General features: G+C 62.4%; 110 protein-coding genes, 1 tRNA gene and 2 pseudogenes (2 of these 113 only partly in view). 82 read left to right on the top strand and 31 right to left on the bottom strand.

Translation table 11 applies throughout. The features are described 5' to 3' along the window. The 3 genes from DB032_RS20135 to yedA form a co-directional block, all read left to right on the top strand. A protein-coding gene (locus DB032_RS20135) for an L-threonylcarbamoyladenylate synthase (RefSeq protein ID WP_227105591.1) crosses the window boundary here: on the top strand, positions 1–533 show its 3' portion. Its footprint begins 28 nt before the window's first position; the window shows 533 of its 561 coding nt (coding positions 29–561); its start codon lies beyond the left edge, outside the window; the stop codon is at positions 531–533. A 35-nt stretch (positions 534–568) separates the two neighbouring features. After that, entirely contained in the window at positions 569–1228 is a 660-nt protein-coding gene (tolQ, locus tag DB032_RS20130; RefSeq protein WP_368651269.1) for a protein TolQ, read from the top strand. 85 nt (positions 1229–1313) lie between these two features. Then, complete coding sequence (gene yedA, locus DB032_RS20125) at positions 1314–2177, top strand: drug/metabolite exporter YedA (protein WP_107802041.1); 864 nt, start codon at positions 1314–1316, stop codon at positions 2175–2177. Here the strand turns inward: yedA and DB032_RS20120 are convergent. Beyond that, positions 2174–2701, bottom strand: coding sequence for a cytochrome b (locus tag DB032_RS20120; protein WP_107801021.1), 528 nt, complete (start codon positions 2699–2701; stop codon positions 2174–2176). The two genes, yedA and DB032_RS20120, sit on opposite strands and share 4 nt — an antisense overlap. Positions 2702–2896: 195 nt before the next feature. Next, complete coding sequence (locus DB032_RS20115; RefSeq protein WP_107801020.1) at positions 2897–4060, bottom strand: lytic polysaccharide monooxygenase; 1164 nt, start codon at positions 4058–4060, stop codon at positions 2897–2899. Positions 4061–4498: 438 nt separating this feature from the next. Here DB032_RS20115 and DB032_RS20110 point away from each other — a divergent pair, with 438 nt between their 5' ends. From DB032_RS20110 to gap, 6 genes are all read left to right on the top strand, one after another. Further along, complete coding sequence (locus DB032_RS20110; protein ID WP_019101073.1) at positions 4499–5233, top strand: GntR family transcriptional regulator; 735 nt, start codon at positions 4499–4501, stop codon at positions 5231–5233. Beyond that, positions 5230–6351 carry an N-acetylglucosamine-6-phosphate deacetylase gene (gene nagA, locus DB032_RS20105; RefSeq protein WP_107801019.1) on the top strand — a complete coding sequence of 374 codons (1122 nt, stop codon included), beginning with the start codon at positions 5230–5232 and terminating at the stop codon, positions 6349–6351. The genes DB032_RS20110 and nagA overlap by 4 nt, the downstream gene beginning before the upstream one ends. Continuing rightward, the gene (locus DB032_RS20100; RefSeq protein WP_107801018.1) at positions 6344–7354 is read left to right on the top strand and encodes an SIS domain-containing protein; all 1011 of its coding nucleotides are present in this window, start codon (positions 6344–6346) and stop codon (positions 7352–7354) included. Before nagA ends, DB032_RS20100 begins: the two co-directional genes overlap by 8 nt. A gap of 124 nt (positions 7355–7478) precedes the next feature. Next, positions 7479–9983, top strand: coding sequence for a phosphoenolpyruvate--protein phosphotransferase (gene ptsP / locus DB032_RS20095; protein ID WP_107801017.1), 2505 nt, complete (start codon positions 7479–7481; stop codon positions 9981–9983). 159 nt (positions 9984–10142) lie between these two features. Next, entirely contained in the window at positions 10143–11819 is a 1677-nt protein-coding gene (nagE, locus tag DB032_RS20090; RefSeq protein ID WP_107801016.1) for an N-acetylglucosamine-specific PTS transporter subunit IIBC, read from the top strand. A 231-nt stretch (positions 11820–12050) separates the two neighbouring features. After that, positions 12051–13064 (top strand): type I glyceraldehyde-3-phosphate dehydrogenase, encoded by a 1014-nt coding sequence (gene gap, locus DB032_RS20085; protein WP_107801015.1) that lies wholly within the window; start codon positions 12051–12053, stop codon positions 13062–13064. Between the two features lie 95 nt (positions 13065–13159). Here the strand turns inward: gap and DB032_RS20080 are convergent, their stop codons facing one another. Then, a complete protein-coding gene (locus DB032_RS20080) occupies positions 13160–13603 on the bottom strand; it encodes an Lrp/AsnC family transcriptional regulator (RefSeq protein ID WP_019100282.1) in 444 nt (147 codons plus the stop codon). A 431-nt stretch (positions 13604–14034) separates the two neighbouring features. Here DB032_RS20080 and phoB point away from each other — a divergent pair, with 431 nt between their 5' ends. From phoB to tal, 3 genes are all read left to right on the top strand, one after another. Then, on the top strand, positions 14035–14724 hold the full coding sequence (gene phoB, locus DB032_RS20075) for a phosphate regulon transcriptional regulator PhoB (protein WP_048412957.1): 690 nt from the start codon (positions 14035–14037) through the stop codon (positions 14722–14724). Between the two features lie 6 nt (positions 14725–14730). Continuing rightward, entirely contained in the window at positions 14731–16038 is a 1308-nt protein-coding gene (gene phoR, locus DB032_RS20070) for a phosphate regulon sensor histidine kinase PhoR (protein WP_107801014.1), read from the top strand. 320 nt (positions 16039–16358) lie between these two features. Next, on the top strand, positions 16359–17420 hold the full coding sequence (gene tal, locus DB032_RS20065; RefSeq protein ID WP_107801013.1) for a transaldolase: 1062 nt from the start codon (positions 16359–16361) through the stop codon (positions 17418–17420). Between the two features lie 92 nt (positions 17421–17512). On the opposite strand, the gene DB032_RS20060 is transcribed toward tal, so the two are convergent. Next, complete coding sequence (locus DB032_RS20060) at positions 17513–18046, bottom strand: hemerythrin domain-containing protein (RefSeq protein WP_107801012.1); 534 nt, start codon at positions 18044–18046, stop codon at positions 17513–17515. A gap of 234 nt (positions 18047–18280) precedes the next feature. On the opposite strand from DB032_RS20060, the pseudogene DB032_RS24690 reads away from it, so the two are divergent. Then, positions 18281–18706 (top strand): annotated as a pseudogene (locus tag DB032_RS24690) (GNAT family N-acetyltransferase); the annotation flags it as partial. A gap of 6 nt (positions 18707–18712) precedes the next feature. Then, entirely contained in the window at positions 18713–19300 is a 588-nt protein-coding gene (gene ampD, locus DB032_RS24685) for a 1,6-anhydro-N-acetylmuramyl-L-alanine amidase AmpD (protein ID WP_233246805.1), read from the top strand. 62 nt (positions 19301–19362) lie between these two features. Here the strand turns inward: ampD and kup are convergent, their stop codons facing one another. Further along, on the bottom strand, positions 19363–21228 hold the full coding sequence (gene kup / locus DB032_RS20050; RefSeq protein WP_107801010.1) for a low affinity potassium transporter Kup: 1866 nt from the start codon (positions 21226–21228) through the stop codon (positions 19363–19365). Between the two features lie 309 nt (positions 21229–21537). On the opposite strand from kup, the gene DB032_RS20045 reads away from it, so the two are divergent. Continuing rightward, on the top strand, positions 21538–23247 hold the full coding sequence (locus DB032_RS20045) for a proline--tRNA ligase (protein ID WP_107801009.1): 1710 nt from the start codon (positions 21538–21540) through the stop codon (positions 23245–23247). 7 nt (positions 23248–23254) lie between these two features. Then, on the top strand, positions 23255–23896 hold the full coding sequence (locus DB032_RS20040) for a lytic transglycosylase domain-containing protein (protein WP_107801008.1): 642 nt from the start codon (positions 23255–23257) through the stop codon (positions 23894–23896). A gap of 87 nt (positions 23897–23983) precedes the next feature. On the opposite strand, the gene DB032_RS20035 is transcribed toward DB032_RS20040, so the two are convergent. Together DB032_RS20035 and DB032_RS20030 are read right to left on the bottom strand one after the other, a co-directional pair. Then, positions 23984–24481, bottom strand: coding sequence for a MarR family winged helix-turn-helix transcriptional regulator (locus tag DB032_RS20035; RefSeq protein WP_107801007.1), 498 nt, complete (start codon positions 24479–24481; stop codon positions 23984–23986). A gap of 132 nt (positions 24482–24613) precedes the next feature. After that, a complete protein-coding gene (locus DB032_RS20030; RefSeq protein ID WP_107801006.1) occupies positions 24614–25042 on the bottom strand; it encodes a carboxymuconolactone decarboxylase family protein in 429 nt (142 codons plus the stop codon). Positions 25043–25156: 114 nt separating this feature from the next. Here DB032_RS20030 and DB032_RS20025 point away from each other — a divergent pair, with 114 nt between their 5' ends. Then, complete coding sequence (locus tag DB032_RS20025) at positions 25157–26050, top strand: LysR family transcriptional regulator (RefSeq protein ID WP_107801005.1); 894 nt, start codon at positions 25157–25159, stop codon at positions 26048–26050. On the opposite strand, the gene DB032_RS20020 is transcribed toward DB032_RS20025, so the two are convergent. From DB032_RS20020 to DB032_RS20005, 4 genes are read right to left on the bottom strand one after another with little or no spacing between them, the layout of a single operon-like run. Next, on the bottom strand, positions 26051–26611 hold the full coding sequence (locus DB032_RS20020) for an RDD family protein (protein ID WP_107801004.1): 561 nt from the start codon (positions 26609–26611) through the stop codon (positions 26051–26053). Continuing rightward, entirely contained in the window at positions 26598–26987 is a 390-nt protein-coding gene (locus DB032_RS20015) for a DUF3106 domain-containing protein (protein WP_107801003.1), read from the bottom strand. Before DB032_RS20015 ends, DB032_RS20020 begins: the two co-directional genes overlap by 14 nt. Then, positions 26980–27345, bottom strand: coding sequence for a DUF3619 family protein (locus DB032_RS20010; protein ID WP_107801002.1), 366 nt, complete (start codon positions 27343–27345; stop codon positions 26980–26982). The genes DB032_RS20015 and DB032_RS20010 overlap by 8 nt, the downstream gene beginning before the upstream one ends. Next, positions 27342–27908: an RNA polymerase sigma factor gene (locus DB032_RS20005; protein WP_107801001.1), complete on the bottom strand. Its 567-nt coding sequence runs from the start codon at positions 27906–27908 to the stop codon at positions 27342–27344. Before DB032_RS20005 ends, DB032_RS20010 begins: the two co-directional genes overlap by 4 nt. A gap of 195 nt (positions 27909–28103) precedes the next feature. Here DB032_RS20005 and ilvB point away from each other — a divergent pair, with 195 nt between their 5' ends. The 3 genes from ilvB to ilvC are packed head-to-tail and all read left to right on the top strand — an operon-like array spanning position 28104 to position 31449. Next, positions 28104–29870 (top strand): biosynthetic-type acetolactate synthase large subunit, encoded by a 1767-nt coding sequence (ilvB, locus tag DB032_RS20000; RefSeq protein ID WP_107801000.1) that lies wholly within the window; start codon positions 28104–28106, stop codon positions 29868–29870. Positions 29871–29881: 11 nt separating this feature from the next. Beyond that, entirely contained in the window at positions 29882–30373 is a 492-nt protein-coding gene (ilvN, locus tag DB032_RS19995) for an acetolactate synthase small subunit (RefSeq protein WP_019101853.1), read from the top strand. A gap of 59 nt (positions 30374–30432) precedes the next feature. Further along, a complete protein-coding gene (gene ilvC, locus DB032_RS19990; RefSeq protein ID WP_048407995.1) occupies positions 30433–31449 on the top strand; it encodes a ketol-acid reductoisomerase in 1017 nt (338 codons plus the stop codon). A 128-nt stretch (positions 31450–31577) separates the two neighbouring features. Here ilvC and asd read toward each other — a convergent pair whose 3' ends face one another. After that, complete coding sequence (gene asd / locus DB032_RS19985) at positions 31578–32420, bottom strand: archaetidylserine decarboxylase (RefSeq protein WP_107800999.1); 843 nt, start codon at positions 32418–32420, stop codon at positions 31578–31580. A gap of 235 nt (positions 32421–32655) precedes the next feature. On the opposite strand from asd, the gene DB032_RS19980 reads away from it, so the two are divergent. The 7 genes from DB032_RS19980 (at position 32656) to DB032_RS19950 (ending at position 39995) form a co-directional block, all read left to right on the top strand. Beyond that, positions 32656–34464 carry a 2-isopropylmalate synthase gene (locus tag DB032_RS19980; RefSeq protein WP_107802039.1) on the top strand — a complete coding sequence of 603 codons (1809 nt, stop codon included), beginning with the start codon at positions 32656–32658 and terminating at the stop codon, positions 34462–34464. 297 nt (positions 34465–34761) lie between these two features. After that, positions 34762–35400 carry a dethiobiotin synthase gene (gene bioD / locus DB032_RS19975; protein WP_107800998.1) on the top strand — a complete coding sequence of 213 codons (639 nt, stop codon included), beginning with the start codon at positions 34762–34764 and terminating at the stop codon, positions 35398–35400. Positions 35401–35580: 180 nt separating this feature from the next. After that, a complete protein-coding gene (gene coxB / locus DB032_RS19970) occupies positions 35581–36693 on the top strand; it encodes a cytochrome c oxidase subunit II (protein ID WP_107800997.1) in 1113 nt (370 codons plus the stop codon). Positions 36694–36731: 38 nt separating this feature from the next. After that, positions 36732–38369, top strand: coding sequence for a cytochrome c oxidase subunit I (ctaD, locus tag DB032_RS19965; RefSeq protein WP_107800996.1), 1638 nt, complete (start codon positions 36732–36734; stop codon positions 38367–38369). Between the two features lie 10 nt (positions 38370–38379). Then, positions 38380–38937 carry a cytochrome c oxidase assembly protein gene (locus tag DB032_RS19960; RefSeq protein ID WP_107800995.1) on the top strand — a complete coding sequence of 186 codons (558 nt, stop codon included), beginning with the start codon at positions 38380–38382 and terminating at the stop codon, positions 38935–38937. Beyond that, positions 38934–39110, top strand: coding sequence for a DUF2970 domain-containing protein (locus DB032_RS19955; protein WP_081544914.1), 177 nt, complete (start codon positions 38934–38936; stop codon positions 39108–39110). Before DB032_RS19960 ends, DB032_RS19955 begins: the two co-directional genes overlap by 4 nt. A gap of 21 nt (positions 39111–39131) precedes the next feature. After that, a complete protein-coding gene (locus DB032_RS19950) occupies positions 39132–39995 on the top strand; it encodes a cytochrome c oxidase subunit 3 (protein WP_107800994.1) in 864 nt (287 codons plus the stop codon). A 57-nt stretch (positions 39996–40052) separates the two neighbouring features. On the opposite strand, the gene DB032_RS19945 is transcribed toward DB032_RS19950, so the two are convergent. Next, positions 40053–40250, bottom strand: a complete 198-nt coding sequence (locus tag DB032_RS19945; RefSeq protein WP_019102806.1) for a DUF2909 family protein — start codon at positions 40248–40250, stop codon at positions 40053–40055. A 91-nt stretch (positions 40251–40341) separates the two neighbouring features. Here DB032_RS19945 and DB032_RS19940 point away from each other — a divergent pair, with 91 nt between their 5' ends. The 22 genes from DB032_RS19940 to DB032_RS19835 all read left to right on the top strand — a co-directional run bounded on the left by DB032_RS19940 (position 40342) and on the right by DB032_RS19835 (position 57145). Further along, positions 40342–40971: an SURF1 family protein gene (locus tag DB032_RS19940; protein ID WP_158274378.1), complete on the top strand. Its 630-nt coding sequence runs from the start codon at positions 40342–40344 to the stop codon at positions 40969–40971. Beyond that, the gene (locus DB032_RS19935; protein WP_107800992.1) at positions 40955–41482 is read left to right on the top strand and encodes a hypothetical protein; all 528 of its coding nucleotides are present in this window, start codon (positions 40955–40957) and stop codon (positions 41480–41482) included. Before DB032_RS19940 ends, DB032_RS19935 begins: the two co-directional genes overlap by 17 nt. A 74-nt stretch (positions 41483–41556) precedes the next feature. Then, entirely contained in the window at positions 41557–42573 is a 1017-nt protein-coding gene (locus DB032_RS19930) for a heme A synthase (protein WP_107802037.1), read from the top strand. Between the two features lie 25 nt (positions 42574–42598). Further along, a complete protein-coding gene (locus tag DB032_RS19925) occupies positions 42599–43498 on the top strand; it encodes a heme o synthase (RefSeq protein ID WP_019102802.1) in 900 nt (299 codons plus the stop codon). Then, on the top strand, positions 43498–44085 hold the full coding sequence (locus tag DB032_RS19920; protein WP_107800991.1) for an SCO family protein: 588 nt from the start codon (positions 43498–43500) through the stop codon (positions 44083–44085). Before DB032_RS19925 ends, DB032_RS19920 begins: the two co-directional genes overlap by 1 nt. 93 nt (positions 44086–44178) lie before the next feature. Continuing rightward, entirely contained in the window at positions 44179–44895 is a 717-nt protein-coding gene (locus tag DB032_RS19915; protein ID WP_227105543.1) for a flagellar brake protein, read from the top strand. A 55-nt stretch (positions 44896–44950) separates the two neighbouring features. Further along, positions 44951–45592, top strand: coding sequence for an ATP phosphoribosyltransferase (gene hisG / locus DB032_RS19910; RefSeq protein ID WP_107800989.1), 642 nt, complete (start codon positions 44951–44953; stop codon positions 45590–45592). A 10-nt stretch (positions 45593–45602) separates the two neighbouring features. Continuing rightward, positions 45603–46895 carry a histidinol dehydrogenase gene (gene hisD, locus DB032_RS19905; RefSeq protein ID WP_107800988.1) on the top strand — a complete coding sequence of 431 codons (1293 nt, stop codon included), beginning with the start codon at positions 45603–45605 and terminating at the stop codon, positions 46893–46895. 60 nt (positions 46896–46955) lie between these two features. Then, the gene (locus DB032_RS19900; protein ID WP_107800987.1) at positions 46956–47945 is read left to right on the top strand and encodes an ABC transporter substrate-binding protein; all 990 of its coding nucleotides are present in this window, start codon (positions 46956–46958) and stop codon (positions 47943–47945) included. Positions 47946–48044: 99 nt separating this feature from the next. Beyond that, positions 48045–49115: a histidinol-phosphate transaminase gene (gene hisC / locus DB032_RS19895; RefSeq protein WP_107800986.1), complete on the top strand. Its 1071-nt coding sequence runs from the start codon at positions 48045–48047 to the stop codon at positions 49113–49115. Between the two features lie 3 nt (positions 49116–49118). Continuing rightward, positions 49119–49712 (top strand): imidazoleglycerol-phosphate dehydratase HisB, encoded by a 594-nt coding sequence (gene hisB / locus DB032_RS19890; protein ID WP_107800985.1) that lies wholly within the window; start codon positions 49119–49121, stop codon positions 49710–49712. Positions 49713–49794: 82 nt separating this feature from the next. Next, entirely contained in the window at positions 49795–50436 is a 642-nt protein-coding gene (hisH, locus tag DB032_RS19885) for an imidazole glycerol phosphate synthase subunit HisH (protein WP_107802036.1), read from the top strand. A 20-nt stretch (positions 50437–50456) separates the two neighbouring features. Beyond that, on the top strand, positions 50457–51197 hold the full coding sequence (hisA, locus tag DB032_RS19880; RefSeq protein ID WP_107800984.1) for a 1-(5-phosphoribosyl)-5-[(5-phosphoribosylamino)methylideneamino]imidazole-4-carboxamide isomerase: 741 nt from the start codon (positions 50457–50459) through the stop codon (positions 51195–51197). 77 nt (positions 51198–51274) lie between these two features. Beyond that, positions 51275–52039 carry an imidazole glycerol phosphate synthase subunit HisF gene (gene hisF / locus DB032_RS19875; protein ID WP_019103912.1) on the top strand — a complete coding sequence of 255 codons (765 nt, stop codon included), beginning with the start codon at positions 51275–51277 and terminating at the stop codon, positions 52037–52039. A gap of 118 nt (positions 52040–52157) precedes the next feature. After that, complete coding sequence (gene hisI / locus DB032_RS19870) at positions 52158–52550, top strand: phosphoribosyl-AMP cyclohydrolase (protein WP_107800983.1); 393 nt, start codon at positions 52158–52160, stop codon at positions 52548–52550. A 124-nt stretch (positions 52551–52674) separates the two neighbouring features. Then, positions 52675–53001 carry a phosphoribosyl-ATP diphosphatase gene (locus tag DB032_RS19865; protein WP_043589545.1) on the top strand — a complete coding sequence of 109 codons (327 nt, stop codon included), beginning with the start codon at positions 52675–52677 and terminating at the stop codon, positions 52999–53001. Between the two features lie 22 nt (positions 53002–53023). Beyond that, entirely contained in the window at positions 53024–53350 is a 327-nt protein-coding gene (locus tag DB032_RS19860) for a histidine triad nucleotide-binding protein (protein ID WP_107800982.1), read from the top strand. 72 nt (positions 53351–53422) lie between these two features. After that, positions 53423–53632, top strand: coding sequence for a Sec-independent protein translocase subunit TatA (gene tatA, locus DB032_RS19855; RefSeq protein ID WP_043589548.1), 210 nt, complete (start codon positions 53423–53425; stop codon positions 53630–53632). Positions 53633–53646: 14 nt separating this feature from the next. Continuing rightward, the gene (gene tatB / locus DB032_RS19850) at positions 53647–54147 is read left to right on the top strand and encodes a Sec-independent protein translocase protein TatB (protein ID WP_107800981.1); all 501 of its coding nucleotides are present in this window, start codon (positions 53647–53649) and stop codon (positions 54145–54147) included. Between the two features lie 72 nt (positions 54148–54219). Further along, the gene (gene tatC, locus DB032_RS19845) at positions 54220–54960 is read left to right on the top strand and encodes a twin-arginine translocase subunit TatC (RefSeq protein ID WP_107802034.1); all 741 of its coding nucleotides are present in this window, start codon (positions 54220–54222) and stop codon (positions 54958–54960) included. Next, positions 54957–55310, top strand: a complete 354-nt coding sequence (locus DB032_RS19840) for a DUF2069 domain-containing protein (RefSeq protein ID WP_107800980.1) — start codon at positions 54957–54959, stop codon at positions 55308–55310. Before tatC ends, DB032_RS19840 begins: the two co-directional genes overlap by 4 nt. Positions 55311–55513: 203 nt before the next feature. Next, positions 55514–57145, top strand: coding sequence for a methyl-accepting chemotaxis protein (locus tag DB032_RS19835; protein ID WP_107800979.1), 1632 nt, complete (start codon positions 55514–55516; stop codon positions 57143–57145). Positions 57146–57161: 16 nt separating this feature from the next. Here the strand turns inward: DB032_RS19835 and DB032_RS19830 are convergent, their stop codons facing one another. The 6 genes from DB032_RS19830 to kynB form a co-directional block, all read right to left on the bottom strand. Beyond that, the gene (locus DB032_RS19830) at positions 57162–57956 is read right to left on the bottom strand and encodes a TatD family hydrolase (RefSeq protein ID WP_107800978.1); all 795 of its coding nucleotides are present in this window, start codon (positions 57954–57956) and stop codon (positions 57162–57164) included. A gap of 18 nt (positions 57957–57974) precedes the next feature. Beyond that, positions 57975–59732 carry an ABC transporter ATP-binding protein gene (locus tag DB032_RS19825; protein ID WP_107800977.1) on the bottom strand — a complete coding sequence of 586 codons (1758 nt, stop codon included), beginning with the start codon at positions 59730–59732 and terminating at the stop codon, positions 57975–57977. Continuing rightward, the gene (locus DB032_RS19820) at positions 59722–61494 is read right to left on the bottom strand and encodes an ABC transporter transmembrane domain-containing protein (RefSeq protein ID WP_107800976.1); all 1773 of its coding nucleotides are present in this window, start codon (positions 61492–61494) and stop codon (positions 59722–59724) included. Before DB032_RS19820 ends, DB032_RS19825 begins: the two co-directional genes overlap by 11 nt. Before the next feature lie 143 nt (positions 61495–61637). Then, complete coding sequence (locus DB032_RS19815; RefSeq protein ID WP_227105538.1) at positions 61638–63026, bottom strand: amino acid permease; 1389 nt, start codon at positions 63024–63026, stop codon at positions 61638–61640. Positions 63027–63163: 137 nt separating this feature from the next. Further along, on the bottom strand, positions 63164–64417 hold the full coding sequence (gene kynU / locus DB032_RS19810; protein WP_107800974.1) for a kynureninase: 1254 nt from the start codon (positions 64415–64417) through the stop codon (positions 63164–63166). 8 nt (positions 64418–64425) lie between these two features. Next, complete coding sequence (gene kynB / locus DB032_RS19805; RefSeq protein WP_107800973.1) at positions 64426–65079, bottom strand: arylformamidase; 654 nt, start codon at positions 65077–65079, stop codon at positions 64426–64428. 140 nt (positions 65080–65219) lie between these two features. On the opposite strand from kynB, the gene DB032_RS19800 reads away from it, so the two are divergent. From DB032_RS19800 to DB032_RS19790, 3 genes are all read left to right on the top strand, one after another. Further along, on the top strand, positions 65220–65690 hold the full coding sequence (locus DB032_RS19800) for an Lrp/AsnC family transcriptional regulator (protein WP_107800972.1): 471 nt from the start codon (positions 65220–65222) through the stop codon (positions 65688–65690). Between the two features lie 109 nt (positions 65691–65799). Further along, a complete protein-coding gene (locus DB032_RS19795; RefSeq protein ID WP_158274377.1) occupies positions 65800–68070 on the top strand; it encodes a TonB-dependent receptor domain-containing protein in 2271 nt (756 codons plus the stop codon). Positions 68071–68326: 256 nt separating this feature from the next. Continuing rightward, positions 68327–68887: a DUF2939 domain-containing protein gene (locus DB032_RS19790; RefSeq protein ID WP_107800970.1), complete on the top strand. Its 561-nt coding sequence runs from the start codon at positions 68327–68329 to the stop codon at positions 68885–68887. 80 nt (positions 68888–68967) lie between these two features. On the opposite strand, the gene DB032_RS19785 is transcribed toward DB032_RS19790, so the two are convergent. Further along, a tRNA-Leu gene (locus tag DB032_RS19785) sits at positions 68968–69052 on the bottom strand. A gap of 82 nt (positions 69053–69134) precedes the next feature. Continuing rightward, positions 69135–70031 carry a 16S rRNA (cytidine(1402)-2'-O)-methyltransferase gene (rsmI, locus tag DB032_RS19780; RefSeq protein WP_199225945.1) on the bottom strand — a complete coding sequence of 299 codons (897 nt, stop codon included), beginning with the start codon at positions 70029–70031 and terminating at the stop codon, positions 69135–69137. Here rsmI and DB032_RS19775 point away from each other — a divergent pair. The 5 genes from DB032_RS19775 to DB032_RS19755 all read left to right on the top strand — a co-directional run bounded on the left by DB032_RS19775 (position 70026) and on the right by DB032_RS19755 (position 73723). Next, positions 70026–71144, top strand: coding sequence for a penicillin-binding protein activator (locus tag DB032_RS19775; RefSeq protein WP_107800968.1), 1119 nt, complete (start codon positions 70026–70028; stop codon positions 71142–71144). The two genes, rsmI and DB032_RS19775, sit on opposite strands and share 6 nt — an antisense overlap. Then, a complete protein-coding gene (locus DB032_RS19770; RefSeq protein WP_107800967.1) occupies positions 71144–71479 on the top strand; it encodes a YraN family protein in 336 nt (111 codons plus the stop codon). Before DB032_RS19775 ends, DB032_RS19770 begins: the two co-directional genes overlap by 1 nt. A 39-nt stretch (positions 71480–71518) precedes the next feature. Beyond that, the gene (locus DB032_RS19765) at positions 71519–72109 is read left to right on the top strand and encodes a phosphoheptose isomerase (RefSeq protein WP_107800966.1); all 591 of its coding nucleotides are present in this window, start codon (positions 71519–71521) and stop codon (positions 72107–72109) included. Further along, the gene (locus tag DB032_RS19760; protein ID WP_107800965.1) at positions 72109–72690 is read left to right on the top strand and encodes a BON domain-containing protein; all 582 of its coding nucleotides are present in this window, start codon (positions 72109–72111) and stop codon (positions 72688–72690) included. Before DB032_RS19765 ends, DB032_RS19760 begins: the two co-directional genes overlap by 1 nt. A gap of 235 nt (positions 72691–72925) precedes the next feature. Next, positions 72926–73723 (top strand): DNA-binding protein, encoded by a 798-nt coding sequence (locus DB032_RS19755; protein WP_107800964.1) that lies wholly within the window; start codon positions 72926–72928, stop codon positions 73721–73723. 19 nt (positions 73724–73742) lie between these two features. On the opposite strand, the gene DB032_RS19750 is transcribed toward DB032_RS19755, so the two are convergent. From DB032_RS19750 to DB032_RS19735, 4 genes are all read right to left on the bottom strand, one after another. Next, the gene (locus DB032_RS19750; protein WP_107800963.1) at positions 73743–74936 is read right to left on the bottom strand and encodes an EAL domain-containing protein; all 1194 of its coding nucleotides are present in this window, start codon (positions 74934–74936) and stop codon (positions 73743–73745) included. A gap of 144 nt (positions 74937–75080) precedes the next feature. Further along, entirely contained in the window at positions 75081–76070 is a 990-nt protein-coding gene (locus DB032_RS19745) for a Tim44 domain-containing protein (RefSeq protein ID WP_107800962.1), read from the bottom strand. A gap of 56 nt (positions 76071–76126) precedes the next feature. Next, complete coding sequence (tsaA, locus tag DB032_RS19740) at positions 76127–76828, bottom strand: tRNA (N6-threonylcarbamoyladenosine(37)-N6)-methyltransferase TrmO (protein WP_107800961.1); 702 nt, start codon at positions 76826–76828, stop codon at positions 76127–76129. Positions 76829–76870: 42 nt separating this feature from the next. Further along, complete coding sequence (locus DB032_RS19735) at positions 76871–77620, bottom strand: GNAT family N-acetyltransferase (protein WP_107800960.1); 750 nt, start codon at positions 77618–77620, stop codon at positions 76871–76873. A gap of 198 nt (positions 77621–77818) precedes the next feature. On the opposite strand from DB032_RS19735, the gene mnmG reads away from it, so the two are divergent. From mnmG to glmS, 16 genes are all read left to right on the top strand, one after another. Further along, positions 77819–79714: a tRNA uridine-5-carboxymethylaminomethyl(34) synthesis enzyme MnmG gene (gene mnmG, locus DB032_RS19730; RefSeq protein WP_107800959.1), complete on the top strand. Its 1896-nt coding sequence runs from the start codon at positions 77819–77821 to the stop codon at positions 79712–79714. Beyond that, positions 79711–80352, top strand: coding sequence for a 16S rRNA (guanine(527)-N(7))-methyltransferase RsmG (gene rsmG / locus DB032_RS19725; protein ID WP_048410014.1), 642 nt, complete (start codon positions 79711–79713; stop codon positions 80350–80352). Before mnmG ends, rsmG begins: the two co-directional genes overlap by 4 nt. Then, positions 80349–81140, top strand: coding sequence for a ParA family protein (locus DB032_RS19720; RefSeq protein WP_107800958.1), 792 nt, complete (start codon positions 80349–80351; stop codon positions 81138–81140). The genes rsmG and DB032_RS19720 overlap by 4 nt, the downstream gene beginning before the upstream one ends. Positions 81141–81145: 5 nt before the next feature. Continuing rightward, complete coding sequence (locus tag DB032_RS19715; protein WP_107800957.1) at positions 81146–82003, top strand: ParB/RepB/Spo0J family partition protein; 858 nt, start codon at positions 81146–81148, stop codon at positions 82001–82003. Between the two features lie 90 nt (positions 82004–82093). Continuing rightward, on the top strand, positions 82094–82456 hold the full coding sequence (locus tag DB032_RS19710; protein ID WP_048413015.1) for an ATP synthase subunit I: 363 nt from the start codon (positions 82094–82096) through the stop codon (positions 82454–82456). Between the two features lie 11 nt (positions 82457–82467). After that, complete coding sequence (gene atpB / locus DB032_RS19705; RefSeq protein ID WP_048413016.1) at positions 82468–83280, top strand: F0F1 ATP synthase subunit A; 813 nt, start codon at positions 82468–82470, stop codon at positions 83278–83280. A 77-nt stretch (positions 83281–83357) separates the two neighbouring features. After that, positions 83358–83645 (top strand): F0F1 ATP synthase subunit C, encoded by a 288-nt coding sequence (atpE, locus tag DB032_RS19700; protein WP_019101091.1) that lies wholly within the window; start codon positions 83358–83360, stop codon positions 83643–83645. A gap of 50 nt (positions 83646–83695) precedes the next feature. Then, entirely contained in the window at positions 83696–84166 is a 471-nt protein-coding gene (locus DB032_RS19695; protein ID WP_048413017.1) for a F0F1 ATP synthase subunit B, read from the top strand. Positions 84167–84173: 7 nt separating this feature from the next. Then, positions 84174–84710, top strand: a complete 537-nt coding sequence (locus DB032_RS19690) for a F0F1 ATP synthase subunit delta (RefSeq protein WP_043589588.1) — start codon at positions 84174–84176, stop codon at positions 84708–84710. 8 nt (positions 84711–84718) lie between these two features. Continuing rightward, positions 84719–86263 (top strand): F0F1 ATP synthase subunit alpha, encoded by a 1545-nt coding sequence (atpA, locus tag DB032_RS19685; RefSeq protein ID WP_107800956.1) that lies wholly within the window; start codon positions 84719–84721, stop codon positions 86261–86263. A 43-nt stretch (positions 86264–86306) separates the two neighbouring features. Next, entirely contained in the window at positions 86307–87173 is an 867-nt protein-coding gene (atpG, locus tag DB032_RS19680; RefSeq protein ID WP_048410022.1) for a F0F1 ATP synthase subunit gamma, read from the top strand. A gap of 41 nt (positions 87174–87214) precedes the next feature. After that, positions 87215–88612, top strand: a complete 1398-nt coding sequence (gene atpD / locus DB032_RS19675; RefSeq protein ID WP_019103741.1) for a F0F1 ATP synthase subunit beta — start codon at positions 87215–87217, stop codon at positions 88610–88612. A gap of 11 nt (positions 88613–88623) precedes the next feature. Next, complete coding sequence (locus DB032_RS19670) at positions 88624–89046, top strand: F0F1 ATP synthase subunit epsilon (RefSeq protein WP_019103740.1); 423 nt, start codon at positions 88624–88626, stop codon at positions 89044–89046. 75 nt (positions 89047–89121) lie between these two features. Beyond that, positions 89122–90489 (top strand): bifunctional UDP-N-acetylglucosamine diphosphorylase/glucosamine-1-phosphate N-acetyltransferase GlmU, encoded by a 1368-nt coding sequence (glmU, locus tag DB032_RS19665; protein WP_107800955.1) that lies wholly within the window; start codon positions 89122–89124, stop codon positions 90487–90489. A 173-nt stretch (positions 90490–90662) separates the two neighbouring features. Then, positions 90663–91454: a DeoR/GlpR family DNA-binding transcription regulator gene (locus DB032_RS19660; protein ID WP_107800954.1), complete on the top strand. Its 792-nt coding sequence runs from the start codon at positions 90663–90665 to the stop codon at positions 91452–91454. Beyond that, positions 91454–93283, top strand: a complete 1830-nt coding sequence (gene glmS / locus DB032_RS19655) for a glutamine--fructose-6-phosphate transaminase (isomerizing) (protein ID WP_107800953.1) — start codon at positions 91454–91456, stop codon at positions 93281–93283. The genes DB032_RS19660 and glmS overlap by 1 nt, the downstream gene beginning before the upstream one ends. Before the next feature lie 1006 nt (positions 93284–94289). On the opposite strand, the gene DB032_RS24680 is transcribed toward glmS, so the two are convergent. From DB032_RS24680 to DB032_RS19640, 4 genes and pseudogenes are all read right to left on the bottom strand, one after another. Then, positions 94290–95135, bottom strand: a complete 846-nt coding sequence (locus DB032_RS24680) for a hypothetical protein (protein ID WP_233246749.1) — start codon at positions 95133–95135, stop codon at positions 94290–94292. A gap of 138 nt (positions 95136–95273) precedes the next feature. Then, a pseudogene (locus DB032_RS24910) lies at positions 95274–95642 on the bottom strand (MBL fold metallo-hydrolase); the annotation flags it as partial. Positions 95643–95644: 2 nt separating this feature from the next. Further along, positions 95645–97057 (bottom strand): MBL fold metallo-hydrolase, encoded by a 1413-nt coding sequence (locus DB032_RS19645; RefSeq protein ID WP_107800951.1) that lies wholly within the window; start codon positions 97055–97057, stop codon positions 95645–95647. Then, on the bottom strand, positions 97058–97768 hold the full coding sequence (locus DB032_RS19640; protein ID WP_107800950.1) for a histidine phosphatase family protein: 711 nt from the start codon (positions 97766–97768) through the stop codon (positions 97058–97060). It abuts the gene before it with no gap. A gap of 821 nt (positions 97769–98589) precedes the next feature. Between DB032_RS19640 and DB032_RS19635 the strand changes: the two genes are divergently transcribed. The 6 genes from DB032_RS19635 to DB032_RS19610 all read left to right on the top strand — a co-directional run bounded on the left by DB032_RS19635 (position 98590) and on the right by DB032_RS19610 (position 105642). Beyond that, positions 98590–100149, top strand: a complete 1560-nt coding sequence (locus DB032_RS19635) for an adenylate/guanylate cyclase domain-containing protein (RefSeq protein WP_107800949.1) — start codon at positions 98590–98592, stop codon at positions 100147–100149. 425 nt (positions 100150–100574) lie between these two features. Further along, the gene (locus DB032_RS19630; protein ID WP_233246748.1) at positions 100575–101855 is read left to right on the top strand and encodes a ThiF family adenylyltransferase; all 1281 of its coding nucleotides are present in this window, start codon (positions 100575–100577) and stop codon (positions 101853–101855) included. Beyond that, entirely contained in the window at positions 101852–102436 is a 585-nt protein-coding gene (locus DB032_RS19625) for a Mov34/MPN/PAD-1 family protein (RefSeq protein WP_158274375.1), read from the top strand. Before DB032_RS19630 ends, DB032_RS19625 begins: the two co-directional genes overlap by 4 nt. A gap of 80 nt (positions 102437–102516) precedes the next feature. Beyond that, complete coding sequence (locus tag DB032_RS19620) at positions 102517–103362, top strand: TIR domain-containing protein (RefSeq protein ID WP_199225944.1); 846 nt, start codon at positions 102517–102519, stop codon at positions 103360–103362. 94 nt (positions 103363–103456) lie between these two features. Then, on the top strand, positions 103457–104629 hold the full coding sequence (locus tag DB032_RS19615; protein ID WP_233246747.1) for a hypothetical protein: 1173 nt from the start codon (positions 103457–103459) through the stop codon (positions 104627–104629). A gap of 533 nt (positions 104630–105162) precedes the next feature. Further along, positions 105163–105642 carry a 3'-5' exoribonuclease gene (locus tag DB032_RS19610; protein ID WP_107800945.1) on the top strand — a complete coding sequence of 160 codons (480 nt, stop codon included), beginning with the start codon at positions 105163–105165 and terminating at the stop codon, positions 105640–105642. 235 nt (positions 105643–105877) lie between these two features. Here the strand turns inward: DB032_RS19610 and DB032_RS19605 are convergent, their stop codons facing one another. Both DB032_RS19605 and DB032_RS19600 read right to left on the bottom strand, forming a co-directional pair. Continuing rightward, positions 105878–107038, bottom strand: a complete 1161-nt coding sequence (locus DB032_RS19605; protein WP_107800944.1) for a TniQ family protein — start codon at positions 107036–107038, stop codon at positions 105878–105880. Positions 107039–107123: 85 nt separating this feature from the next. Further along, positions 107124–108890: a TnsD family Tn7-like transposition protein gene (locus DB032_RS19600; protein ID WP_107800943.1), complete on the bottom strand. Its 1767-nt coding sequence runs from the start codon at positions 108888–108890 to the stop codon at positions 107124–107126. A 174-nt stretch (positions 108891–109064) separates the two neighbouring features. Between DB032_RS19600 and DB032_RS19595 the strand changes: the two genes are divergently transcribed. From DB032_RS19595 to DB032_RS23935, 3 genes are all read left to right on the top strand, one after another. Continuing rightward, the gene (locus DB032_RS19595; protein WP_370445207.1) at positions 109065–109385 is read left to right on the top strand and encodes a DNA-binding protein; all 321 of its coding nucleotides are present in this window, start codon (positions 109065–109067) and stop codon (positions 109383–109385) included. Between the two features lie 306 nt (positions 109386–109691). Next, positions 109692–110678, top strand: a complete 987-nt coding sequence (locus tag DB032_RS23940; RefSeq protein ID WP_146176753.1) for a hypothetical protein — start codon at positions 109692–109694, stop codon at positions 110676–110678. Between the two features lie 2 nt (positions 110679–110680). Continuing rightward, positions 110681–111658 carry the start of a transposase gene (locus DB032_RS23935; RefSeq protein ID WP_146176752.1) on the top strand. It continues 1038 nt past the right edge of the window, so 978 of the gene's 2016 nt are visible here — the first part of the coding sequence; it begins with the start codon at positions 110681–110683; its stop codon lies beyond the right edge, outside the window.

Below are 111658 nucleotides of genomic sequence, written 5' to 3'. Positions count from 1 at the left end.
AACAGCAGGCCCGCGCCGCCTTGAAGCAAGGCGAGGTCATCGCCTATTCCACCGAGTCCTGCTACGGCCTGGGCTGCAATCCGCTGGATGTGCGCGCCATCCGCAAAATTCTGGCGATCAAGGCCAGGCCCAATCACAAGGGGCTGATCGTGATCGCGGCCGACGTCTCCCAGATCCGTCATCTGATCCGTCCGTTGAGCGCCGCCCAATACGCGGAACTGGCGCGCTACTGGCCCGGTCCATATACTTTTTTGCTGCCGGCCTCGAGCCGGGTGCCGCCGGCCTTGCGCGGCAAACACGACAAGATCGCCGTGCGCGTGACAGCGCATGGCGAGGCGGCGGCCTTGTGCCGCAGCCTGGGCACGGCGCTGGTGTCCACCTCGGCCAACCGCGCCGGCCAGCAATCGCTGAAAACCGCGCGGGCCTGCCGCGAGGCTTTCCGCCAGCGGGTGCTGACCCTGCCGGGCCGCATCGGCAAGCGGCGCAAACCGTCCACCATCATTGATTTGGAAACAGGCCGCGTGTTGCGCTGAGCCTGGCGATTACAAGAGGAGTTGCCGTGCAACAGATTTCCTTCCTGAGCCTGATCCTGGACGCCAGCCTGATGGTGCAATTGGTGATGGCCGGCCTGGCCTTGATGTCGGTGCTGTCCTGGGCCCTGATCTTCAACAAGATCGCCGTGCTGCGCGCGGCGCGGCGCAATAGCGATGAGTTCGAGCGTAATTTCTGGAGCGGCGCGGACCTGAACCGCTTGTACGAGGACGCCAGCCGCCGTAGCGACACCGTGGGCATGGAGCGCATTTTCCAGTCCGGTTTCGCCGAGTTCCTGAAGCTGCGCGGCCGCAACGGCACCGAGCTGTCCGACATCATGGCCGGCTCGCGCCGGGCGATGAAGGCGGCGGCGCAGCGCGAGCTGGACGCCCTGGACAGCCATACCTCCTTCCTCGCCACCGTCGGTTCGGTCAGTCCTTACATCGGCCTGTTCGGCACGGTGTGGGGCATCATGCATGCCTTCATCGGCCTCGGCAACGCCGGCCAGGCCACCTTGTCCACGGTGGCGCCGGGCATCGCCGAGGCGCTGGTGGCCACCGCCATCGGCCTGTTCGCCGCGATTCCGGCGGTGGTGGCCTACAACCGCTTCGCCACCGACGTCGACCGCTTGGCCACCCGCTTCGACAGTTATATGGAAGAGTTCTCCAACATCTTGCAGCGCTTGGCCACGCGTTAAGCCTGGCCCGTCCGCGGCAAAATTGGACTTGCCACGGACATTCCCATACGGCATGGTATCCGGTTCCACTTTCCCGAGCCGCACCATGCCGTTTTCGCGCATTCCCCCGCTGACCTTAGCCGCTTTCTTCGCCCTGTACGTGATCTGGGGCTCCACCTATATGGGCATACGCATAGGCATCGAGTCCTGGCCGCCGATGATGATGGCCGGCCTGCGCTTTTCCTTGGCTGGCTGGCTGATGCTGGCCTACCTATGCTTGCGCAAATACCCGATGCCGAACGCGCGGGAGCTGGGCGGCGCCGCCTTGCTCGGCGTGCTGATGCCGGCGGTGGGCAACGGCTTGGTCACGGTGGCGGAGAAAGACGTGTCCTCAGGCGTGGCCGCCTTGGTGATCGCCACCGTGCCGCTGTTCACCCTGTTGTTCGCGCGCATGTTCGGTCAAAAGGCGCGCAAGGTGGAATGGGCCGGCATCGGTCTGGGCGTTTGCGGCATGGTGCTGTTGAATATGGGAGCCAATCTGAAGGCCAGCCCCAGCGGCGCCGCGCTGCTGCTGCTGGCCTCCGCCGGTTGGGGGCTGGGCTCGGCCTGGAGCCGCCATCTGGCTCAGCCCAAGGGACCGATGGGCAGCGCCTGGATGATGATCTTCGGCGGCGCAGCCTTGTTGCTGGCCAGCCAGGCCTATGGCGAGAAGCTGCAGGCGATGCCGACGCTGTCCAGCTGGCTGGCCTTGTTTTACCTGGCGGTGTTCGGCTCCATCATCGCTTATAGCGCCTATCTGCACTTGCTGAAGACGGTGTCTCCGGCCGCCGCCACCAGCTACGCCTACGTCAACCCGGTGATCGCGGTTTTGCTGGGCGTGGTCTTCCTCGGCGAGCATATCGGCCTGCACGAGATGCTGGCGATGAGCGTGATCGTGGCGGCGGTGGTCTTGATCAGCTGGTGGCGTTAGCCCGTCAGCAGCGACATGCGCCGCAGCAGGCGCCGGCCTTGGCGCTGGTGTTGAATCACCGCGCCGATGTGGGCGGTCAATAGCAGAGCCAGCAGCACATTGCTGGCGAAGTGCAGCTTGGCCAGCGCGCGCGTGGCCGCGCCGGCTTCCAGGCTGGGCGGCAGCGTGAGCAAGCCGAACACGTCGACCGGCCGCTCCATCATCAGCCAGCCGCTGGCCAGCGATAGACAGCCCAGCAGATAGAGCAGCGCGTGGGCGCGGCGCGCCAGCCGGTGCTTGGCGGGCGGAATGCCGGCCAGCGGCGGCATGCGGAAGCTGGCGCGGTAAACAACGCGCAGCAGGAAGACCGGCATCAACAAGGTGGTCAGCGCAACGTTGAACGGCGGAATCGCCGCGGCGACGGCCGGCGGCAGCGCGCCGGAGGCGAGCGCGAAGCCGCTGATCATCGCCCACAGGATCACGACTGCGCAAATCCAGTGCAGCCAGGCGGCGATGGGCGGATAGGTCTGGGTTGGGGTTTCCATCGGAATCGGCTTTCTTGCGAATCCCGGCAGGCGACGCGCGGCCGCCGTCCTGCCTGCGTCGCGGGCATGGCGCGGTGGCCATCCAAGGAATGGGCCTGCGGCAGGAGGAGTGTGGGAGAGACCGGCCTTCCGGGACGGGGAAGGCCGGCGAGTCAACACGTCAGGCGTTCAGCCCGCGCGCTGACAAGGGGACGGTCAGGCCGGAGCCCACAAGGCGGGTTGGGTGGACGGAGTCCAGCCCGCGCCGGCCCAGGCGGTGTGCGGCTGCAGGCAACGGTACTTCTTGCCCTGATAGCTGACGATCTGGCCGGCGGTGTAGGACAGGCCTTCCTTCCAGGTGTCGCCCACCGGCGGCGGCGTGATGCCGCCGTCGCCCTTTTTCAGGTCGATCTGATAGGTGTAGCCCTTGTAGCTGTCGTTCAGGTACACGCGGTTGGCGGTGGCGCTGCGTTCCGGGGTGATGCTCACCGTGCGTTGCTTCTGATTCATCACGCCGATGCGGATCGCTTTGGAGGTCGCGTTCACTTTCACGCCCAGCTCGTACGGCCAGTTCGCCATCTGGCCGCTGACGGCGTCCAGCTTGACCGGGATGGTTTCGGCGTCGCGGCCGCTGGCGTCGAACACGCGCAGGGTGGCGGTGCTGTTGTTCGGCAGGTTTTCATAAGCGGTCACCTTGCCGATTTCCTTCCACGGATTGGTCACCGGCGGCGGTTCCGGCGGATTGGTGCCGTCGCCGAATACCACGTCGGAGCACGAGTAGAACGCTTCCTCGCTATCTGCGCGCTTCCAGACGTTGAAGATGATATGCGGGCCGCTCTTGCCGGCCGGCAGCTTGGCCACCATGTGGTAGCGCTTGTTGGCGTCCAGCGGCGGGTTGCCGGTCACGGTGTGGAAGGGCTGCGGATCCAGGTCGGACCACTTCAGCGGCTTGGTCTGATCCCAGCCGTTCTTGGTGACGTAGAACTTGAAGTATTTGGTCGAGTGCGGCGCGGTGGCGTGGTAGACGAACTCGTAGTTGCCGTTGGCGTCCGGCACCAGCTTGGTTTTCGGCCAGTCGGTGCGTCCCAGATTGAAGCCCTTGAACTTGTCCTGGCCGCCGGCGCAGAGCTTGCCGTCCGGCACCACCGCCGCGTGGTTGTCGCCTTGCGGGTTCTGGTTGATGCCGTTCCAGTCGTACATGGCCTGGGTGCCGCCCACGCGGCGGGCTTCCTGGCATGCGGCGGATTTCGGCGATTCCGCGCCCTCTTTGAAGCAGTTGTAGGTGCGGTTGATCGGCACTTCCATGGTGCCGTGGGCCCAGAGCGGCGCGCTGAGGCAGGCCAGGGCGAGGGCGGCGGGAAGGCGCAGTTGTGGTTTCATTCTGACTCCTTTGAGCTACGAGTGGTATGCAAGCGCCCAGCAATTTGCCGAGCAGTCCAATCATCATATGAATGCTATATGATTTAAAATGAGACGACTATTTTTAATGTAAGTTTGGCGAAAGGTACTATTGCCATACTTACTGTGTGGTCTTGTATCTGCTTGATTCTTGCAAAAAACGCTCATTCCCTGACCTGTCCCGCAGGTCAATACGCATTGCTCCCGCAATTTCCCCTGCCAAATCATCTGTTTGTCGTTTTGCTGCCATGCAGCAAGCGGACAATGATGTGCGCAAATAAAATGGTATTGACGTGGTATTAATGTGGTATTAACGTTCGCGGTAAGCCGGAAGGCCGGAATCGACTCGCGTCAGCGCGGAAGATGCCAGCCGGGGAGCCAGGTTATACACTGGGGTTTTCAGACCACTTGCAGACAACCATGGAAAATCGCTGGCTTGCATTGAAACCGGATGAAACCCTGACCACGCCGCTGTATCTGCAGTTGTCGCGGAAATTGGCCGACGCCATCAACGCCGGCTGGTGGCAGGCGGACGAGGCGCTGCCGTCGGAGCGCACGTTTTCCGAAGAACTGGGCATTTCGCGCGTGACGGCGCGCAAGGCGATGGATGTGCTGCTGGAGCAGGGCCTGATTCGCCGGCGCCAGGGCTCGGGCACCTTCATCACGCCGAGGCTGGAGCAGCCCTTGTCGCGGCTGACCGGCTTTACCGAACAATTGCGCCAGCGCGGCTTCGTGCCGTCGTCGGTGTGGCTGGAGCGCGGCGTGTTCGCGCCCAGCAATGAAGAAGTGATCAAGCTGGGGCTATCGCCCACTTCGCAGGTGTCGCGGCTGAAGCGCCAGCGGCTGGCCGACGGAGTGGTGATGGCGATCGAGATGACGACGCTGCCGGTGGCGTATCTGCCGGAGCCGCAGCAAGTGGGCACCTCGCTGTATGCCCATCTGGACGCCAGCGGCCATTCGGTGGTGCGCGCGCTGCAGCACATCCGCGCGGTGAACGCCTCAGGCGACATCGCCACGCTGGCCGGCATCCGCCCCGGCGAAGCGATGTTGCTGATTACCCGCATCGGCTTCAACGCCGAGAACATCGCGATTGAATTGACCGATACCTATTGCCGTAACGACTACTACGATTTTGTTGCCGAACTGAGACGATGACCCAAAACCGAGTGCTGCAAGGACGCATCCTGACCGAGGCCGGCTGGATGGACGGCGAATTGAAACTGGCTGCCGACGGCCGCATCGAGGCCATAGACGCGCGCTTGGCCTCCGGCCGAGCGGTGGAGCGTTATTTGCTGCCGGGCTTCATCGACCTGCACGTCCACGGCGGCGGCGGCGTCGACATCATGGAGGGCGGCCGCGCCGCCGAGAGCGTGGCCAGGCTGCACGCCCGCTTCGGCACCACATCCTTGCTGGCCACCACCATGACCGCGCCGCCGATCGACATCGAGCAGGTGTTGCGCGCGCTCGGTTCCTCCTGTCGCGAACGCCAGCCCGGCGGCGCCCGCATCCTGGGCGTGCATCTGGAAGGCCCCTACATCAATCCCGGCAAGCTGGGCGCCCAGCCCGACGACGCCTGCCGCGCGGTGATGGAGCAGGTGGACTGGTACCGCTCGCTGGCGCCGGTGTCGCTGATCACGCTGGCGCCGGAAATCGCCGGTCATATGGACATCATCCGCCAGTTGGCGGAGCAGGGCGTCAAGGTGCAGCTGGGCCACACCCTGGGCAGTTACGAGGACGGGGTGCGGGCGCTGGAGCAAGGCGCGTCCGGCTTCACCCATCTGTTCAACGCGATGAGCGGCTTGCACCACCGCGAGCCCGGCATGGTGGGCGCGGCGCTGGCGCACGCCGAATACGCCGAATTGATTCCGGATCTGCTCCACGTCCATCCGGGCGCGATCCGGGCCGCCCTGCGCTCGATTCCGCGCCTCTACTGCGTGACCGATTCCACCGCCGCCGCCGGCATGCCGGACGGCGAATACAAGCTGGGTTCGCACTCGGTGACCAAGTGCATGGGCGGCGTGCGTCTGGCCGACGGCACCCTGGCCGGCAGCACGCTGACCATGGACCAGGCGCTGCGCAACCTGGTGTCCATCGGCCTGCCGCTGGCGGACGCCTCGCACCGGCTGTCGCTCTATCCCGCAGACTACCTGGGCGTGGCCGATCGCGGCCGGCTCGCCGTCGGCGCCTGGGCCGACATCGTGACGATGGACGCGGATTTGAATTTGCAGCAAGTCTATGTAGAGGGAGAACAGATTGGCCTCGTTGATGCTTGAAGAAGCGCTGTACGCCGCCGAGGCGGTGGCCGCGCAACACATGTACGCCGATGAAGCGCTGGCCGCGCTGGGACGCGCGCTGGCGGTGGAACGCCCCAGCCTGGCGCTGACCGTGGCCCGCGGCAGTTCCGATCACGCCGCCAACTACTTCGCCTATCTGGCGATGCAGCGGCTGGGCGTGCCGGTGGTGTCCTTGCCGATGTCGCTGGTGACCCTGCACCGCGCGCCGCTGGCGGTGAAGGGCCAGCTGGTGGTGGCCCTGTCCCAGTCCGGTCAAAGCCCGGACCTGATCGACACCATGAAGGCGCTGGGCGCCGCCGGCGCGCGCACCGCGGCGCTGGTCAACAAGCATCAATCGCCGCTGGCCGCCGCCTGCGAATGGGTGGTGCCTCTGTGCGCCGGCGACGAAAAAAGCGTGGCCGCCACCAAGAGCTACATCACCTCGCTGTCCGCGGTGGCGCGCCTGGTCGCTCACTGGCAGGCGGACGACGCGCTGCTGGCCGCGTTGGCCAATCTGCCGCAGCGCCTGACCGAAGCCACGCGCCAGGACTGGACGGCGGCGGTGGACGTCTTGCGCGACGCCGAACGCATCATGGTGGTGGGCCGCGGTCTGGGCTTCGCCGTGGCGCTGGAAGCCGCGCTCAAATTCAAGGAAACCTGCGCGATCCAGGCCGAGGCCTTCTCCGGCGCCGAGATCAAGCACGGGCCGATGGCCTTGATCGACGACGGCTATCCGCTGCTGATCTTCGCGCCGCGCGGGCCGGAGCAACAGGGCCTGATCGATCTGGCCGAGGAGATGCGCGGCCGCGGCGCCAAGGTGCTGCTGGCGGCGCCGGAAAATATCGCCAGCCGCGACCTGACCCTGGCGCTGGCCGACGACGAGGCGCTGGATCCGCTGCTGGCGATCCAGAGCTTCTACCTGATGGCGGCGCGCTTGTCCGAGGCGCGCGGCCTGAACCCGGATCTGCCGCGCCACTTGTCCAAAGTGACCTGCACGCGCTGAGTCCGGTCCTGCTTGAAACCGCGCCCCGACCGTCTACACGAACGGGGCGCGCCGCGAACGGCGTCCAGCGGAAGCCGCGTCGGCCGCGGAGACACATCAGTCAGTAAGAATGGAGACGCCCCCCATGTCCGCTACGCTCGAACTCCTGGCCCCGTTTGACGGGCCGTCCGTGCCGCTGAGCCGCGCGCCCGATCCGGTCTTCGCCGGCTTGATGATGGGCGACGGCCTGGCGATCGAGCCGCTGTCCGGCACCCTGCTGGCGCCCTGTGACGGCGAGGTGGCGCAATTGGCGCGCACCGGCCACGCCTTGACGCTGCGAGCCGCCAACGGCGCGGAAGTGCTGATCCACATCGGCATCGACACCGTCAAGCTGGAGGGCGAGGGCTTCAAGCCGCTGGTCAAAGCCGGCGACGCGGTGCGTCAGGGCCAGCCCCTGATCGAGGTGGATCTGGACGCGGTGGCGCGGCGCGCGCCGTCGCTGCTGACCATGGTGGTGATCGCCAATGGCGAGGCTTATGCGCTGGAAAGTCGGGGCGAGGGCTGGCAGCAGGCGGGCCGCAGCGTGTTTCTGACGCTGTCCGGCGGCGCGGCGGCCGACGAGGCCCCCAGCGCCGAGGGCGCGGAAAGCCGCGGTCAGGCCACGGTGCGCCACGCCGGCGGCCTGCACGCGCGGCCGGCGGCGCTGGTGCAGAACACGGCGCGTCAATATCGCGCCAGCGTGCGGGTGGAGTTCAAAGGCCAGGCGGCCAACGCTCGCAGCGTGGTGGCCCTGATGGGCTTGGGCGTGGCCGAGGACGACGATGTGGCGGTGCTGGCGCAGGGCGAGGACGCGGCCGCCGCGGCCGCGGCGGTGATCGCCGCGCTGCAGACCCGCACCGAATCCGGCCACGGCGCGCCCGCGCCCTTGGCGAGCGCGCCGGCGCGCTCGTTGCCGGCCGGCTGGATAGGCGGCGTGTGCGCGGCGCCGGGCCTGGCCATCGGCCAGGTGGTGCGTCTCGACGCCTTCGAGCCGCAGGTGGCGGAGTTCGCGGTCAACGCCGACAGCGAGCGCGAGCAATTGCGCCGGGCGCTGGCCGAGGTGAGCGCCGGCATCGCCGCCGCCATCGACACAGCCTTGCGCCGCGGCCAGACCTCGCAAAGCGACATCTTCGCCGCCCATCTGGCGCTGGTGGACGATCCGGAATTGCGGGACGCGGCGGAACGGGACATCGCCGCCGGCCACAGCGCCGGCCACGCCTTCCGCCAGGCGGTGCGCGCGCAATGCCGCGTGCTGTCCGGCCTGGGCAGCCCCTTGCTGGCCGAACGGGTGGCGGATCTCAAAGACATTGAACGCCAAGTGCTGAAAGCCCTGTTGGGCGACGCCCAAAGCGAGCCCGAACTGTATCCGGCCTCCATTCTGGTGGCCGAAGACCTGGCGCCTTCCGAACTGACCCGGCTGCCGCGCGAGCGGGTGGCCGGCATCCTGTCCGCCGCCGGCGGCGCCACCGGCCACGTGGCCATCCTGGCGCGCGCGCTGGGCATTCCGGCCCTGGTGGCTTGCGGGCCTCAGGTGTTGCGGCTGGACGCCGGCAGCGAAGTCTTGCTGGATGCGAGCCAAGGCGGCTGTCATCCGGCGCCGGACGCGGCCCTGTTGGCCGCCGCCCGGCAGGCGATGGCGGAGCGCGAGAGCCGCCGCGCCGATATGCGCGCGGACGCCGACGGCGCCGCGGTGACGCTGGACGGCGTGCGCGTCGAGGTGGCCGCCAATATCGCCAATGAAGAGGACGCGCGCGAAGCGGTGCGCCACGGCGCCGACAGCGTCGGCCTGCTGCGCACCGAGTTTCTGTTCATCGACCGTCAGGACGCGCCGGATCGCTACGAACAGGCCAACGCCTATCAGGCGGTGCTGGACGAATTGCAGGGCCGCGTCGCCATCATCCGCACGCTGGACGTGGGCGGCGACAAGGAAGTGCCCTATCTGACCCTGCCGCCGGAGCCGAATCCGGCGCTGGGCCTGCGCGGCATCCGCACCGGCTTCGCCCATCCGGAGATGCTGGACGAGCAACTGCGCGCGCTGCTGATGCTGCGGCCCTTGTCCTTGCTGCGCATCCTGGTGCCGATGATCGCCGATGTCGGCGAACTGCGGCGCTTGCGCCAGCGCATCGACGCGCTGGCCGAGGAAGCGGGGCTGAGCGAGCGGCCGCAGCTGGGCGTGATGGTGGAAGTGCCCTCCGCCGCGCTGCTGGCGGACCAACTGGCCGCCGAGGCCGACTTCCTGTCCATCGGCACCAACGACCTGACGCAATACACGCTGGCGATGGATCGTTGCAACGCCTCGCTGGCCGCCAGCCTGGACGCGATGCACCCGGCGCTGCTGAGGCTGATCGAACGCACGGTGGCCGGCGCCAGCCAGCACGGCAAATGGGTGGGCGTATGCGGCGCCCTGGCCTCGGACCCGCTGGCCGCGCCGGTGCTGGTCGGCCTCGGCGTCGCCGAACTATCGGTCAGCCCCGGCCTGGTGCCGGAGATCAAGGCCAAGGTGAGGACGCTGGACCAGCAGGCTTGCCGCAAGCGCGCCGAGCAATTGCTGACGCTGGATTCCGCCGCCGCGGTGCGCGCGCAGGCCGCCGAATGGTGGCCGGAAGATTGAATCGGCCCGGCGCGCAGGCGCGCGCGGGGCTTTTATGAAGTGGTTTTGAGGTCATCGCATGCCGCGGGGACACGCGGCAGCGAGCGGTACAGACACACAAGAAGGTAGCAGCCTGGAGCGCCATGCCCCCATCGGCGTCCATACACTGGGAGACGAGACGTGAGTACCTCTGACAATAAATTCGCTGGCATTCAGCAGCTGGGCCGCGCCCTGATGCTGCCGATCGCCGTTCTGCCCGTGGCGGGCTTGCTGCTGCGCCTGGGCCAGCCAGACCTGCTCAACATCAAGATGATGGCCCAGGCCGGCGACGCCATCTTCGGCAACCTGGCCCTGATCTTCGCCATCGGCGTGGCGGTGGGCTTCGCCAAGGACAACAACGGCACCTCCGGCCTGGCCGGCGCCATTGGTTATCTGGTGATCACCGCGGTGCTCAAGGTGATAGACGAGAAAATCAATATGGGGGTGCTGTCCGGCATCCTGTCCGGCCTGGTGGCCGGGGCGCTGTACAACCGCTACAAGGACATCAAGCTGCCCAGCTACCTGGCCTTCTTCGGCGGCAAGCGCTTCGTGCCCATCGTCACCGGCTTCTCCATGCTCTTGTTGGGCGCGGTGCTGGGCTATGTCTGGATGCCGGTGCAGACCGGCATCGACAGCGTCGGCCGCTGGTTGATCGGCGCCGGCGAGATCGGCGTCTTCGCCTACGGCGTGCTCAACCGCGTGCTCATCGTCACCGGCCTGCACCACATCCTCAACACCATTGTCTGGTTCCAGGTGGGCGATTTCGCCTCCGCCGCCGGCAAGGTGGTGCATGGCGATCTGACCCGCTTCTTCGCCGGCGACAAGACGGCCGGCATGTTCATGTCCGGCTTCTTCCCGGTGATGATGTTCGGCCTGCCGGCCGCCTGCCTGGCGATGTACCGCACCGCCAAGCCTGAGAACAAGCAAGCCGTCGGCGGCCTGCTGTTCTCGATGGCGCTGACCGCGATGCTGACCGGCGTCACCGAACCAGTGGAATTCGCCTTCATGTTCCTGGCTCCGGCGTTGTACGCCATCCACGCGGTGCTGACCGGCCTGGCCATGGCCCTGATGCACGCGCTCAACATCAAGTTGGGCTTCGGCTTCTCCGCCGGCCTGTTCGACTACTTGCTGAACTTCGGCCTGTCCACCAAGCCGCTGTTGCTGATCCCGGTGGGCATCGGCTACTTCGCGCTCTACTACGTGCTGTTCGTGTTCTTCATCAAGAAGTTCGACCTGAAAACCCCGGGCCGCGAAGACGCGATGGTGGCCGTGGCGGCGGTGGCCGCCGGCAGCGACCGCGCGCGCGCCTTCATCGCCGCGCTGGGCGGCGCCGCCAACCTGAAGTCCGTGGACGCCTGCACCACCCGTCTGCGTCTGCAAGTGGCCAGCAACGACAAGGTGAGCGAAGCCGCGCTCAAGGCGCTGGGTTCGCGCGGCCTGATCAAGCCGGCCGCCGGCAGCGTGCAAGTGGTGCTGGGACCGGAGGCGGACCTGATCGCCGACGAAATCCGCGTCGCGCTGGGCAACCCGGACGCCGAGGCGGCCGTCCAAGCGGCCGCGCCGGCGCAGGCCCTGGGCGAGGTGGTCGGCATAGACCGCGAACGCTGGCTGGCGGCGCTGGGCGGCGCGGCCAATGTGCTCAAGGTGGAAGCCGTGGCCGGCAGCCGGCTGCGGGTGGAAGTGGCCAACGCGGAGCTGGTGGACCAGGCCGCCCTGCAACAACTGGGCGCCAGCGGCGTCACCGCCTTCTCCGGCACGCTATTGCATATAGTATTGAATAGCGACGCGGGCGATTACGCCGCCGCATTGCAAGGCTGAGCGTCGCTTCCATGCGCCGTGCGTCGCGGGGCCTCGGACAGGCCTTGAGAACCGGGCGTCGCCCGGCGGAATTTGACGCACGGCAAGCTTGGGCGCAATTTCCGCACTGCCGATGTTGGTAATTCGCCCACTACTTATGTAGCGAGTTGATTACAAGCGGAATCAGGCGGACAGTGGTGGCGCAGGGCACGGGAAGATGACCTTGCGCCATTTCAACTTGGAGGATGCATCATGACGTTGCGAGTTGCTATCAATGGTTACGGCCGCATCGGCCGCATGATTGTGCGTGCATGGCAAGAGCGCTATGCCGATCAGGACATCGAGATTGTCGCCATCAACGATCTGGCCTCGCCGGAGCTGCATGAACACCTGACCCGTTACGACAGCGTGCACGGTCCGTTCGCCGCTTCCGTGGCGCTGGACGGCGATCACCTGGTGGTCAACGGCAAGAAGATCAAACTGCTGGCCATCCGCAACCCGGCCGAGCTGCCGTGGAAAGAATTGAACGTGGACGTGGTGATGGAATGCACCGGCTTGTTCACCACCCGCGAAAAAGCCGGCGCGCATCTGCAGGCCGGCGCCAAGAAAGTGCTGATCTCCGCTCCGGGCGGCGAAGGCGTGGACGCCACCGTGGTTTACGGCGTCAACCACCAGCAGCTGAGCAGCGCGATGACCATCGTCTCCAACGCCTCCTGCACCACCAACTGTCTGGCCCCCATGGTGCAGCCGCTGATCGACACCATCGGCATCGAGCGCGGCCTGATGACCACGGTGCACGCTTACACCAACGACCAAGTGCTGCTGGACACCGATCACAAAGACCTGCGCCGCGCCCGTTCCGCCGCCGTGTCCATGATCCCGACCAAGACCGGCGCCGCCGCCGCGGTGGGCCTGGTGCTGCCGCAGCTGAAGGGCAAGCTGGACGGCTTCGCCGTGCGCGTGCCGGTCAGCAATGTCTCGCTGGTAGACCTGACCTTCACCGCCGGCCGCGATACCAGCAAGGAAGAAGTGAACCAGCTGATCAGCGACGCCGCCAAAGGCCCGCTCAAGGGCGTGCTGGGCGTCAACACCCTGCCGCTGGTGTCCTGCGACTTCCTGCACAACCCGGCGTCCAGCACCTTCGACGCCACGCTGACCCGCGTCATCGGCGGCCGCGAAGTCAAAGTGCTGGCCTGGTACGACAATGAATGGGGCTTCTCCAACCGCATGATCGATACCGCAGTGGCCTGGCAGGCCGCCAAGTAAGCGCCCAGCGGGATTCCGGCTCAAGAAACGGACAGGCTTGCCTGTCCGTTTTTCATGGCGCGGCGTCAGGAGCGGGCGCTTGGGACGGCGCCGGTTTATTCATCCTGCTGCAGATCCGGCAGCCGCGGCGGCACCGGCACCTCGATCACGATCGAGGTCTTGGTGTCGCCAAACTGCATCAGCCGCGCGATCAAGGCCTGCAGCGTGGGCATATTGTCCACCACCACTTTCATCATCAGTCCGCTGGTGCCGGTCACCGACATGCATTCGATGATCTCCGGCATGGTGCGGATTTCCTCTATCACCGCGAAGTACTCCAGATGCTTGACCGTCAGCTCTATCATGCAGCAGATGGGCATGCCCACCTTGTTGGGATCGATGGTGGCGCGGTAGCCGGTGATCACGCCTCCGCGCTCCAATTTGCTCACCCGGTCCGCCACCGCCGGCGGTGACAGATTCACCCGCCGGGCCAGTTCCGCGAAGCTGATTCGGGCGTTTTCGTGCAGGGCGGCGATGATTTTTCTATCAAATTTATCCATTCTTCGATTGTAAGGAAATATGACGAAACAAACTTATAAAAAAAGGCTTAATGGCTGAAAATCCAATCAACCATCTGATCAAAACGCCTGTTTGCTACGTAAAATGCTGGCCGTATCAGGGTTGGCCGCACTGTCCCGCGGCCCGCCTGTCCAGATCCGTTGCGGATGAGAATTGTCCCAAAACGCTCTCATTTGAAACTGTCCTGGTGATCTCTTTGTCCCTGGTCTCTAGTCAGATCAAATCTGTATTGACGACGACCATTCCGGGCCTGTTCACAGCAACAGGCCCGTTTTTTTTTGGCTTGCTGAGGCGTCTACGGCTGGCGCGTTAAAATAATCTGCGCCAAAGTGGGAAAGTTTGACGAAATGTCATATTTTTGTAATCACCCGTTTTTATCCTTGCCACACACTCAAACGGGAATGGATCAACCATGCCAGCCAATATCTTGCTTGTTGAAGACGAACCGGCAATCCAGGAGCTGATTGCCTTCAACCTGGCGCAGGCCGGCCACCATGTGCTGCGGGCCAGCACCGCCGAAGCGGCGCTGACGCTGGTGCGCAACGCGCTGCCTGACCTGGTGCTGCTGGACTGGATGCTGCCGGGCGCCAGCGGCGTGGACATCGCCAAGCGCCTGCGCGCCGACGAGCGCACCCGCCACGTGCCCATCATCATGCTGACCGCGCGCTCGGACGAGCAGGACAAGATCACCGGCCTGGAAACCGGCGCCGACGACTACATCACCAAGCCCTTCTCGCCGCGCGAGCTGCTGGCGCGCATCAAGGCGGTGTTGCGCCGCCGCGCGCCGCAGATGACCGACGACGCGGTGGATGTGCAAGGCCTGCGGCTGGACCCGGTCACCCACCGCGTCACCGGCAACGGCGGCGTCATCGATCTGGGCCCCACCGAATTCCGCCTGCTGCACTTTTTCATGACCCACCCCGAGCGCGTGCATTCGCGCTCCCAACTGCTGGACCAGGTGTGGGGCGACCATGTGTTCGTGGAAGAGCGCACCGTGGACGTGCATATCCGCCGGCTGCGCAGCGCGCTGGAGGGCACCGGGCACGACACGCTGATCCAGACCGTGCGCGGCACCGGTTATCGCTTTTCCACCCAGCAGTGAGGCCTGATGCCTGAATTTCTGAAACGCACGCTGGCCTCGCTGCTGGCGACCGCCGTCATCGGCCTCGGCTTCTGGCTGGGCTCGTCGGCGGAAGACGGACTGATCGCGGTGGCCATCTGCCTGGGCGGCTGGCTGGCCTTCAATCTCTACCATGTGGCGCTGCTGTTGCGTTGGCTGCAACGGCCGACTCCGGAGCGGGTGCCTGACGGTTTCGGCGTCTGGCACACCATCTTCATGACGCTGTACCGCACCACCCGCACCCAGAGCCAGAGCCAGAAAAAGCTCACCCACGCGCTGGAGCGTTTCATCAACGCCGGCGAGGCGATGCCGGACGGGGTGGTGGTGCTGGACGAGCACGACCGCATCGAATGGATCAACCCGATGGCGGTGGAGCATCTGGGTCTGGACCGCAAGCGCGATGTCGGCAACCAGATCCTCAACCTGATCCGCCAGCCGGCCTTTCACGCCTATATGAACGAGGCGCGCTTCAGCCAGCCGCTGGTGCTCAACTTCGTGCAGCCGCGCGAACTGGTGATCTCGCTGCAGATGGTGCCCTTCGATTCCACCCGCAAGCTGCTGCTGACCCGCGACATCACCCAGTTGGAGCGGGTGCAGACCGTGCACAAGGATTTCGTCGCCAACGTCTCGCACGAGCTGCGCACGCCGCTGACCGTGGTGGGCGGCTTTCTGGAGACGCTGGGAGACATGCCGCAGGTGGACGACGCCACCTTCCGCCAGTTTCTGCCGATGATGATGGAGCAGTCGCGGCGCATGCAAAGCCTGGTCGAGGACCTGTTGACCCTGTCCAAGCTGGAGAACAGCCCCAAGGCGACGGTGTCGGAGCGGGTGGACATGCAGGACATGCTGGACACGCTGATGGTGGAGGCCGAGGGCCTGTCCCACGGCCGCCATCAGGTCAAACTGGACCGGCACAGCGACGCCTGGCTGTGGGGCAGCCAGCAGGAGCTGCACTCGGCCTTCGGCAACCTGGTGTCCAACGCGGTGCGCTACACGCCGGAGGGCGGCTGCATCACGCTGAGCTGGAAGGAGGAGGGCGAGCAGCTGCGCTTCTCTGTCAGCGACACCGGCATCGGCATCCCGCGCGAGCATATCCCGCGCCTGACCGAGCGTTTCTACCGGGTGGACCGCGGCCGTTCGCGCGGCAGCGGCGGCACCGGCCTGGGGCTCGCCATCGTCAAGCACGTGCTGGCGCGTCATCATGCCCGGCTGGAGATCAGAAGCGAGCCAGACAAGGGCAGCGTGTTCTCCGCGGTGTTCCCGCGCGACCGCCGCAGCGGCTCGCAAGCGGCCTGAGCGCCGCGCCGCGGGGCCGCATGCGGCGTATTCTTGCAAGCTTGGGTCGGCGCTCTTGGCGCGCCGCTCCAAGCGGGTTAGGATGTCTGTTTTAGCCCGCCGATTTTAGAACCTGTTCAAAGTCTGCTGCGCTTCGGCGATACGGCGTTAGAAACCCGCTTCGAAATGCTCATGTACCGTATGTGCATTCCGCTTCCTCGGCTGTTTTCGTCTTGTCTCGCCCTTGTGCGCGAGACTCTGAACAGGCTCTATGGCGTGGTAGCCACCGACCGGCTCGGCGACGCCGGGCCTGTCCCGACTTTATTCTGGATCGTTCCACCATGAATCGACTGCAATCCATCCGCCCCTTCGGCCAGCGCATCTGGCTGGACAATCTGTCCCGCGAACTGATCGCCTCCGGCGAACTGGCGCGTCTGCTGGCCGACGACGGCATTGCCGGCGTGACCTCCAATCCGGCGATCTTCTACAAGGCGATCAGCGGCGACGCCAGCTACCAGGCCGACCTGGCCCGCCTGAAAGCGGACGCTGGCCTGTCGGCCGAGGCGCGTTACGAAGCGCTGGTGGTGCCGGACATCCAGGCCGCCTGCGATCTGCTGCGCGGCCAGTACGACGCCAGCCAGGGCAACGACGGCTATGTCAGCCTGGAAGTGTCGCCGGAGCTGTCCAACGACGAGGCCGGCACCTTGGCCGCGGCGCGCCGCCTGTGGGCGGAAATCGCCCGCCCCAACGCCATGATCAAGATTCCGGCCACCGCCGCCGGCATCCGCGCGTTTCAGGCGCTGACCCGCGAAGGCGTCAACGTCAACATCACCCTGCTGTTCTCGCTGCCGCAAGTGGAAGCGGTGTGGGACGCCTACATCGCCGGCCTGTCCGCCCGTCGCGCCGACGGCAAGGATGTGTCCGGGATCAAGGCGGTGGCCAGCTTCTTCCTGTCCCGCGTCGACAGCCTGCTGGATCCGCAAGTGGGCGCGGCCCATCAGGGCAAGGTGGCTATCGCGCTGTCCAAGGCCGCTTACGCCCGCTACCGCGAACGTTTCCACGGCGCCGAGTTCGCCGCGCTGAAAGCCGCCGGCGCGCGTCCGCAATATCTGCTGTGGGCGTCGACCGGCACCAAGAACGCCGCTTACTCCGACGTGCTCTACGTGGAAAGCCTGATCGGCGACGAAACCGTCAACACCGTGCCGGACGGCACGCTGGCGGCCTTCCGCGATCACGGCCAGGCCGCGTTGACGCTGCCGGAAGGCATGGACGACGCGCAAACCCTGTTGCACGCGGTGGGGGCGTCCGGCGTGGATCTGGCCGCCGCCGGCGAGAAGCTGCAGCAGGACGGCTTGAAGCTGTTCGAAGACGCGTTCGAGCAGTTGCTGAAGCTGACCGCCTGAGAACGTCAACAGGCGCTGAGAGAGCGGCAAGATAAAAAGGCTGACCGTCGCGGTCAGCCTTTTTTGCGCGTGCGGCCTGGAGCAGGCGTCGTTCAGGCGGCCTGCTGCGTCCGGCGCGCCGCCATGCGCTGCCCGGCGGCGCTCATTTCCTCGGCGCTGATGGCGGAGGCGGCGGTGGGGAACAGCCAGCTTTCCTCGGCTGCGGCGTGTTCGCGGTACTGGCGGGCGAACTCCTCCAACTCGTTGCGGCTGATGCGGTGGATCTTGCCGTCGCGCAGCGCCAGCAGATCGTCGCGGATCGCGTTCCAGCAGGAATGCAGATAACCGTGTTCGGCGCTCAGTTGCTCCAGCCGGGAGGCGGCGGTGGGCACCCGCGCCAGAATCAGCGGGAACAGCTCGTCCTCCTCGTCGCTGTGATGGGCGGGGCCGGCCAGGTCGAAGTAGCGGACCACGCCGTCTATCGTATTGCGGGCGGCCTCGTTGACGCCGTGTTGCTCGATGTAGGCGGGCAGCTGATCCAATTGCTCGCAGAAGCGGCGAATCTTGTCGTGACAGGCTTGCAGCATTTCCAGCGGCTGTTCGAAGCTGGGCGCGGCGGCGTTGCTCAGAGAGTCCAGCGTCAGCATGGGCGTTCTCCTGTGATGGGTGACGGCCTGCATTCTGCGGCATGGAACGGGCCGCGGCCATGATTCGGCTCAAGCAAGGCGAGCCTTCCGCCGGGCGGGAGCGGTAGAATGCAGGATGAAGGCTTGTCCGCCCCGGTTGTTCTTGATACCGCGTAGGGCCTCAGAAAACAAGTGCGATATTGGACTGTTCCAGTTACCGGATTGTTGCATCGATTACGCGCGCAGGGAGAGTGAATGCAAGCCCCGTTTGAAGTGAAAAGCCTGGATTTGAGGGACGCCGCGCTGGCCGCGCGCGCCTTGGATCTGCAATTGGCCGCCCACCGCCTGGAGGCGGAGTGGCTGTCCTATCCGCACCTGCCCGTGTTGTGGGCCGATCTGGCCGCGGCGCGGGCCTGCGCCGACGCGGTCTGGGGCGCGTTCGAGGGCGAGAGCCTGCGCGGCCTGCTGGTGGCCTCGCGCCGCGAGGACGGCGGTCTGCATATCGAAAGAGTGGTGGTGGATCCGCAACAGCTGCGCGCCGGCTGGGGCTATCGCCTGCTGAACCGGGCGCTGGTGGGCGAGGGCGAGGTCAGCGTGGACACCGCCGAGGTCAATATCGCCGCGTTGTCTTTGTACCGCAAGGCCGGTTTCGTCGCCGAGCAGCGCTGGTCCACGCCGGACGGCTTGATGTTGTGGCGTTTGAATTATCAGCCGGCCCCGCCGCCTGCTTTGCAATTATTGGAAGACGGCTGGCTGGACGGCGCGTGCCGGCTGCCCTCGCCCAATCACGATGAACGCGGCGAGGGCATGGCGCCGGAACTGCTGGTGATCCACAACATCAGCCTGCCGCCGTATCGCTACGGCGGCTTGGGCGTGGAACAGCTGTTCCAGAACCGGCTGAATCCTGACGAGCATCCGTTCTACGCCGAAATCCAGCATCTGCGGGTGTCGTCCCATTTCTTCATTCGTCGGTCCGGCGAGCTGCAGCAGTTCGTGCCGGTGACGCGGCGCGCCTGGCATGCCGGCGTGTCCAGCTGGCGGGGGCGTGAGCGCTGCAACGATTTTTCCATCGGCGTGGAGTTGGAAGGCTGCGATTTCGAGCCGTTCAGCGAGGCGCAATACCGGACGCTGCAAGCGCTGGCGCGGGCGTTGCGGAGCAAGCTGCCGCTTAGCGCCGTTATCGGCCACGAGCACATCGCGCCGGGGCGCAAGACCGATCCCGGCCCGTTCTTCGATTGGGCGCGGGCGGAGGCGGACAGCGGCCTGCAACGCTAGAGTCAGGCGCGAAAAAGCCGGACAGGCAGGGCCGGTCCGGCTTGGGAGCGGGGCGGGAAGGCTTACAGCTCGACTTGCGCGCCCAGCTCCACCACCCGGTTGGTCGGCACCTGGAAGAAGTCGGTGGCGCGCATCGCGTTCTTGCTCATCCACACGAACAGCTTCTCGCGCAGGCGCGACATGCCCGGACGCTCGGTGGACACGATGGTTTCCCGCGACAGGAAGAAGGACGTGTCCATCAGCTCGAAAGCCAGGCCCTGGGCGGTGCAGTCTTCCAGCACCTGCAGCACGTTCGGGTCTTCCTTGAAGCCGTAGCGGGCCACCACGCGCCAGAACGAAGCCGACATCTGCACGATCTCCAGTCTGTCCTCTTCCGCCACATAGGGCACGTCTTCGGTGCGCACCGTCATCAACACCACCCGCTCGTGCAGCACCTTGTTGTGCTTGAGATTGTGCAGCAGCGCGTGCGGCACGCCGTGCAAGGTGCTGGTCAGGAACACCGCGGTGCCTTGCACCCGCGTCGGCGGATAGGCTTCCAGGTTCTCGATGAAGCTGTCCAGCGGCAGCGCCTGGTCGCGCAGGCGGGTGAACAGCAGCTCGCGGCCCTGCTTCCAGGTGCTCATCAGGGTGAAGATCACCATGCCCAGCACCAGCGGCAGCCAGCCGCCGTCGGCCACTTTATGGATGTTGGCGCTGAAGAAGCCCAGGTCTATGGTGGCGAACATCAGGGTGACGCCCAGCGCCAGCGGCAGCGGCCAGCGCCAGTTGACCCGGGCCACCACGAAGAACAGGCAGGTGGTGATCAGCATGGTGCCGGTGACGGCGATGCCGTAGGCGGCGGCCAGGCTGGACGAAGTCTTGAAGGTCAGCACCACCACCATCACCGCGATCAGCAACGCCCAGTTGATGAAGGGCATATAGATCTGGCCGATCTCTTTTTCCGAGGTGTGCTGCACTTCCAGCCGCGGGCAGTAACCCAGCTGGATGGCCTGGCGGGTCAGCGAGTAGGCGCCGGAAATCACCGCCTGCGACGCGATCACCGTGGCCAGCGTCGCCATCACGATCAGCGGCAGCAGCGCCCAGTCCGGCGCCAGCAGGAAGAAGGGATTCTTGATCGCCGCCGGGTTTTGCATCAGCAGCGCGCCCTGGCCGAAATAATTCAGCGCCAGGCCGGGCAGCACCAGGCTGAACCAGGCGCGGCGGATCGGCGAGCTGCCGAAATGGCCCATGTCGGCGTACAGCGCCTCGGCGCCGGTCAGCGCCAGCACCACCGAGCCCAGGGTCAGGAAGGAGCCCCAGCCGTTGTGGCCGATGAAGTGCAGCGCGTGGTAGGGATTGAGCGCCTGCAGCACTTGCGGCGCTTGCACGATCTGGTGCAAGCCGAGCAGACCCAGCACGGAGAACCAGACCAGCATGATGGGGCCGAACAGCAGGCCGACGCTGGCGGTGCCGAAGCGTTGCAGCAGGAACAGGCCGGTCAGCACGCCGATGGCCATCGGCAGCACATAGCTTTCCATCGCCGGCGAAATCAGCTCCATGCCCTCGGCGGCGGACAAGACCGACACCGCCGGGGTGATGATGGCGTCGCCGTAGAACAGCGCCGCGCCGAACAAGCCCAGCAGCACGATCTTCCAGCGCGCGGCGTGAGTGGTGTAATGACGGGCCAGCGCCATCAGCGCCATGATGCCGCCTTCGCCGCGGTTGTCGGCGCGCAGCACGAAGGCCACGTACTTGATGGAAACCACGAAAATCAGCGACCAGAAGATCAGCGACAAGATGCCGAAGATGTTTTCCGGGGTGGTGGGGATGCCCTGGCCGGTGAAGCATTCGCGCAGGGTATACAGCGGGCTGGTGCCGATGTCGCCGTATACCACGCCCAAAGCGGCCAGGGTCAGGCCAGCCATGGCCTGTTTGTTGTGATCCTGCATAAGCATCCAATGGAATTGTTCGTCACCGTATATTGCTGCACAGCAATATCGGTGGTTCTTGAGCGCGCAGATTACTCCAGAGGTCTGGGTAAGCCAAGCAAAGGCCGCGCAAGAGCCGAGATGTGTTCTCGTAAAACGACAGAGTCCGGGCTGTCTGCTTGCGCGGCGGCCGCATCTGGGGTAGCCGGCGGGGGGCGGGACACGCATCTTTATAGCGCAAATCGGCGATGCCGGCGCAAGGCTTGGCCGCGAGGCGCGGCAAACGCTACAATCAAGCCCTCAATTACACCGTATTGCCAAGGACGCATCATGCGCGCATCGCAGTTTTTCATTTCCACCCTGAAGGAAGCCCCCGCCGACGCCGACATCGCCAGCCAGAAACTGATGATGCGCGCCGGCTTCATCCGCAAAGTGGCCGCCGGCATTTACTCCTGGATGCCGATGGGCCTGCGCAGCGTGCGCAAGGTGGAAAACATCGTGCGCGAAGAGATGAATCGCGCCGGCGCAATCGAAGTCAGCCTGCCGGTGGTGCAACCGGCCGGCCTGTGGCAGGAAACCGGCCGCTGGGACAAGATGGGCGAGGAGTTGCTGCGCTTCAAGGACCGCCATGAGCGCGATTTCGCCTTGCAGCCCACCGCCGAGGAGCTGATCACCGACATCGCCCGCAACGAGCTGCGCAGCTACCGCGCGCTGCCGAAGAACTTCTTCCAGATCCAGACCAAGTTCCGCGACGAGCGCCGTCCGCGCTTCGGCGTGATGCGCGGCCGCGAGTTCACCATGAAGGACGCCTACTCCTTCGACCGCAGCGCCGACGCCGCCGGCGTCAGCTACGACAATATGTACGCCGCCTACTGCCGCATCTTCGACCGCCTGGGCCTGAGCTACCGCGCCGTCGCCGCAGACACTGGCGCGATCGGCGGCGACCGCTCGCATGAATTCCAGGTGATCGCCGACACCGGCGAGGACGCCATCGTCTACTGCCCGGGTTCCGACTACGCCGCCAACATCGAACTGGCCGAAGCCGTGGCCCCGGCCGGCGAACGCGCGGCCGCCGGCGCGGCCATGGCCAAGGCGCACACGCCCAAGGTCAAGACCATCGCTGATCTGGTGGGCTTCCTGAACGTGGACGTCAAGCAGACCGTCAAGGCGGTGGTGGTGGACGGCGACGAAGATCAGCCGGTGCTGTTGCTGGTGCGCGGCGACCACGAGCTGAACGAAGTCAAGGCGGAGAAGATCGCCGGCATCAAGAAGCCGCTGACTTTCGCCTCGCCGGCCGCGATCAAGGCTGCCTTCGGCGCCAATCCCGGCTCGCTGGGCCCGGTGGGCTTCAAGGGCCGCGTCATCGCCGACCGCACCGTCGCCAAGATGGCCGACATGATTACCGGCGCCAACGAGGACGATCAGCACTACACCGGCGTCAACTTCGGCCGCGATTGCGCGGAGCCGGAAGTGATGGACATCCGCAATGTGGTGGCCGGCGACGCCTCGCCGGACGGCAAGGGCGAGCTGGCGATCCAGCGCGGCATTGAAGTGGGCCATGTGTTCTATCTGGGCACCAAGTACTCGGAAGCGATGAACGCCACCTTCCTGGACGAGGACGGCAAGCCCAAGCCGTTCGAGATGGGCTGCTACGGCATCGGCGTCACCCGCATTCTGGGCGCGGCGATCGAGCAGAACTTCGACGACAAGGGCATGATCTGGCCGGACGCCATCGCGCCGTTCGCCCTGGTGATCTGCCCGGTGGGCTATGACCGTTCCGCCGAGGTGAAGGCCGCCGCCGACGCCTTGTACCAAGGCCTGCTGGCCAAGGGCGTGGACGTGATCCTGGACGACCGCGGCGAGCGCCCGGGCGCGATGTTCGCCGATTGGGAACTGATCGGCGCGCCGCATCGCGTCACCATCGGCGACCGCGGCCTGAAGGAAGGCAAGGTCGAGTACCAGCACCGTCGCGACGCGGAGGCCAGCGCGCTGGCCGCCGATGCTATGCTGGAACAAGTGCTAGCCAAACTGGGGCTGTGACCGTCTTATGATCCGATCCGGCATCGTCGTATTGTTGGCCGCGCTGGCAGCGATGCCGGCGTGGGCCGGCGCGCAGAAGGAAGAGGCGCTGGCCGCCAACGTCGCTTCCACCATGCGCCGTTCGGTGTCGGACGCCAATGCGCCGCGGCTGGTGTTCGACGACCAGCGCGAGGCCGACGCCTGGCTTGGAGAGATGTCCAGCCGGCTGGCCAAGCGGATTCCGGATAAATGGACGCGCGAGCGTCTGCTCACCGCCATCCATTACGAGGCCACCCGCGCCGGCCTGGACCCGCAGCTGGTGCTGGGCCTGATTCAAGTGGAAAGCGGCTTCAACAAGTACGCGATCTCCGGCGCCGGCGCGCGCGGGCTGATGCAGGTGATGCCGTTCTGGGTGCGCAGCATAGGCAATGCGCAGCACAATCTGTTCGATCTCACCACCAATCTGCGCTACGGCTGCACCATTCTGCGTTACTACCTGGATATCGAGCGCGGCAATCTGTTCCGCGCGCTGGGCCGCTACAACGGCAGCCTGGGCCGCGCCGAGTATCCCAATCTGGTGATGGGGGCCTGGAAAGGCCGCTGGCACTGGGTGGCGCCGCTGCCGGTGAAAACGGCGGCGGCGGGCGCCGCGCCGCCGCTGCTGCGCTGAAGCGCGGATGCAAAAAAAACCGGCTCTGGAATCCAGGCCGGTTTTTTGTCCGCTCAGCGCGGCAGGCTACAGGAGGGCGCGCGCATTTCAATCTTCCTGGGTTTGCAGCATCTTTTTCAGCAAGCGCGCCAGCGTGGCGCGTTCTTCCGCGTCCAGCATCTCGATCAACTCGGCCTCGGCCGACAGATGGTTGCCGACGGCGTCCTCGATCACCTCGAAGCCCTTGGGCGTCAGCGTCACGATCACGCCGCGGCGGTCGCCCGGGTCCGGCGAGCGGGTCACCAGGCCGGCTTCTTCCAGACGATTGATGCGGTTGGTCAGCGCGCCGGAGGAAATCAGCACCATGCCTTGCAGTTGATTGGGGGACAGCTGGAACGGCTCGCCGCCGCGGCGCAGCGCGGCCAACACGTCGAATTCGCCGACATTCAGATTGTGGCGCGCCAAATCGTGCAGTACGCGGCGGGTGACGAAGTACTCCATTCGCACAATGCGGCCGACCACTTCGGTGGAGGACGGGTCCAAGTCCGGGCGAACCTCGCGCCACAGGGCCACGATACGGTCAATCTGGTCTGGTGCTTGTTGCATCACTGACGGTTCCTGATGTGTGGGTGACAACTGGATGACTACCGGGCGCAGAGATTAGCACGGCTTGAAGTTAGTTTATCTTCACGTGAAAGAATAGTCTTCAGTCATCACCCGCACCAGCGGGAAGCGCGCTTACTGACGCATGCTGACCGCCAGCCGGTTGAAGGCGTTCATCAGGGCGATGGCGAAGCTCAGGTCCGCCACTTCTTCCGGGCTGAAGTGTTCCTGCAAGGGCAGATAGTGCTGGTCCGGCGCCTGGGTGACGGCGATGTCGGTCAGCGATTCCGCCCATTCCAGCGCCGCGCGTTCGCGGGCGCTGTACAACTCGCTGACGCGCCAGCCGGCCAGAGAATCGATGCGTTCATTGCTTTCCCCCCGGGCGCGCAGGGCCGACGCGTGCATTTTCAGGCAGAAGGCGCAGCCGTTGATCTGGGATACGCGCAGGTAAACCAGCTCGATCAAGGGCAGGCCCAGGCTGCTGTGCTGTAGGCTGGCTTTGACGCTGGCCAGCCCTTGGTAGGCGGCGGGGGACAGTTGGGTGTAGGGCAGGCGCAGAGACATGGCAATTCCTTTCAAGAGAGAGAGTCGCAGCGGCGAGCTGCAAGGGCAGTCTAGGCAAAAATCATTTATGTAAATAGACTTAAAATATCGAATTCAAATTCCAAAAATGAAATCATGCTGGATGATCTGCAGTTATTCGTGAGCATTGTCGACGCCGGCAGCCTGAATGCCGCCGCTCGGCGGCTGGGCGTGCCCACCGCCACCCTGTCGCGGCGCTTGCAGGCGCTGGAGCGGGAGTTGGGCTGTCGCCTGCTGCACCGCAGCGCGCGGCGGATGGAGCTGACGGCGGAAGGCGGGCAGTACTACGAGCAATGCCGGCCCTTGCTGCAATCGCTGAGCCAGACCGCCGCATCGCTGGCCGATTCGCTGCACCAGGTCAAGGGCGTGCTGCGGGTGCTGTCGCCGCTGAGCCTGGGCAACGACGTCCTGGTGCCGGTGTGGCGGCGGATGCTCAGAGACTATCCTGACTTGCGCTTGGAGCTGCATCTGAACAACGCCATCGACGACCTGCTCAGCGGCATGGCGGACCTGGCCTTGCGGGTAGGGGAGCAGCCGGACTCCAGCTTGAACCAAAGGCGGCTGGGCTGGGTGCGCACTTTGCTGGTGGCCGCGCCGGCCTATCTGGCGGCGCAAGGCGAGCCGCGGACGCCGGAGGCGCTGGCGCGTCACGCCTTGCTGGTGGCGGAGCCGTTCGAGCGCTGGCATTTGCGGCGCCGGGACGACGGCGCGGAATGGGAGTTGCCGCCGCCGCGGCTGCGGGTCAACGATATGCTGCTGCCGCGCCGCTTGGCCGAGGCCGGCGTCGGCATTGCCGTCTGTCCGCATAGCCTGTGCCACCGTCAGTTGGCGGAAGGCGGCTTGCGGCAGGTCTTGGCCGGCTGGGAAATGCCGGCGCAGCCGGTGTACGCGGTATGGCCGCAACGGCGTTATCCGCCGGCGCGGGTGCGGGTCTTGCTGGACGTTCTGGCGGAGTTCGCCGAGACGGAGCCTTTGCTGGCGCGGGCTTAGTCAGCCCGGCGTGGGCTCGCCGCGCCGCTTCTTGCCCGGATGCGGCGGCTTGGGCAGCACGATCTGCCGGGTGCCGGCCAGTCTGTCGTGCAGGAAGAGTTTGTCGCGGTCGTAGAACTTGGCCAGGAAGGGCACCAAGCACCAGCTCAGCGCCAGCCACAGCGCCTGCGGCTGGTGGCCGTAGGCATTGGCCCAGCCGAGGTAGGACACCGCCGGCATGCCGACGAACAAGGTCAGGCCGATCAGGTAGCGCGCCGCCGCCTGCTTCCAGACAATGCCGCCGCCGCGGGCGTTGACCAGCTTGATGCGCCAGGTCTTCATCGCCACGGTCTGGCCGCTGCGCACCCAGCAATAGCCGAAGTAGCCGAACAGCGCGACGGCGAGCACGCCTTTCAGCAGGGCCTTGAACAGCGGCCCCTGGCCGATCAGCGTTTGCAACGGCGTCAGCGCCGCGGTGACGGTGAGCAAGAGCGCGGCGACCAGCAGCAATTCGTAGAACAGGCTGGCCAGGCTGCGTTTCAGTGTCGGAGGAGTCAGGGCGGGGGTGTCAGCGGGAGGCATCTTGGGTCTTGTGTTGTTGTTGCAGGCGCTGGATGGCCTGCCGGCGTTGTTCGGGCGGCATCTGCTGCAAGGCTTTCCAGTTGGCGCGGATTTCGTCGCGCTGCTGCTGGCTCAGCTCGGACCAGGCTTTCAGCTTCTGTTGCACGCGCTGGCGCTGGGCCTCCGGCAGCTGTTGGAAGGACGGCACGATGGCCAGCAGATTCTGCTTTTTATACGGCGCGTAGCGGTCCCATTCCGTGGCCAGCGGCGCCAGCACCTGTTGCTGTTCCGCGCTCAACTGCGCCCAGCTGGGGTTGGCCGGCGGGCTGGCCTTGGCCGCCGGCGTCAGCAGCCCGCTCAGGCACAGGGCAAGCAGCAGGCGGCGGCCGCTATTCATGCAGGCCTCGGCTGAAATGCGGTTCCAGCAAGGCTTCGAAGGGCAGATCCTGCGCCAGCAGCGCGGCGTCCACCGCTTCTTCCTCCAGCAGCAGGTCTTCGGCCAGCATCATGCCGGCGCCGGTCAACAGCGCGAAGCCCAAGGCCAGGCCGCCGCGGCGGAGCGACAACACATGGCGTTGAGCCCACAGGCCCAGCCGCTCGCGCGGGGGCGCGGCGCCGGGGGAATGGGCGTCGAAGCGGCTCAGCGCGCGTTCGCGCGCCTGGCGCAGCTTGCGTTCCAGCGCGGGGTCGAGATCGTCGCTGGCGTGATCCAGCACGCGGGACACATGGCCGGGCAGGGGATTGGAAGGTTTCATAGCGTCACTCCCTTTTGCGCGAGGATGGCGGCCAGCGTGTGATTGGCGCGCGAGCAATGCGTTTTCACGCTGCCTTCCGAGCAGCCCATCACGCGCGCGGTGGCGGCGACATCCAGACCCTCCCAATAACGCAGCAAAAAGGCCTCGCGTTGACGGGCGGGCAGCAACTGCAGCGAGGCCTCGATCAACACGGCGGTTTCCTTGCGCGCGCACCACAGCTCGGGGTTGCTGTGCGCCTCGTCCGCGGCCACGTCCAGCACTTCCAGCGGGTCCGGGCCGTCCTCCTCCTCGCGGGCGGGGATCAGCGAAGACAGCAGCGTGCTGACGAAACGGCGCGCCTTGCTGCGGCGGTAGAAATCGCGGATGGTGTTTTGCAGGATGCGCTGGAAGATCAGCGGCAGTTCCGCCGCCGGGGCGTGCGGATAGCGATCCGCCAGTTTCATCATCGAGTCCTGCACGATATCCAATGCGCTGTCTTCGTTCTGGACCGCATACCACGCCTGCTTGAAAGCGCGTTTCTCCGCCGACTCCAGGAAGTCGGCCATTTCCTCGCGGCTAGCCATCGGATGAGAGTTTGAGTTGATGCCAACAGAAGATGGTAGCAGAGCGCCGCCGATTCGGCCAAGCCTGATTTTTTTCCTGAATTTACCGAGGCTTAGACGCATATTGCACCTGCACAAAAGCACTTGACCGGTTTCAAAGCAATACGCTAAGGTCGTCCGATACGGGATGAAACTAACGCAAAGACAAGAGGCGATATGCAGATATCGGGCGCGGAAGCGGTTGTCCGCTGCCTGCAGGAAGAAGGTGTCGAATTTGTTTTCGGCTACCCCGGCGGCGCGGTGCTGGAAATCTACGATGCCATTTTCCGGCAGGACAAATTCAAACATGTGCTGGTCAGGCATGAGCAGGCGGCGGTGCATGCCGCCGATGCCTACTCCCGTTCCAGCGACAAGGTGGGCGTGGCCCTGGTCACCTCCGGCCCCGGCGCGACCAATGCCGTGACCGGCATTGCCACCGCCTATATGGACTCCATCCCCATGGTGGTGCTGTCCGGCCAGGTGCCGTCTCCGGCCATCGGCCTGGACGCCTTCCAGGAAGTGGACATGGTGGGCATCACCCGCCCGTGCGTGAAGCACAACTTCCTGGTCAAGGACGTCAATGAAATAGCCGCCACCATCAAAAAGGCGTTCTACATCGCCAAGACCGGTCGTCCCGGTCCGGTGGTGGTTGACATCCCCAAGGACATCACCCAGCAGCGCACGGAATTCCAATACCCGGAAAGCGTGCATATCCGCTCCTACGTGCCGGCTACCCGCGGCCACCCGGGGCAGATCAAGAAAGCGGTGAACCTGCTGTTGGAAGCCAAGCGCCCCTTTATTTACGTGGGCGGCGGCGCGGTGCAGGGCAATGCCGCCGGCGAAGTGACCGAGCTGGTCAAATCGCTGGGCTTGCCGTGTACCAACACCCTGATGGGCCTGGGCGCCTATCCGGGTTCCGATCCGCAGTTCCTCGGCATGCTGGGCATGCACGGCACTTATGAAGCCAATATGGCGATGCAGTACTGCGATGTGCTGGTGGCCATAGGCGCGCGTTTCGACGACCGCGTGATCAGCGTGCCCTCGCACTTCCTCAGCCAGCCGAAGAAGATCATCCACATCGACGTGGATCCGTCCTCCATCTCCAAGCGGGTGAAGGCGGACATCCCCATCGTCGGCGACGTCAAGCATGTGCTGAAAGACATGCTGGACCTGCTGAAGCAATCCGGCCAGAAGCCGGACGCTCAAGCCCTGGCCGGCTGGTGGAAGCAGATTGAGGAATGGCGCGGCCACAACTGTTTGCTGTACACCCCGTCCACCGAGCTGATCAAGCCTCAGTACGTGGTGGAGAAGCTGTACGAAATCACCGGCGGCAAGGCCATCGTCACATCCGACGTGGGCCAGCACCAGATGTGGGCGGCGCAGTACTACAAGTTCGACAATCCCAAGCAGTGGCTGAACTCCGGCGGACTCGGCACCATGGGCTTCGGCCTGCCGGCGGCAATGGGCGCGCAACTGGCCAATCCGGACGCCACCGTCGCCTGCATCACCGGCGAGGGCTCGATCCAGATGAACATCCAGGAACTGTCCACCTGCAAGCAGTACCACACCCCGGTGAAGGTGCTGGCCTTGAACAACCGCTACCTGGGCATGGTGCGTCAGTGGCAGCAGTTCTTCTACGGCACGCGCTATTCCGAATCCTATATGGACGCCTTGCCGGACTTCGTCAAAATCGCCGAGGCTTACGGCCATATCGGCTTCAAGGTGGAAGACCCCGCCGACGTGGAGCCGGTATTGAAGGAGGCGTTCAGCCAGAAGCTGAAGGAGCGGCTGGTGTTCCTGGATTTCCGTACCGACCAGTCCGAGAACGTGTTCCCGATGGTGCAAAACGGCAAGGGCCTGGACCAGATGGACCTGCCCGAGCACATGAGCGAGGTGCAGAACGTGCCCTTCGAGAACAACCGTGACTACGGCAATATGTGTTGAGGCCAGCCGGTATGCGACATATCCTATCCATTCTTCTGGAAAACGAAGCGGGCGCATTGTCCCGCGTGGTGGGCCTGTTTTCGGCCCGTGCCTACAACATCGATTCGCTGACAGTGTCCACGACCGAGGACCCGACGCTGTCGCGCATGACTATCGTCACTCACGGTTCCGACGAAGTCATCGAGCAGATCACCAAGCAGCTCAACAAGCTGATCGAGGTGGTCAAGGTGATAGACCTCAATGAATCCGAGCACATCGAGCGCGAGCTGATGCTGATCAAGGTCCGCGCCACTGGCAAGGACCGCGAGGAGATGAAGCGCATGGCCGACATCTTCCGCGGACGCATCATCGACGTGACGGAAAAGACTTACACCATCGAGCTGACCGGTACGAGCGAAAAGCTCGGCGCCTTCATCGAGGCGGTGGACCGCACAGTGATCCTGGAAACGGTCCGTACCGGCGCATCCGGCATTGGTCGGGGTGAGCGGGTTCTGAAAATCTGAAGCAGGCGGGCGCCGGCCAAGGGCCGGGCCGCCTAAACAAACGAAATCAAGGATTGCAAATGAAAGTTTTCTACGACAAAGACGCTGACCTCTCCATCATCAAGGGCAAGAAAGTCGCCATCATCGGCTACGGTTCCCAGGGCCACGCCCATGCGCAGAACCTGAAAGACTCCGGCGTGGACGTCGTGGTGGGCCTGCGCAAGGACGGCGCTTCCTGGAAGAAGGCGGAAGCGGCCGGCCACAAGGTCAAGGAAGTGGCCGAGGCGGTGAAGAAGGCCGACGTGGTGATGATTCTGCTGCCGGACGAATCGCAGCCGGACGTCTACGGCAAGGACATCGCGCCCAATCTGAAGAAGGGCGCGGCGCTGGCCTTCGCCCACGGCTTCAACATCCATTACAACCAGATCGTGCCGCCGGCCGACGTCGACGTGATCATGGTGGCGCCGAAAGGCCCGGGCCACACCGTGCGCTCCGAATACCTGAAGGGCGGCGGCGTGCCGACCCTGATCGCGGTCTATCAGGACAAGTCCGGCAAGGCGCGCGACGTGGCGCTGTCCTACGCGGCGGCCAACGGCGGCACCAAGGGCGGCGTGATCGAGACCAATTTCCGCGAGGAAACCGAGACCGATCTGTTCGGCGAGCAGGCCGTGCTGTGCGGCGGCGCGGTGGAGCTGGTCAAGGCCGGCTTCGAAACCCTGGTGGAAGCCGGCTACGCGCCGGAAATGGCTTACTTCGAGTGTCTGCACGAGTTGAAGCTGATCGTCGACCTGATGTACGAAGGCGGCATCGCCAATATGAACTACTCGATCTCCAACAACGCGGAGTACGGCGAGTACGTGACCGGCCCGGAAGTGGTGACCTCCGCCACCAAGGACGCGATGAAGAAGGCGCTGTACCGCATCCAGTCCGGCGAATACGCGAAGATGTTCATCCTGGAAGGCAAGACCAACTATCCGAGCATGACCGCGCGTCGTCGTCTGACCGCCGATCACCCGATCGAGAAAGTGGGCGCCGAGCTGCGCGCGATGATGCCGTGGATCGCCAAGAACAAGCTGGTGGACCAGTCCAAGAACTGAGTCCGCGGGCTGCCGCATTAAGCAAAGCCGGGAGATTTCCCGGCTTTTTTGCGTTTGGACGGCGCGGACGCAAGGCCGGCCCATGAAAAACGGCGCCCTGGGCGCCGTTGCGTTTGGAGCGAGAGCCTTCAGTCGGCCATCGCCTCGCCCATGCGCACCGCGCCGGCGGCTTGCCAGGCGGGGTTGAAGCTCAGCGGGCCTTGCGGGAACAGCAAGACCACGGTGGAGCCCAGCAAGAAGCGGCCCATCTCCTCGCCCTTGGCCAGACGGATGTCCTGGTCGCGGTAGTCCCAGTGCCGGATCTGGCCCGGCCGCGGCGGATTGACCACGCCGTGCCAGACGGTGGCCATGCTGCCGACGATGGTGGCGCCCACCAGCACCAGCGCGAAGGGCCGTCCGTCCTGTCCCTCGAACAGGCAGACCACGCGTTCATTGCGCGCGAACAAGCGGTCCACGCCGCGGGCGGTGGCCGGGTTCACCGAATACAGCTCGCCCGGAACATAGCTCATCCGCAGCAGGCGGCCGTCGCAAGGCATGTGGATGCGATGGTAGTCGCGCGGGCTCAGGTAGATGGTGGCGAAATGGCCGTCGTCGAAACGGCGCGCGGATTCGGCGTCGCCGGCCAGCAGCGCCTGGGCGGAGTAGCTGCGGCCCTTGGCCTGGAAAATCTGCCCCTGCTCGATACGGCCGAACTGGCTGATGGCGCCGTCCACCGGGCACGCCAGCCGTTCGCTCGAGAGCGGGCGCGCGTCGGCGCGCAGGGCGCGGGTGAAGAAGGCGTTGAAGCTGGCGTAGGCGGAGGAATCGCTGGCGGCGGCTTCATTCATGTCCACCTGATAGCGGGCGATGAAGCGGCGGATGATCCATTGCGTCAGGCTGCCGCCTTCCCAGTTGGCGATGCGGCCCGCCAACCGGGTCATGGCCAGCTTGGGCATCAGATGTTGCAACAGCACGAACAGGCGTTCGGACACTGGTTTGTCCTCGATCAATCTGACTAAACCCAAGAGTATAACCGATCTGCCGGCGTCTGATCGCTTGCGCTTTGCTTAAAGCTTAGGCAATTGCCAGGCAAAAATAGACACAATGTCCGATATTTTTGGCTTGGACATCAGGTGTAACGTTTTAATCACAGTTTTCAGCATGCAGATTTGACTTTATGTCTTGCTTGCCGGTAGGCTGGATCAAAATTTGCTGCGGGAGCACATGATGCAATTGGACATTGAACGCTTGATTGCGGACTTCGGCGGGCCGGGACAGCTGGCTGAGGATCTGAATCGCTTGTTCGCCGATGAGCCGGTGACTCGGGCGGCGATATACAAATGGAGAGAACGCGGCAGCCTGCCATTGGCCCAGCTCAACAAGCTGGCGGTGATGGCGGCCAGCCAGGGTAAACGCTTCGATTTCAACGATTATCTGATCGGCGTCGGGACAGGCGCGGAAATTGCAATGCAGGGACCAGGGAGAAACAGCCAGATGGGCAATCGTCTTTATATATTCGACACCACCTTGCGCGACGGCGAGCAATCGCCGGGCGCATCGATGACCAAGGAAGAAAAGATCCGGATTGCCCGCCAGCTGGAGCGTCTGGGCGTGGACATCATCGAAGCCGGTTTCGCCGCGGCGAGCCCGGGCGACGCCGACGCCATCCGCGCCATCGCCGAGGTGATCAAGGACTCCACCGTCTGTAGTCTGGCCCGCGCCAATGAGCGCGACGTCCGCGCCGCGGGCGAAGCGATCAAGCCGGCGGCGCGCGGCCGCATCCATACTTTCATCGCCACCAGCCCCATCCATATGGAGAAGAAGCTGCGCATGAGCCCGGACGAAGTGGTGGCGGCGGCGGTGGCGGCGGTGAAAATCGCCCGCGAGTACACCGACGACGTGGAGTTCTCCGCCGAAGACGCGCTGCGCTCGGACATCAACTTCCTGGCGCGCATTTTCGGCGAAGTGATCAAGGCCGGCGCCACCACGCTGAACGTGCCGGACACCGTCGGTTACGCGGTGCCCTTCATCACCGAGGCTTTCTTCCGCGAATTGATCGCCAAGACGCCGGGCGGCGACAAAGTGGTCTGGTCCGCCCACTGTCACAACGACCTGGGCATGGCGGTGGCCAACAGCCTGGCCGCGGTGCTGGGCGGCGCGCGCCAGGTGGAATGCACCATCAACGGCCTGGGCGAGCGTGCCGGCAACGCCAGCCTGGAGGAAGTGGTGATGGCGGTGCGCACCCGCAAGGACGTGTTCGCGCTGGAAACCGGCATCGACGCCACCCAGATCGTGCCGGCCTCCAAGCTGGTGTCCACGGTGACCGGCTATCCGGTGCAGCCCAACAAGGCCATCGTCGGCGCCAACGCCTTCGCCCACGAGTCCGGCATCCATCAGGACGGCGTGCTCAAGCACCGCGAAACCTACGAGATCATGTCCGCCGAATCGGTGGGCTGGAGCACCAACCGCCTGACCCTGGGCAAATTGTCCGGCCGCAACGCCTTCAAGACCAAGCTGATCGAGCTGGGCATCGTGCTGGACAGCGAAGAAGCGCTGAACGCCGCCTTCGCCCGTTTCAAGGAGCTGGCGGACCGCAAGCGCGAGATTTTCGACGAGGACCTGCACGCGCTGGTGTCGGACGAGTTCAGCACCGTCCGCGAAGAGGATTACAAACTGGTGTCCTTGAAGATCGCCACCGAAACCGGCGAAGCGCCGGTGGCCTCCATCGTCTTCCTGGCGCACGGCGAAGAGCGCCGCGCCCAATCCAGCGGCTCCGGTCCGGTGGACGCCGCCTTCAAGGCGATTGAAAGCGTGGCCGCCAGCGGCGCGGAACTGGAACTGTACTCGGTGAACGCCATCACCAAGGGCACCGAATCCCAAGGCGAAGTGACGGTGCGCCTGGCGCGAGACGGCCGCATCGTCAGCGGCCTGGGCGCGGACACCGACATCATCGTGTCCTCGGCCAAGGCCTATTTGTCGGCCTTGAACAAATTGATGAACCAGGAGCAAAAGCTGAACGCACAAGCGCTGGTATGAGGTTTTCCGGCCGAGGCGGCCAGCGCGGCGCGTCGTCGACAAGGTTTTCCATCCCGTCCTTGTCGGCGCGCAGTCAGCGTTAGACCGTCCGGCCCAGGGAGTTCACTTTATCGAGTGTGAAGTCCATCAGGCCCACAAGGCCGACCCTTTTTGCCCCGGCTCACAAGGCCGCGCGGCGGACAGCCGACCCATGAGGTCGGCGTCGTTGCGCGGCGGAGCCGGGGTTTTTGCGTTTTACGCGCGGACGGGCCGGCGCTAGACTGCCAGCTCTCTCCTTCCCCATTACGGAAAGCGCCCATGTCCGCAGCCTTCTTCATCACCGGCACCGATACCGAAATCGGCAAGACCCACGTCGCCGTGCAATTGATCCGCCAATGGCAGGCCGAAGGCAAGCGCGTGCTGGCGATGAAGCCGGTGGCTTCCGGCTGCGAACTGCTGGCCGACGGCAGCTGGTGGAACGACGACGTGGCGCGGCTGACCGCCGCCACCGGCCAGTCCGATCTGGAACTGATGAACCCCTATCGATTCCTGCCGCCGGTGTCGCCGCATATCGCCGCGAGCGAGGCCGGCGTGGACATCCGGCTGGACGTGATCGTCGACCATTACCAGCAATTGGCCGCCTGCGCCGACGTGGTGGTGGTGGAAGCGGCGGGCGGCTGGATGGCCCCGCTGTCCGACCGGCTGTTCATGGCCGATATGGCCAAGGCCTTGCAACTGCCGGTGATTCTGGTGGTGGGCATGCGGCTGGGCTGCATCAACCACGCCTTGCTGACCGCGCGCGCGGTGCTGGACGCCGGCCTGCCGCTGGCCGGCTGGGTGGCCAATCGAGTGGTGCCGCAGCAACAGGCCTACGAGCAGAACCTGGAAACCCTGCAAAGACACATGCCGGCGCCGCTATTGCTGGAAGTGCCGCACCTGGCCGGCGAATCCAACTGAGCCGCCGGGCGCGGAACGGCGCGCGCCGCGATTCCCATCCGTAATATTTTATTGCGTTGCCGCAAGACATTTTCTTGTTTTCCTTGACCTTTTTTTCTAGCATGCCATTAACCGGTCATGGGAATAGACCGGACCAGTCAGCACCATTTCATGTCAGTTGAGGATTTCTAGGGGGGCTCCATGTCCTGTATGCGCGTCCTTTGCTGTTGGCTGCCGATATCCTGCGCGTCAGCGGCCGAGTTGAATCTGCAAGCCCCCGTCACTCCCATTGCCCGCCAGCAATACGACCTGCACACCATGCTGCTGGTGATCACCTGCGTCATCTTCGCGCTGGTGTTCCTGGTGATGATGTACGCCATCGTCCGCCACCGCAAAGCCGCCGGCCATCAGGCCAAGCACTTCCATGAAAACACCACGGTGGAAATCATCTGGACGGTGATTCCGCTGCTGATCCTGATCGGCATGGCCTGGCCGGCCACCAAGGCGGTGTTGTCGCAGAAGAGCACGCGTGGCGAGGACATGACGGTCAAGGTCACCGGCTATCAATGGAAGTGGCGTTACGACTACCTGGACGATAATTTCGGCTTCATGAGCCATTTGTCCACGCCGCGCGAGGCCATCGCCAACGCCGCGGCCAAACCGGTCAATTACCTGCTGGAGGTGGACGAGCCGCTGGTGGTGCCCACCGGCAAGAAAGTACGGCTGCTGCTGACCGCCAACGACGTGATCCACTCCTGGTGGGTGCCGCAGCTGGGCGTCAAGCAGGACGCGGTTCCCGGCTTTTTGCGCGACAGCTGGTTTCGCATAGACAAGCCCGGCACCTATCGCGGCCAGTGCTCCGAGTTGTGCGGCAAGGACCACGGCTACATGCCCATCGTGGTGGAGGCCAAGACGCCGGACGACTACGCCAAGTGGCTGGAAGCCAAGAAAAAGCAAATGGCCGCGGCGGCGGACGATCCCAACAAGGTGTGGACGCTGGCCGATCTGAAAGCCCGCGGCGAAAAGGTCTACGCCCAGAACTGCGTCGCCTGTCATCAGGCCAACGGCAAGGGCCTGCCCGGCGCCTTCCCGGCGCTGGACGGTTCCAAGATAGCCACCGCCGACAAGCCGGCGCACATCCACATCGTCTTGTTCGGCAGTCAGAAAAACCCGGCGATGCAAGCCTGGGGCAAGCAGCTGTCCGATACCGATATCGCCGCGGTGATCACCTATGAGCGCAACGCCTGGGGCAACCACACCGGCGAATTGGTGCAGCCCAAAGAGATCAAGGCGGCCCGCGGCGCCACCGGCTGAGGCCGGGAGCGGCGGCGAACCCATGCAAGGAGAGCGATATGGCAATTGTCGATGACGCCGGCCATGCCGGGCACGCGCCGGGGCATCACGAGCGCCCGCGCGGCATCATGCGCTGGCTGGCGGCCACCAACCACAAGGACATCGGTTCGATGTATCTGTGGTTCTCCTTCATCATGTTCCTGTCCGGCGGGGTGATGGCGCTGTGCATCCGTGCCGAACTGTTCCAGCCCGGCCTGCAGTTCTTTCAGCCGGAGCTGTTCAACCAGTTCACCACCCTGCACGGCCTGATCATGGTGTTCGGCGCCATCATGCCGGCCTTCACCGGCCTGGCCAACTGGATGCTGCCGCTGATGATAGGCGCGCCGGACATGGCTTTCGCCCGGATGAACAACTGGAGCTTCTGGCTGCTGCCGCCGGCGGCGCTGCTGCTCCTGCTGTCCTTCATCGTGCCCGGCGGCGCGGCGGCGGCCGGCTGGACGCTGTACGCGCCCTTGTCCACCCAGATGGGCATGGGCATGGACATGACCATCTTCGCCATCCACATCATGGGCGTCAGCTCCATCATGGGGTCGATCAACATCATCGTCACCATCCTCAATCTGCGCGCGCCGGGCATGACCATGATGAAGATGCCGATGTTCGCCTGGGCCTCGCTGATCACCGCCTACCTGATCATCGCGGTGATGCCGGTCCTGGCCGGCGTGGTCACCATGGTGTTGACCGACCGTCACTTCGGCACCCATTTCTTCAACGCCGCCGGCGGCGGCGACCCCATCCTGTATCAGCACGTGTTCTGGTTCTTCGGCCATCCCGAGGTCTACATCATGGCGCTGCCGGCCTTCGGCATCGTCAGCCAGGTGATTCCCACCTTCGCCCGCAAGCCCTTGTTCGGCTACGCCTCCATGGTTTACGCCACCTCCAGCATCGGCATCCTGTCCTTCATGGTGTGGGCGCACCATATGTTCGCCACCGGCATGCCGGCCACCGCCCAGCTGTTCTTCATGTACGCGACCATGCTGATCGCGGTGCCCACCGGGGTCAAAGTGTTCAACTGGGTGGCCACCATGTGGGAGGGCAGCATGACGTTTGAAACGCCCATGCTGTTCGCCATCGGCTTCATCCTGCTGTTCACCATAGGCGGCCTGTCCGGCGTCACCCTCAGCGTGGCGGCGGTGGACATCCAGCTGCACGCCAGCTACTACGTGGTCGCCCATTTCCATTACGTGCTGGTGGCCGGGGCGCTGTTCAGCCTGTTCTCCGCCATCTATTACTGGTTTCCCAAGATGACGGGCAAGATGTACCACGAGGGCCTGGGCAAGCTGCATTTCTGGTGGTCCTTGCTGTGGTTCAACGTCACCTTCTTCCCCATGCACTTCCTCGGCCTCGCCGGCATGCCGCGGCGGATTCCCGACTACGCGCTGCAATTCACCGAATTCAACCAGCTGGCCAGCATCGGCGCCTTCATGTTCGGCCTGGGGCAGTTGATCTTCCTCTACAACATCCTGCGCTCGCTGCGCCACGGCAAGCCCGCGCCGCAGCATCCGTGGGAGGGCGCCAATACGCTGGAGTGGGCGATTCCCACCCCGGCGCCCTACCACAGCTTCGCCGAAGCGCCGCAGCTGGAGGTGATTGAAAACGGCGTGGTGGTGTCCAGCACCGGCGGCGAGCACCACTGAGGACGATGCGATGGACGCCGCCGCCAAGCAGGGCCGCAGCAACCGCCAGCTGATGAAGAAACTGGCGGTGGTGGCCTTGCTGATGTTCGTTTTCGCCTGGGGGCTGATCCCGCTGTACAAGGTGGTGTGCGAAGTCACCGGCCTCAACGACGTGGTCAAGGCGGACAGCCTGGACGACACGGCGACAAACGGCGGCGCGGCGGCGCACGAGGTGGACATGACTTTCGACGCCACGGTGCAGGCCGGCCTGCCGTGGCAGGTGCGGCCCTTGCAGACCCGGCTCAAGGTGAAGCCCGGCCAGTTTGTGCAAGTGGAGTACGAAATCACCAACGCCAGCGGTCAGCGGGTGGTGGGGCAGGCGATTCCGCGCTATCTGCCCGCCGCCGCCGGCGAGTACGTCAAGAAGCTGGAGTGCTTCTGCTTCCGCCAGCAGGCCTTCGCGCCCGGCGAAACCAGACGCTTTCCGGTGGTGTTCGTCGTCGACAAGCGCTTGCCGGCCTCAATAGACAGCATCACGCTGGCCTATACCGTGTTTGACGTGCCGGGCAATGCGGGAGCGGGCTCATGAGGGCATGGCAAGGCGTTTTGGCGGTGTTGTCCGCCTTTTTCGGCGTGCGCCGCAAGGCGGACGCGCGCGAGGACAGCAAGCTCTCGCCGCTGCAGCTGATACTGACCGCGCTGCTGCTGGCGGCGACTTTTATCGGCGTGTTGCTATTGGTGGTGCGGCTGGCCACGTCCTAATCGGTGTGCAGGGAGAACGCAATGACGACAGCGAACGAGCGGGAACAGACGCATTACTTTGTGCCGCAGCCATCGCGCTGGCCGGCGGTGGGCGCGGTGGCGCTGTTCTGCCTGGGCTTGGGCGCGGCTTTCGCCGTCAACGGCCAGCCGCTGGGCAAGCTGTCGCTGGGCGTGGGCGCGCTGATACTGATCTATATGTTGTTCGGCTGGTTCGGCGACGTGATCCGCGAAAGCCGGCACGGCGACTACCAGGGCAAGGAAGACATGTCCTTCCGCTGGGGCATGGGCTGGTTCATCTTCTCCGAGGTGATGTTCTTCGGCGCCTTCTTCGGCGCCTTGTACTGGGTGCGGGTGGTGTCGGTGCCGACCTTGGGCGAGATGGACTACAAAATCTTGTACCCGGATTTCGAGCCGTCCTGGCCGCTGCTGACCGGGCCGGGCATCACCAAGCCCTATCAGGCGATGGGGGCCTGGGGCCTGCCGACGCTGAATACCCTGATCCTGCTGAGTTCCGGCGCGATGGTGACCTGGGCGCATTGGGCGCTGCTGCAAGGCCGGCGCGCGCAATTGAAGCTGGGGCTGCTGTTGACCGTGTTGCTGGGCAGCTTGTTCCTCTGCCTGCAGATGTACGAATACGGCCACGCGATGAGCGAGTTGAATCTGAGCCTGGCCTCCGGCGCTTACGGCATGACTTTCTTCATGCTGACCGGTTTTCACGGCCTGCACGTGCTCTTGGGCACCATCATTCTGGCGGTGGTGTGGCTGAGGGTGATGCGCGGGCATTTCGACGGCCAGCATCATTTCGCCTTCGAGGCGGCGGCCTGGTACTGGCACTTCGTCGACGTGGTGTGGCTGTTGCTGTTCGTCTTCGTCTACTGGCTGTGAACCGCGCGGCCGGACCAAAGGCCAGGGGCCGCGCCGGGACGAGGGCGGTCGGCTCGGCTAAGCTTGATGAGGGCGCCACCAGCCGAACAGCGCGCCCAGCAGCAAGAGCAGGAACAGGCCGATGGACAGGCCGATGCGCAAAGTGAGGGAGCGAACCAGACGTTGAGAGCCTTGATCGGACTTCAGCAGGCCGGTCAGGCCCCAGAACAGGGCAAGCACGATGCAGGCGAGCAAGAACAGAATGACAAGTTTCATTGCGGAATCCCCCGGTCGATTGGGCCGTCGATCTACAGCTTTGAAGTCTAGCGGCAAACGGCTGGTTTGGCTGTGTTTATTGGCCATGGCGGTGCTGCCTTTCTTTTTGGCGGCCTGGCAATGGCAGCGCGCGCAGGAAAAGGCCGAATTATTGCGCTCGCTGACCAGCGCCATCGGCGTGCCGCCGGTCAGCCTGATTTATCGCGAGGCCCGCCCGCAGCCGGAATTCAGCCGGGTGGCGCTGCCCGGCGCGCAGCCGGCCGGCCCGGCCTTGCTGTTGGAAAACAGCTATCTGGGCGAGGTCAAGGGCCGGCGCATGCTGCAACCCTGGCGGCTGGAAGACGGCGCGATGGCCCTGTTGGACCTGGGCTGGCTGGCCGACGGCGTGACGCCGCCCGCCGTCGATCCGAAAACGCTGACCTTGCGCGGACACTGGATGCCGCTGCCGCGCCACTTCGTGCTGCCCGGCGCGGTGGCCGGCGTGGAGGGCCGCGTCGACGCCATCGACATGGCCGCGCTGCGCCAGCGCTACCCCGGCCATTGGCATCAGGGCGTGGTGGTGCTGGAGCACTCGCCGGACCCGCTGCGGCATTGGCCGGTGCTGCCGGAATTCATGCCGGAGCGCCATTACGCCTATGCGGCGCAGTGGCTGCTGCTGGGCCTGTTATTGCTGCTGTCCTTGCATTCGCTGAGGAGACGTTCCCATGAGCCGCGTCGATGAAGCGTCCCCCGAGCCGTCCCGGCGCCGCGGCCGGCTCAAGCTGCTGCTGATGGCTGCCATCTGCCTGGCGCCGGTGCTCGCCTCTTGGGCGGCTTACCGGCTGATGCCGCCGCAGGGCGGCAAGAGCTACGGCCAATTGTTGCCGACGCGGCCGTTCGCGCTGACCGGCGCGCAAGGATGGCCGCGCGGCAAATGGGTGTTGGCGGCCAGGATAGAACCGGGCTGCCAGACACGTTGCCAGCAGCGCTTTTTCGCGATGCGCCAGATTCAGCGCGCGCAGGGCGAGGCCGCCGGCCGTCTGACCCGGCTGGGCTGGCAGGAGAGCGCCGCGCACGAGGAGGTGGACGCCACCCACATCGTGCAAACCGCGCAGACGGACGTCGACGGCGGCGGCTACTACCTGGTGGACCCCTTGGGCAACCAGGTCTTGTTCTATCCCGACGCCGCCGATCCCAAGAAAGTGATCCAGGAAATAGGCCGCGTGCTGAAAACCAATAACGGCATCGGTTGAGCTTGTTAAGCCGCGGCGCCCGCGCGGCCCGCGACATCCGCAGTTTCTTGGCCGCTCGACAAGGGGAGAGCAGCATGAGGCGACTGATCTGGCTGGCATTCATCCTGGCATGCGTGGTCGTGCCTTTCGGCGCTTATGTGCGCCTGTCCGACGCCGGGCTGGGCTGTCCGGACTGGCCGGGCTGTTACGGCCAGATCTCCCCGCATCACGCCGCGGAACGCATTCAGCAACAGCAAGCCCAGAGCCCGGACGGCCCGGTCAGCCTGGGCAAGGCCTGGAAGGAAATGAGCCATCGCTATCTGGCCGGCGCGCTCGGCGCGCTGATCGTCGCCATCGGCTGGCAGGCGTGGCGGCGGAAACGCCACCGCCGCGTCGCCGGGACGCTGTTGGCGGTGGTGCTGCTCCAGGGCTTGCTGGGCATGTGGACGGTGACCTTGCTGCTCAAGCCGGCCATCGTCACCCTGCACCTTATCGGGGGCGTGTCGGTGCTGCTGCTGCTGGCCTGGCTGGCGCTGTCGCCGCGGCTCGCTCCGGTGGACGCGCCGGCGTCGTTGAGCTGGCTGGCGCGCGCTCTGGCGCTGGCGGTGGCTTTGCAATTGGCCCTGGGCGGCTGGGTGTCCACCAACTACGCCGCGCTGGCCTGTCAGGGCTTTCCCGCCTGCAATGGCGAATGGTGGCCGCAGATGCGCTTCGAACACGCTTTCCATCTGTTCCGCGCCTTGGGCGAGGCGCCGGACGGCAGCCCGCTGGCGGTGGGCAATCTGGTGGCGGTGCATTGGCTGCACCGGCTGGGCGCCGCCCTGGTGACCGTCTTGTGCCTGAGCGCGGCGCGCGCCGGCTGGCGGCTGCCGGCGCTGCGCGGCCACCTGTGTTGCTTGCTGGCGGCGCTGTCGCTGCAGATCGGGCTGGGCGTCGCCAATGTGTTGCTGGCGCTGCCCTTGCCGGTGGCGGTGCTGCATAACGCCGGCGCCGCCTGTCTGCTGCTGATCAGCAGCCTGCTGGCGCTGCGGCTGAGGCCGGCGCGCGCCGCGCAGGCGCGGCCGGTCGGGCCTTTGCCTCGTCTTTCCAAAAACCATCGCGAATGGGTTTGAGCGCCGCATCCTGAGGGGGAAAAACATGAACGCAGCGGAGCTTCAGCAGGCGCGCCAGCACGCGGTCGCCTTGATGCAACTGGCCAAGCCCCGGGTAGTGGGGCTGATCGTATTCTGCGCGGTGATCGGCATGTTTCTGGCGGGGCCGGGCTGGCCGGATCCGGCGCGCCTGTTGCCGGCCACCGCCGGCATCGCGCTGGTGGCCGGCGCGGCGGCGATGATCAATTGCCTGGTGGAGCGCACGGTGGACGCCAATATGCGCCGCACCGCCTGGCGCGCCACCGCCCGCGGCGAGGCCGGCGCGGCCGAGACCCTGATCATCGCGCTGACCGCCGGCGGCATCGGCATGGCCTTGCTGGCCGGCCTGGTCAACGCCTTGACCGCCTGGCTGACGCTGGCCACCTTCGTCGGCTACGCCATCGTCTACACCCTGCTGCTCAAGCCCAATACGCCGCAGAACATCGTGATCGGCGGCGCCAGCGGCGCGATGCCGCCGGTGCTGGGCTGGGCGGCGATGACCGGGGAGGTGCACGCGTTCGCGCTGGTGCTGTTCCTGATCATCTACGCCTGGACGCCGCCGCATTTCTGGGCGCTGGCGCTGTACCGCCGCGACGATTACGCCCGCGCCGGGCTGCCCATGCTGCCGGTGACTCACGGCCAGCGTTTCACCACGCTGTCCATCTTGCTGTACTCGCTGCTGTTGTCGGCCATCACCCTGTTGCCGGTGGCGATGGGCGCGGCCGGCTGGCTCTATCTGCTGGCGGCGCTGGCGCTGGACGCGCGGTTGCTCTTCCTTGCCGTGCGCCTGCATCGCCAGTATGCTGACGCTCTGGCCCGCCGCGCCTTCGCCTGGTCGATCTGGTATCTGACCTGGCTGTTCGCGGCCCTGCTGATAGACCATTACTGGCTGATACCCGTTTCCTGATGCGCAAATTGATAAAACTCGCCGGCTGGCTGCTGCTGCCGTTGTGGCTGGCCGCGTGCTCGCCGAATGAACCCAAGCTGGATTTGAAAGGCACCGACGTCGCCGGCGCGTCGATAGGCGGCGATTTCACGCTGACCGACCACCAAGGCCAGCGCCGCAGCCTGTCCCAATACCAGGGCAAGGTGGTGGCGCTGTTCTTCGGCTACACCCATTGCCCGGACGTCTGCCCCACCACCATGCTGGAATACGCTGCGGCGGTGAAGCAGCTGGGCGAGCAGGCCAGCCAGGTGCAGGTGCTGTTCGTCAGCATAGACCCGGAACGCGACACGCCGCAGGTGCTGGCCGGCTATGTGCCGCATTTCAATCGAAGCTTCGTCGGTCTGACCGGCACGGCTGGCGAGGTCGAGCAGATCAAGAATCAATACAAGGTCGTCGCCCAGCGGGTGAGCCAGCCGGGTGGCGGCTATAGCGTGGACCACAGCGCCGGCTCCTATCTGTTGGATAAACAGGGCCGTTTGCGAGTGTTTGAGGTCTATGGCACGCCGTCGGCGAGCTTGGCTCATGATATTGGCCAGTTGTTACGCTAAACTTGGCGTATCGGAAACTGACGCAGACATGAAAGTCGGATCAAAGTGAGCAACGACCATAACGCTGGCGCAACATCCGGCTCGCAGCCATCGTTGGACCTCGCCAAATACACGCTGTCCACGTCGGTGGAGATCGCCCATCATCTGGCCGGCATCGCCAAGAATGGCCACATGGTGACGGTGTTTTCCAATAAGGGAAAAACCTTCATCCTGACTCGTTTCCTGGAGGTGGACCATAAGGCGGGCACGCTGGTGTTCGACTGGGGCGCGGACCCGGAGACCAATGAACATCTGCTGGCCAGCGAGCGCAATGTCTTCGTCTGCTCGCCGGAGGGCGTCAAGACCCAGTTCGTCACCGGCCAGGTGCGCCGGATAGACTGGGAGGGCCAGCCCGCCTTCCAGGCGGATTTGCCCGAGCAGGTGATCAAGCTGCAGCGCCGCGAATTCTTCCGCATCCAGACCCCGGCGGCCAGCCCGGTGATGTGCCATGTGGCCGATTACCCGCACAAGCCCATCGACCTGGCCTTGTTCGACGTCAGCCTGGGCGGCGTCAGCATGTGGCTGCCGCAGCCGGCCACGCCCGGCTTCGACATCGGCCAGCAATACCAGCGCTGCACGCTGGACCTGAAACCGCTGGGCGGGCTGCATATCGGGCTGGAAGTCCGTCACCGGCTGGCCGCCAAGCTGCGCAACGGCAACGAGGCTGTGCGCATCGGTTGCTCCTATCTGGGGCTGACGCCGGCGATGGAGACGCTGATTCAGCGCTACGTCGGCCTGCTGGAGCGCGAACGCCGCGCGCTGGTCGGCTGAATCCGCGCGCCGCTTCGCCTTAACCTCGATTTCGTCATCCTTGCCGCAAGACATCATGAAGCTGACTATTGCCCTGTCCAAAGGGCGCATCTTTGAAGAGACCCTGCCCCTGCTGGCCGCCGCCGGCATTTTGCCGGCGGAGGACCCGGAAGCCTCGCGCAAACTGATCATCGGCACCAACCATCCGGGCGTGCGGCTGGTGATCGTGCGCGCGTCCGACGTGCCGACCTATGTCCAGTACGGCGCCGCCGATCTGGGCATCGCCGGCCGCGACGTGCTGATCGAGCACGGCGGCGCCGGCCTGTACCAGCCGCTGGATCTCAATATCGCCAAATGCAATATGATGGTGGCGGTGCAGAACGGCTTCGACTACGAGGCCGCGGTGCGCCGCGGCGCGCGCCTGAAGATCGCCACCAAGTATCCGCAGATCGCGCGCGAGCATTTCGCCCGCAAGGGCGTGCATGTGGACATCATCAAGCTCTACGGTTCGATGGAGCTGGCGCCGCTGGTCGGCCTGGCCGACGCCATCGTGGACCTGGTCTCCACCGGCGGCACGCTGCGCGCCAACGATCTGGTCGCGGTCGAACACATCGTCGACATCAGTTCGCGGCTGGTGGTCAACCAGGCCGCGCTCAAGCTCAAACACGACGTGATCCAGCCGGTGCTGGACGCATTCGCCGGCGCCGTGCCGGCCTGAGGTCCGCTCCATGCTGAAACTGTCCTCTTCCCAAGCCGATTTCACCGCCCGCCTGCAGGCGCTGCTGGCCTTTGAAACCGCGCAGGACCCGGCCGTCGACGCCGCCGTCGCCGCCATCTGCGACGACGTCAAGGCGCGCGGCGACGCCGCGGTGATCGACTACACCAACCGCTTCGACCGCATGCGCGCGGTCTCGATGGCCGATCTGACGCTGTCGCGCGAGCAACTGGAAGCCGCCTTCCACCGGCTGAGCGATCCGGTGCGCCACGCGCTGAGCACCGCCGCGGAACGGGTGCGCCGCTATCACGAGAAGCAACTGGCGCATTCCTGGAGTTATCAGGACGAGGACGGCACCTTGCTGGGCCAGCAGGTGACGCCGCTGGACCGCGTCGGCATCTACGTGCCGGGCGGCAAGGCCGCCTATCCCAGCTCGGTGTTGATGAACGCGATGCCGGCCAAGGTGGCCGGCGTCGGCGAAATCATCATGGTGGTGCCGACGCCGGACGGCGAGCGCAACGATCTGGTGCTGGCCGCCGCCTACATCGCCGGCGTGGACAAAGTGTTCACTTGCGGCGGCGCCCAGGCGGTGGCGGCCTTGGCCTACGGCACCGAGACCGTGCCCCAGGTCGACAAGATCACCGGCCCGGGCAACGCCTACGTCGCCGCGGCCAAGCGCCGGGTCTTCGGCGTGGTGGGCATCGACATGGTGGCCGGCCCGTCCGAAATCCTGGTGATCTGCGACGGCGACACCCCGCCGGACTGGGTGGCCATGGATTTGTTCAGCCAGGCCGAGCACGATGAAATCGCCCAGGCCATCCTGCTGTGCCCGTCGGCGGACTATATCGCCCAGGTCGAGGCCAGCATCGCCAGACTGCTGCCGCAGATGCCGCGCCGCGCCATCATCGAGGCCAGCCTCGGCAATCGCGGCGCGCTGATCCAGGTCGGCGATCTGGCGCAAGCCTGTGAGATCGCCAACTACATCGCGCCCGAGCATCTGGAACTGTCGGTGGCCCATCCGGACGAGCTGTTGCCGTTGATCCGTCACGCCGGCGCCATCTTCATGGGCCGTTTCACTTCGGAGAGCCTGGGCGATTACTGCGCCGGCCCCAACCACGTGCTGCCCACCAGCCGCACCGCGCGTTTCGCCAGCCCGCTGGGCGTGTACGACTTCCAGAAGCGCAGCAGCCTGATCCGGGTGTCCCAGGCCGGCGCGCAGACGCTGGGCCAGGTCGCCAGCCTGCTGGCCCACGGCGAAGGCCTGAGCGCGCATGCGCGCGCGGCGGAGCTGAGGCTGGATGCCTAGCGCCGCTGGAGGCGAAACGCCGCTTCATCGCTTAATCTGGATAGGTAACCGGAGAAGGCGATGGCTGGGCTGAAACGCATCATGGCCGGACTCTGTCTGGCCTTTTTCTTGTCCGCGGCGGCAGGGGCGCAACCGCGGGTGCTGGTGGTGGAGAGCTATCACAGCGACTACCCCTGGGATCAGGATTACCGCCGCGCCCTGCAGGAGCGCCTGGGCAAGCGTGCGCAGCTGAGCTATTACGCGATGGACACCAAGCGTCTGCCGCCGGCCCAGCATCAGGCGCGCGCCGACGAAGCACTGGCGATGGCGGCGAAAATAAAACCTGAGCTCGTCATCGTCGGCGACGACGCCGCCTTGCAAAGAGTGGGCAGCAAGCTGGCCCAGCGGGGCGTCCCGGTGATCTATCTGGGCATCAACAACAATCCGCGCAATTACTTCCCGGGCGCGGCGTCGGGCGTCAGCGGCGTGCTGGAGCGGCCGTTGATTCTGCGCAGCGTCTTCGAATTGGGCAAAACCGTCAAAGGCCTGCGCAGCGCGCTGGTGCTGTTCGACGACGATCTCACCTCGCGCATCATCCGCGACGAGACCTTCGTCGGCCGCGACACCATGCTGCTGGCCAATATCCACGTCGACCTGGCCTTGACCGGCTCCTATGCGGACTGGCAGCGGCGGGTGCTGGGCGCCGCCGGCCGCTATCAGGCGATCTGGATCGGCCTTTACTTCACCCTGCGCGACGCCGGCGGCAAGGTGGTGCCCGGCGATGAAGTGCTGCGTTGGACCGCCGCCCACGCCAAGCTGCCGCTGTTCGCGTTCTGGGATTTCGCCGTGGGCAAGGACAAGGCCGCCGGCGGCCTGGTGCTGTCCGGCTACGAGCAGGGCCGCGAGGCGGCCAAGCTGGCCGAGCAAGTGTTGTTCCACGGCAAGCCGGTGGCCAGCCTGTTCCCGGTGACGCCGTCGGAAGGCCGCTATGTTTTCAGCCGCGAAGGCCTGGCGCGAGACCGCATAGAGCTGCCGGCGCGGCTGCGGGAACGGGCGAATTGGGTCGAGTAGCTGAAAGCGAATGAACACGCTACTATAGCTTTTCGTCTTTTCCGATAATACGGCTCCGCCCGCGGGGCTTTTGTTGGCCGCCAGGCCGATTGCGAAGTCATGAAAAAGTCCGTCCGACAGCTGGTGCGCGATGAGATCGCCGCCATCAGCGCCTACCCGGTAGCCTCCGCCGACGGCTACATCAAGCTGGACGCCATGGAGAATCCGTGGCCGCTGCCGGCCGAGCTGCGCCAGGAACTGGCGCGGACGCTGGCCGACGTCGCCGTCAACCGTTATCCGGACCCGTCCGGCGGCACGCTGAAAGCCCAGCTGAAGCAGGCGTTTTCCATCCCGGAGCCGGCCGAAGTGCTGCTGGGCAACGGCTCCGACGAGCTGATCACCCTGGTGGCGCAGGCGCTGGCCCGTCCCGGCGCCAAGTTGCTGGCGCTGGAGCCGTCCTTCGTGATGTACAAGATGAACGCGCTGTTCTCCGGCCTGGACTATGTCGGCGTGCCGCTGCGTTCCGATTTCAGCCTGGACCTGCCGGCGACGCTGGCGGCCATCGCCGAGCATCAGCCGGCGGTGGTGTTCGTGTCCTACCCCAACAACCCGACCGGCCCGCGCTTCGCCCGCGCCGAGGTGGAAGCGATCTGCGAGGCCGCGCCCGGCCTTGTGGTGGTGGACGAGGCCTATCAGGCTTTCGCCAGCGACAGCTTCATGAACCTGGCCGGCCTGCGCGACAATCTGATCGTGATGCGCACGCTGTCCAAGCTGGGCCTGGCCGGCATCCGCCTGGGTTACGCCGCCGGCCCCGCCGACTGGATCCGGGAACTGGACAAGGTGCGCCCGCCGTACAACGTCAATGTGCTGACCCAGGCCGCCGCGCGCTTCTCGCTGCGCCATATCGAGGTGTTCAACCGCCAGGCCGCGGAACTGTGCGAGGAACGCGGCCGGCTGGCCGCCGGGCTGGCGCGCCACGCCGCCATCGAAGCCTTCCCGTCGGAAGCCAATTTCATCACCATCCGGGTGCCGGACGCGCTGGCCTTGTACCAGCATTTCAAGGCCAGCGGCATCCTGATCAAGCAACTGCACGGCAGCCACCCCTTGCTGGAGCGATGCCTGCGCCTGACTGTGGGCGCGCCGCAGGAAAACGACGCCATGTTGGCGGCCCTGGACGCTTACTTCGCCTGAGCCATGAGAACCGCAACCGTTACCCGCAATACCCTGGAAACCCAGATCACCGTCAGCCTGAATCTGGACGGCGCCGGCGTAGGCCGCTTTGAAACCGGCGTGCCCTTTCTCGACCACATGATGGACCAGATCGCCCGCCACGGCCTGATCGATCTGGACGTGGTCGCCCACGGCGATCTGCATATCGACGCCCACCACACGGTGGAAGACATCGGCATCACCCTGGGCCAGGCCTTCGCCAAGGCGATAGGCGACAAGAAGGGTATCCGCCGCTACGGCCACGCCTATGTGCCGCTGGACGAGGCGCTGAGCCGGGTGGTGATCGACCTGTCCGGCCGTCCGGGCCTGGTATACCAGGTCGAATACACCCGCGCCAGCATCGGCCAGTTCGACGTCGACCTGTTTTCCGAGTTCTTCCACGGCTTCGTCAATCACAGCATGGTCACGCTGCACATAGACAATCTGCGCGGCGTCAACAGCCATCATCAGGCCGAGACCATCTTCAAGGCCTTCGGTCGCGCCTTGCGCATGGCCTGTGAGGCGGACGAGCGCATGGCCGGACAGACGCCGTCCACCAAGGGCACGCTGACCGCATAAGTCGGCCGCGCCGTTTTTTCAGGGCTCCGGCCGCATTTGGCCGGAGCGCCGCCACACCCCGAAGCGAGCTTGCAGGATGGCGATTAAAGTTGCAGTAGTGGATTACGGCATGGGCAATCTGCATTCGGTGCTCAAGTCGGCGCAGGCCGTCAACGACATCGGCGCGGACATCTTCCTCACCAGCGAGCCGGAAGCCGTGCTCAAGGCGGACAAGGTGATCTTCCCCGGGCAGGGCGCGATGCCGGACTGCATGCGCGAGCTGAACCAGCACGGGCTGGCCGAGGCGATAAGGGAAAGCACCAAGAACAAGCCGTTTTTTGGCATCTGCGTCGGCGCGCAGCTATTGTTCGAGGAAAGCGAGGAGGGGCCGACTCAAGGCCTGGGCCTGTTCCCCGGCAAGGTGGCGCGTTTTGCCGCCGGGCTGCGCGACGCCGAGGGCGAGCGTTTGAAAGTGCCGCACATGGGCTGGAACCAGGTGTTCCAGACGCGGGTCCATCCCTTGTTCGCCGGCATCGCCGACGGCGAGCGTTTCTATTTTGTGCATAGTTACCACTTTGCGCCGGCCGATGCGGGCCTGACGTTGGCGGAAAGTGAATACCCTGAGCGGTTTTCCTGTATTGTCGGTCGTGAGAACATTTTCGCAAGCCAGTTCCACACCGAAAAGAGCCACCGGGCCGGCCTTCAGATGATGAAGAACTTCCTGGCCTGGGATGGCAGTGTTTAACTCACGTTTGATTTAGCACCATGCTGCTCATACCCGCGATAGACCTGAAAGACGGTCAATGCGTACGCCTGAAACAGGGCGTGATGGACGATGCCACCGTTTTCTCCGACGACCCCGTGCAAGTCGCCGCCCATTGGCGCGATCAGGGCGCTCGCCGCCTGCATCTGGTCGACCTCAACGGCGCCTTCGCCGGCAAGCCCAAGAATCTGGCGGTGATCCGCGATATTCTGGGCGAAGTCGGCAATGAAATCCCCGTGCAATTGGGCGGCGGCATCCGTGATCTGGACACCATAGAGAAGTACCTGGACATGGGCCTGGCCTACGTGATCATCGGCACCGCCGCGGTCAAGACCCCGGGCTTCCTGCACGATGCCTGCGACGCCTTCCCCGGCCAGGTCATCGTCGGCCTGGACGCCAAGGACGGCATGGTGGCGATAGACGGCTGGGCCAAGGTCACCAACCACAAGGTGATCGATCTGGCCAAACGCTTCCAGGACTACGGCGTCAATTCGGTGATCTACACCGACATCGGCCGCGACGGCATGATGAACGGCGTCAACATCGACGCCACCGTCAAGCTGGCGCAGGCGCTGACCATCCCGGTGATCGCCTCCGGCGGCCTGAGCAATCTCGACGACATCCGCGCCTTGTGCGCGGTGAAGGACGAGGGCGTCGAAGGCGCGATCACCGGCCGCGCGATTTACGAGGGCGGCATCGATTTCGCCGCCGCGCAGACGCTGGCCGACGAATTGTCGGACTGAGAGCCTGTTCTCGACTTATCAAGCCATGCCGGCCCGTACGCACTGTTCGGGCCGGTTGGCCGTTTGCCGGACCCCATATGCTTGCCAAACGCATCATCCCCTGTCTGGACGTGACCGCCGGTCGCGTCGTCAAAGGCGTCAACTTCCTGGGTCTGCGCGACGCCGGCGACCCGGTGGAAATCGCCCGCCGCTATAACGAGCAGGGCGCGGACGAACTGACCTTTCTCGATATCACCGCCAGCTCGGACCAGCGCGACATCATTCTGCACGTGATCGAATCGGTGGCGGAGCAGGTGTTCATTCCGCTGACCGTGGGCGGCGGCGTGCGGGAAGTGGCGGACATCCGCCGCCTGCTCAGCGCCGGCGCGGACAAGGTCAGCATCAATACCGCGGCGGTGACCCGGCCGCAGCTGGTGAGCGAGGCGGCCGATCGCTTCGGCAGCCAGTGCGTCGTCGTGGCGGTGGACGCCAAGGCGGTGACGCCGGAGAACGACCGCTGGGAGGTGTTCACCCACGGCGGCCGCACGCGCACCGGCATCGACGCGGTGGCGTGGGCGCGTCAGATGCAGCAACTGGGGGCGGGCGAAATCCTGCTGACCAGTATGGACCGCGACGGCACCAAGATAGGCTTCAATCTGGAGCTGACGCGCGCGGTGTCGGAAGCGGTGGACATTCCGGTGATCGCCTCCGGCGGCGTGGGCACGCTGCAGCACCTGGTGGACGGGGTCAAACTGGGCAAGGCCGACGCGGTGCTGGCCGCCAGTATTTTCCATTTCGGCGAGCACACGGTGGCGGAGGCCAAGCAGGCGATGCGGGACGCCGGCATCGAAGTGCGGCTGTGAGCGCTTTCCGATCGACACTCTTGCCGGCGTCTTAATTTGAGGCGAAGCGGGCGCCGCGCTGAATCATTTGCTGCGCCGCCACTCATAGCCAAGGCGCGCGGCCTTCTAAAGGTGAGCCATGAATTGGTTGGATGAAGTCAAATGGGACGACAAGGGCCTGGTCGCCGCCATCGCCCAGGACGCCGCCAGCGGCCGGGTGCTGATGGTGGCGTGGATGAATCGCGACAGCCTGGCCCTGACCGCCGAAACCGGCGTCGCCCATTACTGGAGCCGCTCGCGCGGCAAGCTGTGGAAGAAGGGCGAGGATTCCGGCCACCTGCAAAGCGTCAAGGAGTTGCGGCTGGACTGCGACGGCGACGTGGTGGTGATGCAGATCGAGCAGGCCGGCGGCATCGCCTGCCATACCGGCCGCGAAAGCTGCTTCTACCGCCGCTTCGATCCGGCGCGGCAAGATTGGGAAGTGGTGGACGCGGTCTTGAAGGACCCGGGCGCCATCTACGGCAAGGCCTGACTTGCGCGCGGTCAACGCCTTGCGGCGGCTGGCCGTTAGAATGGCAGCCGGCAAGGCGATTGTTATCGTTTTGCCATCGGAACGACATATACTTGCCGGGGTTGCGGCGTAAAGGAATAGCGACATGAGCCAGGATGTGCTGAAAACCATCGCGGACACGCTGGAAGCGCGGCGCGAGGCCAGTTCCCAGTCTTCCTATGTGGCGTCCCTGTTTCACAAGGGCGAGGACGCCATTCTGAAGAAAGTGGCGGAGGAGGCGGCGGAAACGCTGATGGCCTCCAAGGACAAGGACAAGCTGCATCTGGTGCGCGAAGTGGCCGACCTGTGGTTCCACAGCATGGTGTTGCTGACCTATCATGGCCTGCGGCCCGAGGACGTGCTGATGGAGTTGAAGCGGCGCGAGGGTATTTCCGGCCTGGATGAAAAGGCCTCCCGCGCCCCCACCCCTTAAGATTGAGCGAGAGCCGACAATAATGACAGACTGCATCTTCTGCAAAATCGTGGCCGGGCAGATTCCGGCCAATAAAATCTACGAAGACGACGATGTGCTGGCCTTCCACGACATCCGTCCGATCGCTCCCGTGCATTTCATGCTGATTCCCAAGCTGCACGTGGATTCGCTGGCCCATTGCGGCCCCGAGCACGAGGCGGTGCTGGGCAAGATGCTGACCCTGGCGCCCAAGCTGGCGCGCGAGCAGGGCCTGGAGGGCGGCTTCAAGACCGGCATCAACACCGGCCGCGGCGGCGGGCAGGAAGTGTTCCACCTGCACGTGCATGTGTTCGGCCACAAGAATAACTGATCGGCCCGCGGGCCCGAAGCGGGAGGCCGGGCGGCCTCCGCGTACTAATTCGATTTGATAAGGAAGTGAATCATGGGTTCTTTCAGCATCTGGCACTGGCTGGTGGTATTGCTGATCGTGGTGCTGGTGTTCGGCACCAAGAAACTGCGCAATATCGGTGAAGATCTGGGCGGCGCGGTCAAAGGCTTCAAGGAAGGCATGAACGGCGAGAACGACAAGGCCGCCAAGGACAAGCCGGCTGAAACCGGCCGCATCATCGACGGCGACGCCGACAAGAAATAAGGCGCGGCTCAAGCGTGTTTGAAATCAGCTTTGGCGAAATCCTGTTGATAGGCGTGGTGGCCCTGGTGGTCTTGGGGCCGGAGCGCCTGCCCACGGTGGCGCGCACCCTGGGCGCGCTGGTGGGCCGCGCCCAGCGTTTCGTGGCCACGGTGAAGTCCGACATCCAGCAGCAGGCCAATCTGACCGGCCTGAACGAATTGCGGCAGGACATCGAGGACGCGGCGCAGTCGTTCAAAGGCCAGCTCGACTCCGAAGTGCGGGGCGTGCGCGAGGCGATGGAGCAGAACAGCGCCGAACTGCGTTCCCTGGCGGACGAGGCGCGCGCGCCGGTGGAAGAGGCGGCCAATCTCATCCACGGCGGCCTGCAGCCGGATCTGCTGGACCCGCTTCCGGCCGACGTCGAGGCGCAGGCCGAGGCGGCGCCGGTCAAGGACGAGAACCAGCTGGACCTGTTCGACGACTTGCCGCCGGCGGCGCCGGCTCCCCAGCCGGCCGATCCGCCATCGCCGCGTTGAGCTTGGCCGCACCCGGCCGGGCGGGACTGGCGCCCGCTCCGGCCGTTCCTGAATCCATTGGACATCCCGCGCATGAATGAACAACCCTTGCTCGCGCATCTGATCGAGTTGCGCACCCGTCTGGTACGGGCGCTGCTCGGCGTCGCGCTGGTGTTTCTCGGCCTGTTCCATTGGTCCGGGGACATCTACCATCTGCTGGCCAAGCCGCTGCTGGACGCGTTGCCTAAGGGGGCGAACATGATCGCCACCGACGTCACCGCGCCGTTCTTCGTACCGGTCAAGGTGACCATGCTGGTGGCCTTCCTGATCTCGCTGCCCAATACCCTGTACCAGATCTGGGCCTTTGTCGCGCCCGGGCTCTACCACCATGAGAAACGGCTGGTGCTGCCCCTGGTGGTGGCCAGCCTGTTGCTGTTCCTCACCGGCATGGCTTTCGCCTACTTCCTGGTCTTCCCCGTGGTGTTCGGCTTCATGTCGGCGGTGACGCCGGTCGGGGTCAGCATGATGACCGACATCGATAAATACCTGTCCTTCGTGCTCGGCATGTTCATGGCCTTCGGCGTCACCTTCGAGGTGCCGGTGGTGGTGATCCTGCTGGTGCGCATGGGCGTGGTGTCGGTGGAAAAACTGCGCCAGGGCCGGCCTTACGTGATCGTCGGCGCCTTCGTGGTGGCCGCCGTCGTCACGCCGCCGGACGTGCTGTCGCAAACCCTGCTGGCGGTGCCGCTGTGGCTGTTGTACGAGGCGGGCATTCTGTTGGCGGTGTTCCTGGGCCGCAAGAAGGAGCGCCCTTTGCTGGAGGATGGTTCATGAATCGAAACGCCTGGCATTACGGCGCGTCGGCGTCGCTGATCGCCCTGATCCTGCTGTGCCTGGCCTGGGAGCTGTGGCTGGCGCCGCTGCGTCCGGGCGGCTCGCTGCTGGCGCTCAAGGCGGCGGTGCTGCTGCTGCCGCTGCGCGGCATCCTGGCCCAGCGCCTGTACACCTATCAATGGGCCAGCATGTTCATCCTGGCTTATTTCACCGAGGGCGTGATGCGCGGTTGGGCGGATCGCGGCCTGTCGCAACAACTTGCATGGGGCGAAATCTTCTTAAGCGGACTATTCTTCGTCTGTGTATTGGGCTTTGCCAGAACCTTCAAGTTGTCGCGTCAGCCGCAGTAGACCTCGCGCGCAGCCAAAAGGAAGCCGTCAGCTCATGCTGACGGCTTTTTTTGCGTCCGCCGCGCATGCCGGGCGCAGAGTGTGAAACTTGCCGGAGTCATGCGGTGAAAACCGTGAACGGCTTGGTTTACCATCGCGGCGAAACCGCGGACTTGAATCGGCGGGAATCCAAAAAAAACATAGTTTGGTTGGGGAGTGTGTAAATGCGGAATATGACGATTGCGGCCCGGATCACCCTGGGTTTCGCCTTGTTGCTGGTGGCGCTGGCGGTGACCAGCTTGCTGGCCTTCATGGGGTTGGGCAGCATTTCCAGCCGGGTGGAGGATGTCAGCACTCATGAACTGGCCTTTTACCGCGACGTGGTGGAGTTGCAGCAGCATATGGGCAATCTGCGGCGTTTCGAGAAGGACTATTTCATCAATCTGGGCGACGCCGCCAAGCGGAGCGAGTACAGCGGGAAATGGAGCAAGACGCTGGACGGCGCGCACGCGGCGATCAAGAGCGCCGGCACCCATCCGCTGAACGGCGACGCCGCCCAGCAGCTGACGACGCTGGACGGACTGCTCAACAGCTACGCCGACGGCTTCAAGACGGTGGGCGCCAAGGTGGACAAGCAGGAACTGGCCAGCACCAGCGACGCCAACAAGGCGTTTGGCCAGTACAAGGGCAGCATCCACCAGATGGAAGAGGTCTCGGCCAAACTGGCCAAGGGCGCTTCCGACGCGGTGGCGGGGCTGCGCGGCCAGATCGACGCCTCCGCGGACGCGGTGCGCAGCCAGTTGCTGGCCACGGTGGCGGTCGGCCTGCTGGCCAGCCTGGTGGTGTCCTGGTACATCATCCGCTCCATCCGCGTGCCCTTGCTGCAGATGCGGGATTCCGCGCAGCAACTGGCGCAAACCTGCGATCTGAACCTGGAACTGCCGGACTTCGGCCGCAATGAGCTGGGCAGCGTCGGCGAATCGCTGGCCTCGCTGGTCGGCACCGTGCGCCGGCTGGTGCAGGAAGCCCAGGGCCACGCCACGCAACTGGCCAGCGCCTCGGGCCAGATGGCGGACGTCAGCTCCCAGGTGTCCGGCGCCGCGGCCAATCAGGCGGAATCCGCCGCCAGCGGCGCGGCGGCGATCGAGCAGATGTCGGTCAGCATCAATCTGGTGGCGGACAATACCCGCGACGTGGAGGGCCAGGCGCGCCAGACCATGGCGCAGGCGGATCGCGGCAACGGCCTGGCGGAAAAAGCCGCCAGCGAGATCCAGCTGATCGCCAGCGGCATTACCGAAACCTCCACGGTGATGGGGCAGCTCAATCAGCGTTCCAGCGATATCGGCGACATCGTGCGGGTGATCCGCGATATCGCCGAGCAGACCAATCTCTTGGCGCTGAACGCGGCGATCGAGGCGGCGCGGGCCGGGGAGATGGGCCGCGGTTTCGCGGTGGTGGCGGACGAGGTGCGCAAGCTGGCCGAGCGCACCAGCCAGGCCACCACCGAGATTTCCACCCATATCGAAGGGGTGCAGACCGATACCCAGCGCGCCTACCAGAGCATGCAGCAGGCCAACGCCCGCATCGAGAGCGGCGTCAGCAGCACCTCCAGCGTGGCCGAGTCGCTGCGTGAAATCCATCAGCTGTCCCAGCACTCGGTGGAACGCATCACCGACATCGCCAACGCGATCAAGGAGCAAAGCCACGCCAGCCAGCTGGTGGCGGGCAATGTGGAGCAGATGGCGCAGATGAACGAGAGCACCGCCAAGGCCTCCGGCCAGGCCAGCCAGCTATCGCAGGAACTGCAGCAGTTGTCGGTGGATTTGGACTCCAATCTCAGGCGCTTCCGCACCTGAGGGAAGGGGCTTCATCTCAGCCGGCGATGCCCAGCGCCTCCAGGCTATTGCGGTACAAGGCCTGGCGCAGCGCCGTCTCCGGCAGGCCGCGCAGCTCGGCCAGCTGCGCGCTGAAGGCGGCCAGATGGGCCGGCTCGTTGGGCCGGTCCTGGGCGAACTCGGGGCGGATGTCCGGCGCGTCGGTTTCCAGCACCAGGCCGGACAGCGGCAGCGTGGCCGCCAGCCGGCGGATGCGCTGGGAGCCGGAGTAGGTCATCGCGCCGCCGAAGCCCAGCTTCATGCCCTGGCGCAGCATCGCGTCCGCTTGCTGCGGGCTGCCGTTGAAGGCGTGGGCGATGCCCCGCTCGACGCGCTGCTCGCGCAGATGCTTGAGCACGCGGTCCACTGATCGGCGCACGTGCAGCACCACCGGCAGCGCGTATTTGCGCGCCAGCTTCAGCTGTTCGACGAACAAGGCCTCCTGCCGCGCCGGATCCAGCTCCGGCAGATAGAAGTCCAGGCCTATCTCTCCCACCGCCTCCGGCCGCTGTTCGCGCAGCGCGCGCTCCAGCTGCTCCAGATGCTCGTCCAGATGCCGTTCCAGATAGATGGGATGCAGGCCGAAGCCTATCCAGCAGCCGTGATCGCGGCGCATGGCGGCGGCCGCGTCGAAGGTGTCGGCGCGCACCGCCGGCACCAGGATCTGGCCGACGCCGGCGGCGCGCGCGCGCTCCAGCACGGCGGACAGCATCGGCGCCAATTCCGGCGCGTCCAGATGGCAGTGGGTGTCGATCAGCGCGCCGGGCGCGGGCAGGGCGGGGAAACGGTGCATGGCGGATTCGTCGTTCGCTCAGCCGGCTTCCGGCTGCAATTGCTGCAGCAAGTATAGCCGTTGGTAGATGCCGCCCTCGGTCATCAAGGCCTCGTGATTGCCGGTTTCGGCGATCTGGCCGTGGTTGAGCACGATGATGCGGTCGGCGTCGCGGATGGTGGACAGCCGGTGGGCGATGGAGATCAGGGTGATCTGGCCGCGCAGCTGTTCCAGCGCTCCTTGCACCAGTTGTTCGGTTTCGCTGTCGATGTGGGAGGTGGCCTCGTCCAGCAGCAGGATGCGCGGCTTGCCCGCCAGCGCGCGGGCGATGGCGATCAGCTGCTTCTGGCCGCTGGACAGCCGCGAGCCGCTCTCGCCCATATCGGTGTCGTAGCCCTGCTCCAGGGCCAGGATCAGATCGTGCGCGCCGGCCGCGCGCGCGGCGTCCTCGATCTGCTGCTGCGTCAACGGCCGGCCCATGGCGATATTGTCGCGCGCGCTGGCGGCCAGCAGAAAGGGCTCCTGCGGCACCAGGCCGACGCCGTCGCGGAAGGCGGCGTCGTCGAAGGCGGCCAGCGGCTGCTCGTCGATCAAGATCTCGCCGCCTTGCGGCGCGTAGAAGCGCAGCAGCAGCGACAGCAGCGTGGATTTGCCGCTGCCGGTGTGGCCGACGATGCCGATGAAGCCGCCGGCCGGAATCTCCAGCGAAAGATCGGGCAATACCGGCCGCTCAGGCTGATAGCCGAAGCTCACCCGGCGGAAGCTGACCGCGCCCCGCTCGATGCGGCCCTGGCCGTGGCCGGCCGCCGCCGCCGGCTCCTGCAGCAGCGCGTCCACCCGCGCCGCCGCCACCACCGCCTGCTGCAGCTGGCTGAACTGCATGGTGATCTGGATCAGCGGATCCACCATGCGGCCGATATAGCTGATGAAGGCGTAGAGCACGCCGATCTGCAGCGCGCCCAGCGGCCGCTGGCTGAAGCTGTAGATCACCCCGGCCAGCAACAGCACTTTCAGCAGGTCCAGCGCCGGACGCAGTAGCCAGGCGTTGGCGCTCAACTCCGCGATCCGCGCCCGGTAGTAATTGTGGTTGGCCTGATCGAAACGCGCGGCGAAGCGGCCGGTGGCGTTGGCGGCCTGCAACACGCTCATGCCGGAGATGGATTCGGCCATCTGGGCGTTGATGTCGCTGCGCAGCGCGCGGGCGCGCGTCACCGACGGCGCGCTCCAGCGCTGGTAGAGCCAGACGATGGCCAGCATCGCCGGCAGCAGCAGCGCCGCCAGCAGCATCAGCCGCCAGTCCAGCCAGGCCATCGCCGCCATCACCCCGATGACCACGATGCTGCTGTCCAGCATCACGAACAGCACCTGCACGTACAAGGCCTTCACCGATTCGGTGTCGTTGGTGACGCGGCTGACCAGTTGGCCGGTGATCGCCTTGTCGAAAAAGGCCATCGGCAGCCGGATCACGTGGCGGTAAACCTGTTCGCGAAGTCTCTGCACCGAGCGCATCGCCACGCCGGACAGGCGCACCAGCTGCAGATAGCGCAGGCTGGACGCGGCGTAGCCGGCCATCAGACAGGCGAGCAGCAGCAGGCCCATTTCCAGCCATTGCGGCGCGCGCGGCAGCAGATAGCGGTCGATGAACACCTTGCCCAGCAGCGGCGACAGCGCCTCCATCAGCGCGGCGGCGATCAGCCACAGCGTGCCCCACAGCACATGGCGCTTTTCCGGCGCGGCGGAGTGACGCAGCAGGGCCACTGCCCGGCTGCGGTTGATCGCGGATTGATCAGATTTCATCCAGGCTGGCCTCCAGTTGTTGATAGCGCCACTGGCTGGCGTACCAGCCGTTCAATTGCAGCAGCGCCTCGTGGCTGCCGGCTTCGGCGATGCCGCCGTGCTGCAGCACGACGATGTGGTCGGCGTCCGCCACCGCGGACAGCCGGTGGCTGGCGATGATCACGCTGCGGCCGCGGCGCGCTTCGCGCAGATGTTGCAGAATCTGGGTTTCGGTCTGGGTGTCCACCGCGGACAAGGCGTCGTCCAGCAGCAGCAGCGGCGCGTCCGCCAGCAAGGCGCGGGCGATGGCCAGCCGTTGGCGCTGGCCGCCGGACAAGGCCACGCCTTTTTCGCCCACCGGGGTGGCGTAGCCCTGGGCCAGGCGCAGGATGTCCTCGTGCACCGCCGCCAGCCGCGCCACGCGTTCGATCTCGCGTTCGGCGGCGTCCGGGCGCGTCAGCGCGATATTGTCGGCCACCGAGGCGGAGAACAGAAAGGACTCCTGCGGCACCCAGCTGATCGCCGCGCGCAAGGCGTCCATCTTGTATTCCTCCAGCGGCACGCCGTTCCAGCTGACGCTGCCGGCCGGCAGCGGGTACTGGCGCAGCAGCAGGCGCAGCAGCGTGGATTTGCCGCTGCCGGTGGGGCCGACGATGCCCAGGGTCTGGCCGCGGCCCAGGCGCAGATCGATCGCGCGCAAGGCCGGCGCGCTTTGCCCCGGATAAGTGAAGTTCAGGTCGCGCCAGCGCAGTTCGCCGGCCGGCTCCGTGGCGTTGACGCCGCTGTCGTCCACGGACTCGGGCGCGCTCAGCACCGGCTCCAGCCGGTTCCAGCCGGCGCGGCCGCGTTCCAGCAGCGACAGCACCCAGCCGGCGGCGAACATCGGCCAGATCAGCTGGCCCAGATACATGCTGAAGCTGGTCAGCGCGCCTATGGTCAGCTGTTGCTGCCACACCAGATAGCCGCCGATGCCCAGCGTGGCCGCCGCCGCGGTGCTCAGGGTCAGCCCCACCACCGGTTCGAACGCCGCCTCCCAGCGTTGCGCCTCCAGGCTGTTGTCGGCGGCGGAGGCGGCCAGGCCGGCCAGCTCGCGGCTATTGCGTTCCTCCAGGCCCAGGGTGCGCAGCGTGCGCACTCCGCTCAGCGTTTCCTGCACGTGGTCGTTGAGCCGGCTGAAGCTTTGCAGCGAGCCGGCCCAGGCCTGGTGCACGCGGCGGGTGATGCGCCAGAAGGCGAAGGCCATCAGCGGGAAGGGCAGCAGTGCGGCGGCGGCCAGCCGCCAGTCTATGCCCAAGGTCATCATCGCCAGCACCATCACCAGGGTCAGGCTGCCGTCGAAGCCGGCCAGCATCGCCTCGCCGGCGGCCATTTCCACCGCGTCGATATCGTTGGTGGCGCGCGCCATCAGATCGCCGGTGCGCTGGTGATGGTAGAAGCCCGGCCCCTGGCGGCTCAGCCGCTGATACAGCCGGGTGCGCAATTCCACGCCCAGTTGGTAGGCGGCGGCGAAGAGCTGCAGCCGCCAGCCGGCGCGCAGCAGATAGATCACCACGCCGAAGAGCAGCAGCCAGCCCAGCTCGCGCATGAGTTGCGGGGCGCCGAGCTGGCCCTTGGCCAGCAGGTCGACGATTTCTCCGATCTGGCGCGGAATCAGCACGGTGAGCACCGCCACGGCGGCCAGCATCAGCGCCGCGCGCAGATAGTAAGGCCAATGACGGAGGACGAAGTCGCGCAGCAGCGCGGACAGGCTGGCGCCGGGGGCGAGAGCGGACGGGCGTGACATGGCGGGGGCGGATTATCCGGATTGGGTGCGAGCCGAATATTCTATGCCGAATCCGATCGCGGTGTCAGAACCGCTTCAAGCCCGTATCGCGCGAAGCGCGGCGGATCCTGAAGCGGCTCTCGGGCGGGCCCTCGTATGACGGTCTAGCCCTGTTGCGCCGCCGGCTTGGGCCGCGGCTTGCGCACGGTGTGGAATAGCACGACCAGCAGCAGCAGGAAGGGCAGGCCGAAGACCAGGGTCAGCCGGAACACCTCGGTGAAGGCGGTGGTGATCATGATCGCCAGCATCAACACCAGGCCGGCCAGCGTGGTGTAGGGAAACAGGCGCATCTTGAACGGCAGATCCAGGCCGCCGGCCTGATCGTGATGGCGGCGGAAACGCAGATGGGTGTAGAAAATCATCAGCCAGGTGAACAGCGCGCCGAACATCGACAGCGCGATCATCAGCGTGAACGCCTGTTGCGGAAACAAGACGTACAGCACCGCCGCCAGCGCGATGCCGCTGGTGGACAGCAGGAGCGCGTTGACCGGGATGCCGCGCTGGTTCAGCTTGCCCAGCCCGATCGGTGCGTCGCCGGCGCGGGACAGGCTGAACATCATGCGGGTGGTGATGTAGAGCTGGCTGTTCATCGCCGACAGCGCGGCCACCACCACCACGAAGTTGAGAATGCCGGCGGCGTAGGGGATGTTCAGCACCTGCATCACGGTGACGAAGGGGCTGTTGCCGGCGCCGATCCGGCCCCAGGGCACGATGGCGATGATCAGGCTCAAGGACAGCAGATAGAACACCACCAGCCGCGCGATGGTGGCGCGGAACGCCTGGCGCACAGCCTGTTCCGGGTTTTCCGCCTCGCCGGCGGCCACCGCGATCATCTCCACGCTCAGATAACTGAAGATGGAGATCACCACCGCCACCCACATGCCCCAGACCCCGTTGGGGAAGAAGCCGCCGTCGGCGCTGAAGTTGCGCGCGCCGTAAGCGGGGTTGCCGCTGCCCCACACCACATAGCAGCCCATCAGGATGAAGGCGACGATGGCGAAGATCTTGATGGTGGAGAACCAGTACTCCACCGTGCCGAAGGCCTTGACGCTGGTGGCGTTGACGCCGATCAGCGCGCTGGAGAACAGCAGAATCCAGATCCAGGGCGGGGTGTCGGGAAACCAGTAGCGCATGTATTCGGCCACGGCGGTGATTTCGGTGCCCACCGCCAGCACCACGCAGGCCCAATAGCTGTAGCGCACCAGGAAGCCGGCCAGCGGGCTGACGTAGTGCTCGGCGTAGGCGCCGAAGGAGCCGGAAGTGGCGTGCGCCACCGTCATCTCCGCCAGGCAGCCCATCAGCAACAGGGTGATCAGGCCGCCTATGGCGTAACTGAGCACCACGCTGGGGCCGGCGAAGCCGATGGCGAACTTGCTGCCTAGGAACAGACCGGTGCCGATGGCGCCGCCGATGGCGATCATGCTCATCTGCCCGGCGCTGAGCCGGCGCTGCAGGCCCTGTTCCCTATCCTTGATGTCCTGGAAACTGCTCATGATGTTCTCCTCTGTCTATGCAGCGCGGTCTGGCGGGATCTGACGTCCCTTGCGCTGTAGAGCCGCCGGCCGCGTAGCTATCGCGGGCGGCGGCTCTGTGGAGGCGAGGCGGCAGGGGCCGTCGCGCCGTTCTGGGCTCAGGTCACCGCGCCGCGGCGGTGGAACTCCGGTTTATCCCAGCTGCCGCTGTCCAGAATCTCGCGCAGGATTTCCACCGAGTCCCAGATGTCGGCATGGCTCAGGTAGAGCGGAGTGATGCCGAAGCGCAGCACTTCCGGCTCGCGGTAATCGCCGATGACGCCGTTGGCGATCAAGGCCTGCATCACCGCGAAGCCTTGCGGATGGCGGAAGCTGACGTGGCTGCCGCGGCGCGCGTGCTCGCGCGGGGTGATTAGGGTCAGCGGGTGGCCGCCGCAGCGCTGTTCCACCAGCTCGATGAAGAGATCGGTCAGCGCCAGCGATTTGGCGCGCAGCTGCTGGGCATCCACCTGGCGCGCCACGTCCAGACCGCATTCCACCAAGGCCAGCGACACGATGGGCTGGGTGCCGCACAGGAAGCGGCGTATGCCCTGGGCCGGCGCGTAGTCGGCCGCCATCTCGAAGGGCTTGGCGTGGCCCCACCAGCCGGACAAGGGCTGCCAGAAAGCGTTCTGATGGCGCGGGGCCACCCAGATGAAGGCGGGCGAGCCCGGTCCGCCGTTCAGGTATTTGTAGGTGCAGCCCACGGCGAAATCGGCGTCCGCGCCGTTCAGGTCCACTTGCAGCGCGCCGGCCGAGTGCGCCAGGTCCCAGATCGCCAGCGCGCCGCGCTGATGGGCGCTGCGGGTGACCGCGGCCATATCGTACAAATAACCGGTGCGGTAATTGACGTGGGACAGCAGCAGCACCGCCACGTCCTCGTCCAGCGCCTGTTCCAGTGGCAGCGCCTCGTCGATCAGACGCAATTCATAGCCCTGCTGCAGGAATTCGATCATGCCCTGGATCATGTAGAGATCGGTGGGGAAGTTGTCGCGCTCGGACAGGATCACCTTGCGTTGCGGATGCGCTTGCCGCTGGATGCGCAGGGCCGCCGCCAGCGCCTTGAACAGATTCAGCGAGGTGGTGTCGGTGACCACGGTTTCGCCGGGGCCGGCGCCCAAGAGCGGCGCCAGCTTGTCGCCCAGACGCGTCGGCATGTCGAACCAGCCGGCGGTGTTCCAGCTGCGGATCAGATCATGGCCCCATTCGCCGGTGATCACCTGCCGGCTGCGCTCCAGCGCGCCCTTGGGCAGCACGCCCAGTGAGTTGCCGTCCAGATAGAAAGTGTTGGCCGGCAGATCGAACCGCTGGCGGAAGCCGGCCAGCGGGTCTTGCTGATCGGCGATGAGACAAGCTTCGCGAGTGTGTTTCATGGCGGGTCCTACACGAGAGGGGTGGAAACGGGCAAGGGCCGCAGCACGGCGCGCACCGGGCTGGCGTCCAGGTTCATCAACTTCAGCGGCAGCGCGATCAACTCGTAATCGCCCTCCGGCGCGTGATCCAGCAGCAGCTGTTCCAGGATGGCCATGCGCTGGCGGGCGGTGGCGTGATGGGCGTCCATGGTCTTGCTGTCCATCGGGTCCAGCGAGGCGGTGTCCACGCCTATCAGCCGCACGCCCTGGCCGCCAAGCCAGTCGATGGCGGCGGCCTCCACGCCGGGGAAGTCCGCGTCCCAGGCCTCCAGCGGATAGCGCGCGTAACTGCGGATCAGCAGCCGCGGGGGCAGCGGGCCGGGCCGGGCCTCAAGCCGCGCGCGGATCTGCTCCAGCCGGATCAGCGGGCCGGGGGACAGGCAATGGATCAGCCGGCACGGCCCCAGATAGGCGTCCAGCGCCACCTGGCCTATGCCCTGGCCGGCGGCCTGGAAGTGAGCCGGCGCGTCGGCGTGCGCGCCGCTGTGAGGCGACAGCGTCAGCCGCGCCACATTGACCGGACAGTGAGCGTCCAGCTGCCAGGCGGGGCTGGCGTCGAAGGCGGTGTCGCCGGGCCAGACCGGCAGGCCGGCGCGCAGCGGGGGGCTGATATCGAGCAACATGGAACGGTTCCTGAGCGGTAAGAAGCCTGGAATCATGCTAGCACCAAGGCATCCGCCAGAAATTGCAAGTTGGTCTTGCTAATGGCATGCTTTTCGCAGGAACTGCAGCGGAGCAGACAGATAACGATGGGAAATTGCAAATGCAGCTTGACGCGATAGATTGCCGGATTCTTTCCGCATTGCAGCACAACGCCAGGCTCAGCAATCAGGATCTGGCCGACCAGGTGGCCCTGTCTCCGTCCGCCTGTCTGCGGCGGGTGCGCGCGCTGGAAAGCCAGGGACTGATCCGCGGCTATCACGCCCAACTGGACCCGGCCCTGCTCGGCTACGAGCTGGAGGCCATCGTCCACGTGACGCTGGATCGGGCGCGCGAAGACTGGCATGAAGACTTCATGGAGCGCATCCGGCAGTTTGAGGAAATCGCCGCCGCCTACATCGTCGCCGGTCCCAGCAACTACGTGCTGCATGTCCGTTGCCGCAATCTGGCCGCCTTCAGCGGCTTCATCGTGGAGCGGCTGAACCGCATTCCCGGCATGCGCGACATCTGCTCCTATATTGTGATGCGCACGCTCAAGGATCAGCGCTGGCAAGTGCCGCTGGACGGTAAATAGCCGCGTGCCGGGTGGGGCCGGCGCGGAGAGGGGCTTGGTATAATTACCGTTGTTAATGAGAATCATTAGCATTAACTTCGGCGCTCCTGAACCCCACCCCACCCACGCCATGAAATACCGGAGCCTTTCCGCCTGCCTGTTATTGTCGGCAGCCCATCCGCAAACCCTGCTGGCCGCCGAACCCGCGCCGCAAATGGAAACCGTCCACGTCAACGCCGAGCGCAAAGCCGCGCTCTCGCATGGCGAGGTGCTGGACGCGGAGCAATTGCGCCGCGCGCGCGGCACCGGCAACGCCGACATCTTCTCCGGCCTGCCCAGCGTGCAGGTCAACAATATCCGCAACGAAGCCGGCGCCATCGATCTGGGCATCCGCGGCCTGCAAGGCGAAGGCCGGGTGCCGGTCTTGATAGACGGCAGCCTGCAATCCACCCACACCGCCCGCGGCTACCAGGGCACCAGCGACCGCACCTATATCGATTCGGACCTGATCAGCAAGGTCAGCGTGGAGGAGGGCGCCAGCAACGGCGCCTTCTCCAGCGGCGCGATCGGAGGCCTGGTGCAGATGCGCACCTTGGGCGTCGAGGACGTGCTGCGCCCCGGCAAGGATTTCGGCGTGCTGCTGAAGGGCAGCGTGTACAACAACAACAAGACGCCCCGGGTGCCGGACGATGAGCGCGACCAGGTGTATTACCAGCTCAACAACGGCCTCAGCCCGCGCACCTTCAACAACGGCTCGGCCACGCTGGCGCTGGCCTATCGGCAGCCCTGCCTGGACGCCTTGCTGGCCTACAGCAAGCGGCGCACCGGCAATTACTTCGCCGGCAGCCACGGTTTCGACGGCTACCCGGAGGCGGTGGTGTCGCGCGGCCAGGAAGTGGTGAACACCAGTTACGAAAGCGATTCGCTGCTGGCCAAGCTGGGCTTCGCGCTGAACGACGCGCAGCGACTGAAGCTGATCTTCCGCCGCCACCGCCAGCAGGCCGGCGAACTGCTGGCCGCCTACTGGTACAAGAACTCCAACGACAAGAACTTCCAGGAACTGCCGCCGGGCGTGGAGTCCATGCCGCAATGGGCGCTGGGCAGCGCCGTCGTGCACGCCTACAGCGCCAACTACAGCTATACGCCCAGCGACAACAAGCTGATCGACCTGAACCTGGGCCTGTGGGCCACCGAGGCGGATCTGGACCAGCACAACGGCTTGTGGGCCGGCCGTCCCGGCGCGTCCTACGGCGATCAGTACATGCATGCCTACAACAACAAGCGTCATGGCTTCAATTTGCTCAACCGCTCGGAACTGGAGGCGCTGCCCTTGAGCCTGAGCTACGGCCTGGCCTTCCAGCAGGAGCGCACCCAGCCCACCAGCCGCTACACCGAGCAGCCGCGGACGCTGGTGGCCTCGCGCAACGGCGTGCGCAACGAGCGCAGCCTGTTCGGCAACGCCGTGCTGTCCTATCGCTGGGCCAGCTTCTCCCTGGGCGCGAATCTGCATGGTTCGACCACGCGCGACTATGCGACCAATCTGGAAGCGGATTACGCGCCCAAGCTGGATTTGACCGGCCAGGTCGACGTGCATCTGGCCAAGTGGCTGGATGTCTACGCCAAGGGCGGCCGCGCCTATCGCACTCCCAGCCTGTATGAAACCACCACCTCCTCCGAGGTGTTCAGCTACAACCCGTACAACCCCTTGCGGCCGGAACGTTCGCTGAACCTGGAACTGGGCTTGAAGGCGAGCTTCCAGGATGTGTTCCGCGATCAGGAACGCATCGGTTTCAAGGCCGCTTATTTCAACAACAAGGTGGCGGATTATATTTCCAGCGCCTGGCTGGACCGGACGCCGGGCATGCCGTCGTGGCAGGGCAATCTAACCTTCCTCAACTACGACAAGGTGGAGCTGCGCGGCTTCGAGTTCGGCGTGGACTACCACAGCCCGTCCTTCTTCGTGGAGGCCGCCGCCACGCGCTACCTGGACCCGGAAGTGTGCTCGGTGAACCAGGCGAGCCGGCGCGACGCCGCGGTGTGCAATCAGAACGGCTTCGCCTGGAGCCTGATTCCGACCCGCATCCCGCCCAAGAGCGTGTACGTGATTTCCGCCGGCAAGCATTGGCTAAACGGCGACCTGACCGTGGGCGGCCGCCTGAAATACCATGCCGGCAAGACCAATCCGGCCGGGTGGCTGAAAGGCACCGGCGCGCAGCCGGTGCTGGAACTGGCGTCCGAGCGGCTGGTGGACCTGTTCATCGAGTACCGGCTGAACAAGCAGGTCAATCTGAATTTCAATGTGGACAACCTGACCAACCGCTATGCGGTGGACACCGGTTCCGTGATCAGCATGCCGATACCGGGGCGGACCATACGGATGGGGATGGAAGCGCGCTTCTGAGAACCTGTTCAGAGTCAGCTGCGTTTCGTGGAGCGTTGCACGGCGAGTACAAGCTCAAAATGCTCATGTACCCCTCGTACATTCCGCTTTTTCGCTCGTTTTCGCCTTGTCTCGCTCTGGCTCGCGCGACGTTGAACAGGCTCTGAGCCGCCGGCCGCGCGTTTTTTGCCGCGGCCGGCGGGAATCTGCGCGACGGTCGACGGTCTGTAGACTTTATGAGCCGCATGAGGCGGCCGCTTGATTCAGGGGGATAAACATGAGCATGAAAATGAAGTTGACGCTGGGCGCGGCGGTCGTGGCCCTGGGGGCGTGGTTCTACGCGACGCCGTATTTGGCGGTGCGGGGCATGCAGCAGGCCTTGGACGCGCGCGACGCGGCCAAACTGTCCGGCTATGTGGACTACCCGGCCTTGCGCAACAGCCTGAAAGAGTCCGTCGTGCCCAAATCGGTGCTGGACCTGAACCAATCCAAGGACAAGAACCCGCTGGCGGCGATGGGCGCGGCCATTGCCGACGCGGTGGTCGCCCCGGTGGTGGACGCCATGGTGACGCCGGAAAGCCTGGCTTTGATGATGCGAGGGATCAAGCCCAAGCCGGGCCTGCCGCAAGGCGGCGCGGATGAGCCGGCGGCCGGCGGAGGCGGCGCAGCGTCGACCGAGCCGCGCGCCGGCGTCGACACGGCCATGGGCTATGAAGACATCGATCGTTTCGTGGTGACGGTCAAGCAGAAAGACAAAGCCGAACAGTCGCTGGGTCTGGTGTTCAAGCGCGACGGCTGGTTGGGCTGGAAACTGTCGGCGGTGCGCCTGCCGGAATAAGAACGGCTGCTTGAGACAACAAAAAACCCGCAGAGCTCGCGCTGTGCGGGGTTTTTGATGTTTCGGCCTGCCAAAATCGCTGGTGCCCAGAGTCGGACTCGAACCGACACACCTTGCGGCGGGGGATTTTGAATCCCCTGCGTCTACCAATTTCGCCATCCGGGCGTCTTCGGCATTCCGAGAAGGAGAATAATAGCGATAGCAAATCGCTTTGTAAATCCTTTTTTCCCCGGCGCTTGGCCGCAGTTCACTCCTGCTTCAATTTAAGCGCCAAGTCGTAGAGCTGTTTGCGGTTGCCGTCGCAGATCTGCGCGGTCAGCGACGCCGCCTGCTTGGTGGGCAGTTCCGCCGTCAGCAGCTTGAGCACGCGCACGGTGTCTTCCGGCACCGCGTCGTCGGCGTCCTCGCGCGCCGGCGCGGCGTCCAGAATCAGCACGATCTCGCCGCGCTGCTGATTGGAGTCGGACTCCACCCACTCCAGCATGTCCTGGGCCGGCAGATTGCGGAAGGTTTCGAAAGTCTTGGTCAACTCGCGCGCCAGCAGCAGCCGGCGCTCCGCGCCCAGCTCCGCGACGATGTCGCGCAGGGTGTCGACGATGCGGTGCGGCGCCTCGTAGCACACGGTCAGATGCGGCGCGGACAGCCATTGGCGCAGCGTCTTGCGGCGCTCGCCGCTCTTGGGCGGCAAGAAGCCGTGGAACAGGAAGGACGGCGCGGTCAGGCCGCTGGCGGACAAGGCGGCGATCACCGCGCTGGAGCCGGGCACCGGCCGCACCGGCAGGCCGGCGGCGCGCACCGCCTCCGCCAGCCGCGCGCCGGGATCGGACACCGCCGGCGTGCCGGCGTCGGACACCTGCACCACGATCTGGTCTTCGGACAGCCAGCGCACCACTTGTTCCGCCATGCCGCGCTCATTGTGCTCGCGCAGGCTGACCAGGCGTTTGGCGTGAATGCCGTAGGCGGACAGCAGCTGTCCGGTCACGCGGGTGTCCTCGGCGCAGACCACGTCGGCGGCGCTGAAAGCGGCCAAGGCGCGGGCGCTGATGTCGGCCAGATTTCCAATGGGCGTGGCCACCACATATAATGTGCCGCGACAGAAACTTTCCCTGGCTGATTCAAGCAGATGAGCGAACGAAGTATGCAAAGACTGACTCCGCTGTTGGTTGGCGTCTTGATGACTTGGTTGACGCCGACAATGGCGCAAACCCCGGACTATATCATCCAAAGCAATACCGCGCCGCTCAAGTTGTTGGGCCAGCAGGCGCCGAAACCGGCCGCGCCGGCGACCGCGCCGCGGGACGCCAGCGCGACGGCGGCGAAACCGCAGCCGGCCGGCGGCCGCCTGCGCGTCGGCCTGCTGCTGCCCACCGGCTCCGCCACCCTGGGCGAGGCCGCCGCGGTGGTGCGCAGCGGCGTGGAGGCGGCGGCGCGCGTGGATCAGAACGCCGAGCTGGTGCCCATCGAGGCGTCCGAGGACACCGCCGTGGCCGGCTACAAACAGGCCTTGGCCAGCGGGGTCAATGTGGTGATCGGCCCGCTGTCGCGCGGGGCCATCGCCGCGGTGGCGCCCGCGGTCACGGTGCCTACGCTGGCTTTGAACTCGATAGGCCGCGAAGTGCCGGCCAATCCCAAGCTGTTCTCGCTGTCGCTGATCGTCGAGGGCGAGGCGCGCCAGGTGGCGCGCCTGATGTACGAAGACGGCCGCGCCAACCCCTTGCTGCTGTTCGGCGCGGACAGCCTGTCGCAGCGGCTGCGCCAGGCCTTCATCGACGAATGGCGAAGCCTGAGCCGCGGCAAATCCCCGATGGCGCTGGAAGCCAAGCCGGACAGCCTGCCGGCGATTCTGCAGGCGGCGGCCGGCGCCGACGCCGTGTTCATGGCGCTGGACGCGCACGAGGCCGGCATCGTCAAGGCCGCGCTGGCGCCGGAACTGCCGGTGTACGGCACCTCCCAGCTCAACGGCCGCGGCAGCGCGGTGGCGCTGGCCGGGGTGAGGGTGATAGACATGCCCTGGTTCCTGATGCCGGAGCATCCGGCGGTGAAACGCTATCCGCGGCCGGCGGCGGCGTTGACGATGCAGACCGAGCGCCTGTACGCGCTGGGCGTGGACGCCTGGCGGCTGGCGGTGCTGCTGGCGGGCGCGCGGCAGCCGCTGGGCCTGAGGCTGGACGGCGTCACCGGCGATTTGAGGCTGGGGCGCGACCGCCTGTTCGAGCGCCAGCTGCCGATGGCGGTGCTGAGCGTGGAGCAGCCGTAGTGAATCTTCAAGGCCGGCTTGCCGAGGACAAGGCGCTGGCCTGGCTGCTGAGGCGGGGCCTGACGCTGGTGGAGCGCAACTGGTCCTGCCGCGGCGGCGAAATCGATCTGATCATGCGCGATGGGCGCTACTGGGTGTTTATCGAGGTGCGCCATCGCGCCAGCGCGGCCTTTGGCGGCGCGGCCGCCAGCATAGGGGCGGCCAAGCAAAGGAAACTCATGCTGGCCGCCGAGGTCTATCTGTCCCAAAAGGGAATAGACGCGCCATGCCGTTTTGACGCGGTATTGACCGTGGGCGAGGCGGAGCCACAGTGGTTGCAGAATATTTTCATGTAGTGCGATGGGTCGACCGACCCTAAAAGATAAGGATGTCCCATGGATTTGATTGACCGCGTCAGCGGGCATTTCCTGGAAAGCATCGCCGTCAAGCAAGAGGCGATGGAGTTGTTGTCGCCGGCGATAGCCGCGGCGGCGGAACAGATGGTGGCTTGCCTGATGAACGAAGGCAAGATTTTGACCTGCGGCAACGGCGGTTCGGCGGCGGACGCGCAGAACTTCGCCGCGGAAATGGTCGGGCGTTTCGAGAAGGAGCGTCCGGGCCTGGCGGCGATTTCATTGGCCACCGACAGCTCGGTCTTGAGCGCGATCGGCAACGATTACGATTTCGACATGGTGTTTTCCAAACAGGTCAGGGCCTTGGGCCACACCAACGACCTGCTGCTGGCGATTTCCGCGTCCGGCAACGCCGCCAATGTGATCGAGGCCATCTACGCGGCGCATGAGCGCGGCATGAGCGTGATCGCCCTGACCGGCATGGACGGCGGCAAGGTGGCCGAAATCCTGTCGCCGGAAGACATACAGCTGATTGTGCCGGCGCTGCGTCGCTGCCGGATTCAGGAAGTGCACACCCTGATGGTCCACGCCCTGTGCGACACCATCGATTACATGTTGTTGGGAGGTGAATGATGAAGCGTCGCGTATTCGCGGTATTGCTGGCTGCTGGCTTCAGCAGCGCTCTGAGCGGTTGTTTCGGCGTAGTGGCGGCGGGCGCGGCCGGCGGCGCCTTGGTGGCCACGGATCGCCGCACCAGCGGCGCCTATGTGGACGACCAGGGCATAGAATTGAAAGCCGCCGACCAGATCGGCAAGCTGTTGCCGTCCGCCCACGTCAACACCACCAGCTTCAACCGCGCGGTGTTGCTGACCGGCGAAGTGCCCAGCGAGCAGGCGCGCCAGCAGGCGGAGCTGACCGCGCGCGGCATCCCCAATGTGCGCCGCGTGTTCAACTACACCGTGGTGGCGCCGGCGTCCGGCTTCTCCGAGCGCAGCAGCGACACCTGGGTGACCAGCAAGGTGCGCACCCGTCTGCTGGACGGCAAGGGCTATAACCCGAACAACGTCAAAGTGGTGACCGAGCGCGGCGTGGTCTACATGCTGGGCATGGTGACCCAGGCGGAAGGCGCGGCGGCGGCCAAGGTGGTCAGCGAGACCTCCGGCGTGCAGAAAGTGGTGACCTTGTTCGAATACATCAACGACATCGCGCAGTAAGGCGGATGTCCCGCGATCACAAGCCCGGCTTAGGCCGGGCTTTTTCATTGTTCGGCGGCGGGGCGGCGGAGAATTCCTGGGTTTTTTAGGAAAAATCCTATGTCCGCTCGCCGGCGCTTCTGCTGCAATCTGCCTTGCTGCCGAAACCTCGCGTTTCGGCGCAATTTCTGACGCCCGGTTTTGGCCGGGCGGTACCGGCAACGCAGTTGGCAAAGATGGGCGAGGACGCGGCTTTATGAACCAGGCGGGCAAGATATCGGCGGAGGCGCGGGAGCGCATCATCGCGGCGGCGACGGAACTATACGAGAAGTCCGGCCGCCAGCGGCACCCTGCCGTCGACCAGGTCCGCCAGCTGGCGGGGGTGGACATGGACGCCGCCAGCGTAGTGCTGAAAGACTGGCGACGGGTGCAGCCGGCGACGGCGGCGGCCCTGGACGGCGAGGTGCCGGAAGGCGTCAGCCAGGCGGGGCTGGCCGCGCTGGAGGCGATCTGGACCCAGGCCAAGGCGCTGGCCAATGACAGCCTGAGCGCCGCCCAGGCGGCCTGGGAGCGCGAGCGGGCCGAACTGGATCATCTGCGCGCCGAACTCGCCGGCGCTTTCGAACGCCAGGCGGCGGAGCTGGACGCCACGCGCCGCCAGTTGTCGGCCTCCCTGGCCTTGACCGCGCAGCAGGCGCAGGACCTGGCGGTGGCGCAGCCGCAGGCGGAGGCGTTTCGGGAGCGCATGGACAAGGCCGAGGTCCGGGTCGGCGAACTGGAGCGGGAGCTGTCCGAGGCGAAAAGCCTGTTGTTGCGGTCTCAGAACGAGTTGCGCCTGAGCGCCGCCGACGGCCAGGCGGCGGAAACGGCGCTGGCCAAACTGCGCGGCGAATTGCTGCAATCCAGCGCCAGCGCCGCGATGAAGGCGGAAGTGGCCCGGATCAAGATGTCGCCCAAGCCGGGCGCTGCGCCGGAGGCCGGCGAGGAGGACGAATCCTTGAAGGCCGCCTACACGCCGCAGCCCGCGGCTGAGGACATCCTGAAGTTTCGCTGATCCTGGCGCGCGGCTGGCGTCAGTGCTGGGGAATCAGCACGTCGGCGCACAGCACGTGCATGATCTCGTCGATTTCTATCGCCATCGAGATGGTGACGCAGGAGCGGGTGTCGGTCATGGACAGATAAGGCTCGCTCATATACAGCACGCCGGGCTGATCCACCGCGTGTTGAAAGTAGCTGCGCCGCGACCAGACCGCGCCGGTGGTGTCCACCAGCGGCGCGAACTTGGGATTGGCGGCGGCCCGCGGCTGGCGGCTGTTCAGGTTGCGGCCGATCTGGCGTCCGGCGCTGTCCAGCAGGAAGCAACGCACCACGTCGGGCAGAGCCAGCATGGGCTTGGCGGCCAGATCGAACGGCGTGCCTTGCATCAGCGAGATGGCGCTTTGCACGAAGGATTGCCGCGCCAGCTCGATCTGGCGTCGCGTCAGTTTGCGCTTGAGCAGCTCGCGCGCCATCAGCTCGTCCCAGCGTTCGTCGATGCGCGGCGTGATGACGTGGTCCTGATCCGGCTGGTCGCTGGGGTGGGCGACGAAATAGCCTTGCACCAAATCGCAGCCCGATTCCAGCGCGATCAGCACGTCCTGATCGGTTTCTATCCCTTCCTCCACCACCAAGGCACCAATTTCGTGCATCAGCCGCACCAGCTTGGCCAGCAGATTGCGGGTGCGCGGCTGGTGGACGGCGGCGCGCAGCAGGTGGCGGTCGAATTTGACCAGGTCCGGCTCCAGCTGGCAGACGCGGTCCAGATTGGAATGGCCGACGCCGAAGTCGTCGATGGCGATCAGGAAGCCGCTGCTTTTCAGCACATTGACGCCTTCGATCAAGGCCTCGTCCACTTCCAGCACATGTTCCAGCACTTCCAGCACCACCTGGCTGGGGTCCAGCCCGGCGGCCTTGATGCCGTTGGCCAGCGCCATCGCGCGTTCCGGCCGTGACAAAGACGCGGCGTCGATATTGAGAAACAGCCAGCAGGGATGATCGCTTTGCATCTGGCTGAAACGGACGGCATGGGCTTCGCTCACCGCCAGATCCAGCTGGTGGCGGCGTTCGGGCGAGACGACGGAATAAAAAGCCTCCGCCGGCGTCAGCGGGGACGTGTCCTGTCTGGCGCGCAGCAAAGCTTCCATGCCTATCGTGCGGCGATGCGCCAGACTGTAGATAGGCTGGAAGTGACTGCCGAGTTTCAAGCCGGCATGCTCGAATTCTTTCATGGAATAGCTGCCCTCCGTGGCGCGGACTCTACGGCCGGTATTGTTTTTTTGCCTGAAGCAATCGGCATTCCAGTTTAGTGCATCGCCATTAAAAATAAAAAACGGGCCATGCGGCCCGTTTGGATAAAGATGTTAAGAAGCTTGCTACTGTTGGATGCCCGCCACCAACCACTTGCCGTTGGTGCTGTCGTCCTTGATGTAGTGCCAGTATTCGGAGAACGGCTCCGCCGACGCGCCCACGGCCTCGCTGACCGTGCCGGAGAAGCGCACGCTGGCGATGTAGCGGCCGCCTTCCATGCTGGCTTCGGACAGCTGGCAGTCCAGTTGCGGGAAATCGGCCACTTCGGTATTGGCGGCGATGTCTTCGCGCAGCGCGTTGAACAGGTCCGGCGTCATGTACTTGCGCACTTCTTCCAGGCTTTCCGTGCTGTTCAGGTTTTGCAGGTGCAAGAAGGTGGCCTTGGCCTGACGCAGGAAGTGCGGGGTCTCGGTGCCGTCCGGCAGGCGCGCGGGCGCCTCGCTGATCGCGCCGCCGCCAAAGCCGGCTTGCGCGCCGCCCAGGCCGGAGCCGATTTTCGGGATGGAGTCGAAACGGGCCGGTTCTTGATAGCCGCCCATATTCTGCGGCATGCCCGCTGCTTGCGGCGCAGCCATGGCCGGACGCGCCGCGCCGGCCTTGCGGCGGAAGAACATGTAGCCGCCTGCCAGCACCAGGCCCAGCAGGGCCAGCGTGCCCCAGGGCATGCCGCCGCTCTTCTGCGGCTGCTGACCTTGGGCTTGCGCCGCCAGCGCCGGATCGGCGTTGCCGTTGGCCGCGGCCGGCGCTTGTTGCTGGCCGCCTTTGTCGCTCATGGCGGAGCCCAGCATATAGCCGGCGGCCGCGCCCGCGGCGCCTGCGGCTACGGCGGTGCCGATGCCCGGGCCGGACTTGGGTTGAGCTTGAACCGGAGCGGGCGCTTGCGCGGGCGGCGCAACCGGGCGCGCCGGCGCTTGTTGTTGGTAAGAACGGGTGGGGGCCGAGCGCTGCATGCCGGCGCTCTTGCCTTTACCTAGGCGGGCCGCTTCCGCGAACGGAGCGGCCAACATGGAAACCATGGTGAAGGCGAGCATGATCGTCTTCGCGCGGGTGGTCATATTTGCTTTTTTCCTGAGTGGTTGGTATCGCCCCGGTATGACTGGGGCGCAAAAGATTAGTTCGGGGTCAACGGCTGAATTTCAATGACTTGCGCATGGTTTTTTTCCACGCGGAAACGCACATTCCAGTGGTGCAGCGCCACGCCGTAGACCCGCTGCGGGTCGTCTTGATAGGCCGGGCGCGGGTCCTGGGCCAGCACCTGTTCCACCAGCGCGGCGAAATCGCCCGGCAGGTCGGCTTCGGCGGCCAGCTGCGCGCGCGCGGCGGGGTCCCAGCCCACGCTCAATTGCGGCGGCGGGCCGTCGACAAAGCCGCCGCGGGCTTCCGGCCGGGCTTCGACAAAGGGAATATAGGGCTTGATGTCCAGCACCGGGGTGCCGTCCAGCAGATCGGCGCCCTCCAGCGTCAGCACCACCTTGGGCTGGGTGTCCACGCGCAGCAGCCGCACCAGAGACAGACCCAGCGGATTGGGGCGATGGGTGGCGCGGCTGGCGAACACGCCGACCTTGGCGTTGCCGCCCAAGCGCGGCGGCCGCACCAGCGGCTGCCAGCCGCGCTCGGCGGTTTGATGGAACACGAAGCTGATCCAGACGTGGGAAAACGCGTCCAGCCCGCGCACCATGTCGGGGTGGTCGTAGGGCGGCAGCAGCTCCAGCGTGATGCGGGCGGCGTTGACCAGCGAGGGCTGGCGCGGGATGCCGAATTTTTCGCGGTAGGGCGAGCGGATCACGCCCACGGTGTCGAAGGTGTAGCTCATGGCCGGATTGTAGCATCCGGCCAGGGGCGCGATCTGCGGCGGCTAGCCGACGAAGTGCTTGTTGTAGCGGCTGCTCAGCCGGCCCATGGGCAGCAGCATGAAGAAATCCGCGCAGTTGAAGTCCGGGTCCCAGGCCGGTTCGCCGCAGATATAGGCGCCGGCGCGCAGATAGCCCTTGATCAGCGCCGGCAGCGGCGCGGAGGGGGCGTCGTCGCGGACCCGGTCCAGCGGCAGCGGCAGGTGGGGGAACACCCGCCATTCCGGCGGCGACAGATGCTTGGCCTCCAGTTGGCGGTAGAGGCTGACCGCCTGGTGGCCGCCGTCGCTCAGCGACACGCTGGCGCAGCCGGCCAGGTATTGGCCGCCGTGCTGTTGCACGTAATCGGCGAGGCCGGACCAGAGCAGGGCGATCACCGCGCCGGAGCGGAAGTCTCGGTGCACGCAGGAGCGGCCCACTTCGATCAGGCCGGCGCGCAGGTGGGCCAGCCGGGTCAGATCGAATTCGTGTTCGGAATACAGGCTGGGCGCGCGGCGCGCCATGGCCGGGGACAGCATGCGGTAAGTGCCCACCACCAGGCCGCTGGCGGCGTCTTCCACGATCAGGTGATCGCACAACTCGTCGTATTCGTCGCAATCGATGCCCAGGTCGCGGGAGCCGAGCTCCGCGCCCATTTCCCCGGCGAACACATCGAAGCGCAGCTTCTGCGCGCGGCGGATATCCCGCGCTTCACTGGCCACGCGCACGCTTAGGCGCGGTTTGGCGCTCACGGCAAGCTGTTCATTTAGCAGCATGTTTTGCTCCCTTTTGTGGTGAGGCCCATGCTAGGCAGCTTGTTTGACGCGGCGATGTCTTTAATATGACTATCGGGTGACCGGCGCTTGACGTCGTCGTTACCGGCTGGATTTATTGAAATCAACGACTTACGCTGGTTCAGGATTTGGCGTAGAATAGGCCGTTTTTCCGTTCGATTTGCTCTTTCCGACAAAGCCATGATTTATCCGACAAACTTCGACGTGATAGTGGTGGGCGGCGGCCATGCCGGCACCGAGGCCGCGCTGGCGGCCGCGCGCATGGGCTGCGACACCCTTCTTTTGACGCACAACATCGAGACCTTGGGTCAGATGTCGTGCAATCCGTCGATCGGCGGCATCGGCAAGGGCCATCTGGTCAAGGAAGTGGATGCCCTGGGCGGCGCGATGGCGCTGGCCACCGACATTGGCGGCATCCAGTTCCGCACCCTCAACGCCTCCAAGGGCCCGGCGGTGCGCGCCACCCGCGCGCAGGCCGACCGCATCCTGTACAAGGCGGCGATCCGCGAGATGCTGGAGAACCAGCCCAATCTGACGCTGTTCCAGCAGCCGGTGGACGATCTGCTGATAGAGGGCGACCGCGTCGCCGGCGCCATCACCGCCATCGGCATCACCTTCCGCGCCAAGACCGTGGTGTTGACCGCCGGCACCTTCCTGTCCGGCAAGATCCACGTCGGCATGGAGAACTACACCGGCGGCCGCGCCGGCGATCAGGCCGCGTCCACGCTGGGCGCGCGCTTGCGCGAACTGGCCCTGCCGGTGGGACGGCTGAAAACCGGCACGCCGCCGCGCATCGACGGCCGCAGCGTCGACTTCTCTGTGATGGAAGAGCAGCCGGGCGACACGCCGGAGCCGGTGTTCTCCTACCGCGGCAACCGCGCGCTGCACCCCAAGCAACTGCCGTGCTGGATCACCCACACCAATGAATGCACCCACGAGATCATCCGCTCCGGCTTCGACCGCAGCCCGATGTTCACCGGGGTGATAGAAGGCGTCGGCCCGCGTTACTGCCCGTCCATCGAAGACAAGATCAACCGCTTCGCCGACAAGGACAGCCACCAGGTCTTTCTGGAGCCGGAAGGCCTGACCACGCACGAGTTCTACCCCAACGGGATTTCCACCAGCCTGCCCTTCGACATCCAGCTGGCGGCGGTGCGTTCGATCCGCGGCATGGAGAACGCCCACATCCTGCGGCCCGGCTACGCGATCGAATACGATTACTTCGACCCGCGCGGCCTGAAGGCCTCGCTGGAGACCAAGGCGATCCAGGGTCTGTTCTTCGCCGGCCAGATCAACGGCACCACCGGCTATGAAGAAGCCGCCGCCCAGGGCCTGCTGGCCGGCATGAACGCCGCCCTGTTCGCCCGGGATCAGGCTAGCTGGTGTCCGCGCCGCGACGAAGCCTATCTGGGCGTATTGGTGGACGATCTGATCACCAAGGGCGTGGCCGAGCCTTACCGCATGTTCACCAGCCGCGCCGAATTCCGCCTGCAGTTGCGCGAAGACAACGCCGACCTGCGCCTGACCGAGATTGCCCGCCAACACGGCCTGATCGGCGATGCCCAATGGGACAGCTTCTGCCGCAAGCGCGACGCGGTGGAGGCGGAGAAGGCCCGCCTGAAGGCCACCTGGCTGCATCCGGCGCGGCTGAGCGACGCCGCCGCGCTGCAAGCGTTGCTGGGCAAGGCGATAGAGCGCGAATACAGCCTGTACGATTTGCTGAAGCGGCCCAATGTCGCCTACGCCGATTTGATGACGCTGCCGGAGGCCGGCGGCGCGGTGGCGGACGAGGCGGTTGCCGAGCAGGTGGAAATTCAGGTCAAATACCAAGGCTATATCAACCGCCAGAACGAAGAACTGGCGCGCCGCGACAACCTTGAAGACGTGCGCCTGCCGGCCGACATCGACTACGGTCTGGTCAAGGGCCTGTCCAAGGAAGTGCAGCAGAAACTGAACCAGCAACGCCCGGAAACCCTGGGGCAGGCTTCGCGCATCCAGGGCATTACCCCGGCGGCGGTTGCTCTTTTGATGGTCCACCTGAAACGCGGCTTTGCCGACGCAACGAAAACCGCATGACACATAACGCAGAACTACAACAAGGCCTGTCGCAGCTGAAACTGGAACTGAGCGACGCGCAAATCGACTTGCTGGACCGCTATCTGGCGCTGCTGGCCAAATGGAACCAGACCTATAACCTGACCGCGGTGCGCGAGGAAAAGCGCATGGTCAGCTACCATCTGCTGGACAGCCTGAGTCTGGTGCCGCATCTGGACGGCGGCAGCCGCCTGCTGGACGTCGGCTCCGGCGGCGGCATGCCCGGCATCCCGGCGGCGATCGCCCGCCCGGATCTGCAAGTGGTGTTGCTGGATTCCAACCATAAGAAAACCACCTTCCTGCGTCAGGTGGTGGTGGAACTGGGCCTGCCCAATGTGCAGGTGATGACCGAGCGGGTGGAGGCCTACCAGCCGGAACAGAAGTTCGACCGCATCACCAGCCGGGCGTTTTCCGAGCTGGCCGAGTTCGTCAAGCTGACCCGCCACCTGCTGGCGGATCACGGTCAATATGTAGCAATGAAGGGTGTCTATCCTTACGAGGAAATCGCCTTGTTGCCGCAGGGTACGGTGGTTTCCGAAGTATTGCCGGTGACAGTGCCGGGCCTGGATGCCGAACGGCACCTGGTGAGAATGCGCCTGGAAGGGGTGGGTGCGCAATGAATTCAAGGGTGATCGCGGTCGCCAACCAGAAGGGCGGGGTCGGCAAGACCACGACTGTGGTGAATCTGGCGGCGGGCCTGGCCGACTTGGGCCGGCGCGTGCTGATTGTCGATCTCGACCCGCAGGGCAATGCCACCATGGGTAGCGGCATCGCCAAGCAATCCCTGAAACTGTCCGGCTACGACGTGCTGCTGGGCGAGGCTTCGATCGAAGACGCGCGCCAGCCGGCGAAGGAGGGCGGTTACGACGTGCTGCCCGCCAACCGCGATCTGGGCGGCGCGGAGCTGGAGCTGGTCAACGAGCTGGCGCGCGAAGCGCGGCTGAAGAACGCGCTGCAGGCGGTGGAGGAGCAGTACGACTACGTGCTGATAGACTGCCCGCCCTCGCTGAACCTGCTGACCCTGAACGGGCTGGTGGCGGCGCACAGCGTGCTGATCCCGATGGTGTGCGAATACTACGCGCTGGAAGGCCTGTCCGACCTGGTGGCGACCTTGCGCAAGGTGCGGGTAGCGGTGAATCCCAAGATCGAGATCATGGGCCTGCTGCGCACCATGTTCGACGCGCGCAATAATTTGTCGCAGCAGGTCTCCGAGCAACTGGCCCGCCATTTCGGCGCCAAGGTGTTCGACACCGTGATCCCGCGCAATGTGCGGCTGGCGGAAGCGCCCAGCCACGGCTTGCCTGGCCTGGTCTACGATCGCGCCTCGCGCGGCGCGCAAGCCTATCTTGCGCTGGCGCAAGAGCTGGCGGACAGGCTAGAGCCCGCAACCACAACCCCCTCCGTCTAAGCGATATGGCCAAATTAAAAGGATTGGGGCGCGGCCTGGACGCGCTCCTGTCCACTGCCGAGACAGTGGACGACAGATTGACTTCCCTTCCCATCGACAGCATCCGTCCCGGCAAATACCAGCCGCGCAGCTTCATGGACGAGGGCGCGCTGGACGAACTGGCCGCGTCCATTCGCTCCCAGGGCGTGATTCAGCCGCTGGTGGTGCGCGAAATCGGCTTTGGCGATTACGAACTGATCGCCGGCGAGCGGCGCTGGCGCGCCTCGCGCAAGGCCGGCTTGTCCGAAGTGCCCGCAGTGATCAAGAGCGTGCCGGACGAAGCGGCGCTGGCGATGGCGCTGATCGAAAACATTCAGCGCCAGGAACTGGACCCCATCGAGGAGGCCCAGGGCCTCAAGCGCCTGATCGACGAATTCGGCCTGACCCACGAGGCCGCCGCCGACGCGGTGGGCCGTTCGCGCAGCGCGGTCAGCAATCTATTGCGTCTGCTGGCGCTGCCGGAGCCGGTGCAGACCATGCTGCATCAGGGGCGGCTGGAGATGGGCCATGCGCGCGCCTTGCTGGCGCTGCCGGTGGTTGAGCAGCTGGGTCTGGCGCAGGAGGTGGGCGAGAAAGGCCTGTCCGTGCGCGAGGTGGAGCGCAGGGTACAGCAGAAAGCTGTGGAAAAAACCACAGTTGCACCGCAGCAAAAACAGACAGACCCGGACGTGAACCGGCTGGCGGAACAGGTGTCGGAGCGCATAGGCGCGCGCGTCAGCATCCGTCACGCAAACCGCGGCAACGGCAGGCTGGTCATAGAATATGCAACGCTGGACGAGCTGGAAGGCTTGCTGGAAAAGCTGCAGAAAACTTCAAGCAAATGAGACTGTTGCAACGCAGCATGTCAATGACAGGCAAGTTGACGCAAATCAAGCGTGAAGCCTATAATTCGGCGGTTTTTTTGCTGGGTAAACATGGTTAATCCAGAAGTTAAGCGTATACTGCGCCTGCAGTGCACCCTGGTGGGGGTAGCGCTGCTGATCGGAATGGTTGCAGGGGGAGGAAACCTGGCCGTTCCGGTTTCTGTCTTGCTTGGCGGATTGTCGGCCTTGGTGCCGGCTCTGGTGTACGCCAGAATCGCCTACGCCAAGCGCCATGTCGCTCCCGCGGAACTGATGAAAGCGCATTTCAGGGCAGAGGCCGTCAAATACGTCCTCACCATCCTGATATTTGGTGCGACTTTGGTATTTTTCAAGGATTTATCGATAGTCGGTCTTTTTGGCGGATTTTTTGCCGCCGTATCCGGCTACTGGTTCGGGCTTTTAATCAAAAATTGAGAAAATGAGCGATGGCAAGCAACGCAACTGACTACATCAAGCACCACCTCACCTTCTGGAATTCGGATCCTTCCGCCGGCTTCTGGAGCCTGCACCTTGATACCTTCTCCATTTCGCTGGTTCTCGCCTTCATCTTCGCCGGCGTGTTCGCCGTCGTGGCGCGCAAGGCCAAGCTGGAGAATCCGGGCCGGCTGCAGCTGTTTGTGGAAAGCATCGTGGAGATGGTGGACAAGCAGGTGCGCGACGTATTCCACGGCCAGAGCAAGGTGATCGCTCCGCTGGCGCTGACCATTTTCTGCTGGATCTTCCTGATGAACTTCATGGACCTGCTGCCGGTGGATCTGCTGCCGACGCTGGCCCAGTGGGTGGGTTACACCTTCTTCGGCGCCGAGCCGCATCATGTTTACTTCCGCGTCGTGCCGTCCGCCGACGTGAACGCCACCTTCGCGATGTCCTTGTCCGTGATGTTCTGCATCATCGGCTTCTCCATCAGCGCCAAGGGCGTGGGCGGTTACACCAAAGAACTGTTCACCGCGCCTTTCCACGCGGAAGGCACCGTGGGCAAGATCCTGCTGGCTCCGGCCAACTTCCTGTTGCAGATGGTGGAACTGCTGGCCAAGCCGATTTCGCTGTCCCTGCGTTTGTTCGGCAATATGTACGCCGGCGAAATGATCTTCATCCTGATCGCGCTGCTGCCTTGGGGCCTGCAATGGCTGCTGGGCGCGCCGTGGGCGATCTTCCATATCCTGATCATCACCCTGCAGGCCTTCGTGTTCATGATGCTGACCATCGTGTACCTGAGCCTGGCGGTGGAAGCGCACTAATACCGGTTTCTTTGTTTTACCTTTGTTTTTTTAGCTTTTTTACCAACCATCCTTGATTAAGTCTTAGGAGATACACAATGGAAGCACTCGTTTCTCAGATCCAGTCCATGACCGTACTGGCCGCTGCCCTGATCATTGGCCTGGGCGCCATCGGTACTGCTCTGGGTTTTGCCATCCTGGGTGGCAAATTCCTCGAGTCCTCCGCCCGTCAACCGGAAATGATCCCGGTTCTGCAAACCAAACTGTTCATTCTGGCCGGTCTGCTTGACGCCATCTCCATGATCGGTGTTGGTATCGCCATGCTGTACACCTTCAATAACCCGTTCCTGTCCGCCGCTCTGGCCGCTCTGAAAGCCGGCGCTTAATTTTTAAGCGGAATTGGTTGTTGCAGTAATACTACTGGAGGAAAACAAGCGTGGAATTCAACGTAACACTACTGGGCCAGGCGATCACGTTCGCCATCCTGGTATGGTTCACCATGAAGTTTGTTTGGCCTCCGCTTACCAACATGATGGATGAGCGCGCCAAGCGCATCGCAGACGGCCTGGCCGCCGGCGAGCGTGGCAAGCAAGATCTGGAAGCCGCTGAAAAGCGCGTTGCGGACGAACTCCGCAAGGCCAAACAGCAAGCGACCGAAATCGTGATGGCCGCTGAAAAGCGCGCCAGCCAGATCGTGGACGAAGCCAAGGATGTCGCACGCGTTGAAGGCGCGCGCATTGTGGCCGACGCCAAGTCTGAGATCGATCAGGAAGTCCTGCGCGCCAAGGAAACCCTGCGCGCGCAAGTGGCCGACCTGGCGGTTGCGGGCGCAGAGAAGATCCTGCGCAAAGAGATCGACTCGGCCAAGCACGCTGATCTGCTTGCCTCCATCAAAGCGGAGTTTTAATTAACTCATGGCAGAACTCATTACCGTAGCTAGGCCCTATGCCGAAGCGGTATACAGCCTCGCCACCGAGCAGCACGCCACCCAGCAATGGTCGGAATCGCTGTCGTGGCTGGCTGCCATGGTGAAGAACCCGGATTTGGAAGCCGTCATCACCAATCCGAAACATACCGCACAAGAGCTTGAGGCACTGATGCTGGATGTTCTGGGCGCGCGCGGCAACGAAGACGTAAAACGTTTTCTGGCCGCGCTGATCGAGAACAACCGTTTGACGCTGCTGCCGCAAATCGCCGAACAGTTTGAAGTGTTCAAGGCGCAAGCGGAAGGCGTTGTGGATGCCGTGGTGGAAACGGCGTTTGCAATGAACGATGCACAGCAAGCCGAACTGACCGACACGCTTTCCAAGAAGTACGGCAAATCCGTACGGATTGATGTGCGTGACAACCCTGACCTGATCGGCGGGGTTCGTGTGTTGGTAGGCGACGATGTCATCGACGCTTCCGTGCGCGGCAAACTGCAAGCCATGGCAGTAAGCCTCAAGAATTAGGAGAGATCATGCAGTTGAACCCCTCTGAAATCAGCGATCTGATCAAGGCGAAGATTCAGAACCTGGCCGAAGGCGCAGAAACCCGTACCAAAGGTACCGTGATTTCCGTGACCGACGGCATCGTTCGTATCCATGGCCTGGCAGACGTGATGCAGGGTGAAATGCTCGAATTCCCGGGCAACACCTTCGGCCTCGCGATGAACCTGGAGCGCGACTCTGTCGGCGCCGTGGTTCTGGGCGAGTACGAGCACATCTCGGAAGGCGACGAAGTTACTTGTACCGGTCGCATTCTGGAAGTTCCGGTAGGTCCGGAACTGGTTGGCCGCGTGGTCAACGCCCTGGGTCAGCCGATCGACGGCAAGGGCCCGGTTAACGCCAAGCTGTCCAGCCCGATCGAAAAGATCGCGCCGGGCGTGATTGCGCGTCAATCGGTATCCCAGCCGATGCAGACCGGCCTGAAGGCCATCGACTCGATGGTTCCGGTTGGCCGCGGTCAGCGCGAGCTGATCATCGGCGACCGCCAGACCGGCAAGACCGCGGTGGCGCTGGATGCGATCATCAACCAAAAAGGCACCGGCGTAGTGTGCATCTACGTGGCGATTGGCCAAAAGGCCTCCTCCATCGCCAACGTGGTGCGCAAGCTGGAAGAACACGGCGCGCTGGGCCACACCATCGTGGTGGCCGCGACCGCTTCCGAAGCCGCCGCGCTGCAGTTCATCGCCCCGTACTCCGGCTGCGCGATGGGCGAATACTTCCGCGACATCGGCGAAGACGCGCTGATCGTGTACGACGACCTGTCCAAGCAGGCTGTCGCCTACCGTCAGATTTCGCTGCTGCTGCGCCGTCCGCCGGGCCGCGAAGCCTACCCCGGCGACGTGTTCTATCTGCACTCCCGTCTGCTGGAACGCGCTTCCCGCATCAATGAAGACGAAGTGGCCAAGCTGACCAACGGCGAAGTGAAAGGCAAGACCGGTTCCCTGACCGCGCTGCCTATCATCGAAACCCAGGCCGGCGACGTTTCCGCCTTCGTGCCGACCAACGTGATCTCGATCACCGACGGTCAGATCTTCCTGGAAACCGACCTCTTCAACGCAGGCATCCGCCCGGCCATCAACGCCGGTATCTCGGTATCCCGCGTTGGCGGCGCCGCGCAGACCAAGGTGATCAAGAAGCTGGGCGGCGGTATCCGTCTGGCCCTGGCCCAGTACCGTGAATTGGCTGCGTTCTCGCAGTTCGCTTCCGATCTGGACGAGGCTACCCGCAAGCAACTGCAACACGGCGAAGTCGTGACCGAGCTGATGAAGCAGAAGCAGTTCCTGCCGCTGGCCACCGCCGAAATGGCGTTGACCCTGTGGGCTGTGAACAAGGGCAGCTACGAAGACGTTCCGGTGAAGAAAGCCCTGGCTTTCGAAGCGGCGTTCCTCGCCTATGTGCGCGCGAACCACCACGACGTGTTGGCCGCGGTGAACGCTTCCGGCGATCTGTCCGGCGACAACGAGAAAATCCTGGCCAAGGCGATGGAATCGTTCAAGGCTGGCTTCAGCTACAACTGAGTCTTTTCGGTTAACGCAAACAGTTACTAGGAAAGGTTCAGGAATGGCAGTCGGCAAAGAGATTCTCACCAAGATCCGAAGCGTGCAAAACACGCAGAAGATCACTCGCGCAATGCAAATGGTGGCGACCTCCAAGATGCGCAAAACGCAAGAGCGTATGCGCGCTGCCCGTCCTTACGCCGAGAAGGTGCGCACAGTCATGGCGCACCTTGCTCAGGCGAACACGGATCTTGAGCACCCGCTGTTGCAAAGCCGCGACGTAGTCAAACGCGCCGGCATCATCCTGATGACCTCCGACAAGGGCCTGTGCGGCGGCTTGAACGTGAACACGCTCAAGCGCTTCTTCGCCCAAGTCAAGGATCTGCAGGACCAGGGCATCGAAGTGGATGTCTGCTGCCTGGGCCAGAAAGGCCTGGCGGCATGCCAGCGCGCGCGCCTCAACGTTGTGGCCAGCGCAACCCAGCTCGGCGATGTGCCGAAGATGGAAAAACTGATTGGCCCGCTTACGGTGCTGTTCAAGCAGTACGCCGAAGGCGAACTGGACGCGCTCTACATCGTTTACTCCCGTTTCATCAACACGATGAAGCAGGAGCCGGCGACTGAACAGCTGCTGCCGTTGACCTCGGAACACATGGTGGTGGAGCACTCGCACTCGTGGGATTACCTGTACGAGCCGAGCGCCCTTGCCGTGATGGAGTTCCTGGTCAAACGCTATATCGAGTCGGTTGTGTTCGAGGCGATGGCCGAGAACATGGCCTCCGAGCAAGCTGCCCGCATGGTGGCGATGAAATCCGCCACGGACAACGCCGGTAACACGATCAAGCAACTGCGACTTGTGTACAACAAGGCTCGTCAGGCGGCGATCACTACCGAATTGTCTGAAATCGTGGCAGGCGCCGCAGCGGTGTAAGCCGTCGCAGACTGAAAAAGTTTAATGTTTAGGAACCGATAATGAGCCAAGGTAAAATCGTACAAATCATTGGCGCGGTGATCGACGTGGAGTTTCCGCGCGACGCCATGCCAAAGGTTTATGATGCCCTGAAGCTGGTTGATGCCGACCTGACGCTCGAAGTCCAGCAGCAGCTGGGCGACGGCGTAGCGCGCACCATCGCCATGGGCAGCTCTGACGGCCTGAAGCGTGGCATGAGCGTAGTCAACACCGGCGCACCGATCTCGGTGCCGGTGGGCAGCGCCACCCTGGGCCGCATCATGGATGTCTTGGGCAACCCGGTGGACGAAGCCGGCGCGGTAGCGACCGATGTTCGCCGCGCCATCCACCAGCCCGCTCCGAAGTTCGACGAACTGTCCCCCGCCACCGACCTGCTGGAAACCGGCATCAAGGTGATCGACCTGCTGTGCCCGTTCGCCAAAGGCGGCAAAGTGGGCCTGTTCGGCGGCGCCGGCGTGGGCAAGACCGTGAACATGATGGAACTGATCAACAACATCGCCAAGGCACACTCCGGTTTGTCCGTGTTTGCCGGCGTTGGTGAGCGCACTCGTGAAGGTAACGACTTCTATCACGAGATGAAGGACTCCAACGTACTGGACAAAGTGGCGATGGTGTACGGCCAGATGAACGAGCCGCCGGGCAACCGTCTGCGCGTGGCCCTGACCGGTCTGACCATGGCCGAGCACTTCCGCGACGAGAAAGACGAAAGCGGCAAAGGCCGCGACGTGCTGTTCTTCGTGGACAACATCTATCGCTACACCCTGGCCGGTACTGAAGTATCCGCGCTGCTGGGCCGTATGCCTTCCGCCGTGGGCTATCAGCCGACGCTGGCGGAAGAAATGGGCCGTCTGCAAGAGCGCATTACCTCGACCCGCGATGGCTCGATCACCTCCATCCAGGCCGTATACGTGCCTGCGGATGACTTGACCGACCCGTCCCCGGCGACCACCTTCGCCCACTTGGACGCCACCGTGGTTCTGTCGCGCGACATCGCTTCGCTGGGTATCTACCCGGCGGTGGATCCGCTCGACTCCACCTCGCGTCAGCTGGATCCGCTGGTGGTGGGCGACGAGCACTACACGGTAGCCCGTGGCGTGCAGTCCACGCTGCAGCGTTACAAGGAACTGCGCGACATCATCGCGATTCTGGGTATGGACGAACTGTCCGAGGAAGACAAACTGGTCGTGGCTCGCGCCCGTAAGATCCAGCGCTTCCTGTCCCAGCCGTTCCACGTGGCTGAAGTATTTACCGGCTCGCCGGGCAAATACGTGCCGCTGCGCGAAACCATCAAGGGTTTCAAGGCCATTCTCGCTGGCGAGTACGACCATCTGCCGGAACAAGCGTTCTACATGGTTGGCTCCATTGAAGAAGCTGCCGAGAAAGCCAAGACCCTTAACTAAGGAGAGGGCTGATGTCCAAGATGCGTGTGGAAGTGGTCAGCACCGAGCAAATGATCTTCTCCGGCGAAGCTGAGTTCGTGGTTGCGCCGGCTACCGAAGGCGAGATCGGTGTGTATCCCCAACACGTGCCGCTCCTGACCCGTATCAAGCCCGGCGTGCTGCGTCTGAAAGTGCCGGGCAGCAGCGAAGAAGTACTGGTGGCAGTGTCTGGCGGCATGATGGAAGTGCAGCCCAGCCTGATCACCGTGCTGGCCGATACGGCGATTCGCGGCGAGGATCTCGACGAGGCCCGCGCCAATGAGGCAAAACGCGCTGCGGAGGATTCTCTCAAGCGCGCCACCGACGACCTCTCCACCGCGAAGGCGCACGCTGCTCTGGCAGTGGCCATCGCGGAGTTGAAGGCGCTGGATTTCCTCAAGAAGCGCGCCCACTGATAAGAGATGTAATCGTGTATAGTAGGCTGCCACGCAAGTGGCAGCCTTTTTCCGTTTTCGAGTCGTGAAAAAACCATGGACAGTCTCAGCATCGTCATTCTCGCTGCCGGCAAGGGCAAGCGCATGTACTCCTCCAAACCCAAGGTATTGCACCCCATAGGCGGCGAGCCGATGCTGGCGCGGGTGATCCGCACCGCGCGCGCCTTGAAGCCTGCGCGTCTGATCGTGGTGTACGGCCACGGCGGCGAACAGGTGCGGGCGGCCATCCCGGACGCGGACCTGATCTGGGCCGAGCAGGCCGAGCAGCTGGGCACCGGCCACGCGCTGAAGATGGCCCTGCCGCACCTGCCGAAGGACGGCAAGACCATGGTGTTGTACGGCGACGTGCCGCTGACCAAGGCGGACACGCTGCATCGCTTGTCCGGCGCCGCCGGCGCCGGCATGGCGGTGCTGACCGACGTGCTGGACGACGCCAGCGGCTACGGCCGCATGGTGCGCGGCGCGGACGGCAAGCTCCAAGCCATCGTCGAGCACAAGGACTGTACGCCGGCGCAACTGGCGATCCGTGAAATCAATACCGGCATGATGGCCCTGCCCAATGCGCGGCTGGCCGGCTGGCTTGCCGCGCTCAATAACGGCAACGCCCAGGGCGAATACTATCTGACCGACGTGCTGGCCCTGGCGGTGGCGGACGGCGTGAGCGTGGACAGCGCCAGCGTGGACGCCAGCTGGGAAGCCGCCGGCGTCAACAACAAGGTGCAGCTGGCCGAGCTGGAGCGCATCTTGCAGCGCAACCAGGCGCAAGCCTTGCTGGAAGCCGGCGTCACGCTGGCGGACCCGGCGCGCATCGACATCCGCGGCGAACTTAGCCACGGCATGGACGTGAGCATAGACGTGGGCTGCGTGTTCGAAGGCGTGGTGGAGCTGGGCGAACAAGTGGACATCGGCGCGCACTGCGTGCTGAAAAACGTCAAAGTGGCCGCCGGCACCAAGATCGCGCCGTTCTCGCATCTGGAAGACGCGGTGGTGGGCGAGGGATGCCGGATCGGGCCTTACGCCCGGCTGCGCCCCGGCGCGAAACTGGCCGGCCACGTGCATATCGGCAACTTCGTCGAAGTGAAGAAAAGCGTGATCGGCGAAGGCTCCAAGGTCAACCACCTGAGCTATATCGGCGACGCCGAGATCGGCGGCAAGGTGAATGTGGGCGCCGGCTCGGTGACCTGCAATTACGACGGCATCAACAAGTTCAAGACCGTGATCGGCGACAACGTCTTCGTCGGCTCCGGCACCCTGATGGTGGCGCCGGTGACGCTGGAATCTTACAGCACCATAGGCGCCGGCTCGGTGATCAGCCGGACCGCGCCGGCCGGCGAACTGACGGTGGCGCGCGCGCGCCAGGTCACGGTGCCGGGCTGGAAGCGGCCGCAGAAAAAGACCGACTGACTCCATTTCCCGGCTAAGCGGCGCCCATTCTCCTGATTTGGAGGATGGGCGCCGTTTTTCATGGGGCATTCTTGCGACAACCCCTTGCCGCGGCGCGACGCTTCCGCGGCCGGCGCTTGTCAAAGCCGAAGCGGCGCTGCTATGATCGCGAAACTTTCGAAACGAAACATAAAATGACCAAGCGAAACACTCAGCAACGCCGTCACGCCATCGCCGCCCTGGTGCAGGAACGCGGCGAGGTCAGCGTGGACGAGCTGACCAAGCGCTTCTCCACCTCCGAAGTGACCATACGCAAAGACCTGGCCCTGCTGGAAACCGGCGGCCTGCTGCTGCGCCGCTACGGCGGCGCGGTGTCCTTACCGTCGGAGATGGTGGTCGAGGAAGACGCGGAGCAGGTTTCAAAACGAAAGATCGCCATCGCCCGCGCCGCCGCCGAGCGGCTGCGCGACCACAACCGCGTGATCATAGACAGCGGCACCACCACCAGCGCGATGATTCCGCTGCTGGGCAATAAGCGCGGCCTGGTGGTGATGGCCAACTCCCTGAACGTGGCCGGCGCGCTGCGCGAACTGGAGAACGAACCCACGCTGCTGATGACCGGCGGCACCTGGGACCCGCATTCCGAATCCTTTCAGGGCCAGGTGGCGGAACAGGTGCTGCGTTCCTATGATTTTGATCAGCTGTTCATCGGCGCGGACGGCATCGACCTGGAGCGCGGCACCACCACCTTCAATGAACTGGTGGGCTTGTCGCGCGTAATGGCCGAAGTGGCGCGCGAAGTCATCGTGATGGTGGAGTCGGAAAAGATAGGCCGGCGCATCCCCAATCTGGAATTGCCGTGGGAGCGCATTCATACCCTGGTGACCGACGACGCCTTGTCGGAGGAGGCCAGAACCCAAATTCAGGCGAAGGGCATTGCGCTGATCTGCGCGTCCTCGCCCGCTGATAGTCCAAGGAGAAAGTAATGTGCGGCATTGTCGGCGCCATCGCGGCGCGTAATGTGGTTCCGGTATTGGTGGACGGCCTGAAGCGGCTGGAATACCGCGGCTACGACTCCGCCGGCGTGGCGGTCTTGGCCGGCGACGCCATCCGTCGCGTGCGCCGCGTCGGCCGTGTCGCGGAGATGGAAAACGCCGCGGCGGAAGAAAGCCTGCAAGGTCAGGTGGGCATCGGCCACACCCGCTGGGCCACCCATGGCGGCGTCACCGAACCCAACGCCCACCCGCACGTATCCTTCGGCAAGATCGCCGTGGTGCACAACGGCATCATCGAAAACCACGAAGAGCAGCGCGAACGCCTGAAAGGCCTGGGCTACGCCTTCGAATCCCAGACCGACACCGAAGTCATCGCTCACCTGGTGCATCACTACTACCAGGCCGGCGACAGCCTGTTCGACGCGGTCAAGCGCGCCAGCCGCGAGCTGACTGGCGCTTACGCCATCGGCGTGATCGCGGTGGACCGCCCGGACGAACTGGTGTGCGCGCGCATGGGCTGCCCGCTGCTGGTGGGCCTGGGCGACGGCGAGAACTTCATCGCCTCCGACGTCTCCGCCATCGTATCCGCCACCCGCCGCGTGATCTTCCTGGAAGAGGGCGATATCGGCAGGCTGACCCGCGACGGCGTGGAACTGCTGGACAAGGACGACCAGCCGGCGCAGCGCCCGGTGCACGTGTCCGACGTGTCGCTGGCCTCGCTGGAACTGGGCCCGTACAGCCACTTCATGCAGAAGGAAATCCACGAACAGCCGAAGGCGCTGTCCGACACCATAGACGCGGTGCAGGACTACGGCTTCAATCCTGAGCTGTTCGGCGAGCGCGCCGGCGAAGTGCTGCCGCAGCTGGAAGGCGTCAAGATCCTGGCCTGCGGCACCAGCTACTACGCCGGCCTGACCGCCAAATACTGGATCGAAACCATCGCCGGCGTGCAGTGCGATGTGGAAATCGCCAGCGAATACCGCTACCGCAGCGCCTGGGCCAACCCCAATTACCTGGTGACCACCATCTCCCAATCCGGCGAGACGCTGGACACCATGGAAGCGCTGAAATACGCCAAGGAACTGGGCCACCGCTACGCACTGTCTATCTGCAATGTGCGCGAATCCGCGATTCCGCGCGCCAGCGAACTGGTGTTCTTCACCCGCGCCGGCGCCGAGATCGGCGTGGCTTCCACCAAGGCCTTCACCACCCAATTGGTGGGCCTGTTCGCGCTGGCGGTGACCCTGGGCAAGATGCGCGGCAAGGTCAGCGCGGCCGACGAGGCGCGCTACCTGGACGAACTGCGCCACCTGCCGGGCAGCGTGCAGCACGCGCTGAACCTGGAACCGCAGATCAAGGCTTGGGCCGACAAGTTCGCCGCCAAGGACAATGCGCTGTTCCTGGGCCGCGGCCTGCATTTCCCCATCGCGCTGGAAGGCGCGCTCAAGCTGAAGGAAATCTCCTACATCCACGCCGAAGCTTACCCGGCCGGCGAGCTCAAGCACGGCCCGCTGGCGCTGGTGGACGAGGATATGCCGGTGGTGGTGATCGCCCCCAACGACGCGCTGCTGGAAAAGGTGAAATCCAATATGCAGGAAGTGCGCGCGCGCGGCGGCGAGCTGTTTGTGTTCGCGGACCTGGACAGCCATTTCAGCGAATCCGACGGCGTGCACGTGATCCGCACCCCGCGCCATGTCGGCGTGCTCAGCCCGGTGGTGCACGCCATCCCGGTGCAGATGCTGGCCTACCACGTGGCGCTGGCGCGCGGCACCGATGTCGACAAGCCGCGCAATCTGGCCAAGAGCGTGACGGTGGAGTGAGGTTTGCGCCAGGCATTGACTAGTTGAGTAATTGCAAATATGTTTGCACTGTTGTAAAAGTGTTTGCACTATTGCAAATATGTCTGCACTACTTGTTGCCTCCTGCCGTATGAAAGGCCCACCGTTAGTAGCGCAGTGCTGATATGAAGGAATAAGGTCTGTCGGGACGGAATAGTGTCTGTCGGAGAGATGATTGGGAACAATAACATCAGCAATGCCAATGGCATAGAGGACTTTTTGCTGATTTCATGAACAAGAAGAGGCCCTTCGGGGTCTCTGACTACGCCAAGTAAAGTCTGTCGAATCCAAATAAAGTTCGTCGGAGTCTGAGCAAAGCAAAGGGGCCGTTGGCCCCTTCTACTTTTTCGGCTGACGGGCGTGCCGAGGCGCCGGAGGTGAGCTCATGTAGGGTGAGTGCTTTTCAGCCTTATGTGGAGCTTCACGTAACCGAGGCGTCAACATAGTCTGCACTAGCGGGCACCTCCTCTACCAGAGTGGACGTCAGCTTTACCCCCCTGCACACACCCCAGCATCGGTACTGAACACGGTTAGTCAATCCAATTCCAATGCAGTGGGGTCCTTGTCAAGCTGCTCGGTAAGTACCGAGACAAGCAATGCATGGTCTGCGTGCTGGGGCAATCAAGATACGGTCACGACACCCACGCAACCACAGCCCATCACGTGTAGAGGGAATGCGTGTCATTAGGCATGGGGATCACAATCAGTTCGATCTATTCACAGGCGAACAGCGTCTGGAGAGATGCGAACACAGGCAAATCAGGCCAGTCGATCCCGACCTTGTCCGGATCTCGGCCATTGCAGCTGTCAGCGTCGGCTCAGACAAACGAGCGGTGTGTTTCTGTTTGCCGACGTCGAGGAAGTTCGCTGCCTAATGGAGATATCAGCCCACGAGTCGGATAGTGTCCTGTTAAATGGTGGGGTTAAATCCACACAATAGCTCAGCCGGGGCGAACTTAGGCACCGTCGACCAATTAGGATCCGCAGATCAATAAAATTGATCAATTAGCCGCGAGAGCTGTGCGAAGTGCAATCGCTCAAAATGATCGGGATGGAGCGTGGGACATAAGTAGGATGCTAAGAACGACAGCGGGCTATCAGTCGGCTGCCCCACATAGGTCTGCCGCACTGCAGGATGGTGGCTGAACTCCCAGACGCCAATCTGGTCATTGAGCAAGGCGGCTAAGTACTCCGTTGGCGCCTCCAAAAGAAAAGGGAACAATTGAGTTCTAACCTCGTCTCCGGCGGGCTCAAAGCAACCAGAATTCACGTTGAAAGTTAGATTCGTGATGTGCTGACGGTCGATTAAACGAAGCAGGAGGCGATGAGGTCCGAGAGGATGCCCCCCAAAACGATGGCAGTTCACGAGCATTCGTCCGAGCGGTGCCAATAACAGTGGAACTTGAAGTTGTTGTAGCAGCCCCAAAACGTCGGGCTCCTTCACTGGCTTATATGCACATACAGTGCGCCCTGTCCCGCCATGTGGATTGAACTCTTGCTGCATCATCGACGTCATTCGGCCGTGGCTAAGCTGCCACCCTATACCCGCCCACGCGAGGTGAACGTCTACTCCGTTAGAGAGGGCACGTAACGCTCGTTGAGCTCCATCCGAATGCACTGCATCGAATTCAATTCGACTCGAAACACCGTGCGCGCGAAATGCGAAGTCGGTCCCGGTAAAAATGACAGAGGGCACAGGTACTTCCAACGCATTCAAGTCCACCAGGGAACTGTAGTAAGACGCAAGTGGTGCACGAGGATCTTCGGTCTTTCGTATATTGCTGAAGAACCCCGCGCGTCGGCCGTCCATTAATTGTGAATTGTTGGTGAGCACCGCAGCGTCTATCCTCCCAGGCACATCTGCGATTGTCGATGGGTGTCCTTCAGCCTGCAAGAAAACGCTTCCCATCTCGTGCCGCACCCAAAGACTTGCGGACGCCCGTTCCCATCGATGTTCGCCTCTGTAGCGGCGTAAGAACTGAAAGCTGAAATCCCCGATACGAATTGGCTCGCCGATGCGCACAGTGCATGTCTGGAGACCTATGGCTTCCAAGACTCTCCGAACCACGGCTGGCTGCCAGCTATGAAGGTAGACGGTCGGGGGGGACACACTCCGTGCCAAGTGGGCAAGGCTGGGAAGGTCGAAGTGGTCGGTATGGTGGCAAGTCAGAAACACAGCATTGATGGACCGATTCCATTCTGTCCAAAGCTGCGGCCCATCTACTTCCGCATGCATCAGCGAGGAAGCCCCAAATGTGCCGAAGAGGACTGGATCCACCAATATCGAAGCGTGATCAGAAGTTACCAACCAACTCTGATGCCCTAGGGAACGAAGCTCCATCGTCATTGCATCCTGGCAAGGCAATTGGTCGCAAGCTCAGGCCGCACCTGCTCCCCAAAGTAGGCATAGAGGAACGATGCCAAATTGGTGAGGGTGTGGCGCGGCGGATGCCAGCACTTGATCCCTTTCCCTGCAATATCCCAAATTTCTACATCTCCTGCGATCATCGCAGCGAAGTCCTGTAGATGGCAGATGAGTCCAAAGGGGGCCTGCCGCACCAATCCATTCAGCTCAGTCGCTTCGATGCGATTAAAGCGACCTTCGATTCCTTTCAATGCGTAGACGAGGGGAACTGCATCATCAGCGTCACGCAACATCGCCAATATCGTGACGTAATCGGTCTCATGTTCAGCCTGCCACCAATACTCTGACAGCAGTGACATTCCTAACGCTATCTCCAGCCTCGGCAACTCGCCCTGTACCAATGCCTCACAATCACTTTGCGAGCGGCCGGACAACTGTTGGGTTACCACAGCTTCAAACAAGGGAGGCCGGGCTTGTGCGAATGAAAGTGTTGGATCCGGTTGTGTCTCTTTCTTTCGTACGTGAACGTGTACGTCGCCATCTTGCACCCAGACTAGGTCGCCAGGCCAAGGCGCCTCATACGCCAATTGAGGGGCCAGCAGGTGCCCAAGGCGGGACAGTTCTTGCTGGTCACAGAAAGGCCAATGCAGCGTTTCGTCAAACCGGCGTATTCCGCCCCCGCCAACGATGACCTTAGGCCTAATTTGATCAATGGGAGAAGGTAAAGTAGTCAACTCGAATAGCAAATCGAGACCTGCGATGCCACTAGGGCCCGCAATGGTTCCTATGCTGTCCAGAGGCCCAAAGTGGCCAGGCGGCATTATGTAGGCGTTATTGGAGATAGCAATAGCACTGGGAGGTGGCACCAGATTTCGTTCTAGCTCTTCCAGGTACTCTATTGAAACGAGCGCGTCGACCGACATGAAGATCCCATCAGAGAGATCAGGCGAGGCCGACAGCAGTGGCTGGGATACCCGTTGTTCCCAAAATGCGGTCGCTGGATCACACGGATAAAGGCAAATGGAGATGCCATTGATATCAAAGCGAATTAGATAGTCGCAGCGATGTACGATGTGCCCGAGCTCTCTTACCGCCCGTTCCAAGTATGCTGGAAATACTGGACCGACATAGACGTTTGAGCAGGGCGGCAGAAGCCTCAAAGATCCAAGATGCACATGATCTGAGTGCTCGTGGGTGAGCAGCACGTGAGTGCAAAGCAAGTGTTCAGGGGTGACTACCGGGGCGTGGGGGTGCACCTGAAATGGCTGCACCGCACTGTTGCCGAAAGTCGGCAACAGCAGCGGATCAATCAACAGGCCATGCTCGCCGACGGATACGTACCAAGCGTTATGCCCGATGTACTCCAAGCGCAATGCCGGTTGAGCGCGCATCTATCGAACGTAATACTTATCGACAACGAACGCGCTGGCGTCACTCTCCGCAGCGAGCCGGCTAGAAATTGCAGCGTGCGTGTCCTTCTTGCTAGGAGTGACGAGTACTGTGGGCGATACGTTCGCCTCCATGAGGATGGCTCTTTCCGACCCACGCAAGTCCCATCTGTGAAAATGTGCGTGATCACATTGCAGGAAGTTCATGGCCATGCGACGGGTTGGAATACCCAGCAGAACCCCTGTAACCTGCTCTATTACGGAACCATGGGTTACTACGATCATGCGGTCAAGTCCAAGACCTTGGGCGGCGACGAGCCACGACCGAACACGGCGACGCTGTGACAATAATGATTCAGACCCATGCTGGGCCTCAGCAGGAGCGCGCCATGCATCGAGCTGCCATTGACGATAATGGTCCAGATTTTCGAAGCGCTGACTTCCGTGGCGCCTATCGCCGATTCTCGGCTCCAACGACACCTTCAATCCGAGTGCATGCCCCACTTCCTCGGCAGTGAGCACACACCGCTTAGCAGGGCTCGATATCAGCGTCGTTGCCCGGGTGGGCCGCAAAGTCTTTAGCTTGGCTGCAAGCTGCTGAGCTTGCGTTTGGCCTGTAGAGGTCAGCTCAGTATCTGCAATAAACTGTTCGTCGATTGACTTTTGTGCTTCAGGCAGCACATTTTGCGCGTGCCGGACAAGAATCAGTTCCATCTCAGCCACCTCTCAGAAAACTCATGCCCGCAACTGACGGACACAACTGTACTAACATGCCTCGCACGCCGGTAGGTCAACGGTTGAAACCTCACATGCCTGTTTCCGCCTATCAGTGCTCCTCACCGACATCCCACATGCACATGTAACACATACATTCCAAAAACATAGATGGCAACGGCATTAATACAAGTGGAATTTTAGTATTACTTCGAGTTACGGCGGATGTGGTCAGTCAGCTTTTAGGGGGACGATAGTGCAACCCAGATGCTGCCGATGTGCTCGAACGAAGTTGAGTGACAGCAGGAAGGTGACTGCTGTCCTTCTCCACTGAAGACAGTTTCATTTCAGACTTATTTACCGTAATCAATGTCAGCTGCCGACATGACATAGGACATTTAACCGAGCGTACGTCCAGCTCAGGTCGAACAGCTGCCGACCTGGCTGACGCAACGTCAGTTGCGTCGGCCAAGCCAACATTAGGCTATCTACCTACCTGCTACTTGTGCTGAGGTGAAGTCGGGCCAGTGAGAGTGGCGGTAAAACGTCGACTGTGACTCAGATCAGAGATGCAATTTGTAATGGCCAGTTTACAAAGAAATCTGGACACGCCCATTTCAGAGACGTGACCAATCAAAAGCTTGATTTCAGTTGCGTTGCCTATATGTAACTTACATATTCACCAGGTCATCATGCTGTTGTTGGCACAATATATGGTTGTATTTTGTTAACTTTGGTGTATATATTGTATAAATGGCTCGGTGCTAGAACGATTGGATATCTGTGTTTGGCTGTAGCGGTGCGCTACCAGAGGGGGTGAAATGGCAAGTCGGAAATGGGACAGGAATGAAGCTGAGCGGCGCATCGACACTCGGATGGCTGAGGTTGAGGAAGTCACTATCAAAGAATACGCGCGTGAAACCGACCTGACGGGGCTTCCAACTGGGACAGCTTACCGGGTGGATGGCGTTCATCTCTACATCGACATTCTGAATATCGATGAAATGCTGGACTCCGGTGGAGTGCGAGCTCACCGGCGAACCTTGCGCTTTTTGAACCTGCACTACCGGGCGGTACGCAATATTCTTCTTGATGTCGAAGCCATCCAGGTTGATTTCCACAATCAGCGCTTGCATGCGGTCTTCGCCAAACCCTATGGAGATGAAGTCGCTCGTATCCATAAGGCTGTAGCTACTGCAAAACTGATCTGTGATGTTTTGGCGCGCACAGGTGAAGATAGCGATGATCCTTTGCCTGCCGCGCAAGTACGTGTGGGCATTGACTCTGGAAAAGCCTTGGCAGTTACGAATGGCCGACGTGGTAGTAGGGAGCCGTTGTTCTTGGGTGAACCCGCGAATCTGGCAGCGAAGCTTTCTGGTGGTGGGACCGCTACCGGAATCTACATGACCAACTCTGCGCGCAGTACTGTGGAGTGGGCATCCGTCAAGGATGAGAAAGCTACCAAGCTTTCTGACAAGCAGGTGGAAGAGTCGCAGGACAAGGCTAACCTCGGAATCACAGTAGATGATGTGATTGCGGACTGGGAGGGTGATTTGGACAAGAATCCGATCGGCTCTTTCGATTTCACTCGCCATACCCCACCTTTCGGTAGCCTTGATCTCGACTTGCTGTCACCCAAGAACTCTCGTCGCCAGGAGGCTACCTCCATTTACGCGGATATTGATGGCTTTACAAAGTACGTTGCTGAACGTATTGAAGATGACGAATCGGCGAAGGATGTCGTCAGGACACTTCATGTGCTGAGAGCGGAGCTCGACTCGGTTCTGTATAACGACTTTGCAGGTCTCAAGATCCGTTTTATCGGTGATTGTGTACACGGAATCCTGGTTGAGGGAACCGCGCATACAACAGATGACGATGAGACTGCGAAGAACGCCATGCTCTGTGCGGCGGCCATGCGCAGCAGTTTCGAGTTGGCCATGGAGACCCTTGCGGAAGAAGGCGTCGATGCCGGGAATCTTGGATTGGCAATCGGCCTGGAGCATGGATTTTTGGCTGTAACAAGGCTTGGCATTAAAGGAGAGATGATCCGCTGCTGTATTAGCAGGTCGGTCCTTAGCTCTGAAGACGAGCAGCTTCGTTGCGATGGATCTGAAACTGCTATCGGGCCGGAACTTAACAAGTCAGCCCCGGATGCTTTCAAAGAGCTGTTTGGTGAGGAAAGAATCAGGTCGGGTTTTGACTATGATGAAGCCACCCTCAGTCTGGAGAAAAAGACAAAGGCATCGACCGCACGTACAGAGGGCAATTTGCTCCGCCCTGCTACCGTTGCGACCGCTGTGGCAAGCACCGCTACCGCAGGGTTTAGTTTCCCCTCGCAAGCAGCATCTCCGTCTAAAATTCCGCCGGGCTTTGCCTGATGTGGTTCGTCAGTAACCTTGAGAGACTTGATGCCGAGATGGCGGCTCTTAAGGTATTGAGTTCCGCGGGCTGGATAGACCAGGCCGAGTGGCAGGTCGAACGGGAGAGCGGCACGTTACGAGTTAAGCTCGATTTTCGCGTGGGCGAAAAAGTATACGAAGCTTGGCTCTCCTATCCGCATGTATTTCCCTGGGCACCTCCACAGATAGTACCTCGCAGAGAAGGAGAGCTTTGGTCGGGGCATCAATGGGGTGTCGGAGGCGAACTGTGCTTGCAGATCCGTTCAGACAATTGGAGCCCCCTCTGCACTGGCGCTGACATGGTCCGTAGTGCACGTTCGCTGCTGTTGACCGAGTGCGCCTCCGATGAGAAGGGGCATCGGCGGACCGCACCTAGCGCTCATGTGTTGAGCGAAGGGCAGCAAATGCTCTGGCAATTCCGGCGTTTGGTAGTTATGCCTGCCTTCCTGAATAAGCTGATGGAGCAGCCTGCAGGATGTCGATGTCGCCTTGCTATCTCCTTCAGCGAGAATGCAATGATTTATACTCCGGCCACCCTTATGCTGGCCGATGGAACAGAGTGGGCGGACCCTAGTGTCCCCGCTTCATTTAGGGGGCGTGCCTTTACTAATGGTTATGCGTTTCCCCTTGCCACTGACGATGCCAATGCGAGCCTTGCAAAACGGCCTGATGCACTCACTGCTACCGAACTATGGTCGCAGTTCTCAGTTGAGCCGTTGACGGAAGATATGGTGCTGTTTCTCGCTCTTCCTGAGGAAGTCTATTGTCATTACCTGGATGCCAAAAAAGACACCATTTCGAAGGTCGGGATACTTAAGCAGGAGTATGCGGCACGGCTATCTCCATCAAATGCGGTCCTTGCTTCAAAACGTATTGGACTGATCGGCGCTGGCTCCATGGGGAGTAAGGTTGCCGCGAGCATTGCGCGTGCTGGGGCTCGGAAATTTCTGGTCATTGATGATGACTTACTGACTGATGGTAACTTGGTAAGGCATGATTTGGATTGGAATTCAGTCGGTGCGCATAAAGCCGAAGCAATAAAAAAACGGTTAGAGCTGATCGCTCCAGGTATTGATGTTCAAGTATTGCGCATGAAGTTAGGTGGGCAAACCTCAACGAAGCTGCTGCTATCTGCTCTTTCTAACTTGGGCACCTGTGACCTTATTGTTGATGCTAGCGGTAGTGCCGATGGTTTCAACTATGCCGCGGCGGCTGCGGAGAACTATGGCATCCCAATGGTCTGGGGTTCCGTGTTTGCGGGCGGATATGGGGGGTACATCGCCCGTAGCCGTCCAAGAGTTGACCCTGGGCCGTTTGCAGCTCGTACAGAAATTAGTAATTGGTGTGCCAATCCTGAGTTTCCTGAGCCCCCGGCAGCGGCAGAAATAGATTATGGGGCCGGAAAGGAAGGTCAACCGCCAATGATTGCAGATGATGCGGATGTTTCCGTCATCGCTTCTCATTTGGCGAAGTTTGCCATTGATCTTCTGGTCAAACCCGACTCATCCAGTTACCCCTACTCGGCTTACATGATTGGGCTGAGAGCTGAATGGATTTTCACCGAGCCATTTGCGACATTTCCCATCCCATTTACAGGCGGGTCTTCAAATACCTCCTCATCGTTACCGCTCCCTGTAGGAGAGTTCGGCAAGATTGCCCGCCAATATATGAGAATAATGTCATGATCGAGGTCGTGCTAAATAAGCGGTGCGTGAACAAATTAAGGCGAGAGCTAAGGCGAGCTGGCTCGAAGGAGATTGGTGGGATACTTGCTGGCCAAGATCTTGGCGATGGCCGTTTTCTTGTCCTCGATTTATCGGTGCAGCGGGATGGCTCCTTTTCCCACTTTCGGCGTAGCTCTCCAAAGCATCACCAATTCATGAGGCAATTCTTTGAGCGTACAGGACATGACTACCAAAGATTTAACTACTTAGGTGAATGGCATTCTCATCCAAGTTTTCCTGCCCTACCGAGCCAAACTGATTTTTCTCAAATGCAGAAGCTCATTGAAGAACGGGATCAAAATGCCCAGTTCTTAGTTCTTCTTGTAGTGAAAATGCCAAAATCAATTATCGAAGCAAGTGCATATGCCTTCAGGCGCTGCCAATCTCCACTGCGTATTGGTCTGTCAAGTACAGAGACTGGTAACATCACTGATTCTGCTAGTTATTGGGAAAAACAGCAGAAGCATGGGAAGGTGTTTGGGAGAAGTGGTCGTGCATGTTTAAAGAAAGCATTAAACGTGCTTGAGAAATTTATCAAATAGTTTGAGGGATGGAAATGTTAAAGCGGTTTGAGGGGGATGCTGGAAAGCGAATTCGGCTGGATTCACTCAAAAGATTGAGAATGATCAGTGGTAATACCGAATTAGCAAATGAGATAGATGGCCGCATTGCACTAATTGAGTATCAGGCCGGTGACAGGCTAATCGAGCAGGGGGAATATGATAATGATGTATATTTTATTCTCGCCGGCACTGTGTCCATATGTGTGAACGGCAAGGTGGTGGCCACTCGCCACGCGGGTGACCATGTTGGGGAGATGGCTGTCATCGAGCCAACTCAACCGCGTTCGGCAACGGTCATAGCAGACAATGTAACCGTTGTGGCAAAAATTAGCGAAGCTGATCTAGCTGAACTTGGACAGCGCTACCCAGAGATCTACATGACTCTCGCTAAAGAGCTGTCGAAGCGATTGCTGCAACGTAATAATCTCATAGGTGCGGCACGCGAGAAGATTCGTGTGTTCATTATTTCATCCGTGGAAGGCTTGCCGATCGCTCGCAAAGTACAGGCCGCGTTCGAGCATGATCCATTCCTCGTGACGGTGTGGACTGATGGGGTCTTCCGCATTGCAGGATATGCTCTGGCAAGCTTGGAAGAGGCTGTTAATGAGTCGGATTTTGCAATTGCAATTGCCCACGAAGATGATGTGACTAGATCGCGTGGTAAGCAGTGGCCGGCACCACGAGACAATGTGGTATTTGAACTCGGTATGTTCGTCGGGCGCCTGGGCAGGGAGCGAGCCATATTGATGGAACCGCGCGATGTTGACGTTAAGCTGCCGAGCGATCTCGCCGGTGTGACGACGGTGCCATACCGGTTTGAGGCTGGGAAAGACGCTTCAGCGCTGCTGGCGCCAGCATGTGACAAGTTGCGTGATCATATCCGCCGACTAGGGCCAAATGTTTGAGGAATGAATCTAAAACATCATTTTTGGCTTATCAAATAAGTATGCGGGGAATTAAAGCTTAAGTATAGGTTCTATACTTTTATCGCTGGAGGATATGGCGTTGCCTTTTTATGACTCAGTTTTGTCTTTTTTTGGGCTGGCTCGCGAGGAGGAGCTATTAGCTGCTAATCAAAAAATTTCTCAACTATCCGAGATTTTGCAGCGACTCAAGATATCTTCTGCAAACTTAGATAGCCAGCTCAAAGAGGCACGACTTGCTTTGTTGCGAGTTGAGGATAAATATGAGCAACAAGTAGGCCGCGGAAAATTAATGAGAAAGCAACTGGACTGGTGTTCCATGAGATTGGTGGAGTTTCCTATTGAGACTCCTGTCAATTTTCAGAAAAACACTTTAATTAATTTGGAGAGTTTTCTAGGCGGCGGTGCAAGATTTTCTGATCTTGGTGATCCAAGAAAGTTTTCTTCACCAGCGCAATGGCTGCTATATTGGTGCATGGCTCATGCATCGGATGCGGCTGTAGAGGCCACATCAGGAGCAAAGAATGAAGATGGTGTTTCTAGAGCTTTTCTCGATGAGTTAAGCCAACAGGCAAAAACGGCATCATCGTTTTTGGATGGTGGAGGGGGGCTGCAAATTGCCTATAACGCCATATTTGAGCAATGTGAGCCTGCAATGAAGGAGGCTGCTGTTGGTGCTGATATCCTCCTAATTGTTGCTGGGAGTCCCTTGATTTCAGATGGGTTGGCAAGAGTATTTTGGATTCAAGCAAAAAGATCTGATTCTGGATTTAATCTCAGATTCGACCAGGAGAATAAAAATGGCTTACAGGTTGAGGCCCTTTCGAGGGTTCATGACCCGATAAGGGGAGCGTTCGGGCTGTATATGCAATATGCCAAAGAACTTCCTTATGTGCCTTCGGTGCCGGTCAGCAAGCTTTCATGGACTGATGGAAAGTATTCTGCAGATCTATCTGCTATTGGGGTACGCTTGCCTGAGTTTCTTGTTATGTGTACTGGTAAATACCGTAATGTTGGATCGTTTGCTGACATAGGTGCTCTAAAAGCTTACCTTGAAGAAGTATCTGAAATGAAGCCGCTTTACATTGTTACTGCTATGGCGGATGGGCCTGAATATAGTCAGAAATTGTCTAAAAACCATCTTCTCTCTACAATTTCAGATTACTATCGGGAGAAACTTGGAATTGCTAAATCACATCAAAGGGAAAAGGGGCGAGAGAGGGAGCGTGGTTTTGAGCTTGGGATGTAGAAATATTTTTTAAATTTAAATTCTTGATCTAAGAAAATAATGGAACTTAAGGCAATGAAAAATGGTTGTCCTTTACTTGAGTCCAGTGTTCGGCCGAGTTGAGAATGTAGACGGTGGACGTGAAAAGACAAAAAGCAGCGATTCCGCTGCTTTTTGTCTTAGATCGTTAGAAATTGATTTGTACGCGAATCCACCAGAGGCGGATGGAAATTTTCACGCGAGGCTTCATTGGTGATCTCCTATTGAAAAAGGATTCACCAGCGTGGTCCATATAGCCTATGCTGCTTTATACTATTCATACCTAAATTCAAAGGTACAAATATCGCTGGAGTGGAAAATTCCTAGGCTACAATCGACTGTTTCACGTGAATTTCAAGCGAAACAGGGCACTTTTGATAGTGCGCAGGTAAAGGCTGCATTGCGCGGCAGCTCGCAGTAATGATTACAGCGGGTCAGCTAAAAATTGTCAAGAGTTTCCCGCCTAAACCAGTCAGTCAACTGGAAGTGGAGACATTTTTTGAGAGGAAGGACGCATGTTGGTCTTCTTGGATACTGAGTTTACCGACTTCATCGATTGTGAGCTGATTAGCATCGGCATGGTCAGTGAGGATGGCCAACATGAGCTCTATCTAGAGGTGCAGGACTTCGACCGCTTGAAGTGCAATGCGTTTGTACAGGCTGCCGTATGGTCGCAACTTGGGCGGGTAGATGGGGCGAGTGTGTCCAAGGCTGAATTGCCCGGACGGTTGCGTCAGTGGTTCGATTCGCTGCCACAGGAGGTGGTGTTAGCGTGCGATTCACAACATGACCGTGACTTACTTGATGATGTCCTAGACGGGCTTTGGCCAGAGAACCTCGCAGGCTGGCTCGACCTGAGACAGTTCCAAGTTAATCCTACATTTGATCGCGCCGTGGCTGCGTACCATGCGGCGACTGGTCAGTCTTGGCATCATGCCTTGTACGATGCTCATGCCCATCGTGCGGGCTGGCTTGCAGCCTCCAATGCTTGCTAGGTGAGGCTCTTCATCCCTGCTACTAAAGTTAGATCGTCAATCAAAGACAGCAGTTTATTCGGGCGAGCCGCGCTCAAATTATTGCGACAGTTGTACTACTCCGGTAATCCGCTTACTCGCTTACGGTGAACACGTGCTCGGTGTAAGCGCTTACCTTGTCAATACAGCTGTGCTACTTAATATTTAAAATATTTGAATCAGTGTATGTCTCTATCAAATTGAAGTCGTTTTGAAATTATTGCTTTTCGTATTTTGTAGCCCATGTATCAATGTCCTCAATAGAAGCTGTGGCCAAAAAATCCAAAATTTCTCGGCGATGGCTTTCTTCGGTGTAAAACAAACGCGGCAAGCCAGCTCTTCTGGTTCTCCTCAAAAGAGCATCGTAATTTATATCCATTTCCTTGGCGATCATCGGTAGGCTACCGTTGTTTTTTAAATATATGGGAAGAATTTCACGCCTCAAACGTTGTCCAGTAGTAAGGGGGGGCTTCCACTTTTCTTTTACTTGCTCACTTAATGGCCGGAAAAATTCAGAAAGCCCATGTTTGGAATCATCGAAGAGCGCTGCAAGCGCAACAGCATATGTAACGCCATGGCTTACCTGAGAGCGGCAAGCACCATCAATCGGGACGAATTGACTGCCAGCAGATTTTACAGCTAGTTCAGGCCAAATTTGACAAAGCCAAGTAATTGGCAAGTGTTGTTTTATATAATCACTGAGCGTCGGTCGTACACCTACTATACCAATTCTTAAACCAACTTTTCTCATTGAGTTACCAAGCGCACAGGAAGCGGTGAATCTACATGTTCTTTTTCCATCTGCAAGGAATCTTAAGGCTATCTTCGTGTAGCGAGCCACGACAGGATGCGCATGAAGGGCCTCAAGATCATGCGATACTTGATGGCTATTCCCGATCCATCGGCAAGGCGAATATTCAAAAGCTGCTTTGTCAGTTACATAGGAAAGGGCGTTTCCATGATCTGGGCAAACGTACATGCCAGGAAGTTGGTGAACCCTTCGCCAATATGGAACGCGATCAATGTCAACGCAGTTGACACAGTAGTAAGCACCGCCTCGTTCGTGGACTAATGCTGATCGCTGCTGTGCACTTGCCACCTTGGCAAAGGAGCAAGTTTCTTGCTGGTTCTGTGCTGCGACTCGATTAAACGGAAGCATTGAATGCTGTCGAACATATTCGGCTGAGTCAAAGCCAATGAAATCCGAGATTAGTTTGTAAATAGGGTCTGGACTTCCATCTTTTATGCCTCCTCGATTAAAATGATCCAAAGCGCGAAAAAGCTGTGCAGAGGTATCCAAGCCATTTATAAGTCGTAGCCGCCCAATGTGCCCCGCAATGAATTCATCAGGCAAGGGGGCAGCAGTCAAAAATTTCATATTTTAAATAGGTATGTCAAGGCGGGCAGAGGCACTTAGTAATGAAAACCAAGCGATACTCTTCTAGGTATGGGAATATTTAATATTAAAGTGGAAGGTTGTCTGTTGAAGCTAGAAATTTGCATGATAAAACCTCATTTAGCATGCGGTGTGTCAAAGGAAGGCGCTCGAGCTTGCTGAGTTTCGGTCGGAGTGACGGTGCGTGCTGGTAAATTAATTGCAGAGTCAAGCGTCGATTTGGGATTTGTTCAACTAGCATAATGGCCACATTCTTGACTAGTAATGCCAACTCGTGATCACGTCGATCCCAATCTACTTTGCTATTATTTCCCAAGCTTAATGGGGGTAATGAAGAGGTGAATTGAATAAGCCAAGCTCGATCATTGCGGTAAAGCCATGCATATGCACCAGGCTCCAGTAGTCTTATGGCTTTGATGCCAAAACTAGGGTTGGCTATTCGAACTGCTTCAAGAAGCCTGCGCTTTTCGTTTCTAGCATTTCTCTCTCGAGCTGCGTGCCATTCTTGCTGAAGGCCAGGTTCAGTTCGCAGGGTTGTAGTGATGGTTTGGATGGAGAGGTCATACCTATCTGCTAAAATTTTCTTTGCACAGCCCTGACGTAATTCGTTGATTAATTTTTCTCTAATTTCAGGATTAATTTTTTTGGGGCGTCGTTTGATTGTTATATTTTCCTTGGCGGCCCAAGCCATTGCAGTATTCGTGTCAATGCCAAAATCTTTCGCCGCAGAATGAATGGATTTACCCGATTGAATAAGATCAATAAATGATTTTCGACGACCAATCAAATCGCTACGTTTTTCTGGCGGGAAGATTGATATGGTCGAACTGCAGTCATCCCTCACGTCTTTGTAATTGAGCTTCTGGTAAGTAGTCCAGAAATCCTCCCATGACTTGAAAAGCCACATAATGATGGCCAAATGCCGCAAGGGGTGAGCTAAAGAGTCTGATCTGCGGAGTAACCGACCTAATTGTGATTCTGCTTCTGTCAATGAGGAAGGTAGCGCTTCCAATTCAGGAATACACCGTAAGGGAAACAATGATTCGAGAAATGCGTGGGAGGCCGTTTCCAATTTTAGCCGATTCCCCACTCGTAAATCCAATGCCTCTAAGCGTTCCAGGTACGCCTGCCTCAAATAGATGGGGTGTATCGTACTGTGCAGAGGAAGATTCGTCGCCTCCATGGAGAGGGTTCCCAGCGCAGTCACGGTCGCAGCAGAGGTGTCCATTCGGTTCGTAGGACTGGGCGGACTTAAAATTGCAGTTGTTGGGAGGAACCACAGAAAGCGACCGACCCCAGTTGATTTGACATTGGATACCAACAGCCACTCTCTATGTACAGGGCATACCCACATCCCAGGCAGTTGGTGAATTCTGTGCCAGTACGAAACATCATGGTATTGCACATCTTCCCGCATGCATTGTGGACATGCTTTCAACGGATGGTTGGCACCAAATCGAGAGGTAAGCAGACCTAGCCGGTACTTCAATGATCCCAGGCCTTCTCCTCGGCAGGTGGCAACGGTGTCAGCCTGTTGCTGAAGGGATTTCCATGGCAGGTAAAACGGTAACAATGTGTGTTGAGTAATGATCTGTTGCACATCACCGAAACAGCCTTCTGTCCGCTTAACAAATTCATCAAGTCGGCTTGGTAGATCGTGCTGAGCACCGCGCTGAGGGTGTCCGAAGAGCACGCTGCATGTCGTGCGCGCTAGCACATTACCCACAATCACATGGTACCGACTGCATAGGCTAAACAGCGTCTCGTCAGGCAGCCAACTGGTGACAGCGTTGGTTCCCAATGTGGGGAGTTGAAGATAGGTATCGTGGCTCATCGTACATCGGACATTTGATGCATTAAGGGGCTGCTAAATATTGTTCATTAATACAAAGATAATTGGAAGAGGAAAATGAGTATTTTTTATAGTAAAAATAACAATAATATTTAATGAGTCAAATATTTATTTGTACGTGTCATGTATTGAAATTGATGGTTTTTGTATTATTCAATGTTAAATTTGATGTTATTTGGAAAAACTATTTTTCTATATGTGAAATTTACCCTATCGTTTGATCGGATTGTAAGGAATGTGATTGGATTGGCGGCTATGAAACATGATGTGCTGAGCTTAGAAGATGTACGGAGCCAGTTCGAACAAGAGGGCGTTACCGTAACGGAATGGGCCCATGCACATGGGTTTCGCCGCGAGGATGTCTATGCTGTGCTAAATGGCCGTACAAAAGGGAGGCATGGCGCATCCCACCGTATTGCAATTGCCCTTGGGCTAAAGCAGGCGGAGAAGACAAGCAAGCTCAAGACCGCTTCATAGGATGCGTTAAACGGGTACTTTAAGATACGCGAGGAGTAGGGAATGTGATGTTACATCGGTAAGTTTGGGTCGAGGAAAGCACAAAGGCCATTTTCTCTGCAAAGAAAATGGCCTTTTTGGATATGCATGTCATATTGGATCTGACATACCTATCCTGTGACAAAAAAGCCAGTCTGTCAAGGCCGGTTGGGAATCAGCACGCCCATTTGCCTGTGATTCTTCCTCATGAAGTGCTTGAACGAGGAAACCACATGCTCAGGGTGGCGGCATAGACGTCCGCACGCCTTGGCAGCTACAGGATACCGCATGGCAACTTCCAAAGGGCTAACGGCCCAACGCCTAGAAAAAATACTTGAACGCCAAAGTGTCCCTCGATGGGGAAAGGATTACCAGCCCGCTGTTCAAGCTTCTGCGCAGGAGGCCCCTCGCGATAGCCGTCCGGAAACCGTTTATTCCTCTTTGCTTGCGCGCGATATACATTGCATGTCCGAGCCCGAGATGTTTGCAGCGTTCCTTGCCCTCTACAATCCGAGGCTATTCGACTTGCATGAGCAAAAAATGCTGTCGATGCTCCCATCTCCTCACCCCCTAACTACTCACCCGTTCGCCACCGGAATGCTGCTGCCACCTGTTCAAGGGACAGTGAAGGTTATGGAACGGCTTGGTGTGCTGAATAAGCATCCAATGGTAGAGGTCGTAGTCAGCAAAGATCCGTTCATCACGCAATGGCAACCCTTTCCTTATTTAGGAGACTTTTTACTATTTTTGCTTGATGATTTCAACATCCCTTACTGTGTCAATTGGACCGTGAAAAAGGATGCTTTGGGATATAAGCAGCGTGGGATTGGCAGGATTCTTAATCCCATGTATGCAAAAGAAGAAGAAGCGAAAGCCGAGAAAAGGCATGTAATGGAGGAGGAATATCACAAGGACGCATCCATTAGAACTATCAGGGTTACATGGACAGATATTGATGAGGAGGCGGCTGAAAATCTCCGCGTTCTATGTGGATACTCACGCGAAATGCTTGTTTCGTTAAAACCTGCTCAATATCAGGAATTGGTTTGCGACTTCAACGATATGGTGAATTGTCGAGTCGCTCCATTCAGTGTATTTGCACCGCTTGCCGCTAAATATAAATGCCGGCCTGAAGAGGTTCGAGTGGCATTGCATCAGGCTATTTGGAAGAGACAGCTTCGAGTCGATCTTTTTCGTCCAATTCTTGCCAATCATCCCCTCCATGAAGAAGAGTGCGACATTCTCGATGTCTATAAAAATTGGTTCGAGGGCTGAGTATGCAAATTGGGACTCAGCTTCTGGCGCCGGATGGATTTCATCATTTGGAAAAGGGGATCACTTACTCGCTTCTAAAGAATGATTCAAAACGAAACCGAGTACTTTTGTTGGTATTTTCTGAGGGGAAGCCGGCTGTAGAGTTAGTGGAGATAAACCGCCGTTTTTTTGAGGATGGTTGTGTTGGAAAATTAATCGTTGAGAAGGAAAATCAGGCCACCATGCCTCCGTGGCTAAAGAGCTATGAAGAGCTTTCCCTAACTGCAATCGAACGCAATCGAAAGTATCAGGCCAAAAAAACATATCGTGAAGTGGTGAACGATCGGTTTGATGCTATCGCTGCGCTAATTGAAAACGTTGATGCTGTCCTTAGCGCAGAAGATCCGTGTGTAATGATCAATAAGCATGCAGCAAAAAACAGGAAAAATGAAACAAGAATAAGATTGTGGTTTTTTACCTATCTTGCCTTTGGGGAAAAGCTTGAGGTTCTACTGCCACAAAAAGTAGAGACATGGAATCGAGATGAAAAACTAAATACGAAGAAACTGGGAAGAAAATCTTCTGTGACGGGTGGGGAGTCCGGGTTTCGTGTTACACAAGAAATGAAGAAATTAATTATTGATTCCTTTGCGAAGCTTGCAATATTGGGTAGGAAAATTGGTGATATATATGCGGAGGCAATGGTTCGATTTTTCAAATGTAAGGTCACGGTAGATCAGAATGGCGGTAAGAGATTTATATACGGAGGAAAGCCTTACCCGACATATGATCAGTATACTTATCATCTCTATAAAGAGATTGGTAAGGAGGCGGTCCATATAAAAATTTATGGTGAAGTTAGAGTCCGACGAACCAAGGGCTCCTCAGAAGGACGATTCTCCGAGAGAGTGAGTAACTTGCTCGAGATTATAGAAAGTGATGGTTACTATTGTAAGGATCGTCCTCGCGGTTTTCTGGAGGGGAGTGTATTGCCACCACTG

The organism is Chromobacterium sp. Panama, from assembly GCF_003052555.1.
Taxonomy (GTDB): Bacteria; Pseudomonadota; Gammaproteobacteria; order Burkholderiales; family Chromobacteriaceae; genus Chromobacterium.
The sequence above is the reverse complement of the archived record's forward strand: the minus strand, read 5'-3'. Positions and strand labels throughout refer to the sequence as shown.

What these genes read in the sequence shown, in the direction of transcription:
- yedA (WP_107802041.1), top strand. Translation starts at nt 1,314, where the DNA reads ATGCCGTTTTCGCGCATTCCCCCGCTGACCTTAGCCGCTTTCTTCGCC.
- DB032_RS20120 (WP_107801021.1), bottom strand. Translation starts at nt 2,701, where the DNA reads ATGGAAACCCCAACCCAGACCTATCCGCCCATCGCCGCCTGGCTGCAC.
- DB032_RS20115 (WP_107801020.1), bottom strand. Translation starts at nt 4,060, where the DNA reads ATGAAACCACAACTGCGCCTTCCCGCCGCCCTCGCCCTGGCCTGCCTC.
- DB032_RS20110 (WP_019101073.1), top strand. Translation starts at nt 4,499, where the DNA reads ATGGAAAATCGCTGGCTTGCATTGAAACCGGATGAAACCCTGACCACG.
- nagA (WP_107801019.1), top strand. Translation starts at nt 5,230, where the DNA reads ATGACCCAAAACCGAGTGCTGCAAGGACGCATCCTGACCGAGGCCGGC.
- DB032_RS20100 (WP_107801018.1), top strand. Translation starts at nt 6,344, where the DNA reads ATGCTTGAAGAAGCGCTGTACGCCGCCGAGGCGGTGGCCGCGCAACAC.
- ptsP (WP_107801017.1), top strand. Translation starts at nt 7,479, where the DNA reads ATGTCCGCTACGCTCGAACTCCTGGCCCCGTTTGACGGGCCGTCCGTG.
- gap (WP_107801015.1), top strand. Translation starts at nt 12,051, where the DNA reads ATGACGTTGCGAGTTGCTATCAATGGTTACGGCCGCATCGGCCGCATG.
- DB032_RS20080 (WP_019100282.1), bottom strand. Translation starts at nt 13,603, where the DNA reads ATGGATAAATTTGATAGAAAAATCATCGCCGCCCTGCACGAAAACGCC.
- phoB (WP_048412957.1), top strand. Translation starts at nt 14,035, where the DNA reads ATGCCAGCCAATATCTTGCTTGTTGAAGACGAACCGGCAATCCAGGAG.
- phoR (WP_107801014.1), top strand. Translation starts at nt 14,731, where the DNA reads ATGCCTGAATTTCTGAAACGCACGCTGGCCTCGCTGCTGGCGACCGCC.
- tal (WP_107801013.1), top strand. Translation starts at nt 16,359, where the DNA reads ATGAATCGACTGCAATCCATCCGCCCCTTCGGCCAGCGCATCTGGCTG.
- DB032_RS20060 (WP_107801012.1), bottom strand. Translation starts at nt 18,046, where the DNA reads ATGCTGACGCTGGACTCTCTGAGCAACGCCGCCGCGCCCAGCTTCGAA.
- ampD (WP_233246805.1), top strand. Translation starts at nt 18,713, where the DNA reads ATGTTGTGGCGTTTGAATTATCAGCCGGCCCCGCCGCCTGCTTTGCAA.
- kup (WP_107801010.1), bottom strand. Translation starts at nt 21,228, where the DNA reads ATGCAGGATCACAACAAACAGGCCATGGCTGGCCTGACCCTGGCCGCT.
- DB032_RS20045 (WP_107801009.1), top strand. Translation starts at nt 21,538, where the DNA reads ATGCGCGCATCGCAGTTTTTCATTTCCACCCTGAAGGAAGCCCCCGCC.
- DB032_RS20040 (WP_107801008.1), top strand. Translation starts at nt 23,255, where the DNA reads ATGATCCGATCCGGCATCGTCGTATTGTTGGCCGCGCTGGCAGCGATG.
- DB032_RS20035 (WP_107801007.1), bottom strand. Translation starts at nt 24,481, where the DNA reads ATGCAACAAGCACCAGACCAGATTGACCGTATCGTGGCCCTGTGGCGC.
- DB032_RS20030 (WP_107801006.1), bottom strand. Translation starts at nt 25,042, where the DNA reads ATGTCTCTGCGCCTGCCCTACACCCAACTGTCCCCCGCCGCCTACCAA.
- DB032_RS20025 (WP_107801005.1), top strand. Translation starts at nt 25,157, where the DNA reads ATGCTGGATGATCTGCAGTTATTCGTGAGCATTGTCGACGCCGGCAGC.
- DB032_RS20020 (WP_107801004.1), bottom strand. Translation starts at nt 26,611, where the DNA reads ATGCCTCCCGCTGACACCCCCGCCCTGACTCCTCCGACACTGAAACGC.
- DB032_RS20015 (WP_107801003.1), bottom strand. Translation starts at nt 26,987, where the DNA reads ATGAATAGCGGCCGCCGCCTGCTGCTTGCCCTGTGCCTGAGCGGGCTG.
- DB032_RS20010 (WP_107801002.1), bottom strand. Translation starts at nt 27,345, where the DNA reads ATGAAACCTTCCAATCCCCTGCCCGGCCATGTGTCCCGCGTGCTGGAT.
- DB032_RS20005 (WP_107801001.1), bottom strand. Translation starts at nt 27,908, where the DNA reads ATGGCTAGCCGCGAGGAAATGGCCGACTTCCTGGAGTCGGCGGAGAAA.
- ilvB (WP_107801000.1), top strand. Translation starts at nt 28,104, where the DNA reads ATGCAGATATCGGGCGCGGAAGCGGTTGTCCGCTGCCTGCAGGAAGAA.
- ilvN (WP_019101853.1), top strand. Translation starts at nt 29,882, where the DNA reads ATGCGACATATCCTATCCATTCTTCTGGAAAACGAAGCGGGCGCATTG.
- ilvC (WP_048407995.1), top strand. Translation starts at nt 30,433, where the DNA reads ATGAAAGTTTTCTACGACAAAGACGCTGACCTCTCCATCATCAAGGGC.
- DB032_RS19980 (WP_107802039.1), top strand. Translation starts at nt 32,656, where the DNA reads ATGCAATTGGACATTGAACGCTTGATTGCGGACTTCGGCGGGCCGGGA.
- bioD (WP_107800998.1), top strand. Translation starts at nt 34,762, where the DNA reads ATGTCCGCAGCCTTCTTCATCACCGGCACCGATACCGAAATCGGCAAG.
- coxB (WP_107800997.1), top strand. Translation starts at nt 35,581, where the DNA reads ATGTCCTGTATGCGCGTCCTTTGCTGTTGGCTGCCGATATCCTGCGCG.
- ctaD (WP_107800996.1), top strand. Translation starts at nt 36,732, where the DNA reads ATGGCAATTGTCGATGACGCCGGCCATGCCGGGCACGCGCCGGGGCAT.
- DB032_RS19960 (WP_107800995.1), top strand. Translation starts at nt 38,380, where the DNA reads ATGGACGCCGCCGCCAAGCAGGGCCGCAGCAACCGCCAGCTGATGAAG.
- DB032_RS19955 (WP_081544914.1), top strand. Translation starts at nt 38,934, where the DNA reads ATGAGGGCATGGCAAGGCGTTTTGGCGGTGTTGTCCGCCTTTTTCGGC.
- DB032_RS19950 (WP_107800994.1), top strand. Translation starts at nt 39,132, where the DNA reads ATGACGACAGCGAACGAGCGGGAACAGACGCATTACTTTGTGCCGCAG.
- DB032_RS19945 (WP_019102806.1), bottom strand. Translation starts at nt 40,250, where the DNA reads ATGAAACTTGTCATTCTGTTCTTGCTCGCCTGCATCGTGCTTGCCCTG.
- DB032_RS19935 (WP_107800992.1), top strand. Translation starts at nt 40,955, where the DNA reads ATGAGCCGCGTCGATGAAGCGTCCCCCGAGCCGTCCCGGCGCCGCGGC.
- DB032_RS19930 (WP_107802037.1), top strand. Translation starts at nt 41,557, where the DNA reads ATGAGGCGACTGATCTGGCTGGCATTCATCCTGGCATGCGTGGTCGTG.
- DB032_RS19925 (WP_019102802.1), top strand. Translation starts at nt 42,599, where the DNA reads ATGAACGCAGCGGAGCTTCAGCAGGCGCGCCAGCACGCGGTCGCCTTG.
- DB032_RS19920 (WP_107800991.1), top strand. Translation starts at nt 43,498, where the DNA reads ATGCGCAAATTGATAAAACTCGCCGGCTGGCTGCTGCTGCCGTTGTGG.
- hisG (WP_107800989.1), top strand. Translation starts at nt 44,951, where the DNA reads ATGAAGCTGACTATTGCCCTGTCCAAAGGGCGCATCTTTGAAGAGACC.
- hisD (WP_107800988.1), top strand. Translation starts at nt 45,603, where the DNA reads ATGCTGAAACTGTCCTCTTCCCAAGCCGATTTCACCGCCCGCCTGCAG.
- DB032_RS19900 (WP_107800987.1), top strand. Translation starts at nt 46,956, where the DNA reads ATGGCTGGGCTGAAACGCATCATGGCCGGACTCTGTCTGGCCTTTTTC.
- hisC (WP_107800986.1), top strand. Translation starts at nt 48,045, where the DNA reads ATGAAAAAGTCCGTCCGACAGCTGGTGCGCGATGAGATCGCCGCCATC.
- hisB (WP_107800985.1), top strand. Translation starts at nt 49,119, where the DNA reads ATGAGAACCGCAACCGTTACCCGCAATACCCTGGAAACCCAGATCACC.
- hisA (WP_107800984.1), top strand. Translation starts at nt 50,457, where the DNA reads ATGCTGCTCATACCCGCGATAGACCTGAAAGACGGTCAATGCGTACGC.
- hisF (WP_019103912.1), top strand. Translation starts at nt 51,275, where the DNA reads ATGCTTGCCAAACGCATCATCCCCTGTCTGGACGTGACCGCCGGTCGC.
- hisI (WP_107800983.1), top strand. Translation starts at nt 52,158, where the DNA reads ATGAATTGGTTGGATGAAGTCAAATGGGACGACAAGGGCCTGGTCGCC.
- DB032_RS19865 (WP_043589545.1), top strand. Translation starts at nt 52,675, where the DNA reads ATGAGCCAGGATGTGCTGAAAACCATCGCGGACACGCTGGAAGCGCGG.
- DB032_RS19860 (WP_107800982.1), top strand. Translation starts at nt 53,024, where the DNA reads ATGACAGACTGCATCTTCTGCAAAATCGTGGCCGGGCAGATTCCGGCC.
- tatA (WP_043589548.1), top strand. Translation starts at nt 53,423, where the DNA reads ATGGGTTCTTTCAGCATCTGGCACTGGCTGGTGGTATTGCTGATCGTG.
- tatC (WP_107802034.1), top strand. Translation starts at nt 54,220, where the DNA reads ATGAATGAACAACCCTTGCTCGCGCATCTGATCGAGTTGCGCACCCGT.
- DB032_RS19840 (WP_107800980.1), top strand. Translation starts at nt 54,957, where the DNA reads ATGAATCGAAACGCCTGGCATTACGGCGCGTCGGCGTCGCTGATCGCC.
- DB032_RS19835 (WP_107800979.1), top strand. Translation starts at nt 55,514, where the DNA reads ATGCGGAATATGACGATTGCGGCCCGGATCACCCTGGGTTTCGCCTTG.
- DB032_RS19830 (WP_107800978.1), bottom strand. Translation starts at nt 57,956, where the DNA reads ATGCACCGTTTCCCCGCCCTGCCCGCGCCCGGCGCGCTGATCGACACC.
- DB032_RS19825 (WP_107800977.1), bottom strand. Translation starts at nt 59,732, where the DNA reads ATGAAATCTGATCAATCCGCGATCAACCGCAGCCGGGCAGTGGCCCTG.
- DB032_RS19820 (WP_107800976.1), bottom strand. Translation starts at nt 61,494, where the DNA reads ATGTCACGCCCGTCCGCTCTCGCCCCCGGCGCCAGCCTGTCCGCGCTG.
- DB032_RS19815 (WP_227105538.1), bottom strand. Translation starts at nt 63,026, where the DNA reads ATGAGCAGTTTCCAGGACATCAAGGATAGGGAACAGGGCCTGCAGCGC.
- kynU (WP_107800974.1), bottom strand. Translation starts at nt 64,417, where the DNA reads ATGAAACACACTCGCGAAGCTTGTCTCATCGCCGATCAGCAAGACCCG.
- kynB (WP_107800973.1), bottom strand. Translation starts at nt 65,079, where the DNA reads ATGTTGCTCGATATCAGCCCCCCGCTGCGCGCCGGCCTGCCGGTCTGG.
- DB032_RS19800 (WP_107800972.1), top strand. Translation starts at nt 65,220, where the DNA reads ATGCAGCTTGACGCGATAGATTGCCGGATTCTTTCCGCATTGCAGCAC.
- DB032_RS19795 (WP_158274377.1), top strand. Translation starts at nt 65,800, where the DNA reads ATGAAATACCGGAGCCTTTCCGCCTGCCTGTTATTGTCGGCAGCCCAT.
- DB032_RS19790 (WP_107800970.1), top strand. Translation starts at nt 68,327, where the DNA reads ATGAGCATGAAAATGAAGTTGACGCTGGGCGCGGCGGTCGTGGCCCTG.
- DB032_RS19775 (WP_107800968.1), top strand. Translation starts at nt 70,026, where the DNA reads ATGCAAAGACTGACTCCGCTGTTGGTTGGCGTCTTGATGACTTGGTTG.
- DB032_RS19765 (WP_107800966.1), top strand. Translation starts at nt 71,519, where the DNA reads ATGGATTTGATTGACCGCGTCAGCGGGCATTTCCTGGAAAGCATCGCC.
- DB032_RS19760 (WP_107800965.1), top strand. Translation starts at nt 72,109, where the DNA reads ATGAAGCGTCGCGTATTCGCGGTATTGCTGGCTGCTGGCTTCAGCAGC.
- DB032_RS19755 (WP_107800964.1), top strand. Translation starts at nt 72,926, where the DNA reads ATGAACCAGGCGGGCAAGATATCGGCGGAGGCGCGGGAGCGCATCATC.
- DB032_RS19750 (WP_107800963.1), bottom strand. Translation starts at nt 74,936, where the DNA reads ATGAAAGAATTCGAGCATGCCGGCTTGAAACTCGGCAGTCACTTCCAG.
- DB032_RS19745 (WP_107800962.1), bottom strand. Translation starts at nt 76,070, where the DNA reads ATGACCACCCGCGCGAAGACGATCATGCTCGCCTTCACCATGGTTTCC.
- tsaA (WP_107800961.1), bottom strand. Translation starts at nt 76,828, where the DNA reads ATGAGCTACACCTTCGACACCGTGGGCGTGATCCGCTCGCCCTACCGC.
- DB032_RS19735 (WP_107800960.1), bottom strand. Translation starts at nt 77,620, where the DNA reads ATGCTGCTAAATGAACAGCTTGCCGTGAGCGCCAAACCGCGCCTAAGC.
- mnmG (WP_107800959.1), top strand. Translation starts at nt 77,819, where the DNA reads ATGATTTATCCGACAAACTTCGACGTGATAGTGGTGGGCGGCGGCCAT.
- rsmG (WP_048410014.1), top strand. Translation starts at nt 79,711, where the DNA reads ATGACACATAACGCAGAACTACAACAAGGCCTGTCGCAGCTGAAACTG.
- DB032_RS19720 (WP_107800958.1), top strand. Translation starts at nt 80,349, where the DNA reads ATGAATTCAAGGGTGATCGCGGTCGCCAACCAGAAGGGCGGGGTCGGC.
- DB032_RS19715 (WP_107800957.1), top strand. Translation starts at nt 81,146, where the DNA reads ATGGCCAAATTAAAAGGATTGGGGCGCGGCCTGGACGCGCTCCTGTCC.
- DB032_RS19710 (WP_048413015.1), top strand. Translation starts at nt 82,094, where the DNA reads ATGGTTAATCCAGAAGTTAAGCGTATACTGCGCCTGCAGTGCACCCTG.
- atpB (WP_048413016.1), top strand. Translation starts at nt 82,468, where the DNA reads ATGGCAAGCAACGCAACTGACTACATCAAGCACCACCTCACCTTCTGG.
- atpE (WP_019101091.1), top strand. Translation starts at nt 83,358, where the DNA reads ATGGAAGCACTCGTTTCTCAGATCCAGTCCATGACCGTACTGGCCGCT.
- DB032_RS19690 (WP_043589588.1), top strand. Translation starts at nt 84,174, where the DNA reads ATGGCAGAACTCATTACCGTAGCTAGGCCCTATGCCGAAGCGGTATAC.
- atpA (WP_107800956.1), top strand. Translation starts at nt 84,719, where the DNA reads ATGCAGTTGAACCCCTCTGAAATCAGCGATCTGATCAAGGCGAAGATT.
- atpG (WP_048410022.1), top strand. Translation starts at nt 86,307, where the DNA reads ATGGCAGTCGGCAAAGAGATTCTCACCAAGATCCGAAGCGTGCAAAAC.
- atpD (WP_019103741.1), top strand. Translation starts at nt 87,215, where the DNA reads ATGAGCCAAGGTAAAATCGTACAAATCATTGGCGCGGTGATCGACGTG.
- DB032_RS19670 (WP_019103740.1), top strand. Translation starts at nt 88,624, where the DNA reads ATGTCCAAGATGCGTGTGGAAGTGGTCAGCACCGAGCAAATGATCTTC.
- glmU (WP_107800955.1), top strand. Translation starts at nt 89,122, where the DNA reads ATGGACAGTCTCAGCATCGTCATTCTCGCTGCCGGCAAGGGCAAGCGC.
- DB032_RS19660 (WP_107800954.1), top strand. Translation starts at nt 90,663, where the DNA reads ATGACCAAGCGAAACACTCAGCAACGCCGTCACGCCATCGCCGCCCTG.
- glmS (WP_107800953.1), top strand. Translation starts at nt 91,454, where the DNA reads ATGTGCGGCATTGTCGGCGCCATCGCGGCGCGTAATGTGGTTCCGGTA.
- DB032_RS19645 (WP_107800951.1), bottom strand. Translation starts at nt 97,057, where the DNA reads ATGCGCGCTCAACCGGCATTGCGCTTGGAGTACATCGGGCATAACGCT.
- DB032_RS19640 (WP_107800950.1), bottom strand. Translation starts at nt 97,768, where the DNA reads ATGGAACTGATTCTTGTCCGGCACGCGCAAAATGTGCTGCCTGAAGCA.
- DB032_RS19635 (WP_107800949.1), top strand. Translation starts at nt 98,590, where the DNA reads ATGGCAAGTCGGAAATGGGACAGGAATGAAGCTGAGCGGCGCATCGAC.
- DB032_RS19630 (WP_233246748.1), top strand. Translation starts at nt 100,575, where the DNA reads ATGCTCTGGCAATTCCGGCGTTTGGTAGTTATGCCTGCCTTCCTGAAT.
- DB032_RS19625 (WP_158274375.1), top strand. Translation starts at nt 101,852, where the DNA reads ATGATCGAGGTCGTGCTAAATAAGCGGTGCGTGAACAAATTAAGGCGA.
- DB032_RS19620 (WP_199225944.1), top strand. Translation starts at nt 102,517, where the DNA reads ATGATCAGTGGTAATACCGAATTAGCAAATGAGATAGATGGCCGCATT.
- DB032_RS19615 (WP_233246747.1), top strand. Translation starts at nt 103,457, where the DNA reads ATGGCGTTGCCTTTTTATGACTCAGTTTTGTCTTTTTTTGGGCTGGCT.
- DB032_RS19610 (WP_107800945.1), top strand. Translation starts at nt 105,163, where the DNA reads ATGTTGGTCTTCTTGGATACTGAGTTTACCGACTTCATCGATTGTGAG.
- DB032_RS19605 (WP_107800944.1), bottom strand. Translation starts at nt 107,038, where the DNA reads ATGAAATTTTTGACTGCTGCCCCCTTGCCTGATGAATTCATTGCGGGG.
- DB032_RS19600 (WP_107800943.1), bottom strand. Translation starts at nt 108,890, where the DNA reads ATGAGCCACGATACCTATCTTCAACTCCCCACATTGGGAACCAACGCT.
- DB032_RS19595 (WP_370445207.1), top strand. Translation starts at nt 109,065, where the DNA reads ATGTTAAATTTGATGTTATTTGGAAAAACTATTTTTCTATATGTGAAA.
- DB032_RS23940 (WP_146176753.1), top strand. Translation starts at nt 109,692, where the DNA reads ATGGCAACTTCCAAAGGGCTAACGGCCCAACGCCTAGAAAAAATACTT.